The following is a 111,232-nucleotide window of genomic DNA, read 5'->3' on the forward strand; positions in this document are numbered from 1 at the left end:
GCCGTGGCCGGCCACGGCGGCGCCGCCAAGGCGCAGGTGCAGGAGATGGTGCGGCGGCTGCTCGACCTGCCCGGCGTGCCCGGCGCCGACGCCGCGGACGCGCTGGGCATTGCGATCACGCATGCGCAGGTGGGGCGTTCGATGGCGCGGCTCGCGCAGGCGGCCGAGTTGTCGAAGACGCATGCCGGCACCTACCGGCAAGGACGTTCGCGCTGAGCGGTCGCAGTCGCAATCGCGTGAGGCCTGACAACCTTCAGGCCACGCGTTCGGCGATCAGCACCGCGAAGAAGCCGAACGCGGCCAGCAGCGTCCACTTGAGCACGGTCCAGCCGAAGCGCCGGTACTTGTGCTGCCCCGTGCCCGCATAGAACGCGAACGACACGCCCGCCACCAGCAGAAGCAGCAGGATGGCCCAGCGAAAAAGAAGCATGGAGAAAAACGCGCCCTACCAGGCGCGAGCGACTTCGCTGAAGCCGCGCGGTGCGCGCTTCTCGTCGTCGAAGGTCACGACTTCGTAGGCGTCGCTGTGCGAGAGCAGTTCGCGCAGCAGCTTGTTGTTCAGCGCATGGCCCGAGCGGAACGCGGTGTAGGCCGCAAGCAGCGGCTTGCCGACCACGTACAGGTCGCCCATGGCGTCGAGGATCTTGTGCTTCACGAACTCGTCGTCGTAGCGCAGGCCGCCGGCATTGAGGACCTTGGTGTCATCCATCACGATGGCGTTGTCCAGCCCGCCGCCGAGCGCGAGACCCTTGCTGCGCATGTACTCGACTTCCTTGGTGAAGCCGAAGGTGCGCGCGCGCGCGATGTCGCGGCTGTACGAATCGGTGCCCAGGTCGAACTCCACGCGCTGGCCGGTGGAGTTCACCACGCGGTGGTCGAAGTCGATCTCGAAGGCCAGCTTGAAGCCGTGGTACGGCTCCAGGCTCGCCCACTTCTCGTTGGCGCCCTCGCCTTCGCGCACCTCGACCTTGCGGGTCACGCGGATGAAGCGGCGCGGCGCCTTCTGCAGCGCGATGCCCGCGCTTTGCAGCAGGAACACGAAAGACGAGGCCGACCCGTCGAGGATCGGCACTTCGTCGGCCGTGATGTCGATGTAGAGGTTGTCGATGCCCAGGCCCGCGCAGGCGGACATGAGGTGTTCGACCGTTTGCACCTTGGCGCCGCCCTCGGACACGGTGGACGCCAGGCGCGTGTCGGTGACCGCCTCGGCGGTCATGCGGATCTCGACCGGCTCGGGCAGGTCGACGCGGCGGAACACGATGCCCGTGTCGGCCGGGGCCGGTCGCAGGGTCAGTTCCACGCGTTGACCGCTGTGAAGCCCCACGCCCACGGCGCGGCTGATCGACTTGAGGGTTCGTTGTTGCAGCACGCCGGGGATTTTAGGCGCGCCATGCGTGTGGCGCCCTATGCCCCTGGCTATGGCACCGATAGACATGGGTTCTATGCAATCCAGGCAAGTGGACGCAAAGGGCACGAGACGGAACGCAGCGCCTAGAGCCGCCGAAAGTCCCTTTCAGGTCTTCCTGTGCCCCTTGCGTTTCCCTCGTGCCCTCTGCGTCAGGTAGGCCGCTTCGCGCAACCCCCGCAGAGGGCAGCGAAGCGGCACGAAGTGCGCGCAGCCTGGGGCGAGCCGGGCTCAGTCGGCCTGGCGGCGCAGGAAGGCCGGAATCTCGAAGTCGTCCATGCCGCCCGAAGACAGCGCGTCGACCTTGGCAGCCGCCATCGTGCGGTTGGTGCGCCACACGCTGGGAACGGCCATGCCGTCGTAGTTCGGCTGGTGGCCGTTGCCGCCGCTGCTGGCGTGGCCCATGCCACCGAGCGTGGGCACGGTGAAGGGGATGTTGTCGGTGCCGGTGCGAATCACTTCCAGCGTCGGGGCCTGGCGGCGGGCTTCCGTGCGCGAGAGACCCGTGGCCACCACGGTCACGCGCATTTCGTCGCCCAGGCTCTCGTCGTAGGCCGCGCCGTAGATCACGTGCGCGTCGGGCGACGCGTAGGCGCGGATGGTGTTCATCGCCAGCTTCGACTCGTTCAGCTTCAGCGAGCCCTTCGATGCCGTCACCAGCACCAGCACGCCCTTGGCGCCCGACAGGTCGATGCCTTCCAGCAGCGGGCAGGCCACGGCCTGTTCGGCGGCGATGCGCGCGCGGTCCGGGCCGGCTGCGGCGGCCGTGCCCATCATGGCCTTGCCGGGTTCGCCCATCACGGTGCGCACGTCTTCGAAGTCGACGTTCACGCCGCCGTACTCGTTGATGATTTCCGAGATGCCGCCCACGGCGTTCTTCAGCACGTCGTTGGCGTGCGCAAAGGCTTCGTCCTGCGTGATGTCTTCACCCAGCACGTCGAGCAGCTTCTCGTTGAGCACCACGATCAGCGAGTCGACATTGGCTTCGAGCTCGGTCAGGCCGGCATCGGCGTTAGTCATGCGGCGACCGCCTTCCCAGTCGAAGGGCTTGGTCACCACGCCCACGGTGAGGATGCCCATTTCCTTGGCGATGCGTGCAATCACGGGTGCCGCGCCGGTGCCGGTGCCTCCGCCCATGCCGGCGGTGATGAACAGCATGTGGGCGCCGTCGATGGCCGCGCGAATGTCGTCCACCGCGAGCTCGGCCGCTTCACGGCCCTTGTCGGGCTTGCTGCCGGCGCCCAGGCCGCTGGTGCCGAGCTGGATGATCTTGTGCGCGTTGCTGCGTTGCAGTGCCTGTGCGTCGGTGTTCGCGCAGACGAACTGAACGCCCTGCACGCCGCGCTCCATCATGTGGGCGACCGCATTGCCGCCGCCACCGCCCACACCGATCACCTTGATCTGCGTGCCCTGATTGAACTCTTCGACTTCGATCATTTCGATGGTCATTTTTAACTCCTTGAATCTTGCAGTTGCCGTTATGTATCTGTGAATATTCTTCTGCCGTGACGAGATCAACGTGCGCGCGTCACGATGGTGGACCTGTGCGTCGCCATCGCTCGTTGAAATGCAAAGGGGGGCTGCCGCGTGCGAGCCAGAGTGGAGACTTGATCATGGCTAGAAATTCCCCACGATGAAGTCCTTGAAACGTCCGAATGCAGTCTTTACCGACCCATTCTTCTGCGCGACCTTGAAGCCGCGCATGCGTGCAAAACGTGCCTCTTCCAGAAGGCCCATGACTGTAGCGGCGCGAGGCTGCGCGACCATGTCGGACAAGGCGCTGGAATACTTCGGGATGCCCCTTCGCACGGGCTTCAAGAAGATGTCTTCGCCGAGCTCGACCATGCCCGGCATCACCGCGCTGCCGCCCGTGAGCACCACGCCCGAGGACAGCACTTCCTCGTAGCCCGACTCGCGCACCACCTGCTGCACGAGCGAAAAAATCTCTTCGATGCGCGGCTCGATCACACCGGCCAGCGCCTGCTTGCTCAGCATGCGCGGACCGCGGTCGCCCAGGCCCGGCACTTCGACCTGCTGGTCGGGGTCGGCCAGCAGTTGCTTGGCGTAGCCGCTCTCGACCTTGATGTCTTCCGCGTCCTTGGTCGGCGTGCGCAGCGCCATCGCGATGTCGCTCGTGATCAGGTCGCCCGCGATCGGAATCACGGCCGTGTGGCGGATCGCGCCGTTGGTGAAGATCGCCACGTCGGTGGTGCCCGCGCCGATGTCCACCAGCACCACGCCCAGCTCGCGTTCGTCTTCCGTCAGCACCGCCAGGCTCGAAGCCAGCGGGTTCAGCATCAGCTGGTCGACTTCGAGCCCGCAGCGGCGCACGCACTTGATGATGTTCTCGGCCGCGCTCTGCGCACCGGTCACGATGTGCACCTTGGCCTCCAGGCGCATGCCGCTCATGCCGATCGGCTCCTTCACGTCCTGCCCGTCGATCACGAACTCCTGCGGCTCCACCAGCAGCAGGCGCTGGTCGCTCGAGATGTTGATGGCGCGCGCCGTCTCCACCACGCGGGCCACGTCGGCGGGCGTCACTTCCTTGTCCTTCACCGCCACCATGCCGCTGGAGTTGATGCCGCGGATGTGGCTGCCGGTGATGCCCGTGTAGACGCGGCTGATCTTGCAGTCGGCCATCAGCTCGGCCTCCTTCAAGGCCTGCTGGATGCTCTGCACCGTGGCGTCGATGTTCACCACCACGCCCCGCTTCAGGCCGTTGCTGGGCGCAATGCCCAGGCCGGCCAGCTTGAGCTCGCCGCCGGGCAGCACCTCGGCCACCACCACCATGACCTTGGCGGTGCCGATGTCCAGTCCTACGACCAGGTCTTTGTATTCTTTGGGCATTGATATGTCCTCGATTTCTCGGTGTTCGCTACTTGATTTTTCTTGGGGCCTCTGGCGAGACCGTGGTGACGCCGCGCAGCCGCAATGCATACGCGTCGTTGTGGCGCAGATCGGCGCCTTCGACATCGACCATCGTGCGGCGGTACTGCGCCGCGACCTGGGTCACGGTCTTCAAAAACCGCTGCAGCCTGGCCGTCACCTCCTCGCTCTGGCCCCGGCCGAGCTCGAGCTCGGCACCGCTGTCCAGCACCACCTTCCAGCTGCCCCGGCTCGACAGCGTCAGCTCGTCGATGGTGAGGTCGTAGGGCTGGAACTGAGGCTGCAGCACGCGGTACATGCCCAGCACCTGCCCGGCCTGTTCGACAGGCCCGTCCAGGCGCGGCAGGTTGTCGTCCACCTCGGCCACGTTGGCTTCGAACACGTCGCCGAACCCGTTGATGAGCCTGGAGCCCGCGTCGTCGCCCCACGTGGCCACCGGCACCTGCTCGGTGAGCGTCACGTGCAGCTTGTTCGGGAACTCGCGGCGCACCACCGCGCTGCGCACCCACGGCACCGACTCGAAGGCACTGCGCGCACGCGCCAGGTCGATGGTGAAGAAGTTGCCGTTCAGCTGCGGCGCCACGTTGGCGCGCAGGGTCACCGCGTTGTTGTGCGTGACCTCGCCGTCCACCTTGATGCCGGCCAGCGGAAAGAACGGTTGGCGCAGCACCCACCAGGCGCCCGCCGCCAGCAGCATGAGCGTCACCATCACGAACGCAATGTTCGCGACGATGTTCATGAGCTTGACGTCGAAGGGCGCGGGAATGCTGTCGGCCATGGCTATTGCGAGCCTCCCGTTGCGTCGAGCGCGGCCGATGCCAGCACGCGCAGGCACAGGTCTTCGTAGGCGATGCCCGCGGCGCGCGCGGACATCGGCACCAGCGAGTGGCTGGTCATGCCGGGGGAGGTGTTCATCTCCAGCAGGAACGGCTTGCGGTCGCTGGCGCGGATCATCACGTCGGCGCGGCCCCAGCCTCGGCAGCCCAGCGTGCGGTACGCGGCCAGCGTGATGCGCTGGATCTCGTGTTCTTCGGCATCGGACAGGCCGCTCGGGCACTGGTACTGCACGACGTCGGTGAAGTACTTGTTCTGGTAGTCGTAGGCACCTTCGGGCGCGGCGATGCGCACCACGGGCAGCGCGCGTGCATCGAGCCCGTGGCCGAGCACGGCGCAGGTCACTTCCTCGCCGTCGATGAACTCCTCGCACAGCACGTCGGCGTCGTACTTCGCAGACAGCGTGACCGCGTCCTGCATCTGCGAGTACCCCTCGACCTTGGTCACGCCGATGGACGAGCCCTCGCGCGGCGGCTTCACGATCAGCGGCAGGCCCAGCACGTCGGGCACGGCCATGACCTGCTCGCGGCTTTGCTGGTCGAAGGCCAGGCGCACGTACTTGGGCGTCGGCAGGCCGTCGGCCTGCCAGATGCGCTTGGTCATGACCTTGTCCATCGCCACGCTGGAGGCCATCACGCCCGAGCCGGTGTAGGGAATGCCGAGCAGCTCCAGCGCGCCCTGCACGGTGCCGTCTTCCCCGTGGCGGCCGTGCAGCGCGACGAAGCAGCGCGCGAAGCCCTCGCGCTTGAGCTCGGTCAGCTCGCGCTGCGAAGGGTCGAAGGCGTGCGCGTCGACGCCGCGCGAACGCAGGGCTTCGAGCACGCCGGTGCCCGACATCAATGAAACTTCGCGTTCGGCGGAACTGCCGCCGAACAGCACGGCAACCTTGCCGAAGCGTGTGGGATCCTGAAGGCTCATGCGCCCCCCTCTTTGCGCGTGTCGCGCTGCAATGTGGAAGCCGTGGCGGACAGCGCGGCAGCGAGTTCGACGACCTTGCCCGGCACCGCGCCGATGGAGCCGGCCCCCATCGAGAGCACCACGTCGCCCGGGCGGGCGTTGTCCAGAATGGCCTGCGGCATGGCGGCGATGTCGTCGACGAACACCGGTTCGACCTTGCCGGCCACGCGCAGGGCGCGCGCCAGCGTGCGGCCGTCGGCCGCCACGATGGGCGCCTCGCCGGCGGCATAGACCTCGCCGAGCAGCACCGAGTCGGCCGTGCCGATGACCTTCACGAAGTCTTCGAAGCAGTCGCGCGTGCGGGTGTAGCGGTGCGGCTGGAACGCCAGCACCAGCCGGCGGCCCGGGAACGCGCCGCGCGCAGCGGCAATGGTGGCGGCCATCTCGACCGGGTGATGACCGTAGTCGTCGATCACGGTGAAGGTGCCCGCGGCACCGTCTTCATGGCCCTGCACCGCCATGTCGCCGTAGCTCTGGAAGCGCCGGCCCACGCCCTTGAAGCCGGCCAGCCCGCGCTGCACCGCCTCGTCGGCAATGCCGAGCTCGACCGCCACGGCGATCACCGACAGCGCGTTGCGCACGTTGTGCTCGCCCGGCAGGTTCAGCACGATGGGCAGGTCGGGCAGCGTCACGCCGTTGCGGCGCTGCGCGGTGAAGTGCATCTGGGCGCCGACGGCGCGCACGTCGATGGCGCGCACCTGCGCGTCCTCGCCGAAGCCGTAGCTGGTCACGGGGCAGGTCACTTCGGCCACGATGTCGCGCACCGCCGCATCGTCGGTGCACAGAATGGCCACGCCGTAGAACGGCATGCGGTGCAGGAAGTCGACAAAGGCCTTCTTCAGCTTCGCGAAGTCGTGCCCGTAGGTCTCCATGTGGTCGGCGTCAATGTTCGTGACCACCGCCATCACGGGCAGCAGGTTCAAAAACGACGCGTCCGACTCGTCGGCCTCGACCACGATGTAGTCGCCGCTGCCGAGCTGCGCGTTGGCGCCGGCGCTGTTCAGGCGCCCGCCGATCACGAAGGTCGGGTCCAGGCCGGCGGCGTCGAGCACGCTCGCCACCAGGCTGGTGGTGGTGGTCTTGCCGTGCGTGCCGGCAATGGCGATGCCCTGCTTCAGGCGCATCAGCTCGGCCAGCATCAATGCGCGCGGCACGACCGGAATGCGCTTCTCGCGCGCGGCCAGCACCTCGGGGTTGTCCGACTGCACGGCGGTGGAGGTGACGACCGCGTCGGCACCGTCGATGTGCGCGGCCGCGTGGCCCACGAAGGTGCCGATGCCCAGGCCCGCGAGCCGGCGCAGCGTGACGCTGTCGGACAGGTCGGAGCCGGTGATCCTGTAGCCCAGGTTCAGCAGCACTTCGGCAATGCCGCTCATGCCCGAGCCGCCGACGCCGACGAAATGGATGTGACGGATCGCGTGCTTCATTTGGCAAGCTCCTCGCAGGCGCGAACGACGGCGTCCACGGCTTCGGTCTTCTGCATGGTCTTGGCCTTGGCGGCCTTGTCGATCAGCGCGGTGCGCTCGGTTGTCTGTAGCAAATCAGCCAGCAATTCAGGAGTGAGGTCGGCCTGCTGCACGAGCCACCCGCCGCCCGCGTCCACGAGGAAGCGCGCGTTGGTGGTCTGGTGGTCGTCGACCGCCGAGGGGAAAGGCACGAACAGCGCTGCTGCGCCGACGGCCGCGATTTCTGTGACGGTGCTGGCGCCGGCCCGCGCGACGATGATGTCGGCGTCCGCATAGGCCTGCGCGGTGTCTTCGATGAAGGGCGTGAGTTCGCCCTCCACGCCGGCCGCCGCGTAGTTGGCACGCAGCTCGTCGATCTGCCTGGCGCCGCTCTGGTGCAGCACCTGCGGGCGCGTTTCGGGCGCGATGCGGGCCAGCGCCTGTGGCACCACGGTGTTGAGGCCGCGCGCACCCAGGCTGCCGCCGACCACCAGCAATTTCAGCGGACCGGTGCGGCCCGCGAAGCGCGTGGCGGGATCGGGTTGCGAGGTGAACGCCGCGCGCAACGGGTTGCCCACCCACTGCGCCTTCTTCAGCACATTCGGGAAGGCCGTGAACACACGGTCGGCCACGCCCGCCAGTACCTTGTTGGCGAGGCCGGCGACCGAGTTCTGTTCGTGCAGCACCAGCGGCTTGCCGAGCAGCACGCCCATCATGGCGCCGGGGAAGGTGATGTAGCCGCCCAGGCCCACCAGCACATCGGGCTTCACGCGGCGCACCACGCCCAGGCTCTGCCAGAAGGCGCGCAGCAGGCGCAGCGGCAGCAGGACCAGCGTGAGCGGGCCCTTGCCGCGCACGCCGCCGAACTGCACCGGCTCGAAGGCGAAGCCGCGTGGCGGCACCAGTTTTTCTTCCATGCTGCCGGGGGCGCCCAGCCAGTGCACGCGCCAGCCGCGCTCGCGCAGGGCCTCGGCCACGGCCAGGCCCGGGAAGATGTGGCCGCCCGTGCCGCCCGCCATGACGAGTGCGGTACGGCCGGTCATACGCGCCCCCCGCGCATGAGCACTCGATTCTCGTAGTCGATGCGCAACACGATCGCCAGCGCCACCAGGTTCATCAGGATGGCCGAGCCGCCGAAGCTCATCAGCGGCAGCGTCAGGCCCTTGGTCGGCAGCGCGCCCAGGTTCACACCCATGTTGATGAAGGTCTGGAAGCCGATCCACACCCCCACGCCCTGGGCCACGAGGCCCGAGAACACGCGGTCGAGCGCGATGGCCTGGCGGCCGATGTGCATGATGCGGCGCGTGAGCCAGAGGAACAGGCCGATGATCAGCAGCACGCCGACCAGGCCGAACTCCTCGCCGATCACGGCGAGCAGGAAGTCGGTGTGCGCCTCGGGCAGCCAGTGCAGCTTCTCGACGCTGCCGCCCAGGCCCACGCCGAAGACCTCGCCGCGCCCGATGGCGATCAGCGAGTGCGACAGCTGGTAGCCCTTGCCCAGCGCATGCTCTTCGCTCCACGGATCGAGGTAGGCAAAGATGCGCTCCCGGCGCCACGGGCTGCTAGCGACGATGCTGCCGAAGGCCACCACCACCAGCGCGGCAATCACGAAGAACATGCGCGCGTTCACGCCGCCCAGGAACAGGATGCCCATGGCGATCACGGCGATCACCATGAACGCGCCCATGTCGGGCTCGGCCATCACCAGCATGCCCACCACCACCACCGCGATGCCCATCGGCAGCACGGCACGGAAGAAGCGCTCCTTGATCTCCATCTTGCGCACCATGTAGCTGGCGGCGTAGAGCACCATCGCCAGCTTGGCGAGCTCCGACGGCTGGAAGCGCATGAAGCCCATCGGCAACCAGCGGCGCGCGCCGTTCACGTTGATGCCGATGTGCGGAATGAGCACAGCCACCAGCAGCAGCAGCGACGCCACGAAGAGCCAGGGCGCGACGCGCTCCCAGGTCTTCATCGGGATCTGGAAGGCCAGCAGCGCGGCGACGAGCGCAATGGCCACCGACGCGGCATGCCGCGTAAGGAAGAACGAGGCGCTGTAGCCGGCACGCGCGAAACGCGGGTTGTCGGGCAGCGCGATGGAGGCCGAATACACCATGATCAGGCCCCAGGTCAGCAGCGCGACCGTGACCCAGACCAGCGCCTGGTCGAAGCCGAGCACGCGCATCGGCGTGGCCTTGGTCTGCGCGATGCCGGCACCGCCGAGCCGCACGGGCAGGTGCACGGGCAGCGCGTCGATGCCGCTGCGGGCGCGCGTGAACCAGCCGCTGAACCGGCCGGTGCGGGTGTTGGGCGTGGCGCCTGCGGCAGCGGGGTTCACAGCGGTTCCTCCGTCGAATCGGAAGCGGTGTCTTCCACCAGCCCGCGCGGGCTGTCCTCGTAGGCCTGCACGGCGTCGCGGAACACCTCGGCGCGGTGTGCGTAGTCCTTGAACATGTCGAAGCTCGCGCAGGCCGGCGACAGCAGCACGGCGTCGCCCGGGTTGGCGCGCGCGCCGGCGAGCATCACCGCGTCGTGCATCGAGGCGGCGTGTAGCAGCGAGACGCCGGTGGAGGCCAGCGCGGCCTCGATGAGCGGCGCGTCGCGCCCGATGAGCACCACGGCACGTGCGTACTGGCGCACGGGCTCGGCCAGCGGCTCGAAGTCCTGGCCCTTGCCCTCGCCGCCCAGGATCACGACCACGCGGCGCTCTTCGCCGAGGCCGACCAGTGCGGCGGCGGTGGCGCCCACGTTGGTGCCCTTGCTGTCGTCGAAGAACTCGACCTGGTCCACGATGGCGACGGACTCCACGCGGTGCGGCTCGCCGCGGTATTCGCGCAGGCCGTAGAGCATGGGGCCGAGCGCGCAACCGGCGGCACTCGCGAGCGCGAGCGCGGCCAGCGCGTTCATTGCGTTGTGGCGCCCGCGGATGCGCAGCGCGTCGGCGGGCATCAGGCGCTGCAGGAAGATTTCTTCTTCCACCACCGCGCCGCGCTTGCGCTTCTGCGTTTCGTCGGCTTCCAGCGCGCGCACCAGCCAGGTCATGCCGTTGACGCGCTCGATGCCGTAGTCGCCCGGGCGCAGCGGCATCGCTGCGCCGAAGGTGACGTGGGTGCGGATCTGCGGACGCTGCAGCTTGACCCGCAGGGGCGCGGGCAGCATGGCCATCACGCCGGCGTCGTCGCGGTTCAAAATCATGAGACCCCGCGCGCCGAAGATGCGCGCCTTGGCCGCGGCATACGACTTCATGTCGCCGTGCCAGTCGAGGTGGTCCTGCGTGAGGTTGAGCACGGTGGCGGCGGTGGGCTCGAAGCCCTGCACGCCGTCGAGCTGGAAGCTGGACAGTTCGAGCACCCACACATCGGGCAGCGTGCCGGCGTCTATGTGCGCGCTGAGCGTGTCCAGCAGCGTCGGGCCGATGTTGCCTGCCACGGCCACGGTCTTGCCGGCGCGTTCGACCAGTTGGCCGGTGAGCGAGGTGACGGTGGTCTTGCCGTTGGTGCCTGTGATGGCGAGCACGGCGGGCGTGTAGCCCTTGGGCGCTTCGGGCTCGACAGGGGGCGCCAGTTCGAGCTGGGTTGTTTCTTCTTCCGCGACGGCCGAGGCCGGGTTGGTGGCGGCGAGTTTTGCGATCTTGGCGACGAACTCCGCGGCTTCGCGGGCGGCCGTGGGGACGTAGGGCTTGCCGATGCTGGGCAGGCGGGAGACGGTGGCGGCTGCGGGCGAAGCAGCGGCAGCGTCGGGCGCTTCCGGGGCTTCCGATGCAGGGGCTTCTTCGGTGGCTGCATCTTGCACCGCGGCGTCAGGCTGAATGCCCTCAGGCACGGTCACGCTGATCGACGGATCGCGCGGCATGGCCTCGGCCATGGCGGACACGGTCGGCTCAGGCTGCGCTTCGGCGGGTTCACTCGATGCGGTCGCCGGTTCGGCTTTGGGCGTCGGTGCAGGTTCGACCGCTTCGACCGGCGCTGCGGTATCGAGCGGCAGTTCGGCCTGCGCTTCGGCTTGCTCAGGCTCGGCGACCGCGTCCGGCGCGGTTTCCGGCTCAGCGTCGGCTTCGGCTTCGACCACCGGCACTTCGACGGTCCGCAGGTCCAGCAGCGCGCGCGCGAACAGGTCCAGCTCGCCGCCGAGCGGCAGGCCCATGGCCCGCGCCGCATCGGCCACCGGCGCGATGACTTCGGGCAACAGGCCCGGCGAGCGGTACACCGCGCGAATCGGCGTGCCTTCGACCAGCGCGGCCGAGAACGGCCCGCCGACGAAGGTCACGTCGGGCAACTCCGCCGTGAGCGTCGCCAGGGAGGCCGGCGCCTCGCGCGTGTCGGCCACGGTCACGACCGCGCCGTGGCGCGCGCACCAGCGCGCCATCGCCAGCCCGGACGCGCCGAGGCCGAGGATGAGAACGGGGAGGTCTTTCAGGTGCCGCATGGTGTGTTCAGCGCAGCTTCAGCGTCGACAAGCCCACGAGGCACAGCAGCATCGTGATGATCCAGAAGCGCACCACGACCTGCGTCTCGCGCCAGCCGCTCTTCTCGAAGTGGTGGTGCAGCGGCGCCATCTTCAGCACGCGGCGGCCTTCGCCGTAGCGCTTCTTGGTGTACTTGAAGTACATCACCTGCGCCATCACCGAGACCGCCTCGACCACGAAGATGCCGCCCATGATGAAGAACACGATTTCCTGGCGCACGATCACCGCGATGGTACCCAGCGCGCCGCCCAGCGCCAGCGCGCCCACGTCGCCCATGAACACCTGCGCCGGGTGCGTGTTGAACCAAAGAAACGCCAGGCCTGCGCCGGCCATGGCCGAGCAGAACACCAGCAGCTCGCCCGAGCCCGGAATGTTGGGAAACAGCAGGTACTTGGAGTACACCGTGCTGCCCGTCACGTAGGCGAACACGCCCAGCGCCGAGCCCACCATCACCACCGGCATGATCGCCAGGCCGTCCAGCCCGTCGGTCAGGTTCACGGCATTGCTCGCGCCCACGATCACCAGGTAGGTAAGGATCACGAAGCCGATGCCGCCGAGCGGATAGCTCACTTCCTTGAAGAAGGGCACCAGCAGGTTGATCTTGGGCGGAAAGTCCAGGTCGAAGCCCGACTGCACCCAGGCGAAGAACAGCTGCAGCACGCGCCAGTTGGAGCTTTCCGAAATGCTGAACAGCAGGTAGAAGCCGGCCAGCAGGCCGACCACCGATTGCCAGAAGTACTTCTCGCGCGAGCGCATGCCTTCCGGGTCCTTGCTGACCACCTTGCGCCAGTCGTCGACCCAGCCGATGGCACCGAAGCCCATGGTGACCCACAGCACGATCCACACGAACCGGTTCGAAATATCGAACCACAGCAGCGTGGCGAAGGCGATGGCGAACAGCACCAGCACACCGCCCATGGTGGGCGTGCCGCTCTTGGTCAGGTGCGTTTCCATGCCGTAGCCGCGCACCGGCTGGCCGATCTTGAGCGCGGTGAGGCGGCGAATGACGAACGGGCCGGCCACCAGGCCGACCACGAGCGCGGTCACCGCGGCCATCAGCGCTCGGAAGGTGAGGTACTGGAAGACTCGCAAGAAGCCGAATTCGGGCGACAGCGTCTGCAGCCATTGGGCGAGGGTCAGCAGCATGTGTTTTCGCGCGGCTCATGCATCATGACCGGCCTCCTTTTTGTTGTTGTGGTTGTGCGTGCGCCTCGATGGCCTGCACCACGCGCTCCATCTTCATGAAGCGCGATCCCTTGACCAGCACGCTGCCGACCTGCGGCAGGCGCGCGAGCACGGCCGCGCCCAGCGCGTCGAACCCGTCGAAATGTTGTCCGTCGGCTCCGCCCTCGAAGGCGGTGGCGGCGTGCGCCGTGGCGGCGCCCAGCGTGTAGACCGACTCGATGCCGCGCTTGCGGGCCCAGGCGCCGACTTCGGCGTGGAACTCCGGCGAGCGGTCGCCCACCTCGCCCATTTCGCCGAGCACCAGCAGGCGCGGGCCCGGCAGGGCGGCGAGCACGTCGATGGCGGCGATCACCGAATCGGGGTTGGCGTTGTAGCTGTCGTCCACCAGCGTGAGCGCATGGCCGCCGTGCAACACGATTTCGCTGGCGCGCGAGCGGCCCTTGACCGGCTCGAAGGCGGCCAGGCCGGCGGCAATGGTCTCGAGCGACACGCCGGCCGCCAGCGCGCAGGCCGTGGCCGCCAACGCGTTCACGACGTTGTGGCGCCCGGCGATGTGCAGGCGTGTGTCGAAGGCGCCCAGCGGCGTGCGAATGCGCGCGGCCCAGGCGCCCTGCGCCCATTCGGCGCGCTCCAGCGAAATGTCGGCGTCTTCCGGCTCGCCGAAAGTCATGCAGCGGCGGGCACCGCCGGCGCGCGCCATGTCGGTCCACAGCGCGGTGAAGGTGTCGCCATAAGGGAACACCGCGGTGCCGTCGTCGGGCAGCACCGCGAACACGGCGGCGTTCTCGATGGCCACCGCTTCGACGCTGGCCATGAACTCCTGGTGCTCGCGCTGCGCGTTGTTGACCAGCGCGATGGTCGGGCGCGAGATGGCGGCCAGCCGCGCGATCTCGCCCGGATGGTTCATGCCCAGTTCGAGCACCGCCCGGCGGTGTTCCGCGCGCAGGCGCAGCAGCGTGAGCGGCACGCCGATCTCGTTGTTGAAGTTGCCGGCGGTGGCCAGGGCGCGTTCGGCGCGACCGGCGAACAGCACCGCCGCGATCATCTGCGTGACCGTGGTCTTGCCGTTGCTGCCGGTGACGGCAATGAGCGGCAATGCGAACTGCGCGCGCCAGCCGGCGCCGAGCGCACCGAGCGCGGCCAGCGAATCGGCCACTTCGAGCCCGGCCAGGCCGGCGGCTTCGAGGCCGTGGTGCGCAATGGCCGCCACGGCGCCTTGCGCCTTCGCCTCGGCGAGAAAGCCGTTGGCGTCGAAGCGCTCGCCCTTGAGCGCGACGAACAGGTCGCCGGGCCCGAGCGTGCGCGTGTCGGTGTGCACACGGGCGATGACGGTCGAGGCGTCGCCCACCAGGCGCGAACCCGGAATCCATTGCTGCACCTGGGCCAGCGTGATATCGAGCGATGTCGTGCCGGTCATGCCGCACCTCGCCGGGCCAGCGCTTGCAGCGCATGGGCCTTGTCTGAAAACGCGATGCGCTGGCCGGCAATTTCCTGCCACGCCTCGTGGCCCTTGCCGGCGATCAGCACCACGTCCTGCGGAGCCGCCTGCGCGAGCACGTCGGCAATGGCGGCCGCGCGGTCGGGCTGCACCTGCGCCGCCTCGGGGCGCGAGAAGCCGCGCAGCACCTGCGCAACGATCGCGTCGGGCTTTTCGCTGCGCGGGTTGTCGCTGGTGACGACCACGTGGTCGGCCTGGCGCTCGGCCACGGCGGCCATCATCGGGCGCTTGATCGGGTCGCGGTCGCCGCCGCAGCCGAACAGGCACCACAGCGCGCCGCCGCGCTGCTTCGCGAGCGGCCGCAGGCCGATCAGGGCCTTGTCGAGCGCGTCGGGCGTGTGGGCGTAGTCGACCACGGCCAGAGGCGCGCCGTCGCCGGTGCCTGCGCGGTCCATGCGGCCCGGCACGCTCGTCAGGCTGGCGCACGCCGCCACCGCCCGCGCCAGCGTCAGGCCCAGCGCGCGCAGCGTGCCCAGCACGCCCAGCAGGTTGGCCACGTTGTACTGGCCGATCAGGCCGGTCGACAGGCGCTGCACCTCGGTCGTGCCCTGCTCGGCCACCGAGAACTGCAGGCCCTGCGCGTCGTAGCCGATGTCGCGCGCCATGAGGCGGGCCGGCCTGCCGTCGGCCGACACGGTCCACACATCGAGCGCGCCGATGCCGGCGTCGATCAGGTTGGCGCACAGGCTGGCGCCGTGGGTGTCGTCGATGTTGATCACCGCGGCGCGCAGGCCGGGCCAGCGAAACAGCTCGGCCTTGGCCTGCCAGTAGGCGTCCATGCTGCCGTGGTAGTCGAGGTGGTCCTGCGTGAAGTTGGTGAACACGGCCACCGCGATCTGCGCGCCGTCGAGGCGGCGTTCGGCAATGCCGATGGACGAGGCCTCGATGGCGCAGGCGCCGAAGCCGCGCGACACCAGCGAACGCAGCTCGCGCTGCATCATGACGGGGTCGGGCGTGGTCAGGCCGGTGTAGGTGAGTTCGGGCGGCACGCCGATGCCCAGCGTGCCCATCACGGCACAGGGCGACGGCGCATCGCGCTGCAGGCTGCCGTCGGGGTTCATCGCGCGCACACCGCCGGCCGCGCGCAGCGTGGAGAGCGATTCGGCGAGCCACCAGGCGGTGGAGGTCTTGCCGTTGGTGCCGGTCACAGCCAGCACGTCGAGCAGGGCCGAGGGGTTGTCGTAGAAGGCCGAGGCGATCGGGCCGGTGGCGGCCTTCAGGCCGGGGTAGCTCACGATGCGTTCGTTGCCGTCGAAGCCGAAGGCCTCGACGCCTTCGTGCTCCACCAGGCACACCACCGCGCCCTGCGCCAGCGCGGCCGCCACGTGCTTGCGCCCGTCGGTGGCGGCGCCGGGCCAGGCGATGAAGACATCGCCCGCGCCCACGGCACGGCTGTCGGCGTGCAGCGCGGCCTGCGGCGCGCGCTCCTTGAGCCAGGCCGCGGCCAATGGGGGGGAAGTGAAGGTCAGCATGGTCAGAAGCTCTCGTCGACGCCCTGCGTCATCACCAGCGGTTTGACCGCCAGGTCGGGCGGTACGTTCATCATGCGCAGCGTCTGCTGCACGACTTCGCTGAACACGGGCGCCGCGGCCACGCCGCCAAAGTACTGGCCGTCGCTGGGCTCGTCGATCATCACGGCCACGATGATGCGCGGCTTCTCGATGGGTGCCATGCCGGTGAACCAGGCGCGGTATTTGTTGCTCGCGTAGCCCTTGCCGACCTGCTTGTGCGCCGTGCCCGACTTGCCGCCCACCGAATAGCCGATGGTCTGGGCGCGCGTGCCGGTGCCGCCCGGGCCGGCGGCCATCTGCAGCATCTTGCGCACGGCCAGCGCGTTGGAGGGCGAGAACACCCGCACGCCGACCGGCGGCTCGGAGTTCTTCAGGATGGTGACCGGAATGAGCGAGCCGTCGTGCGCGAACGAGGTGTACGAATGCGCCATCTGGAACAGCGAGGCCGACAGGCCGTAGCCGTAGGCCATGGTGGCCTGCTCGACCGGCTTCCAGGTCTTCCACGGGCGCAGCCGGCCGGTCACGGCGCCGGGAAACTGAATCTGCGGCTTCTGGCCGTAGCCCAGCGCGGTGTAGGTGTCCCACATCTCGTGCGGGGTCATCTTCTGGGCGATCTTCAGGGCACCGACGTTGCTCGACTTCTGGATCACGCCCTCGACCGTCAGCGTGCCGTAGTTGTGCGTGTCGCTGATGGTGAAGCCGCCGATCTGGAAGCGGCCGGGGCCGGTGTCGATCAGCGTCGAGGGCTTCACGCGCCCGGCTTCCAGCGCCATGGCCACGGTGATGGGCTTCATGGTCGAGCCGGGCTCGAAGGTGTCGGTGACCGCGCGGTTGCGCAACTGCTCGCCGGTGAGGTTCTGGCGCTTGTCGGGCACGTAGCTGGGGTAGTTGGCCAGCGCCAGCACCTCGCCGGTGGTGCTGTCGAGCACCACCACGCTGCCGGCCTTGGCGCGGCGCGCCGTGACGGCGTCGCGCAGCTTCTGGTAGGCGAAGAACTGCACCTTGCTGTCCACGCTCAGCTGGATGTCCTTGCCGTCGAGCGGCGGCACGGTGTCGCCCACGCCCTCGACCACGCGGCCCAGGCGGTCCTTGATGACGCGGCGCGAGCCGGCCTTGCCGGCCAGCTCCTTGTTGAACGCGAGCTCGATGCCTTCCTGGCCGCTGTCTTCCACGTTGGTGAAGCCCACCACGTGCGCGGCGGCTTCGCCTTCGGGGTACTGGCGCTTGTATTCGCGGCGCTGGTAGATGCCCTTGAGGCCCATCGCGGCGATCTGCTTGGCCACCGGCTCGTCGACCTGGCGCTTGATCCAGACGAAGGTCTTGTCCTCGTCTTCGAGCTTCTTGTCGAAGTCCTTCAGCGGCATCTCGAGCAGCTTGGCCACCTGCTTGAGCTTGGCGCGCACCTCGGGGTCGTCGCGCTCGATGTCTTCGGGAATCGCCCAGATGCTGGGCGCGACCACGCTGGACGCCAGGATGAGGCCGTTGCGGTCGAGGATGCGGCCCCGGTTGGCCGGCAGCTCCAGCGTGCGCGCGAAGCGCACTTCGCCCTGCCGCTGGAAGAAGCTGTTGTTGAACACCTGCACGTAGGCGGCGCGACCCGCCAGCATGACGAAGCCGAGCGCGATGCCCGCCACGATGAACTTGCTGCGCCACACCGGCGTCTTGCTCGCGAGCAAGGGGCTGGTGGTGTAGCGCACGCTGCGGCGGCTCATCGCGGAACCCTCGCTGCGGTGACCGGCTTGGCCGCGGGCTTCGCACCCGCGGTGGCGGGCACGGCCGGCGCCACCGGGGCCACGGCTGGAATCACCGAGCCGTCGGGCCGCACGTACTGCGTGATGGCCGGCGATGTGGTGCGCATCTGCAGCTGCTCCTTGGCGAGCTTTTCCACGCGCAGCGGCGTGGCCTGGGCGCGTTTTTCGACCTGCAGGCGGTCATGGTCCAGCTCCAGGCGGCGGGCCTCCTGCTGCACGCGGTCCAGCTCGGTGTAGAGCTGGCGCGACTGGTACTGCGTGTGCACGAGGTACAGCGCCGTCGCCACGACGGCCAGCAGCAGGAGCAGGTTGATGCGGGCCATGATCAGCCAGCCTCGGTGCGTTCGGCCACGCGAAGAATGGCGCTGCGCGAGCGCGGGTTGCCGCGCACTTCGTCGTCGGACGGCTTGATGCGCTCGAGCGCGTTGAGCTTCATCACCTTGGGGGCGGCAAAGGGCGCGCGGCGGTCGTAGACCTCCTTCGAGTGCTTCGCGATGAACTGCTTCACGATGCGGTCTTCCAGCGAGTGGAAGCTGATCACCGCGAGCCGCCCGCCGGGCTTCAGCACCGAGAGGCTGGCCTCTAGCGCCTGTTGCAGCTCTTCAAGCTCGGCGTTGATGAAAATCCGAAAAGCCTGAAATGTGCGCGTTGCAGGGTTCTGGCCCTGCTCGCGGGTTTTGACCGTGCCAGCCACGAGCTCGGCCAGTTCGGTGGTGGTTGAAATTGGGCCCCGTTCTTGTCGGCGAGCAACAATCGCCTTTGCAACCTGAACAGCAAACCGTTCTTCGCCATAGTCACGGATCACCTCTGCAATCTGCTGAAGTTCGGCTGTTGCCAGCCACTCGGCCACGCTCTCGCCGCGCGTGGTGTCCATGCGCATGTCGAGCGGGCCGTCGAAACGAAAACTGAAACCGCGCACCGGGTTGTCGATCTGCGGCGAACTCACGCCCAGGTCCATCAGCAAGCCGTCGACGCTGGCATCGGGCAGTTCACCCAGCGAACGGAATCCCTGGTGCCGGATGGAAAAACGCGCATCGGAGATGCGCGCTGCTTCGGCCACTGCTTCCGCATCCTTGTCGAATGCGATCAGCCTGCCTTCCGGCGCCAGCCTGGAGAGGATGGCGCGTGCGTGCCCTCCCCGACCGAAGGTGGCATCCACATAGGTGCCGGGGGCTGCCGTGCTGCCTGAAAGAAGGGCTTCCACCGCTTCGTTCAGCAAGACGGTCGTATGGGTCCATGGAGTGTTCACGTGAGTCCTCAGAACGCGAAGTCCTGAAACACATCCGGCATCTCGCCCTGGGTGGCCTCGGCCTCCTTGGCCTCGTACGTGGCCTTGTCCCAGAGCTCGAAGTGGTTGCCCATGCCCAACAGCAGCGTGTCGCGCGCGATGCCGGTGGCGGCGCGCAGTTCGGGCGAGACCAGGATGCGGCCGGTGCCGTCCATCTCGACGTCCATGGCGTTGCCCAGGAAGACGCGCTTCCACCACTGTGCCGACATCGGCAGCGCGGCGATGCGGTCGCGGAATTTTTCCCATTCGGGACGGGGGAACACCATCAGGCATCCGTGCGGATGCTTGGTGATCGTGAGCTGGCCGCCTGCCGTGGCGCTCAGGACGTCGCGATGCCGGGTCGGCACTGAGAGCCGCCCCTTGGCATCCAGACTGAGCGATGAAGCGCCTTGAAACACGACCACGAAACCCCTGTGTTGGGAGGTGCTGCAGCACCCGAAGGGGGCACTACCCGCACTTTTTCCCACTTAACTGCACTTTTTTGCACTGTAGCAGGAAACACTTGGGAAGCAACTGGCCGTTGGTGGTATTTTTTGTAATGGAATCAACAACTTAGCGCCGATTCCAAAAGTTTGGAATCGGCGAATTTCGTTGAGGATGAAGTACTTAGCTCACGCAGTGAAAGTGATGCGTGAAGCGCGGCCGCCGTTACAGGGGCCAAAGAAGCGGCTTCAGAGAATGAAGCGCGAAAGATCTTCGTCGTGACTTAGTGCCGCAAGGCGCAGGTCGACGTAGGCGGCATCGATGCGGATCGATTGGCCTTCGAGGCGGGTCGCGTCGAAGCTTACCTCATCGAGCAGGCGCTCCATGACGGTCGACAGGCGGCGCGCGCCGATGTTCTCCGTGCGCTCGTTCACCTCGTACGCAATGGTCGCCAGGCGGTTCACGCCCTCGGGCGTGAACTCGAGCGTGACGCCCTCGGTGGCCAGCAGCGCCTGGTACTGCTTCACGAGCGACGCGCGCGTTTGCGTGAGGATGCTCTCGAAGTCCGACACCGAGAGCGACTGCAGTTCCACCCGAATCGGCATGCGGCCCTGCAGCTCGGGAATCAGGTCGCTCGGCTTGCTCAGGTGGAACGCGCCGCTCGCGATGAACAGCATGTGGTCGGTGCGCACCACGCCGTACTTGGTGGTGACGGCGGTGCCCTCCACCAGCGGCAGCAGGTCGCGCTGCACGCCCTGGCGCGACACGTCGGAGCCCTGCGCGTCGCTGCGCGTGGCCACCTTGTCGATCTCGTCGATGAAGACGATGCCGTTCTGCTCGGCGTTGTGGATCGCCTGCGCGCGGATCTCGTCCTCGTTGATCAACTTGCCAGCTTCCTCGTCGATCAGCAGGCGCATGGCCTCGGCGATCTTGAGCTTGCGCGTCTTGCGCTTGCCCCCGCCCATCTGGCCGAACATGCCGCGCAGCTGCTCGGTCATCTCCTCCATGCCGGCCGGGCCCATGATTTCCAGCGGCGTGCGGGTCTCGGCCAGGTCGAGTTCGATTTCCTTGTCGTCGAGCTGGTGCTCGCGCAGCTTCTTGCGAAAGGCCTGGCGCGTGGGGTTGGGGCCGTCCAGCGCGGGCGTCGCGCCTTCGGCACCGCGCGCGGGGGGCAGCAGCACGTCGAGGATGCGCTCTTCCGCCGCGTCTTCGGCACGCGCGCGCACCTTGATGCTTTCCGATTCGCGCGTCTGCTTGACGGCAATTTCGGCCAGGTCGCGAATGATCGAATCGACGTCCTTGCCCACGTAGCCCACCTCGGTGAACTTGGTGGCCTCGACCTTGATGAAAGGCGCGTCCGCCAGGCGTGCCAGGCGTCGCGCAATTTCGGTCTTGCCCACGCCCGTCGGGCCGATCATGAGGATGTTCTTGGGCGTGATCTCGCTGCGCAGCTTTTCGTCGACCTGCTGGCGGCGCCAGCGGTTGCGCAGGGCAATGGCCACGGCGCGCTTGGCGGCCGGCTGCCCGACGATGTGGTTGTCGAGCTCGGAGACGATTTCCTGGGGAGTCATGGACATGGTCAGAGCGCTTCCACGGTGTGGTTCATGTTCGTGTAAATGCAGATTTCTCCGGCGATCGCCAGCGATTTGCGCACGATCTGCTCGGCAGAAAGGTCGGTGTTGTCCAGCAGCGCCTTGGCCGCCGACTGCGCATACGCGCCGCCCGAGCCGATGGCGATCACGCCGTCTTCGGGCTCCAGCACGTCGCCGTTGCCGGTGATGATGAGCGAGGTGGTGGCGTCGGCCACGGCCAGCATGGCCTCGAGCTTGCGCAGCACGCGGTCGGTGCGCCAGTCCTTGGTGAGCTCGACGGCCGCGCGGGTCAGGTGACCCTGGTGCTTTTCGAGCTTGGCCTCGAAGCGCTCGAAGAGCGTGAAGGCGTCGGCCGTGGCGCCGGCAAAGCCGGCGAGCACCTTGCCGTGATAGAGCCGCCGCACCTTGCGCGCCGTGCCCTTGATGATGATGGTGCCGAGAGTGACCTGCCCGTCCCCGCCAATGGCGACCTGATCGCCTTGGGGGGTCTTGCGGCGCACGCTCACGATGGTGGTGCCGTGAAACTGTTCCATCGCAGCCATCTGGGGATGTCCACCGGCAATGCAACCCGCGCCAGGGCGGGCCGGGGCCTTAGTTTTTTCTAACCGCCACCGTCGCGTGATCGGCAATGCCTACCAGGTTGAACAGCGCGGCAATCAGGCGGTGGGTGTCGACGAACTGCACCCGCTCGCCGTTGGCATCGCGCGCCCGCACCCAGCTCAGCAGCGTGCCCGCGGCCGCCAGGTCCATGCGCAGCAGCGCGGCACAGGAAATGACCGGCGCGGCGGTGTGCCGCAGGTCGTGGTCCAGCCGCTGCCAGTTCGACAGCGATGCGCCCCGCAAATCGCCCGCCAGCGCGGCAAAACCGGTGTCGGTGGACGGAAAGCTCTCGGAGTTCCCGCCGACCGACAGCAGCGACCACACCGAGCTGTGCCGGTTCGCCGGCGGCGCGGCCAGCGCGGTGCATTCGCCGCGCGGGTCCTGCCATGACGGCGGCGACACCTCGTAGGTGATGCAGTAGTTCAGCGCCACCAGCTCGAAGTCGTCGGGCAGGTGCATCAGGCGCAGCGCAGCCAGGCGCAGTTGCCACCACACGTCGTCGGTGCCGCGCTCGTTGTTGGGCGCTGCCTCGGACAGCACGGCCAGCAGCTGCGGCGACCCCATGAAGCGCAGTTGCACCGGCGAATCGGCCCAGTGATTGAATAGCACGCGCAGCGGCGCGGCCGCGTCGGCCTCGATGCCGCCCAGACTGCGCCAGTCGAGCGTCCAGACCGAGCCCGCCTTCGACAGGGCGCGCGTGAGTTCCACCAGGCCTTCGCGCGCCAGTCGCGCCGGGCTGGCCCAGTCGGCCTGCGCGCCACTCTCGGCGGAGGCCTCTGCCGCTTCTTCGCTGGCGGTCACCGCCTTGACGCTGCGGGCCAGGTCCTCGAGCGAGACCCAGTCGGGGCCCATGCGCCGCATGCGCTGGGCATAGCGCATGCGGGCGGCCGCGAACTTGGCGGCGTCTCCGGTCGCGCGGTAAAGATCGAACAGGGCGCGCCAGCGGTCGTCGTCGCGCTCGGCCGCGGGGCCGTGCTCGGCCTCGCCGGGCGGCGCGCTGTCGGAGGCCAGGGCCTGCAGCAGGATCGCTTCGGCACCCGTGTCGTCGCCGTGCGCGAAGCGGATCACCGCCTCTTCGAGCGCGCCGTCGTGCGAGAGATGCGACGAGGTCAGCGGCATGTCGGCAGGCACCGACACCTGCGCATCGACGTGGAGATGGGGCACGGGCGACTGGGCAGGGGACTGGGCGGCCGACTGCGCCATGGGCGCGGCGGCAACCGCCGGCCGCCGAAGCGCCTCTTCTGCAGGCTCGTCGTGCACGGGCGGCAGCGTCTCGGCGCCGGCGTCCGGCGGCGGGCTCGCCAGGGGTTCGCCGTTCGGTCCGCGCCCCTTCCACCACTGCTGCGACATCTGCTCTTCGATCTCGTCGATCTTCTTGAGCGTGAGCGCGCGGCCTTCGAGCTTCTCGGTGGAACTGTTGACGTTGAAAGAAGACGGCGTGACCGTCGCGTCGGAGGCGTGGGAGGCGGCCTCGCGCTGGCGCAGCTTGCGCAGCATGTCGAACTCGCGCCGGCGCACGAAGTCGTTGCGCTGGCGCCGCTCGATCATTTCCTTCAGCATCTCGCGGCTGTAGGTCTGGTCGGGCAGCGAGGAGTCGGCCGCGGCCGGCGCGTCGAGCTCCGACCAATCCTTCAGGGGATTGCGAACAAACTTGGCCACCTTGGAAAAAAGGCGGCCCGATTCTTCCTTGGCCATGCGATGAAGACTGTCGAGCGAAAAGTGTCCTGGGCTGGGTGCCTGATCAATCCCCGAACATCTTCTGCTTGAGCTCGCGGCGCTGTTGCGCTTCGAGCGACAGCGTGGCGGTCGGGCGTGCCAGCAGGCGGCCGACACCGATGGGCTCGCCGGTTTCGTCGCAGTAGCCGTAGTCGCCCGCGTCGATGCGCTGGATCGACTGCTCGATCTTCTTCAGCAGCTTGCGTTCGCGGTCGCGCGTGCGCAGCTCCAGGGCGTGCTCTTCCTCGATGGTGGCACGGTCGGCCGGGTCGGGCACGACCACCGTGTCTTCACGCAGGTGCTCGGTGGTCTCGCCGGCGTTCTCGAGGATGCCGCGCTTGAGTTCCACGAGCTTCAGGCGGAAGAACGCCATCTGCTTTTCGTTCATGTACTCGTCGTCGGGCATGGCGATGACTTCGGCATCGATCAGCTCGGCGGCGGTCTTGCCCTTCCAGTTGTTGGCCAGCTTCGGGTCTTTCTTCACAGCCAGGGGCGGCGGCGGCACCAGCGCGGTGGACGGTGCCTGCGAGAAGCTGGACTTGGCGGCGGTCGAGGCCACGGACTGCGGCATCGAGGGAACGGTCAGTTGCGACAGCCGGGACACGCGGCCACCACGCGCGGGAGCGGGCGTGGCGGTTTGAGCGGGAATCGAGGGTGTCGCCGGGGCGGAAGTGGAGGCGGCAGCCGTTTTTTTCATGGGACTCGAGGGGGCAGAAGGAACGGCAGCAGGGCGGCCGACAGGTTTGGATGACGATGGGCCCGCGCCTGCGGTCTTGGTTGCAGCAGTGGCAGGCTTGGCGGACTTCTTCGCAGCGGTCTCGGCCTTGGCCGGTGGTGCTGCGGGCTTTTTGGAGGCGCTTTTCTCCTTCGCGGCGGAGTCGAGTGCAGCAGCGGAAACCTTTTTTGCCGCAGGTACAGCCTGCTTCGCAGCCGGCGCCTTCTTGGTGGCGGGCTTGGTTGCTGGCGTGGCCTTGGCGGCGGGTTTCTTCACGGTGACTGGCTCCTTTGACGAACTGGAACGCGCTTTCACTGGGTGTCTCCTCCCATGGAGACCCTGCGGCTTTCAGGCCGCTCGGTGTCTCCGTTGTCGGGGTGCTCGCCAGTGACGAACCCCGGGGTTATACCCCCGAAAGCCCGCCACAAACGTGCGGCGCCCCGTGCCGGAAGTCACATCTTGTCCATGTGGACGAGAGTGGCTGGCGGAACAGGCGCGCGATTGTATAGAGAACTCGCCGACGCGCGCGATGTCCGTGCCAGCCGGTCGGCGCCGCCGGCAACTCCGTTAGCATCGCGCGGCGTTGTCGGGGGGACGACGCAGGCCCGCGCCCTGCCCTGGTTTGCCCATTCGGCAGCGGGGGCCTATCCCATCATTCGACATAAAAGAGAGAACAACCTTGAGCAAGAAAGCAGTTTTGGGCGTCCTGGCCGCGGCCATCGCGGTGGCCTACGGCGGCAGCACCTGGTATGCCGGGTCGCAGGTCAAGTCGCGCTACGACAGCGCCTTCGAAGAGTTGCCCAAGCAGACCGCGCTGGTGCGCGTGGTCGAGCGCCAGTACGAGCGCGGCTTTCTAGGCGCCGTCAGCACCGTGACCCTGGAAATCGGGTGCGCGGCCGATGCCACGGCGGCCCCCGCCACCCCGGCCAAGCCCGCCGAAGGCGAGCAAGCCGACGCCGACGACGAAGAAGCCGACGCCAAGCCGCCCAAGCCGCTGCGCATCACCATCCGCGACACCATCCACCACGGCCCGATTGCCGGCGGCTCGCTCGCGGCTGCCACCATCGACAGCGAACTGGTGCTCGACGCCAAGACCCAGGCCGACCTGAAGAAGCTGTTCGGCGAGGCCAAGCCCTTCACGGCGCACACCAAGGTCGGCTTCGGCGGCGCCTTCACCACCGACCTGGTCGTCGCCCCTGCCAAGCTGACCGAAGAGGGCAAGGGCCAGTTCGCCTGGCAAGGTGCGCAGGCCCGCATGGAAGTGAACGCCGCGCGCACCCAGGTGCGCTACGACATGACCATGCCCGGCCTGGACTTCAACGACGCGCGCACCGGCACCACCCTGAAGATGGGCAAGCTCACCGCCAAGGCCGACATGGACAGCAGCGCCGGCTGGTTCCTGTCCACCGGCAAGACCGAGGGCAAGCTCGACACGCTGGAGCTCGTCGTCAAGAAAGCCGGCGGCGTGCCGGGCGCCTCGGCCGTGCCGGCCGACACACCGCCCAAGATCGTGACCACCGTGCTGCTGCAGGGCCTCGACCTGCTCGGCGAAGCCGGCATCAAGGATGGCCTCTATGCGTCCAGCGGCACCGTCAAGGGCACCGGCAAGATCGGCGAGACCAAGATCGACAAGTTCGAGCTGACCAGCAGCGCGCGCCGCATCCATGCCGCCGGCTACAAGAAGCTGGCCGACGCCTGGATGCAGTCCAGCGCCGTCAACGGCTGCGGCAAGGGTGGCGGCAAGGCCGCACAGGCCGCGATGCAGGCCCTGGCCGACCAGCTGGCGCCCGACCTCAAGGCCATGGCCAAGTACAGCCCCGAAGCCGGCATCGACAAGATGGTGGTCGAGATCGACGGCAAGCGCGGCGAAATCAGCTACATGGCCGGCATGGCCGGCGTGACCGACGAAGACCTGCAACTGCCCGGCACCGCCCTGCTGATGAAGCGCGGCGCGCTCAAGGCCAACGCACGGCTGCCGATGAAGTGGCTCGAAAAGCTGGCCGAAACCGGCGCCGAGAGCGGCCAGACGCCTCCGCCCGAAATGGTGGCGGGCCTGGTCGAGCAAGGCGAGGAAAAGGGCTTCGTGAAGCGCGACGGCGACGACGTGACCGGGCAGATCGAGTTCACCGAAGGCAGCCTGAAGATCAACGGCAAGCCGCTGGCCGCGCTCGGCAAGTAGTCCGGTGTGTTTCTCCCTCCCCCGCTGGGGGAGGGCCGGGGTGGGGGCACGACGGCTTCCCCAAAAAACGCAGCGCCTTGTCGACGGCCTGCCCCCATCCCCACCTTCCCCCAGCGGGGGAAGGAGCAATTCAGGAACTCAGACCAGGCACTGCTCCAGGCCTTGTTCCAGAATTTCGCGCGGCAGCTCGATGCCGATGAACACCATGCGGCTCTGGCGCACTTCGTCCTTGCCCCACTCCGGGCCCAGGTCGCTGCCCATCAGCTGGTGCACGCCCTGGAAGATCACCTTGCGCTCGGTGCCCTTCATGCTCAGCACGCCCTTGTAGCGCAGCATGCGCGGGCCGTAGATGTTGACGATGGCGCCCAGAAAGTCTTCCAGCTTGGCCGGGTCGAAGGGGCGGTCGGCCTTGTAGACGAAGCTCTTCACGTCGTCGTCGGTGTGGTGGTGGTGGCCGTGGCCTTCGTGCTTGTGCGAGGGGTGGTCGCAGGCCTCGCCATGCGCGTGGTCATGGCCTGCGTGGTCGTGCGCGTCTTCTTCTTTCAGGAAGTCGGGGTCGATGTCCAGCTTGGCGTTCAGGTTGAAGCCGCGCAGGTCGAAGATGTCTTTCAGCGGCACGTCGCCGAAGTGCGCCTTCTGCTGCGGCGCGCGCGGGTTCATGTGCTTCAGGCGGTGAATCAGCGCCTCGGTTTCCTCGGCCGACACCAGCTCGCTCTTGCTGATGAAGATCTGGTCGGCAAAGCCCACCTGGCGGCGCGCTTCCTGGCGGTCGTTGAGCTGCTGCGGCGCGTGCTTGGCGTCCACCAACGTCAGGATCGAGTCGAGCAGGTAGCTCTCGGCAATTTCGTCGTCCATGAAGAAGGTCTGCGCCACCGGGCCGGGGTCGGCCAGGCCGGTGGTTTCGATGACCACGCGGTCGAAGTCCAGCAGGCCCTGGCGCTTCTTGGCGGCCAGCATCTGCAGGGCTTCGCGCAGGTCTTCGCGGATGGTGCAGCACACGCAGCCGTTGCTCATCTGCACGATCTGCTCTTTCGACTCCGTGACGAGGATGTCGCTGTCGATGTTCTCTTCGCCGAACTCGTTCTCGATGACCGCGATCTTCTGGCCGTGGGCTTCGGTCAGGATGCGTTTGAGCAGGGTGGTCTTGCCCGAGCCGAGAAAGCCGGTGAGGATGGTCGCGGGAATGAGGGCCATAGGGGGAGTGCTCCGGAAGCGGAAAACAGGAAAAGAGCCGAAAAAGGCGTGGCGGGAAGTTTAGCCAATGCCACTGAGTTGCGTTGGCGAAGGGGTCAAGGAAGTGTCAGGCCCTGTGTCAGAGCGGCTTCCTGACCACCACCAGCCCCTTCAGGTACTCGCCCTCGGGGAATTCGATCGTCATCGGATGGTCGGGCGCCGCGCCCAGGCGTTCGCTGATGTAGCCGTCCACGTTCGCGTCCAGCCCCGCCGAGGCCACGATCTTGTGGAACAGGTCGGCACCGATGCCGCCCGAGCACGAGAAGGTCAGCAGCACGCCGCCCGGCTCCAATATCTTCAGCGCCAGGCGGTTGATGTCCTTGTAGGCCCGCGCCGCGCGCTCGGCGTGCGCCACCGTGGGCGCGAACTTGGGCGGGTCGAGCACGATGGCGTCGAAGGTGCGGCCCTGGTCGACGAACTCGCGCAGCAGGGTGTTGACGTTGGCGTCCAGAAACTCCGTCTTCACGCCCGAACCTTCGCCGCCGAAGCCGTTGAGCGCGACGTTGGCGCGCGCCAGGTTCAGGGCAGGCAGCGACGAGTCGACCGACACCAGCTCGGCCCCGTCGAGCGCGCCCGCGGCCTTGAGCCCGGCCAGCGCCGCCACGGTGAAGCCGCCCGTGTAGCAAAAGCAGTTCAGCACGCGCTTGAAGCGCCGGTGCTTCGCCAGTTCGGCAAAGCGCTGGCGGCTGTCGCGCTGGTCGAGGTAGAAGCCGGTCTTGTGGCCGGTCGCGATGTTCAGCCCGAGCTGCCAGTCGTGCTCGCGAATGGTGATGTCGGTGGCGCCCTCCCCGCGCAGCCAGCCCGTGACGGGCTTGAGCCCTTCGCGCTCGCGCCCGCTGGCGTCGGAGCGCTCATAAAGCTTGGTCAGGCCCGTGGCTTCGAGCAACGCATCGGCCAGCACGCTCTTCCAGCGCTCCACGCCGGCCGACAGAAACTGGGCCACCAGCGTGTCGCCGTAGCGGTCGACGATCAGCCCCGGCAGGCCGTCGGCCTCGCCGTGGACGATGCGCACGCCGTCGCTCTGCAGGTCGAACAGGCCCCGGGCCTTCACCGCGCGAGCACACACCGACGCCAGAAACGCCGCGTCGATGCGCTGCGTTTCGACAAAGCTCCACGCCCGCGCGCGGATCTTCGATTCGGCGCTGAACGCGGCCCAGGCCAGGAACGCGCCGTCGTGCGATTCCACCCGCACCGTTTCGCCGGAGTCGGCGCCGCCGCGCGCAATGGCCGATTCGAAGACCCAGGGGTGTCGACGCAGGAGCGAGCGCTCCTTGCCGGGTTTGAGGCGCAGGATTTTCATGTGTTCTTACTTGTCTTTGTCTTCGCGCGATTTCGCGCGCGGATGGGCCTGGTCATAGACCTTGGCCAGATGCTGGAAGTCCAGCCGTGTGTAGATCTGCGTGGTGGCGATGCTCGCGTGCCCCAGCAGCTCCTGCACCGCGCGCAGGTCGCTGCTCGACTGCAGCACGTGGCTGGCGAACGAATGGCGCAGCATGTGCGGGTGCACCGGCGCGGCCAGGCCGGCTTTCAGGCTGCGCTCGCGCAGCAGCTTCCACACCGCCTGCGACGACATGCGCACGCCCTTGGCGCTGATGAACAGGGCCGCAGCCGCCTGCGCATCGCGCACCTGCGCCACGGTGATGGCCGCGCAGTCGCCGCGCACCGCGAGCCAGTCGCGCAGCGCCTCGGCCGCCTTGCTGCCCAACGGCACGATGCGCCGCTTGCTGCCCTTGCCCAGCACGTTGGCTTCGCCCGCGTCCAGGTCGATCCAGCCGCGCGCCGTGTGGCTGGGCTGCGCGTCGAGCCCCGTGAGCTCGCTCACGCGCAGCCCGCAGCCGTACAGCACCTCGACGATGGCGCCGTCGCGCGACTCGGTCCAGGGGTCGGCCTCGGCGTCGTACAGTTCGGCCAGGCGCACCGCGTCGTCCACGCCCAGCGCCTTGGGCAGCGGCCGGCCCGCCTTGGGGGCATGCACGTCCTGCACCGGGTTGAAGCCGATCAGGCCCTCATGGCCCAGCCAGCGGTAAAAGCTGCGCCAGCACGACAGCACCAGCGCAATGCCGCGCGGCTCGCGCCCGGCGCTGTGCAACCGGGTCATCCAGCGGCGGATGTGGGCCGTCTGCACGCGGTCCAGCGGCAGCCCGGCCTCGGCCGCGTTGTCGGTCAGCGCCTTCAGGTGAAAGGCATAAAGCTCGACCGTGCGCGCCGCAAGCCGGCGCTCCACGCGCACATGCGCGAGGTACTTGTCGATCCAGCCCGCATCGGCCGGAAGCGCGGGCTCAGAAGAGGAAGCCACGGAAGGCATTGTTCACGATGGCCGCCGTCTCGCGCAATGCGCCCTTCGACAGCGGCCCCAGCGCGTTCCAGCACGAAGTGGGCGCCGCCGCGTACTGCACGTCGAAGCTGCGGTCGAAGCCGCTCATCTTCACCAGCCGCTGCACGCGCCACAGGTGGAACGGCTCCGACACGATCACCACGCTGCGCACCCCCGCCACCTGCAGCAGCGGCAGCGACAGCGACAGGTTCAGCCGCGTCGAGGTCGAGGCGGACTCCAGCAGCATCGGCCCGGCAAAGCCCTGCGCCACGGCGCGCTCCTGCATCGCCAGGGCCTCGGTGCGGCCGTCTTCGGAATCCACCCCGCCCGTGAAGGCGAGCTGCTTGACCAGGCCGGTCTTGGCCAGCGCCAACGCCGTGTCGACCCGGCCCGCCAGGCAGGGGTGCGGCTTGCCGTTCAGGTAGGCGCGGCTGCCCAGCACCAGCGCCGCGTCGGCCGGGCGCTGCGGCGGGTTGGCCAACAGCGTTTCGGCCTGCCACCAGATGAAGGCGCCGATGGCCGCATAGGCCAGCACTCCGGCGAGCAGACCGCCGGCAAGCAGCACCTGCCAGGGCCGGCGCAACCCGCGTGCGCGGCTCAAGGACGCAGCCGCGACAGCCCGCCCGAGGCCAGCTCGGCGATGCGCTCGAGAAAGTCGGTGCCCATCTCGGCGTTGAAGCGCTGCGCGTCGGGCGACGCCAGCACCAGCATGCCGAAGGCCGGCGACTCGGGGTCGGCGCGCAGCGGAATCAGCGCGATCGACAGGGCCGACTTCGGCTCCGGCAGCCAGTCGGCGGCCTCGAAACCCGCGTTGAGCCCGCAGTACGGCGAGGTCAGCGAAGTGGCCAGCGCCTTCACGTCGTCGCTCACCCACTGGGCATAGGCTTCGTTGAGATATTCGCTGCTGCAGTCCCACACCTTGATGGCCGTTTGAGGCACCAAAAACAGCGACTGCAGGTCGACCGCAATGCGGTACGGCAGGCTGCGCGGGTCGCGCGTGGTCAGCAGGCCCTTGGTCCAGCGCTGCAGGCGGTCGGCAATGACCACGTTCTCGGTGCCGTGGCGCACCATGTCCATCAGGCGGTGCTCCAGCGCCTTGATCTTCTCGCGCAGCATCTCGGCCTGGCGCTCCTGCAGGCTCACGGCGCGGTTGCCGTGCGGGCTGGTGAGCTGCACCTGCGCCAGCAGCTGGGCATGGCGCTCGAAGAAGTCGGGCGTGTTCGCCAGGTAGTTGGCGATGTCGTCCTCGGTGATCGGGTTCATGGCGTTGGCGTCGTTGTTGTTGTGGGAGGAAGTCATGTCAAGTCGGGAACCTCGATGTCGCCTTCGAAAACCGTGGTGGCCGGGCCGGTCATCAGCACCGGCTGACCCTCGCCCTGCCACTCGATCGTGAGAATGCCGCCGTGCGTCTGCACGTCGACCGTGCGGTCCAGCAGGCCGAGCCTGATGCCCGCCACCACCGCCGCGCACGCGCCCGTGCCGCAGGCCAGCGTTTCGCCGGCGCCGCGCTCGAACACCCGAAGCCGGATGTGCGTGCGGTCCACCACCTGCATGAAGCCCGCGTTCACCCGCTGCGCAAAGCGCGGGTGGTGCTCGATCTGCGGGCCCTGCTCGGCCACCGGGGCGGTGTCAACGTTGTCGACCACCTGCACCGCGTGCGGGTTGCCCATCGACAGCACCGCTACCGAAACGATAGCGGTACCCGCACGTGTGCCAAGGGCAAGGTGCCACTTTTCCCATGAACCGTCGGGCTGCGCGTCGAGCCCGGCCGCATCGAAGGGCACGCGTGCCAGCTCGAACACCGGGGCGCCCATGTCGACCGTCACGCGGCCGTCGTCGCCCATGCGCGGGGCGATGACGCCGGCCAGCGTCTGCACGCGCACTTCGCGCTTGTCGGTGAGCTTGTGTTCACTGACGAAGCGCATGAAGCAGCGCGCGCCGTTGCCGCATTGCTCCACCTCGCCGCCGTCGGCGTTGTGAATGACGTATTGAAAGTCGATGCCTGCCGACGGCGATGGCCGCACCGTGAGGATCTGGTCGGCGCCGACGCCGAAATGGCGGTCGGCCAGAAAACGGTATTGCGCGGCGCTGAGGCCCAGCGTGCCGCGTGTTTCGTCCAGCACGACGAAATCGTTGCCGGCGCCCTGCATCTTGGTAAAGCGGATTCGCATCCCGGGATTATCGCCACCGGCCCCGCCCTTTACGACCGCGGGCCCAAACGAAAGCCCGAGGGAGAAGCCTGCATGAACCACTGAAAAGACGGACCCCAGGGTTTTTCTCCCTCCCCTCCGGGGGAGGGCTGGGGTGGGGGCCAGCGGCGTACCTGTTGGGCGCCCTGCCTGCCCCCATCCCAGCCTTCCCCCGGAAGGGGAAGGAGCAAGGCAAAGACAAACTCGTCGCTGCTACAGCACCTTCACCGCACGCCCGATGAACTGGATCGGCCCGGTCGGCCGGTCGGTCGGCGAGCCGTTCTCGGGCTCCAGCGTCAACTCGAACAGCTGGTTGGGTTCCAGCGGCGGCAGCTTGTCGATGGGAATGCGCAGCGTCTGGCCCTGCTGCTTCACCAGGCCCAGCGACACCGGGCCGCGCCACTCGGCGCCCTTGGTCCAGAACTGCAGCGTCTTTTGCGGCGGCACCTCGAAGGTGCCCAGCGGCACCAGGCTCAGCTGGCGCGACGAACTGGTCTGTATCACCCAGCCGGGCGCCTTGTCCTGCGGGGCGACCAGCACCACCATGTACTGCGGCGAAGGCAGCGGGCGCGTGACCATCACGGCCACCATCAGCGCGGCGGCGGCGAACCCGCCAGCGGCCAGGCCGCGCCACAGGTTCAGGTTGTTCCACCAGTTGGCGAGGGCCGACGGGCGTGCCGGCGCGGCCTTGGGCGTTGTTGCACTGAATACGGGCCCAAGGCTCTGCTCGATGCGCGACCACAGCGCGGGCGACGGCTCGGCCGGCGGCGCCAGCGCGGTCAGCGGCAGCAGGCGCGCTTCCCAGGCCTGCACGGCGTCGCGCAGCACGGGCTCGGTGCGCATGCGTGCATCGACCGTCGCACGGGCACTGGCCGACAGCGTGCCCAGCACGTACTCGCCCGCCAGCGCGTCGATGTCTTCGAAATCGTTGTCGATGTTGTTGCCTGGGGTCGTGCTCATGCCATGCACTCCCGCAGCGTGCGCATGCCGCGCTGGATCCAGGACTTGACCGTGCCCAGCGGCGTCTGCAGCCGCTCGGCGATTTCGCCGTGCGAGCAGCCTTCCACATACGCATACAGGATGCAATCGCGCCGCGCCGGCTCCAGCCCGCCAAGGCAGCCTTCGAGCTTGCCCAGGTCGGCGCGCAGCTCGAACGGGTCGGCCGACGAGGCGTAGGCCGCGAGCGCGGCCTGGTCGTCGATGGCCTCGGCCGCCTCGTCGCTCACATGCACCTGGCGCGCGCCGCTGCGCACCATGTTCAGCGCGGCGTTGCGCACCACGCTGTAGATCCAGCCGCGACCTTCGCCGCGCGCGGGGTTGAAGCTTTCCGCGCGCTGCCAGATGCTGATGAAGGCGTCGTGCAGCACGTCTTCGGCCTGCTGGCGCTGGCGCACGATGCGCAGGGCCACGCCCATCAGGTAGCGGCTCTCGCGCTGGTACAGCTGCTGAAGGGCCTGGCGGTCGCCGCGGGCGCAGGCCATGAGAGCGGCGTCGTAGTCGAAGGGTTCTGCAGCGGGCAAGGTCGGCGGCGGGGGGTTGGGCAAGGTCCCGATGGTAGTCGGACCCGGCGCCCCCGCCGCACATTCACCCCCGGATCAGGACGCCTTCCAGAAGATGTAGTCGGCCTGGTACTGCACCACTTGCTTCTGGCCCTTGGTGGCCGGCGTGCAGGGCATGGCAGCAGGAGCCACGCCGCCTTGCAGGGCCACGCGCTGGATGTAGGTCACGCCGGTCATCGCGCCCGAGCCGGTGGCGGGGTTGGCCTTGACGAGCTGGAACGGCAGGCTGGTGGGGCCCGACGGTGCAACGGCCAGTTGCGTGGCGGTCAGCTTGGAGCCGTCCATCGATTCCCAGGTGGCGGGCGGGCCGTAGTACTTGCCGACCTGCTTGCCGCTGCGGTCGAGCAGCTTGGCGTCGGGGCCGACGAACACCCATTCGGTCTGGCCGGGGGCGTTGGCCTTGTCGCGGCATTCGTAGGTGATGTCGCCCTTGCCCACGGTTTCCATGGCGACCTTGTTGCCGGTGGGCACCTGGATGGTGGCGGGCAGGCTGGACTGGTTGAACGTGGGGGCCATCGACATCGAGCCGCAGGCCGTCAGGAAAGCTGCGGCGGAAACGGCGCCGAGCACGGCGATCGAACGGGTGGTGTGCATGGAAGTACTCCTGGGGTTGTAGAGGGTAAGCAGCTCCTCGCTGCTGTAGGGTCTACACGCCAGATGCGGGTTTGGATGCAGCCTGGTTGAAAGATTTCTGTCGGGGGGTGTTGCGGGCGCTTCGGGGCGGGCGCTTCAGGGCGGGTGCACAGGACGCCGGGTACTCCCCTCCGCGAATGTCCCCCGCTTCGCTCCTCCTCTATTTCGCTGCGGGGAGCACCCGACGCCCTGTTCACTGGGGCACGCGGCTGGAGTACGGACGGTGCGGGGCGCGGGGCCAGAATTCGGGGCTGCGCGCTGCAACCACACCCCCACGAAAGCTCCCGCCCATGACGCCACGGTACGGCTCGATGTTCATCGCGCTCTGCGCAATTCTTCTTCTGGCTGCGGCGCCGGCCTGGGCCGATGGCACCGTGAGCTTCGAATCGGACATTCGGCCGCTGCTCAAGGCCAAGCCGGCGTTCGAGAAGTTCGTGCTCGGCACACTGAAGATAGACGATGCCGGCTCGGGCATGCGCATCTCCGACCAGACGATGCCGCACCTGGGCGGCGCCCGCATGGGGCCCTACGAGTTCAGGGCGGTGTGGCCCAGCGCCGACGGCGATGTGCCGGTGACGCTCATCGTCGACACGGACATCAAGTTTCTGGACAAGGCGGGGCGGGAGATCACCAAGGGCTCGCTGAAGCAGGCGGTCAAGTTGACGGAGACGTTCAGCGCGATCGGGATTGCGCCTGCGCGCTGAGCGCCAGCGACCCATCGACAACCGACCCGCATGAAACTGCCCTCAGCGTGAGAAATTCCTGACCGGTTGACACTGGGCCACAGTGTCATCGGCCACATCCTTCTAGAACCCCCAGACCACAACTGGGAGGTTCCAAGATGATGCGAAAAATTGTCGTGGTCGGCGATCCGCCGGCACCTGGCGGCCGCGTGCTGCCCTACGGCGGTCCGATGTTCGACCTGTACGGCCACCGGGTCGCGTTGATCGGCGGCAGGGCTTATTGCGAGGGGTGCAACAGCGTCGGCATCATCGCCAAGGCGGGTGGGCCGCGGCGGGCGCTATTCATATCGGAGGTAGCGCTGGAGGGCGACGTCGTCGTTTGCCATTGCCCGGTGCCGCAGCCGCTGGTTTCTGTGCTGCAGCAGACAGCGACATATGACGATGACGATGAGAACGCGCTTGGAGCGACGGCCACAGCAGCAGCACTTGCCACGAATGCGGCGCCGATTTCGGGTCTGGAGATAGCCGCGTTCAAGAAGACGGTGGACGCCGGCGTCACACATCCACCGGAGGCGGAGCAGACCGAGAACATCTGCCCGAACATGACCAACAAGGAGTTCGCCACATTGGCACTGAAACTGAGGGACATGGCAGTCGACTACATCACCAAGAAACGACTTCCCGAACTGGAGCGTTGGGACAAGGAGGCTCAAGCCCGGGTCAAGACCTGGTTCGGCATTGCCGATCAGGGCATGCGTGAGTACCTGCAGAAAGGCTTGACTGCGTGCGCGCGGGTACTTAATGGCTTGGAAGCCAAGAACTTTGTCCGTTACATCGAAGGAGGGAAGCTGGCAACGTGTGTGATGGGCAGCGCTGTCGGGACTGTCGCGGCGGTTTGCAAACCAGACGCCACCACCCACACCATTGCGATTGCACTTACCTTTTGCACATTCAAGTGGGACAACAAGACCCACTTTGAAACACGTGAAGTTCTGGACGGGGACTCTCAGCTGCTGACGTTGATTCATGAAGTCACGCACTTCGAAGACACCTTCAATTCCAACGACGAATGGTATGGAACAACGATTTCGAGGTTGCACGCAGAAGACCCCAAGAATCGAGCGAAGGCGAAAGCAAACGCGGACAGCATCGCCGCTTACATCCTGGGCGTTAACAACAAGGCGGCCGCATGAGATATCTCAGTCCAACGATTTCCCTCGCCTTCGTCTTCGCCCCTGCATGGGCCGCCGCATGCTCGTTTGCCGGGCTCTCGCACGACGTGCAGTTTGCTCCTGCAAGCACACGCCTCGAATCGCGGGAACTCATCTTGCTGGCGGAGTGGTTTGCTGTGCAGCGAGATCCCAACCGGGCGACCGGTGGCGTCTACCGCGCCGACGTCTTTGCCCGCGCCATCAAGGGCGATGCCGCTTCGTCGAAGCAGGCGCGTCGCCGGCTCGACGACATCGCCGGTCTTCTGACAACGCTGGGCACTGCGACTTCCGTCGAGGTGCACGCCCATATCGACGAAGTCGAGCGCCCGTCGATCAGAAACCTTGCAAGCCTGGACGCTGTGCACGCCTCTGTTCAACCCGCCTGCGCAAAAACGCGCTCGTGCTGCAAATGGTCCGAGGGACCGCCGAAGCAACCGAGCGAGCAATGAGAAGTTGAGGGGGTGAAACGCCCCCTTCACCCCCCCCTCCCCCGAATCGAATGCGCCAACAACGTCAATACAGCAAACCCCAGCATCACTCCCACTTCAGGGAATGGATGCCGAGGGCGGTGGGCGCGGGCGCGGCGGGTGGCGCGGGCGATGCCGGAGGCATCGGAGGCGGGGGCGGCAAGGCCTGAGGTGAGGCAGCCGGGCGGGCCGGCTGCCTGAATGCTGGCGCTGCCGCTGCGTCAGCGCGCGTGGAGCGCAACGCCTCGCAGGGCGGCTTGCACGGCGCCGGTCGTGGCGTTGATGGCTTCGATGCGGGCCATCAGCTTTTCGTTGAGCAAGCCGAGCAAGGCGCGCAGTTCGGGGCCGCTCGGCTCCTCGCTGTCGGCAGAGGCGCCGGTGTCTACGAGTTTTTCCAGCGCTGTGTAGGCGTGCATGACGCCGTAGAGGCTGTCGGCGTCGTCGCAGGCTTGGATGACGAGGTCGTTCAGCTCGGTTGCAGGGGACATGGGACGGGCGCTGGGTTGCACGGGGGTGGATGCAGATTCAGCCATGAGAGGCCTTTCAGAACTTCGGTTTTGCAACAACCGCCGCACCCGCTTCCAAACGGTGGCGGCAGCTCGAACGGGTTGGAAGACCGGGAAGCTCTGACGAGAACCGGCAAGGCTTGCGCCTTCCCGTTCGAGCCGCCAAAACTGGAGGCACAAACAGAAAAGCCGCAGACCATGTTGCGGTGACTGCGGCTTTCGTCGCAGAACTTCGACGGGCTTCCAAACCCGGCCATTTTTTGTGGCAGCGGAGTATACCTCTGAGGCAGCGCAGTCCAACGCGCTCGGCAACTTCCAGAATCCCAATCGGAATAGCAATCAAAGTTTTTCTAATTTTCCGGGGAAATTAAACCTGCACTCTCGATTTACCAAACGGGAAATATAGTCCGAAATAATTTCCACCCTAATCAATCCGCTTTCAACTTCATTTCCAGAATTTGAATTAAAAACAGCCTCTTCGTTTAAAAAACCACCTTGTAGCGAAAAATTTTCTACGTCTATCCGCCTTGGATCCAGATGAATCTTCATTAGTTGACCGAAATTTAGCCCGGCAATTTCCGTCCCTTTGTAAAAATCAAAGAAATCAGACCGACTTTTGCGGGAAGGCAAATTAACCTCAAGATCTTCATCCATTTCTTCGAGACTAAAATCTCGGAGAGCACGCCTTAAGAGCAAACAAAAAGTCGTGCTAGACGAAGTGCGCAAATTAAATTCATCAAACAAAAGTGCAGAAATATCCAGCACCAGAATTAATGGCGAAATGCTTTCAACTTCACCCTTTGCGAGAGATCCAATTTCAAGCAAATCACGAGAATTTTGACCAGTGCTTGCTCCGCTGAAATATTTGCTAATCGAAGTCACCCAAAACCACTCTTTCAGTATTTCAACCTGCCGATCTGTGGGATTGGGCGCAAGCCTAAAGAACTCTGAAATATGGGTTAGTTGAATTCCGTACGGCAGAAGTGAAAAGTCATTGATCGTCATTTCTTCTCGAAGAAATCCCAATGCCTTAACCGTTGCCTCTCGAGAAGAATTAAAAGCCTGCCGAAGCTCATTTCCATTCAGATCCCGAAGCTTATCGATGTCTCCTTTGTTCAACCCTAACCCTGCAGCAACAGCGATTCCGCGCAACACACTTCCCTCTGGAATTTCAAAAAGCTCCTTATAGATTAAGAAATCAGAAAAATCAGAAATTGCTTGCGTGAGATCAAACCCCTCTTTCCAAGTTGCAGCCCTCATCAAATCAACCATTGTCAATTTGCGCCCAGTACTGTTAATCCGCTCAAAAATAGGCGCAACTTCATTCAGTGAAACTTCTCCGATTTTCACGACCGCAATTTTGTAATCCTTTACCGATCTCAGCAATCTCTCGGCCGCTTCGTAGTATTTTTTTCCATTCTCCAATGATTCAAACTTCATACATTGCCGAATAAAATCGCTCGTATTGAGCAGCTTATTCAATGGAAACATATTTATTTGATTACCAGTTTTCGGATAAGTGAATTTTTCTTCATCTAGATTGAAATGAATCGCCCAAGGGCTAGTTATATCCAACCCGTCCCAATACAAAGCACCGCACACAGTAGTCAAGCGTTGCTGTCCGTCTAATAGGTAATCGGTTGGATAACTCTCAGCGCTCGACTCACGAACAGAGAATCCATAAATTTCTCGCTCGCTTTTCAGACGTTCAGAGCTATGCCACAACAGCACGCTCCCGATTGGATAGCCATTGTAAACACTGTCCCACAAATCGAGCATATCGTCTTTATCCCAAACAAAAGGACGTTGGAACTTTGGCAGCCTAATTTCCCCACGCCGAATGCTCGCGACTAGTTGCTCTAGCCGTTGAATATCGGGAATTGGATCTTTTTTAAACATTTCCCTCTCCACCAGTTAGCCCATCAAATACGCGCTTATGAATTGGGTGGAACAAAATATTTTCATTAAGATGCTTCATTAAGTCATATTTCTTCAGGAGCTTAAACATATCAGGAAAACCAAACCCAAATTGGTTTCCGCCAAATTTTGTCGGGCGCATTAAAGAATTGTAGAAAATTACAACCAACTCAAGGCCGGAAAGCTGTGCTCCGATTAGCTTCGCATAGCGCTCCTTCTCTTTTGAAGAAATTAGCGCCGAATCATCAACATACCGCAAAACATGAAAAAGTGTCCTGAAGTAATGCGACAAAGCATCTTTTGTGTCAATGTGCGCCAGCTTATACGCTCGCTCGATAATTTCTCGATGCTCAGTCAAATTTTCATCCATATACTGAGACATATAACTGCGCCCTTGCGGCTCTTTTAGCTTCTCTTCTAATGCCACAATTGCGCTGGCATCCAGCTTCAACTTGACACCTTCAGTTAACACTCCAGAAGCGGCGAGCCCACCAATATCAGCTCGATCCAATGGCTTGACCAATTCAAAAACATCCATTTGAGTAGACTTTATTTGCATGGTTCTCAAGAATCTTTCAAAAGCCAGTCGCCCTTTACTGCCCCCGATATCTAGTTGATCGACAAGAGCGGAATGCATTGACATTAGCTGAAAAAAGCCAACCTCGAATTGCTGGCGTTGCAAAGATGCGGATTGTCGTTTTATTTCATTCCTTTGCAACAACAATGTGATGATCACACCAGTAAATGCCAACCCTGAAAATAACGCATTTACTGCACCAAACTGATCTCCAAAAACTCCACGAGCCCCTTCGTCAGTAAGCAATTTTGTATCCGAGCTTTTAACGTAATGCTCGGCATAGAACCAAGACGCGCCCCAGATAAGCACTACGCAAATAATTAATGTACAAACCAAAACGGGGAACCAAGGAAAATCCTTCCCTAAGGATTCCTTAACTTTCAAATTTCTCATTTTGCCCTTCTCTTTTGACAAAATTAAATTAATTAAGCATGTAGTTTATCTTTGTTTTTATTAATTGCAAATATGCAATGGGCACAGTTTAGTAATAGCAAACCCTTAACACGCGTCAAACCTTTACGAATCGCTGCTACTCGTGAATCTCCTGCGCAGGATGAATTCTTGATTTTCGATCAAGTGTTTTGTGCAGCAGATAGGGTTTATTTGCAAAGATAAGGCCGCGACACTCCTCCCATCCCAAGAAGGAGTGCCCATGCCAATCGCCCTACTCGCGCTAACCCTCAGCGCCTTCGCCATCGGAACGACCGAGTTCGTCATCGTCGGCCTCATCCCCACGGTCGCCGCTGACCTCAACATCGGCCTTCCCTCCGCCGGCCTGCTCGTCAGCCTCTACGCCCTGGGCGTCGCCATCGGCGCGCCGGTGCTCACCGCCCTCACCGGCAAGCTCCCGCGCAAGCAGTTGCTGCTCGGGCTGATGGCGCTGTTCACGGTCGGCAACCTGCTGGCGTGGAAGGCGCCCAGCTATGAATCGCTGGTGGCCGCCCGCGTGCTCACGGGCCTGGCGCACGGCGTGTTCTTCTCCATCGGCTCGACCATCGCCACCGGCCTCGTGCCCAAGGAAAAGGCCGCGAGCGCCATCGCGGTGATGTTCACCGGCCTCACGGTGGCGCTGGTCACGGGGGTGCCGCTGGGCACGTTCATCGGGCAGCACTTCGGCTGGCGCGAGACCTTCCTGGCCGTGTCGGCGCTGGGCGTGGTGGCGTTCATCGGCAGCTGGGTGTTCGTTCCCTCCAACATCGCCCACACGCCGCCGGCCTCGCTGGCGCAACAGGCCAAAGTGCTGGCCGAGCCGCGCCTGCTGCTGGTGTATGCCAAGACGGCCATCGGCTACGGCGGCACGTTCATTCCGTTCACGTTCCTGGCGCCCATCCTCACGGACGTGTCGGGCTTCAGCGCGGGCGCCGTGGGCTGGGTGATGCTGGTGTACGGCGTGTCGGTGGCGGTGGGCAACATCTGGGGCGGCAAGCTGGCCGACCGGCTGGGCCCCGTTCCGGCGCTGAAGATCATCTTCGCGCTGCTGGCCGCGGTGCTGCTGGTCTTCAACTTCGCGGCGCCGCACAAGTGGCTGGCGCTGGTCGCGGTGCTGATGTGGGGCGCGGTGGCCTTCGGCAACGTGCCGGGCCTGCAGGTGTACGTGGTGAAGCAGGCCGAGCGCTTCACGCCGCAGGCGGTGGACGTGGCCTCGGGCCTGAACATCGCGGCCTTCAACCTGGGCATTGCCCTCGCAGCCTGGGCCGGCGGCCTGATCGTGACGCACCTGGGCCTGATGCACACACCCTGGATCGGCGCGCTGGTGGTGCTGGTGTCGCTGGGCCTCACCTACTGGAGCGGCGCGCTCGACCGCCGGGCCGGCATTCCGGTGCGGGCCTCGGGGCCGATGCCGGTCGGGCACTGAACCGCTTCTGCTTTCCCTCTTCTTTTTTCTCAACGCACAAGGACAACACATGAACACGAACAACAACCCCATTCCCGCCTTCGGCCTCGGCACCTTCCGCCTGAAGGGCCAGGTGGTCATCGACTCGGTGAAGAACGGCCTAGCCATGGGCTACCGCGTGATCGACACGGCGCAGATCTACGGCAACGAAGCCGAGGTCGGCCAGGCCATCGCCGAAAGCGGCGTGGCCCGCAACGACCTGTTCATCACCACCAAGATCTGGACCGACTACTACGCCGCCGCCAAACTGGTGCCCAGCCTGAAAGACAGCTTGTCCAAGCTGCGCACGGACCACGTCGACCTGACGCTGATCCACTGGCCCTCGCCCGGCAACGCGGTGCCGGTGGCCGAATTCATGGGCGCGCTGGCCGAGGCCAAGGCGCAGGGGCTCACGAAGCACATCGGCGTGTCGAACTTCAACATCGCGCTGATGAAGGAAGCCATTGCCGCCGTGGGTGCAGAGAACATCGCGACCAACCAGATCGAGCTGCACCCCTACCTGCAGAACCGCAAGGTGGCGGCCTTCGCAGCGAGCCAGGACATCCGCATCACCTCGTACATGACGCTGGCTTACGGCAAGGTGCTGAACGACCCGGTGGTCGAGGCCGTTGCAAAGGCGCACGGCGCCACCGCGGCGCAGGTGGTGCTGGCGTGGGCGATGCAGCTGGGCTACGCGGTAATTCCGTCGTCCACCCAGCGCGCGAACCTCGAAGGCAACCTGAAGGCGCAGCAGCTGAAGCTGACGGACGCAGACATGGCGCAGATCGCCGCGCTCGACCGCAACGAGCGCCTGACCGACCCTGCCGGCCTGTCGCCGGCCTGGGACTGAGCGCGAACAGCACGCTTGCGTACCTGATGGCGTCGCACGGCAGCGGCCCGAGCATCGGGCTCGCACTGCGGCTGAACACCGTGTTCCGCGCTGACGAGGCGCTGTCGGCCTGAGCAGAAGGTCGAAGATCGCCGCCACGTCGGCTCCAAGCCGCCGTCACGCCACGAGGCTGTGCGACCATCGCCGGCCACCCTCCTGCGGAACACCTCGATGGACATCAAGTTTTGCGGCAACGGCGCCGACGCCAACCCCTCGCAAGGCCTGTGCGACGAGTACCGGTTGAGCGCCATCGCCAGCCTTGAAGATCTGGCCGAGGCCCGCCGGCAGATCGCCGCCGACCACCCCGGCTGCACGCCGCTCTTCTCGCTCGACGACGTCGGCCAGGCGCGCTACACATCCGGGCATGCGCGCATGAACATGGCGCTGGACGACGCAACCGGCCTCGACGTTTCGGGCCTGCCCGCGGAATGCTTCGAAGACGGCCAGTACCTGGGCTACCTGAGCACCAAGGCGGAGTTCTTCATCTGCCTGCACAACTTTCGCAAACAGACGGCCGCCGTGTCGTTCGACGACGCCTGCGCGCACGGGCTCACGCTGGACGACGAAGGGCTGCAGGAGTGGATCGGCCACCAGAACGACCCGCTGTCGCTGCTCGACCAACCCCTGTCGGCGCTGGTGGTGCCGGTCGAGCAAGCGCACGAAGCGCTCGCGGCCTTTCCCAACGGCTACTTCACGTGCGACCTGAGCCCGGCGCTGAACTTCGCGGTGGCGCGGCACCTGCACAGCGCGCATGGCTACGAACTGATCGGCGTGGGTGCGTCGTACCTGGGCTACCTGCGTGCGGCCCCGCCAGACGCGGCGGCGGCCAAGGCCATTGCGGCCGACCTGTGCGCGCTCTACAACGCGGACGACGAAAACCGACAGGCATTGGCCGATGCCTTCACCCAGGCCATCGAAGGCCGAACGCACCTTTGGTTGCGTTACGTGGAGTGACGATCGCCCAGAGGCCTCACCCCGCGGCGATCTGGCTTTCCATGTCGCGGGAATTGGCTTCTGCAGCGGGTTGCGGGGACACGTTCGGCGAATCGCATGCGGCGGTCAGCGCGGCGGCGACCAGTTCCGGCGACTGGCGCAGCTCGGCAATGTCGCGCTCGCCGACGCAGTGGCCGTCCAGGCGCACGTAGATGCGTTTGAAGTCGCCGCCGAGGGCTTTCGCTACATCGCTCAGGCAATCGGCGAGGGTGGCAAAGCCGCAGTCCTGGTACGAGCTGGGCGGTATCACGCCCTTGGAGCGGGGCGCGCGCACGGAGTAGGCGTAAGACGTCCCCTCTTCCCGAAGCTCCACCACGGGCTGCAGGCGGCGTTGTACTTCCCCTGTGCTTTCCATCGCCGCAGTTTAAGTGCGGCTCGCCGATTCACCGCATGCGGTGCAGCCTGCCGGCAACAAGGTCTGTAACCAGTGCCAACAAGGGTGCGCCTCAGCGTCGACGTGCGCATCACGCGCGACGGCGTCACGCGCAAGCAGGGCGCGAACCGCAACGCCGACCGCAAGCAGCCCCGCTCAGCGCAGGTCGAACAGCGCAGCCGCGTTGCCCCAGGCAATGCGCTGCGCCACGTCGGGCGGCAGGTCGCCCAGCCACACGCGGTAGCCGCGCATGATCTCGTCGTAGGCGCTCCAGCGCTGGTTGACCCAGGTGTCGGAACCGACCAGAAAGCGCCCGGGGTACTTGAGGATGAGCGCGCGCCACGCGGGGCACAGCGTGCCGCCGTCGCAGGTGAGCCCGGGGCGGTAAGACAGCTCGCCCATCAGCAGCGGGTAGCGCTCCAGCAGCGCCTGCACGCGCTCGATGGGCGCCCCGCCGATGCCGGTGTGGGCCCAGATGAGGCGCAGGTCGCGGCCCTTCGACGGCGCGTTGGCCATCAGCAGGTCGATGGCCTCATCGTCGACATGCGCCAGCACCGCGAGCTTCTGGCGCTCGGCCAGCGCGATGAGTTTTTTCGCGACCGGGCCGTTGGCATTGGCGCTGTCGTACAGATGGAATTCGCCCAGGCCGCGGTACGGGCCGCTCGGGGTGCCGCGTGCGAGTTCGGCCTGCACCATGTCGTAGATGGTGTCGTCGCGGAACCAGTTGCCGTAGTCGTCGCGGTTGCGGTACAGGCGCACGAAGGGCACCACGGCCACGCCGGCGGCGCGTGTCTCCTTGGCCGCGGCCAGGGTCTGCGTGCCGGCATTGGGGCGAGAGTTGGCGACGATGGCCTTCACGCCGTTGCGCTGCATGCGCGACAGGGCCTCGGCGGGCGGGTAAGGGCCGGTGTTGCCGTCCCAGGCTTCCTGGTTGTAGTGCAGGTGGGTGTCGAACAGCGGGCCGGCGTAGCTGGCACTGGCGGGAGGCGTCTGCGCGAAGGCCTGCGACACCATGATCGAGGAGGCGGCCAGCAGCAAGGTGGCGAGGGTCGCAGGGGCGCGCATGGAGTCCTCTCGGGGGCGGCGGATGGTAGAACCTGAATTATTCGAGACTCTTCATGCACCCATGAGCAATACCCCGACAACCCAGACGCGCATTGCGGCCAGCTTCGACTCGCAAGGCCTCATGAAGACCCTGGGCGCCCGCCTTGCGTTCGTGGGCGAAGGCGAGGTTCACATCGAGATGCCGTTTTCTCTCGCGCTCTCGCAGCAGCAGGGGTTCGTGCACGCCGGTGCTGTCACCAGCATCGTCGACAGCGCGTGCGGCTATGCCGCGTTGACGACGGCACCGGCGGAGTTCGACGTGGTCACCGCGGAATTCAAGATCAACTTCATGCGCCCTGCCCTGGGCACCCGCTTTCTGGCCGTGGGCAAGGTGCAGAGCGCGGGCAAGCTGCTGTCGGTGTGCACGGGCGAAGTGCGTGCGTTCACCGACAGCGCAGAAAACGGCACCGCCTACAAGGTGGTCGCGATGATGCAGGCGACGGTGGTCAACGTTCGCCGCGCGGGCTGACCGCCGCGCACCAAACACAAAGGGCATGCCGCGCGATGCGGCATGCCCTTCGGTTCAGGTCGAGCGCCCGGCTCAGCCCGCGTTCTTCAGCGACTGCTTGGCCTTGTCGGCCGACGCCTTCGAGCGGTTCTTGTGATAGCCCGACTTGACGTTGTTCACGGCCTTGCCGACGGGGCCGCTCTTCTTGGCCTTGCTGTCGGCCTGCTTCTCGTCGATCTTGTGCTGGGCGGCGTCGGTCGCTTCGGAGGCGGCCTTGCCGATCTGTGCGCTGGCGGTGCCGGCTGCCAGCAGGGTGAGCGACGTGGCGATGGCGATCAGGGCTTTGTTCATTGAGCGGGTCCTCCGGTTGTTGAAATGAGGCTTGATGATTGCATCGACTTCAATGCCGCCGTGTCAGCCGTGGCCGCACGTGGCGTGGCGGACAAGCCCGACAAAAACAACAAACGGCTCAAGCCACCCGGCGCGTGGCCGCCCAGTCAGAAAGAAATGGCGGGTGGCACATGAAGGTCAGGCCTTTCCTGCGCTGTCGAGCGCGTTGATCGGTTGCAACGCAGGAGGCGCCTGCGGTGCGAAGAGCCCGGCCACCGCCGCGGCATAGCGGCGCGGGTCGAAGCACAGCATCAGCGGCAGCAGCACCACGACCACCACGGCCAGGTACGCCCATGCCAATGTGAAGCCGCCCGTGTGCTCGCGCACCCAGCCGGTGACGAAGGGCGCGAGCGCCGCGATCATGAAGCCCACGCCCTGCATGAAGCCCGCGAGCGCGCCGGCCTGCGCGGGGTCGCCCAGGTGGTCGAGCGCCAGCACCATGCACAGCGCAAAGGCGCCGCCCAGGCCGAAGCCCAGCACGATGGCGATGGCCGGCGCAGGCACGGGCGCCTCGAAGGTGAGCGCGGCAAAACCCGCGAGCTGCGCGAGCAGCGTGAGCACCAGCCACGGCCGCATGTCGCGCCCCCGGCTGCGCGCGATGGCTGGCATGGCCAGCGCGGCCACCACCTGCGCGAGCGTCATCAGCGCGAGCACCGAGCCGCCCTGCTGCGCGCTCCAGCCCTGCTGGGCATAGAAGTGCGGCAGCCATGCGACCAGGCTGGTGTAGCCGCCGTTGATGAGGCCGAAGCACACGGCCAGCAGCCACGCGCGGCGGTTGCCGAAGCAGCGCAGCCACGAGAGGTTCTGTCGCGGTGCGTCGGCGGTGAACTGCATGCGCCGCATGTTCAGCCAGTACAGCAGCGCGAAGGCTGCCAGCAGGGCCCAGATGGCCAGGCCCGCATGCCAGTCGGGCTGCGCGCCGCCGAACGCGTGCGCCACCCACGGGCTGGCCATGGCGCCGAGCCCGCCGCCGCCCATGATGGCGGCGGCGTACAGGCCCGTCATCACGCCGATGCGCGTCGGGTACGCCTGCTTGACCACGCCAGGCATCAGCGACTGCACCAGCCCGACGCCCGCGCCCGCGAGCGCCGCGCTCCACAGCAAGGCCGCCGCGCCGCCCGCCACATAACGGCTCGCGCAGGCAACGGCGATGGCGGCCAGGCCGCACGCAATGCCGGCACGCGCGCCGATGCGTTGCCCCACCGCCGCACCGACGAGCGACATGGCGCCCATCGCAAACATCGGCAGCACCGTGAGCAAGGCCACCGCATGAAAGCCGATGCCCGTCGCCTGCCGGATGGCCGCCAGCAGCGGGCTGCTCGACGTGAGAAAGGCGCGCAGGTTCAGCGCCACCAGCACGATGACGACGGCGAAGGCCATGCCGCCGTCACGGCTGCCTTTGGAGCTCACAAGGCGGCCACGTCCGCCTGCAGCACACCGTTGCGCGCCACGATGCGCCCGCCAGCCACCACCAGCCGGCGCACGGGGCGCGACACCACGGCGTGCGCGACGGTCTGCGCGTCGAGCAGCACCAGGTCGGCGCGGTTGCCGGGCACGAGCCCGTAGGCTTCGAAGCCGCAGCCGCGCGCACCGGAATGCGTGACGGTGTCCAGCGCCACGTCGATCTCGTCGTCGCGGCGCAGGTTGTAGCGCAGGCCGATGATCATGGCGCGCTCGAGCATGTCGGGGTTGCCGTACGGCGACCAGGTGTCGCGGATGCCGTCGTTGCCGCCGAGCACGGTCACGCCGGCCTGCCGGCAGGCCATGAGCGGCGGCACGCTGCGCGAAGGCGGCGCGCTGGTAACGAGCACCACGCCCAGCTTCGCCATGCGCGCGAGCAGCCCTTCGCGCTCGCGTTCGCTCACGTCGCCCAGGCAGAAGCCGTGGCTGATCGCCACCCGGCCCTGCATGCCCAGCGCCTCGGTGCGCTGCAGGATCAGGTCCAGCGAAAACGCGCCCATGGCGCCGGGCTCGTGCAGGTGAATGTCCAGCGGACGCTGGTGCTTGTGGGCAATGCCGAACAGCACGTCGAGCGACTTCACCGGGTCGCCGTCGATGGCGCAGGGGTCGAGCCCGCCGAGCACGTCGGCGCCCATGGCCAGCGATGCATCGAGCAGCTCGGCCGTGCCGGGCCGGCCCAGCAGGCCCGACTGCGGGAACGCGACGACCTGGATCTGCTGCACCTCGCGCAGCGCCTCGCGCGTGCGCAGCGTGCCTTCGAGGTGGCGCAGGCCGGCCTGCGTGTCGACATCGACGTGCGTGCGCAGCCGCGTGGTGCCCAGCGCGAGAAAGGCCTTGGCCAGCACCAGCGACTGCGCGGCGGCGTCGTGCCCGCTGGCGTGGCGGAAGGCGCGCTCGTTGTCGATCTTGTCGGTGAGGTGGGTGCCGACCTCGTTGCGGTACCAGTCCATGCCCCACAGGGTCTTGTCGAGGTGGGTGTGGCCTTCGACCAGGCCGGGCAGCAGCAAGGCGCCCTGCCCGTCTTCGACGGTGGCGCCGGCGGGCGCGGCCAGCCTCGCGCCCAGTTCGGCGATGCGGCCGTCGTGCACGCGCACGTCGGTGGCGCCACCGCCCATGGGGCGCACGTTGCGGATCAGGAGCGAGGACATGGGTCGGGTTCTTTCAAGTGCATGAGGCGGCGGATCAGCCCGGTGAATCAGGCCGGTTGGGCGGACACGGTCCGCGGCACGCTGCGCGCCGTGAACAGCGCGACGATCGCGAACACCAGCGCATTCGTCGCCAGCGCCACCAGCCCGGTGTTGAGCGACTTGAAGACCACCGGCGCGGCAGGAAACAGCGTACCCAGGTTCGAGCCCGTCGTCATCATGAAGCCCAGCACCGCACCGCCCGTCAGAATGCCCGCGAAGGCCGCGTGCTTGTTGCCGAAGGGCTTCTTCATGAGGCTGAACAGCAGCGAAGGCAGCAGCTGCGTGAGCAGGCTGGACGCGAAGATGGCCACGGCCACGATGGTGGTGCCACCGCGCAGCACGAAGTACACCGCCACCAGCGCGAACACCGGCAGCACGCCGCGTGCCACGCGCGACACCTGCTTGTCGGTGGCGTGGTGGGCGAAGCCTTCCTTGTAGACGTTCTTGCCGATCACGGTCGATGCGGTCAGCAAGATCATCGAGCCCGGCACCAGCGCCGTGAGCACGCCCGTGCCGCCGATGACGCCGACGAACCACGGGTCGAAGGTGTGCTTCACCAGGCCGAACAGGGCCAGGTCGACCTCGGAGCCCTTCAGGCCCGGCACCTGCAGGATGGCCGCGAAGCCCACCAGGAACAGGAAGGCGATGACCACCTGGTACAGCGGCATCAGGATCGTGTTGCGGCGCACCGCGCTCGCGCTCTTGGCCGCGTACACCGACGTGAGGTTGAACGGGTACAGGTAGTAGCCCAGCGCCGTGAGCAGCACGGTCGAGTTGTACCAGGTGAGGTTCAGGCCCTCCTTGGGGAACTCGAAGAAGCTCGGGTTGGCGGCATGGATGGCCGTGAACATGGGCGTGACGCCGCCGTAGTAGTGCCACGGCAGGTAGATGCCAAGGAACACCGCGAGCGCGAGGATGAGCACGTCTTTCACGATGGCGATGCTGGCCGAGCCGTGGATGCCCGAGAACAGGATGTAGCTCACCATGACCACGGTGCCGATCCAGATGGCCACCTGCGGCGCGATGGTGCCGTACGACGCCTCCGACACGATGATGCCCAGGCCGCGCAGCTGGATGGTCAGCAGCGCCACCATGCCCATGAGCGCCACGACCGACACCAGCACGCCGAGCGGGCGGCTGTCGTACTTGTGCGCGAAGAAGTCCGAGAACGACACCAGCTTGTGCGTGGTGGCGTAGCGCCACACGGCCGGCAGCATCCAGAAGGCCATGAGGTAGGCCAGACCGCCGTAGGCCAGGATGTAGAAGGCCGGCGTGCCCTTGCTGTAAGACCAGCCGCTGGCGCCCAGGAAGGTGAAGGTGGAGAACGACTCGCCCGCCATCAACAGGAACACCATGATGGTGCCCAGCCCGCGCCCGCCGAGCGCCCACTGCTCCAGGCTCATGGTGCGGCCGCGCCGCGCGAGCACCGCGAGGCCCAGCGCGCCGATGACGAACAGCGTTATCACGCCGAGTGCGGCGTTCATCGGGCGTCTCCTGCAGCGTGCACGGCTGCGTCTCGTGCTGCGGCTTCCGGCGCATCGATGTCACCCTCGGCGCGGTCGATGACCACCATGATCAACGAGGTCAGCACCAGCCAGCACACGTTCCACACCATCAGGAAGGGCATGCCCAGCACGAAGGTGGGCGCGACGGACGAGAGCCACCCGCCGCTGAAAAAGGCGACGACGGGCAGCGCGGCCAGCCATTTGACGGATTTCATCGGGGAGCCTCGATTCCAGGTTTGGTTGAGAGTTGAATTCATTTTTGGTTGACCATATATATTTATTTTGGTTAACCAAACGGAGCGAATGGTACGGAGCGGGGCGGCCCGAGTCAATCCGGGGGATTTCCCGGAGGCAGCGGTGTGCAACGGGGCGCGGGCAATAATCGCCACGCCCATGCCTTCCACCGCACGCAAATCACCCGCCCCCACCGAACCGCCGCAGCCGTCGGACACCGACGACGCGAACGTGGACGAGCGCGTCTACGCCGCCGTCTCCAAGGCCCTGCTGAGCGGCAAACTGCGCCCCGGCACGCCGCTGCGCGAGCGCGCGCTGGCCGAGGCGCTGGGCTGCACGCGCGGCGCGGTGCGCAAGGCGCTGGCGCGGCTGGGGTCCGAAAAGCGGCTGGTGCTGGAGCACAACCGCGGCGCCTTCGTGCCCAACCCGTCGATCGCCGACATGCGCGGCATCTACCGCGCGCGGCGCATCGTGGAGGCCGGGCTCGTCACCACGCTGTTCGGGCAGCTCGCGCGCGAGCAGGTGGCCGCGCTGCGCAAGCACGTGCAGGCGGAGCAGAAGGCGTTCAAGGAAGGGCGGCGCGAAGACGCCATTCGCCTGGCGGGCGACTTCCACCTGCTGCTGGCGCAGATGGCGGGCAGCGACGAGCTGCTGTCTTACATCCGGCGGCTGATTTCGAACACCGAGCTGTACAAGGCGCTGTACGACTCGGCCGAGGCCGCGAGCTGCGCGCCGCGCGAGCATGAACAGATCATCGAGGCGCTCACCGGCAAGTCGCTGGACAAGGCCCTTGCGATGGCGCTGGAGCACCTCGACGAACTGGAGCAGCGCGTGATCGCCGGCGCGGCGGCCGAGCAGGAGGTGGACCTGGCCGCGCTGCTGAACGGCAGTGCGCCCGCACGCAGCCACGGGCACGAGCACAGCCACTGAGGCGTTCACGTTTCGCTCTGCGGCGAAGTGTCGGTGGGCCGGTCTCGCGAAGATCGGCGCACCATGCACACCACCCCTCTCGCCGCCTCAGGCAAATCCCACGCCCCCGCCTTCGAATGGGCGCTGCTCGCGGTGCTCGCGACCTGCTGGGGCGCTTCGTACACCTTCATCAAGATCGGCGTGGCGACGATTCCGCCGGTCACGCTGATCGCGGCACGCACCCTGGTCGCCGGCCTGCTGCTGCTCGCCGTGCTGCGCATGCGCGGCGTGGCGCTGCCGACCGACGCCGCGACGCGGCGGCGCTTCGTGCTGCAGGCCTGCCTGAACAGCGTGCTGCCGTTCACGCTCATTGCGTGGGCCGAACGCAGCGTGGACGCAGGGCTGGCGACCGTCCTCAACTCGACCTCGCCGATCTTCATCTTCCTGCTGGGGCTGGGCGTCGGCGGTGCCGAGAAGCCCACCCTGCGCCGGCTGTTCGGCGTGGGCGCGGGGCTGGCGGGCATCTGCCTGATCGTGGGCTTCCAGGCGTTGCACGGCCTCAAGCATTCGCTGCTCGCGCAACTCGCGCTGGTGGCGGCCGCCGTCTGCTACGGCTGCGCCGCGATGTTCGGCCGCGTGTTCAAGGGGCAGGACCCGATGGTGCCGGCGGCCGGCTCGCTGCTGAGCGGGGCGGCGATGCTGTTGCCCGCGAGCCTGGTGATCGACAGGCCCTGGACGCTGTCTCCATCGGCCGCTTCGACGATGGCGGTGCTGGCGCTGGCGGTGCTGTCGACGGCGCTGGCCTTCACGATCTATTTCCGGCTCATCAAGACGCTGGGGCCGATGTCCACCGCTGCGCAAGCCTACTTGCGCGTGCCCATCGGCGTGACGATCGGCGTGGTGTTTCTCGGCGAGACGCTGGCGGCCACGGCGTGGGTCGGGCTGGCGTGCGTGGTGGCGGGCGTCGTCGCCATGACGATGCCCGAGGCGAAACTTTTGCGCCGAAGCCTTCAATTTTTACGCGGCTTTTAGACGCTCGCTCCTACGCTGCCGGCTTCTCCATCCGTAAGCGAATTCTTTCGATGAAACACCTCCTTCGCATCGCCCTGCCGGTGCTCGTTCTCCCCACCCTCGCCGCCCTGCCGATGCTTGCGAGCGCGCAGCTCGTCGGCAACGTGGCGCTCACCACCAACTACAAGTTCCGTGGCCAGGACCAGGACATGCTGGGCAAGAACGACTACGCGAAGACAAGCGGCTTCAAGCCCGCCATCCAGGGCGGGTTCGACTACGCCTTCGGTGACAGCGGCTTCTACGTGGGCAACTGGAACTCGAGCGTCAACTGGCTCAAGGGCAACAGCCTGGAGAGCGACATCTACGGCGGCTACAAGTTCAAGGCAGGCCCGTTCGACATGGACGTGGGCGCGCTCTCATACATCTACCCTGGCAACTCGTCGGGCAACACGACGGAGCTGTACGGCAGCGCGGGCTACACCGACGAGGCCATCGGTTCGTTCACGCTGAAGTACTCGCATACGGTGTCGAAGGACTACTTCGGCTACGCGGGCAACAAGGCCGGCTCGGGCCTGAAGGGCACCAACACCGGCTACCTGAACCTGGCCTACAGCAAGGAAATCGTGCCCAAGGTCACGCTGAAGGCAGCGGTCGGCTACACCAACATGTCCAGCGACATCCGCAGCCTGGGCTACAAGAGCTATGTCGACTACAACGTGGGCGCGTCGTACGACTTCGGCAACGGCCTGTCGTTGGCCGGGTCGGTGCAGGGCGCGAACGAGCAGAACGCTTACCTTGCAGTGAGCAACCCCGGTGTGGACCTGGGGTTCGGCGCTTTCGGGCGGCAGACCTACTCGCCCAACAAGGCGCGATTCATCCTTACGTTGACGAAGACGCTGTAGCTCTTTGCTCAGAGCCGTTGTTGATCAGGGCGCACCAGCAGCGTGCCCGAGTGAACAGGGCGTCGGGTGCTCCCCGCAGCGAAATAAAGGAGGAGCGAAGCGGGGGACATTCGCGGAGGGGAGCACCCGGCGGCCTGTGCACCCGCCCTGAATGCACCCGCCCCGAATCCACCCGGCACGGCGAATCGATCGACGCCGATAATCGCCCCATGGTCCGCCCCACCCAACAACTCCACCCCTATCGCGAGCCCGCGACGGTGCGCGCAGCCGCCACCGTGCTGCTGCTGCGCGACACCGACGCCGGCTTCGAAGTGCTCATGACGCGACGCTCGGCCACCGCCAGCTTCGCACCGGGCGCCTATGTATTTCCAGGTGGCCACATCGACGCGGCCGACGAAGCCGCCAAGCGCATCGCCACCCGCCGCCCCACGCAAAGCCGCGTGCAGCGCACGCAGGCCATCGCGGCCATTCGCGAGGCCTTCGAAGAGCTGGGCGTGCTGCTCGCGCACCATGCCGACGGCCGCCCCGTGAGCGCCGACGACATCGCCGCGATGGACCGCAACGACACCGCAGGCACCGCCTTCGCCGACCAGTGCGCCGCACGCGGCCTGGTACTCGATTCGGACCGGGTGTTCACCTTCGCGCACTGGATCACCGACCGCGACCTGCCCCGGCGCTTCGACGTGCCCTTCCTGGTCGCGCGCATGCCCGAAGGCCAGGTGCCCGTCGCCGACGAGAGCGAACAGTTCGAGCCCTGCTGGGTGCGCCCGGCCGACGCGCTCGCGCGCCATGCGGCAGGCACCTTCTTCATGATCTTCCCCACCGTGCGCACGCTGCAGCGCATGGCCGCGTACACCACGGTCGACTCGGTGCTCGCGGCCTGCGCGCCCGGCGGCGCCGGCGAGGCGCCGCTGTGGACCAGCTGCCCGCGCGGCGGCTTGCTGAAAGGCGAGGACGTGCGCTACATGGAGCACGAGCAGCCCTTCGGCGAGCTCGCGCTGGTGTGCCCCGACGGCCAGATGCTGCACACGCTCGACTGGCAGAGCGAGCAGCCGGTGCCGCTGCTGAAGAACGTGATGCGCCTCACCGCGCCCAACCCGAGCGCCATGACAGGCCCGGGCACCAACACCTACATCGTGGGCGATGCGGCCACCGGCTACATCGTGATCGACCCGGGCCCGAACGACTTCGACCACATCGGCCGGCTGTGGCGCGCCACGCACGGCGACGTGCGCATGATCGTGTGCACGCACTCGCATGCCGACCACTCGCCGGGCGCGGCGCCGCTGCAGGCACTGTGCAAGGACACGAAGCCGCCTGTGCTGGGCCTGTCGTCCGCGCCGACCGCGCGCTCGTCCGCGCGCTTCGTCGCCGAGCGCGAGCTGCAGGACGGCGAGCGGCTGGTGCTCTCCGGCGCCACGCCCGGGGGCGACGCCCTCACGCACACCCTGCGCGTGATCCACACGCCCGGCCATGCGGCCAACCACCTGTGCCTGGTGCTCGAGGAAGACGGCCTGCTGTTCTCCGGCGACCACATCCTGAACGGCAGCACCACGGTGGTCGACCCGCCCGACGGCGACATGACGGCCTACCTCGATTCGCTGGACACGCTCGACGCGGCCTGCGAGGCGGGGCAGCTCGAATTCATCCTGCCCGCGCACGGCTACGTGATCGGCTTTGCGCGCACCGCCATCGGCATGCTGAAGGCGCACCGCCTGAAGCGCGAGGCCAAGGTTGCCGCGGCCATGCGCAAGCTGCCCGACGGCACGCCCGAACAATGGCTGCCCATCGCCTACGACGATGTGCCCGAGCGCATGTGGCCGGTGGCCGCCCGCTCGCTGGCTGCGCATGTGGCGCGCATCCGGCAACTGACTGCAATGTGATGAACAAGAACGACAACAAGCACTCCCCCCGCAACGACGGCGCCGACGAAGGCATTCGCCTGGCCAAGCGCGTGGCCGCGCTGGCCGGCGTGTCGCGCCGCGAAGCCGAACTGCTGATCGAGAATGGCGCGGTGCGCGTGGACGGCGTGCAGCAGATGCTGCCGCAGTCGCGCGTGCTGACGCACCAGCAGGTCGAGATTGCCGCCGGTGCCAGGCCCGAGCCCATCGTGCCCGTCACGTTGCTGCTGCACAAGCCCGCGGGCATGCCGACCGACAACGCACACCGCCTGCTGGTGGCCGCGAACCACCACGAGCCCGAACGCGCCGGCCAGCGATTTCTGGCGGTGCACACCAAGGGGCAGCGCTGCATGACGCCGCTGGAGACCGGCGCCAGCGGCCTGGTCGCGTACACGCAGGAGTTCCGCATCGAACGCAAGCTGCAGGAGGACGCAGGCGTGCTCGAACACGAGGTGATGGTGGACGTGGCCGGCCAGGTGAGCCCCGAGACACTGGCGCGGCTGGAGCGCTCACCCGCCCGCGTGAGCATCGGCCGCCAGAGCGACGAACAGACCGGCCTGCGCTTTGCGCTGAAAGGCGCGCAGCCGGGGCAGATTGCGCACATCTGCGACAACGTGGAGCTGCGCATTCTGGCGATGCGGCGCATCCGCATCGGCCGCGTGCCGCTGGCGGGCCTGCAGCCCGGCCAGTGGCGCTACCTGGCACCCGACGAACGCTTCTGAAGACGCCGGGGCACCCCGTCAGGTGCCGACCGCGCCCGCACGCCGCTGCGCCCGCAGCGCCACCGCGAACGACAGCTGCGCCACGATGCCCGCCCCCGCCAGCACGATGGCCGAGGCCAGCGCGGGGTTGCGGTGCCCCATGCCGGCCAGCGCGGTGCACAGCGCGCCCACGGCCATCTGCGTGAAGCCGTACAGCCCCGAGGCCGAACCGATGACCTGCGGGTTCACGCTGATCGCCTGCGTGAGCGCCGCCGGCGAGGCCATGCCGCAGCCGACCGTGAACAGGAACATGGTGGCCACGATGAGCGGCACCGACAGGTGGTCGGTGAGCGCCGCGCCGAGCAGCACGAAGGCCGCGGCCACGCTCAATGCGTTCGAACGGACCATGAGCCGGTCGACGCGCACGCGCGAGATCAGGTGGCTGGTGAGGAAGCTGCCCAGCCACACACCCGACACCAGAATCGCCAGGTACACGCCCGCCTCGTGCGCCGGCCGGTGCAACTGGTCCACGAAGATGAAGGGCGCCGACGCGATGAAGGCGTACATCGACGTGGTGGCGCAGCCGCCGCCGATGGAAAAACCGAGGAAGGCCCGCGAGCCCAGCAGCTTCGCGTAGTTGCGCCCGAGGTCCCGCGCGTTGACGGCCGCGCCGGGCGCGCCGGTCTCAGGCATCAGGCGCCAGGTGAACAGGAAGCCGACCACGCCCAGGCCGAACAGCGCATAGAAGATCGAGCGCCAGCCCAGCGTGGTGGCCAGCGCGCCGCCGATGAGCGGCGCGAGGCTGGGGCCGACGGTGACCATCAGGTTCATCAGCGCAAGGCGGCGCGTGGCCTCCTGCGGCCCGGCGGTGTCGCGCACGATGCTGCGGCCCAGCACCAGCCCCGCGCAGCCGCCGATGGCCTGGAACAGCCGCGCGGCAATCAGCGAATGCACCTCGGGCGCCATGGCGGCGGCAAGCCCCGACACGCAGTACAGCCCCAGCCCGAACAGCAGCACCGGCCGACGGCCATAGCGGTCGGCCAGCGGGCCGTACACCAGCTGCCCCACCGCGAGGCCGAAGATGTAGAGGCTCACCGTCATCTGCATGGCGCCCATGCCGGCGCCCAGGTTCTTCGCGGCGATGGGCAGCGCCGGCACGAAGATGTGCATGGCCAGCGTGCCGCTGAAGGTGACCAGCGCCAGCAACCACAGCGGCGCATGCGGGCGGCGCTGCGGCGCGGAAGTGACGGCGGCGGTCATTGCTGGGCGTGCTTGGTGGGGGTCATTGCTTGGTGGCGGTTGCGCGGGCGGGCGTGTTGCCGGGCAGGTCGGCCTGGGCGAGGTTCGTATCGTCGGGCTCCCAGCCGCCGCCCAGTGCCATGAAAAGCGTCACCTGGTCGTCGGACAGCTGCGCCTGGCTGGCGGCCAGCGCCGATTCGCTCGCGGCCAGCGCGCGCTCGGCGTCGAGCGAGTCGAGGTAGCCGGTGCGGCCGTTCTGGTAGAGCTGGCGCGCCTGCTGCGCCACGATGGCGCTCTGGTCGCGCGAGGCTTCCAGCGCGGCGCGGCGGTCGAGCTCGCGGGCGTAGTTGCCCAGCGCGGTCTCGGTCTCGCGCAGCGCGGTGAGCACGGTGCCGTCGAACCGGGCGAGCGCGCCGCGGGTGCCGGCCTCGGCCTGCGCGATGCGCGACTGGACCACGCCGGTGTTCGGAATCGTCCACGAGATCAGCGGGCCGAGGCTGTAGCTCATGCTGTCCTTGCGGCCGAAATCGGCGGCGGTGCTGGCCGACATCGCCGACAGGCCGATCGACACGTGCGGGTACAGGTCGGCCGTTGCCACGCCGATGCGCGCGGTGGACGCGGCCAGCGTGCGCTCGGCCTGGCGGATGTCGGGCCGGCGGCGCAGCAGCGCGGCGCCGTCGCCCACGGGCAGCACGCCGGCCACGCGCGGCGGCGTGGTGCAGGCGGCCACTTCGCGCGGAAAGTCTTGCGGCAGCGCACCGGTGAGCGTGGCCAGGCGGTACAGCGCGGCCTGGCGGCCGGCCTGCAGCGGCGGCAGCGCGGCGTTGAGCGACTGCAGCTGCGCGCGGGCGCGGCCCGCGTCGATGGCGCCCGCGCGCCCGGCGCTCTGCAGGCGCTCGGTGACGTTCACCGCGTCTTTCTGCAGGCTGACGGACTTCTGCGCGATCTGAAGGCGCAGGCCGGTGGAGCAGGCTTCGGCGTAGGCACGCGCGGTGCCTGCGGCGACGTTCACGCGCACCAGGTCGAGCGCGGCTTCGGCGGCTTCGGTGTTGGCGGCGGAGGCCTCGATGGCGCGGCGCAGCTGGCCGAACAGGTCGACCTGGTACGACAACGAGGCGCCCAGGCTGTAGTTGAAGGTGGTCGGCGGCTCGTAGCCGCGCTGCAGCAGCTGGATGCCCGACTGGTGGCCGACCGACGGGCCGCCGCTCACGCCGAGGGTGGGGTACTTGCCGCCGGCCACTTCCTCGTCGATGGCGCGCTCGCGCTCGAGGTTGGCCACGGCCTGGCGCAGGTCGGTGTTGTGGGCCAGCGCCTGCTCGACGAGGCGGTCGAGCAGCGGGTCGTGGTACAGGCGCCACCAGTGGGCGGGCAGCGGCGCGGCGCTGGCGGGCGAGCCTGCGGCGGCGCCCGCGAAAGGCTTGCCGGCGGCGCCCTGGCTGGCCACGGCTTCGGGCGGCTGCCTGTAGTCGGGGCCGACCGCCGCGCAGGCCGCGAGCGCGGCCGCGGCGGCCAGCGTCGCGATGCGAAAGACGAAGCGGGTCGTCATGGTGTTCATCCCTTCTGCGGTGCCACCGCGGCGGGTGCGGCGGGTGTGGCGGATGTGGCGCCGGCTTCGGTGGCCGTCGCGTTGCGCGCCGTCTTGTTGTCCAGCACCTGCACCGTGACCGTCTGGCCCGACACGAGGCGCGCGCCTTGCGGCAGCGGGTCGAGCTTGATGCGCACCGGAATGCGCTGCGCCAGGCGCACCCAGTTGAAGGTGGGGTTCACGCTGGGCAGCAGGTTGGCGCTGGTGGAGCGGTCATGGTCGGCAATGCCGGCGGCCACGCTGTCGACCGCGCCTTCGAGCACCGCGCCGCCGCCCATCGGCGTCACGCGCACGCGGTCGCCCAGGTGGATGCGGGGCAGCTTGGTTTCCTCGAAATAGCCTTCGACGTAGAACGACTGCGCATCGACCAGAGCGAGCACGGGGCGGCCCGCCGCGGCGTAGCTGCCCTGGCGCAGGTCGAGGTTGGTGACCAGGCCGGCGGTGGGCGCGCGCACTTCGGCGCGTTGCAGGTTGAGGCGGGCAGCGTCCAGCGCGACCTCGGCCTGCGCGACGGCGGCCTGCATCTGCTCGACGCGCGAACGGGTCTGTTCGCGCGACTCCTTCGAGATGAGGTCGCTCAGCCCCACGTTGCGCTGGTTTTCGCGCTGCACCTGGGCGCTCATGGCGCGCTGCGCGGCGAGCGCGGCCTGCGCCTGGCGCACGGCCAGGTCGTAGCGCGCGCGGTCCACCTCGAACAGCAGCGTGCCGGCGGCCACCGACTGGTTGTCGCGAATGGGCACGGCGGTGACCAGGCCCGACACGTCGGGCGCGATCTGGACCACGTTGGCGCGCACGCGGCCGTCGCGCGTCCACGGCGCGAGTTCGTAGTGGTCCCACAGGCGAAAGCCCGCCCACACGGCGGCGGCCACCACGGCCACGGTCAGCAGCACGCGGCCCGCGCGGGGTGCCCAGGGGTTGTCGGAGAGGAAACTGGCTTTCATGGGAATCTCGTCATTCATTGAAGGTAGGAGGTGGCGCGGCTCAGCGCGTAGAGCAGCAGCAGGTAGAGCGCCATGTCGAACAGCGCGGGGTGCCACACCCAGCGGTACACGCCGGTGGCCGCGAGCAGGCGGCGTACGGCCCACAGGGCCACGAACGCGCCGAGGGCCAGCACCATGATCCAGGGCAGGTACAGGCCGTAGAAACTGGCTTCGCCGATCATGCGCAAGCTCCTTGAACGGGTGCGCTCGCCCGCAGGGGCGGCGCGTCGGGGAAGAGGTTGCGGCGCAGGCCGACCAGGGCGGTGACGGCGGCGCGCGATGCGGCAGAAGCGGACGAAGCGGCAGCGTTGCGCGCTTCGAGCACCGCATTCAGGGCTTCGTCGATCTGCGGCAGCAGGCTCGCCGGGCGCGGGTTCATGCCGCCTTCGGCGCGCTGGCGGAAGAAGCGCGAGATGTTGCCCAGCAGCGCAGCGGCAGTGGCCATCGGCAACTGCGCGCGCACGCGCTGCAGCACGGCGATGTCGGCGCCCATGCGCAGGTCGCGCAGCGCGTCGTTGGCGGCCACGCCTTCGACCGTGCCGCCCGCCTGCGCGATGCGCGGCGCGAGCAGGCCGATGCGGTCGAGCATGCGCACGGCGTACGCATCGCTCTGCGCGTACTGCGGCTGAGAAGAGGCGGCCATGTCGCCCAGCTCGCGCCAGGTGGCGCGCTGGATGCGGCGCGCGCTCCAGTCGGCACCCACCGAACGCACCAGCCGGGTGACGCGCGCGGCGACCACCACGCCGACGATCTGGCCGATCATGCTGTTGATGAAGCTCACCAGGTCGGAGCTGGCGGTGTCGTGCAGCGCGAGCGTGCCGGCCACGCCGAAGATCAATGCCATCGCGGGCATGAAATGCGTGGGGCGGGGCAGGTACAGGCCCAGCAGCAGAAAGAGCGGCGCGCAGATCACCACCAGCATGCCGAAGTCCTGCACCGTGGGCATCAGCACCAGCACGTAGAGCGCGGAAATGGGCACCGACCACAGCGTCCACTTCAGGAAGCCGTGGATGGCCGGCACCGGGTCGTCCATGGTGGCGAAGAAGCAGCAGAACACGGCGGCCATCATGGTGGCGGCCGAGCCCATGGGCCAGCCGGTAAGGATCCAGAACGCGCCGCACAGGCAAATGGCGATGACGGCGGCCAGCGCCGACAGCAGCGCCATGCCGTAGTCGCGGTGCAGCACGCGGGCGCCGAGCGCGGCGGTGCGGCGCAGCGGCGCGGCGCCCTTCAGGCCTTCGTCGATGTCGATGCGCAACTGGGCGCAGGCGGTCCAGCCGTCGACCAGTTCTTCGAGGCGGCCGGCCAGGCCGATGCGCAGGGCGCGGCCCCAGGGGGTCGGCTGTGTCGGTGCGCCGGCAGGGTTGGCGCTCAGCGCGTCGATGGCACGGCGCAGGGCTTGCAGGCGTTCGGCGCGGGTCGCTCGGGCCGCAGCGTCGGCAGCAGGCTCGGCTTCTTCGCGCAGCCATTGCGAGGCCTGCGCGAGCACGGCCGTCACGTCGCTCGCCAGTGCGCCTTCGGCCTGTGCCAGCGCCTGCAGCCGGTCTTCGACGGCGGAGAGCGCGGGCGTGAGCGCGGCCACGCGGTCCTGCATGGCGCGGATGGCGCCGGCGGTCCAGCGCAGGTGCGTGGTGTCGAAGGGCACGTGGGTGGAAAGCAGTCGCAGCTGCGTGATGTCGCCGGCCAGGCGGCGGCGGTCGTCGTCCAGGCGCCTGGGGTCGGCATTGGCACGGGCGCCGCCCTGTACAGCGGGCTGCAGCAGGTCGCCGAGCCACTTGCGCGCGTCCACCAGCGTGCGGTCGAGCAGGCCGAGCACGGTCGGCGCGAGCCCCGCGGGAAACACCAGGCTGTGAACCAGCGTGGCGCAGAAGATGCCCAGGCCGATTTCTTCCACCCGCGCCACGGCGGTGTCGAACAGGGCGAGCGGCGTCTGCACCGACGGAAAGCCGATCAGCGCAGCGGTGTAGCCCGCGAGCATGAACACGTACGAGCGCGGCGTGCGGTCGAACAGCGAGATGCACAGGCACAGCCCGACCCACAGCGCGAGCACCAGCGTCAGCAGCTCGGGCGCGTTGGACAGCGCGGGCACCAGCAGCACGGTCGCGGTGCTGCCGATGAGCGTGCCGCAGAAGCGGTACAGCGCCTTGGAGCGCACCGCGCCGGCCAGCGGATGGGCCACGACATAGGTGGTCATGAGCGCCCAGAACGGGCGCGGCAGGCCGGCGCGGCTGGCGAGGTACATCGCCAGCATGGCGGCGGCGAAGCTCTTGCCGGAAAAGAGAAGCTCCGCGCGGGTGAAGCGCGGCAGGCTGAGCGCGGTCATCTACTTGCGCCCTTCCTGCGCAAGCGCAGGCTGCGCGGGCGGGTTCTGCACGGCGCGAACGCCCATGCGCTCTTCGAGCACACCGAACACGCGCAGGCAGGCGGCAATGTCGGCGTCGGGCAGGCCGTCGAACAGCGACGCGCGCATCAGCGTCAAGGCGGCCTCGATGGGCTCGCAGGTGGCCCTGCCGGCCTCGGTGAGGTGCAGGGTCTTGGCGCGGCGGTCGGCCGGGTCTTCGCGGCGCTCGACCAGGCCCGCCTCGACCAGCTGGTCGACCGAGCGCACCAGCGACGGGCCTTCGATGCCCAGCGCCTCGGCCAGCACGCCCTGGCGCACTTCGCCGTTCATGCGCCCGAGCATCACGATGGGGTAGGCCAGCGTCTGCGACACGCCGACGTGCGCCACCGCCTTGTCGGCCGCCGCGCGGTAGCCGCGCTGCAGCACCGCGAGCGACGTGCCGAGCCGCATCAGCGCCTGTTCGCGCGGCTGTGGGAGGGTATCGGAGTCGATCACGGTAGCTGCCTAATAGTTAGTCTGCTACCGATCATACGGGTTACTACTGATTCGTGCAGGCGGCAACGCTGCCGCGCGCCTTCAGGGCGAAGGCGCGCGAAACGAAAAGGGGAAAGAAAAGTGTGAAGCCCGCCGATAAGCCGGATTCTGTGCATCGAAGGCCTCTTGCGAAACCCTCGACGTGACCGCCATTACTCTGGGCCGTTTGTCGCCAAACGGCTCGATGCCACCTACCCGCCAGCTCAGCGGAACCACCTCGATACTGGCCTACTTGGTGTTGCTGCGCGCAGAGATTGCCCGTTTCACCCGAACTGAATCGGCTCGTCTCTGTTGCTCTGATCCTCACCTCACGGTGGAGAGTCGTTAACTCCTGCGCTGTCCTGTGCAGTCCGGACGTTCCTCCAGTGCGGTCTTTCGACACGGCGCCTTGCGGCGTCGCCCCTTGCGGGCTTGCACCAGCGGCGGTCTGGCGTGCTTCACGGGGCAGATTATCGCCTCATGCCGAAAGCGCCCCTTCAGGCCATGCCGCAGAACTCGCGCCGGTATTGCTCGGGCGTGGTGCCGGCCTCGCGCTGGAACATCGCGATGAAGGCCGAGGCGGTGCTGTAGCCCAGGTCGAACGCGATCTCCTGCACCGTGCGGCCGGCCTCCAGCGCGTCGATGGCGCGCAGGAAGCGCAGCCGCTGGCGCCAGTCGCCGAACGACATGCCCAGCTCGCGCTGGCACTGGCGCGCCAGGGTGCGCTCGGTCATGTGCACGCTCGCAGCCCAGTCGGCCAGCGGGCGGTGGTCGCCGGGCTCGGCCTGAAGCGCCTCGAGCACGGAAACGAGCGCGGGCGACGCCGCCGCCGGCAGGTAGCTGCGCTGCACCTCGGCCACGGCAAGCTGGTCGACCACCACGTGGGCCAGGCGCAGGTCGGCGGGCGTGGCCGGCACGTGCAGGTCGCGCGCCGCGAAGTCGGCCAGCACGCTGCGAATGATCGGGCTGATGCGCACCGTGCAGGCCTCTGCGGGCAGTGGCCCGCACAGGCCGGGCGCGATGTAGATCGAGCGGTAGACGATGGCGTGGCGCAAGGTGCAGCCGTGCACCACGTGGGGCGGAATCCACACCGCGTACTGCGGCGGCGACAGGAAGCGCAGGCCCTCGGTCTCCATCTGCATCGTGCCGTGGGCTGCGTAGTTCAGGTGGCCCCAGGTGTGGCTGTGCGGCGCGGCAAGCGTGTCGGCGCCGAACTCGTCATAGCGGAAATAGAACGGGCCGGGCATGCCCTCGACGTCCTGGATCGGCAGGTAGCGCGATGCGGTGGCCATGGCGGGGGTCCTCGGCGGGGGTTCTCGGGGGCAAGGAGTCCGTAACGCCGGACGATATGTCCTGATCGAGCTATATGCCGCAGGACGGACGCGTCGATGATAGCCCTGCACTCCGAAGAAAGCTCCCTGTCATGTGGCCCTGCGCCTTTCCCCTGCTCGCCGTCGTCATCTGGTCGGGCAACACCGTCGTCAGCAAGATGGCCGCCGGCACCATTGCGCCGGCCGAGATCAGCTTCTACCGCTGGCTGCTGGCCGCCCTGCTCTTCACGCCGCTGGCGCTGCGCCCGGTGCTGCGCAACTGGGGCGCGATTCGCCCGCAGCTGGGCCGCATCGCGGTGCTCGGGCTGCTGGGCATGGTGGTCTACCAGAGCCTGGCCTACTACGCGGCCTACCTGACCACGGCCACGCACATGGGGATCATCGGCTCGCTCACGCCGATGATGGTGCTGGCGCTGTCGATCCTGCTGCTGGGCCAGCGGCTCACGGCCGGCGCGGTGGCGGGCTCGGCGCTGTCGATCGCGGGGGTGCTGGTGGTGGTGTCGTCGGGCCACCTGGGCACGCTGATGAAAAGCGGCGCGAACCTGGGCGACGGCCTGATGCTGCTGGCCATGCTGGCCTACGCCGTCTACGTGATCCTGCTCAAGCGCTGGGGCATGAAGAACGTGCCCGCGCTGCAGATGCTGTACCTGCAGATCGTGGTGGCCGTCGTCGCGCTGCTGCCGCTGTACCTGCTCACGCCGAAGATGGGCCTGTCGGCCGCCAACCTGCCGCTGGTCGGTTTTGCAGGCCTGGGCGCTTCGATGATCGCGCCGCTGCTGTGGATGCACACCGTGGCCCGCATCGGCCCGAGCCGCGCAAGCATGTTCTTCAACCTGATTCCGCTGTTCACCGCGCTCATCGCCGCGGCGGTCATCGGCGAGTCGCTGGCGGCGTACCACGCGGTCGGCGGCGTGCTGACGGTGGCGGGCGTGCTGCTGGCGGAGCTGTGGAAGGCGCCGCTGCGGCGCAGCCGGGCGGTGGTGGGGTGAGCGGCGAAAGCGCCGGGCTGCTGTAACCCCGCGCCCCGTCGGCGCGAACTAGGAGTTGCATTCGAAAAAACCCTGCCACCACCGACTGAAGGCCTGTCATGACGCAAAAAACTGGACGCCGCTTCGCCCTTGCCGCAGGCGCCTCGACCCTGGGGCTGGCCGTGGCCCAATCCCTCGGCCTGTTCGGCGCGGGCACCCGCCCGGCGCAGGCCGCGGAGAACGAGAAATTCGCGGTCACCCGCACCGAGGCCGAATGGCGCAAGCTGCTCGACGCCAACCAGTTCGCGGTGCTGCGCCAGGAAGGCACCGAGCGCCCCTACACGAGCCCGCTGAACGACGAGCACCGGGCCGGGCGCTTTGCCTGCGCGGGCTGCGCGCTCGACCTGTTCTCCTCCAAAACCAAGTTCGACAGCAAGACCGGCTGGCCCAGCTTCTGGCAGCCACTGGACAAGGCCGTGGGCGAGCACACCGACCGCAGCTTCGGCATGGCCCGCACGGAGGTGCACTGCAGCCGCTGCGGCGGCCACCTGGGCCATGTGTTCGACGACGGGCCCAAGCCCACCGGGCTGCGCTACTGCATGAACGGCGTGGCGATGAAGTTCTCACCCGGAACGGCATGAGGGTCTTGGGCTGGTCTCACAATGCGCGCTGTCCGTCCGACCCACGCATTGCATTCCAGGAGACACGACCCATGAAGGCCCAGAACATCCTCCAGACCATCGGCAACACGCCGCACATCCGCATCAACCGCCTGTTCGGCAACGCGAAGCAGCAGGTGTGGATCAAGTCCGAGCGCGCCAACCCCGGCGGCTCGATCAAGGACCGCATCGCGCTGGCGATGATCGAAGACGCCGAGCAAAGCGGCGCGCTCAAGCCCGGCGGCACCATCGTGGAGCCCACCTCGGGCAACACCGGCATCGGCCTGGCGATGGTGGCGGCCGTCAAGGGCTACAAGCTCATTCTGGTAATGCCCGACAGCATGTCCGTCGAGCGCCGCCGCCTGATGCTGGCCTACGGCGCCACCTTCGACCTGACGCCACGCGCCGGCGGCATGAAGGCCTCCATTGCCCGCGCCGAGGAAATCGTGGCCGGCACGCCCGGCGCGTGGATGCCGCAGCAGTTCAACAACCCGGCCAACGTGGAGGTGCACGTGCGCACCACGGCCGAGGAAATCGCGGCCGACTTTCCCGACGGCATCGACGTGCTCATCACCGGGGTGGGAACGGGCGGCCACATCACCGGCGTGGCGCGGGTGCTGAAGAAGAAGTGGCCCCGGCTGCAGGTGTTCGCGGTGGAGCCGGTGGCCTCGCCCGTGATCTCCGGCGGCGCGCCGGCGCCGCACCCGATCCAGGGCATCGGCGCGGGCTTCATTCCGAAGAACCTGGACACCTCGCTGCTCGACGGCGTGCTGCAGGTCGACGCCGAACCGGCGCGCGAAATGGCGCGCCGCTGCGCGCAGGAAGAAGGCATGCTGGTCGGCATTTCGTCGGGCGCGACGCTCGCGGCCATCGCGCAGAAGCTGCCTTCGCTGGCACCCGACGCGGTGGTGCTGGGCTTCAACTACGACACCGGCGAGCGGTATCTGTCGGTCGAAGGCTTCCTGCCGGCCTGACAGGCGGTAACAGCGCCATCCGTCAGCTATCCCTTTCATAGCGCGTGGGGCGCTTAAAATGCGCAGCCTGCTTGATAACCACAAGCCCTACGCCGTCCCCATGCTGAGAATCTCCGAACTCAAACTCCCCCTCGACCACGCGCCCGACGCGCTGGTCACCCTGATCGCAAGAACGCTGGCCGTTGCGCCCGACGCGATCGCCTCGCACACCGTCTACAAGCGCAGCTTCGACGCGCGCAAGGTCGAGCTGCTCACGGTCTACATCTGCGACGTGCAGCTGACCGACGCGACGCTCGAGGCCAGCCTGCTCGCGCAGCACGCGGGCCACCCGCACATCCAGGCCGCGCCCGACATGCGCTACACGCCGCCGGCCGATGCACCCGAAGGCACCGCGCGCCCGGTGGTGATCGGCTTCGGCCCCTGCGGCATCTTCGCGGCGCTGATGCTCGCGAAGATGGGCTTCAGGCCCATCGTGCTCGAACGCGGCAAGACCGTGCGCCAGCGCACCCGCGACACCTGGGGCCTGTGGCGCAAGAGCACGCTCGACCCGGAGTCGAACGTGCAGTTCGGCGAAGGCGGCGCCGGCACTTTTTCCGACGGCAAGCTGTACAGCCAGATCAAGGACCCGCGCTTCCTCGGCCGCAAGGTGATGGAAGAGTTCGTGAAGGCCGGCGCGCCCCCCGAAATCCTTTACGTCGCGCATCCGCACATCGGCACCTTCAAGCTGGTGAAGGTGGTGGAGAACATCCGCGAGCAGATCGTGGCGCTGGGCGGCGAGATCCGCTTCGAGCAGCGCGTGACCGACGTGCACATCGAGAACGGCCACCTGCGTGGCCTGACGGTGCTCGACCAGGCGACTGGCACCAGCAGCGACCTGCGCGCCGACCACGTCGTGATGGCGCTGGGCCACAGCTCGCGCGACACCTTCGAGATGCTGCATGCGCGCGGCGTGCACATCGAGGCCAAGCCCTTCTCCATCGGCTTTCGCGTGGAGCACCCGCAAGGCCTGATCGACCGCGCGCGCTGGGGCCGCCATGCGGGCCACCCGCTGCTGGGCGCGGCCGACTACAAGCTGGTGCACCACGCCAGCAACGGCCGCTCGGTGTACAGCTTCTGCATGTGCCCCGGCGGCACCGTGGTCGCGGCCACCAGCGAGCCGGGCCGCGTGGTCACCAACGGCATGAGCCAGTACTCGCGCAACGAGCGCAACGCCAACGCGGGCATCGTGGTGGGCATCGACCCGAAGGACTTTCCGGGGTGGGAGGCGAATGCCCCCGGCGATGCGCTCGCGGGCATCGCCCTTCAGCGCGAACTCGAATCGAACGCCTACGTGCTCGGCGGCAGCAACTACCACGCGCCCGGCCAGCTGGTGGGCGACTTCGTGGCCGGCAAGCCGTCCACCGCACTCGGCAGCATCACCCCGTCGTACAAGCCCGGCGTGACGCCCACCGACCTGCACCAGGCTTTGCCCGCCTACGCCATCGAGGCCATGCGCGAGGCCTTCCCCGCCTTCGGCCGCAAGATCAAGGGCTTCGACACCCACGACGCGGTGCTCACGGGTGTGGAAACGCGCACCTCGTCGCCCATCCGCATCACGCGCGGCGACGACTTCCAGAGCCTCAACGTGCGCGGCCTGTACCCCGCCGGCGAAGGCGCGAGCTACGCGGGCGGCATCCTGTCGGCCGGCGTGGACGGCATCAAGGTGGCCGAGGCCGTGGCGCACGCCGTGCGGGCCGCGTCCGAGCGCGAACGCACCGCGAGCGTCTGATGCACGCCATGCACTTCGCGCGCCCCACCTTCGGCCAACTGACCGCGGCCACGCTGGCCATGGCCGCCGTGGTGCTCGCGTCCAACATCCTGGTGCAGTTCGCCCTCAACGACTGGCTGACCTGGGGCGCCTTCACCTACCCGGTGGCCTACCTCGTGAGCGATCTGGTCAACCGGCGCTTCGGTCCCGGCATGGCGCGGCGCGTGGCGTGGGTCGGCTTCGCGGTGGCCGTGGGGGTGTCGCTGCTGCTCGCGCCCGCGCGCATCGCGGCGGCCTCGGGGCTGGCCTTCATCGCCTCGCAGCTGCTCGACATCGGCGTGTTCGACCGCCTGCGCCGCGGCCTCTGGTGGCGCGCGCCGCTGGTGGCCACGGTGATTGCCGCGGTGCTCGACAGCATCGTGTTCTGGGGCATCGCCTTCGCGGGCACCGACGGGCCCTGGCTCACCTGGGCGCTGGGCGACCTCGGGGTGAAGCTGGGCGTGGGCGTGCTCATGCTGCTGCCGTTCCGGCTGCTGATCGGCCGGCAGGCCGCCCGGGCTTCGGCCCTGAGCCATTGAGCCATTGAGGTCCACCATGTCGAACGACGACTTTTCCGACTTTCACTTCTACGAACCCGCCAAGGGCCACGGCCTGCCGCACGACCCGTTCAACGCGATGGTCGGCCCGCGCCCCATCGGCTGGATCTCGTCGCAGGACGCGCACGGCGTGCTCAACCTCGCGCCCTACAGCTTCTTCAACGCCTTCAACTACACGCCGCCCATCGTGGGCTTCGCGAGCATCGGCGCCAAGGACAGCCTGCACAACATTCGCCAGACGCGCGAGTTCGGCTGGAACCTGGCCACGCGCCCGCTGGCCGAGCAGATGAACCAGTCGTGCGCCGCCGTGCCGCCCGAGGTGAACGAGTTCGAGCTCGCCGGGCTCGCCACGGCCGCTTCGACAATCATCACGGTGCCGCGCGTGGCCCAAAGCCCGGTGTCCTTCGAGTGCAGGCTCACGCAGATCCTGCAGCTCGAAGGCGTGGACGGCACGCCGGTGCCAACCTGGCTGGTGCTGGGCGAAGTGGTGGGCGTGCACATTGCCCGCCACCTGCTGAAAAACGGCATCTACGACACCGCAGCGGCGCAGCCGATCTTGCGCGGCGGCGGCCCTGCAGACTATTTCGAAGTCAGCCCCGACAATCTCTTCAAGATGTTCCGGCCGCGCTGAACGCGCACCGGACTTCATTTCTTTCCTCTTTCATTCCACCGCGCCCCTCGCCGCGCCCCCCGCATGACCGACGCTTCCACCGCCACCCCCAAGACGAACGCGCGCCCGCCCCGGCGCCAGCAACTGGACATGGCCGATCAGCTGAAGCAGCTGCAGGCCGGTCCCGATGCGGACACGGGCGCCGCCGCAGACGCCGGCGCCAGCGCGGAATCGCCCGCGCAGCCACAGCCGCCGCGCGAACCCCGTGGACCTCGCGAGCCACGTGAACCTCGCGAGCCCCGTGAAGGCCGTCAGTCCCGCCCGCCCCGGCAGAACAACCAGGGCGGCGGCGGCCAGCGCCCGCCACGCCAGCAGCAACCCCGCAACCAGGCAGCGCAAGGCCAGGGCCAGGCCCAACCCTCGCGCACGCCGCGCAAGGTCAGCCCGGCACTCGAACGGTTGTTCGAGCTGTACCCGCAGCTCTTCGGCGCGCGCTTCCTGCCGCTCAAGCTCGGTGTGTACGAAGAGCTGCTTGCGCGCCACCCCGAAGACTTCAAGGCCGAAGACCTGAAGATCGCCATGGGCCAGCACGCGCGCTCCACGCGCTACCTCGAGAGCGTGGCCGCCGGCCTGGCGCGCCACGACCTGGACGGCAACGCGCTCGACCCGGTCGCGCCCGAGCATGTGCACCACGCCATCCTCGAACTCCACCGCCGCCGCTCGCAGCGCAACAACGGCGAAGACCTGCGCCCGCAGCTGGTCGCGCGCATCGCCAAGGCCGTCGAGGCCTCGGGCCTGGACCGCGAGGCCTATGCAGTGCTGGTGCGCTCGCGCGACGAGAACAACAACGCCGTGGTCGACGAAGCCCTGGCCGAACTCGCCCAGCAGGCCGCCAAGCGCGAAGCGCTGCTGCGCGCCTTCGAGGCCAGCGGCCGCAGCGAGCAGGAATTTGCCGACATGTACGGCATGAAGCACGGCGACGTGACACGCACGCTGCAGCGCGCACGCACCGACCGCGAAGCGCCTGTGGCAGCCAAGGCACCGGAAGCAGCGCCTGTGGCGCCAGCGCCAACGCAGGCACCTGCCGCGCAAGCAGCGCCTGAAGCGCAAGCCGCAGCCGAGGCGCCCGCCGCCTCCGAAGCGCATGCGACCGCCCAGGAACCCGCCGCGCCCGAAGTGCCCGTGGTTCCTGTAGTGCCCGCCGCAGACTGAGCGCGCCGCGCACGAAAAAAAACCGCCACAGCGATGTGGCGGTTTTTTTTCATGGTGCTGCAGTCTTGCCGCAGCCCGGTCTTTCAGCGCACGTTCTGCAGCGCCGCAATGCGCTCTTCGATCGGCGGGTGCGTCGCGAACAGCTTGCCCATGCCGCCGGTGATGCCCATGGCCTCCACCGCCTTCGGCAGTTCGCCGGCAGGCAGGCCGCCCAGGCGCGCGAGCGCGTTGATCATGGGTTGCTTCTGGCCCATGAGCGCGGCGGCGCCGGCGTCGGCGCGAAATTCGCGGTGGCGCGAGAACCAGGCCACCACCATCGCGGCGGCGAAGCCGAGCACGATGTCCAGCACGATGGTGCTCACGTAGTAGCCGATGCCGGGGCCCGACGAGCGGTCGTCGCCGCGGCGCAGGAAGCTGTCGACCGCATAGCCGATCACGCGCGACAGGAACACCACGAAGGTGTTCATCACGCCCTGGATCAGCGCCATGGTCACCATGTCGCCGTTGGCGATGTGGGCCACCTCGTGGCCGATGACGGCCTCGACCTCCTCGCGCGTCATGCCCTGCAGCAGGCCGGTGGACACCGCCACCAGCGACGAGTTCTTGAATGCGCCGGTCGCGAAGGCGTTGGGCTCGCCTTCGAAGATCGCGACCTCCGGCATGCCGATGCCGGCCTTGTCGGCGAACTTGCGCACGGTGCCGACGATCCAGGCCTCGTCGGGCGTCTGGGGGTTGTCGATCATGCGCAGGCCGGCGGTCCACTTGGCCATGGGCTTGCTGATGAGCAGCGAGATGATCGCGCCGCCGAAACCCATCACCAGCGCAAAGCCGAGCAGCGCGCCCAGGTTGAGCCCGTTGGCCGTCAGGAAGCGGTTCACGCCGAGCAGGCTGGCAACCACGCCCAGTACGGCGACGACCATCACATTGGTCAGGACGAACAGCAGGATACGTTTCAAGTTGAATTCTCCGTGGGGAAACTTGCCACCCAGATGAGGGCCCCGGGGCCCTCTTCAAGCCGTGCGCGGCATGGAGGCCCCGGGTGTTGTCGTGCGTTGCAGGTCGCTCCGCGTGGTGGCAGCCGGGGAACCATGATAGGAGCAAAAGTTGCGGCGCCCCGGTATTCCCCGACGTCGCAAAGGCCTGTAGCCGCCTTCAGAAAAGGCCTGTCGCACCCGGCGCCGGGCGGGTGGCGACGTCGGCGTGCAGCCGGCTGCGGCGGCGCATGTCCTGCGCGAAGCGCAACGCGAACAACACGCCGTTGACCAGCACCAGCGCCAGCCCGAACGCCCACCACAGCGTGTGCGCGCCGGCCGCGGCGAGTTGCGTGGCGTCGCGGTGCGGGTCGATGTGCAGGCGCACCGCGCCCGAGCCGTCGGTGTCGCTGGCCGTCACAAGGCCCGCAAGAACGAAGGGCTTCACGCCTTCGGGCGCGGCATTGCGCTGCAGGCGCGCCCAGCGGCCGAGCAGCGATTTGTCGCCGGTGTCGTCGCCGTCGACAGCCACGTCGGCTTCGGCTTCGGCTGCAGCTGCGGCTTCGGCGTCGACGGCCGCCGCATCGGCGTCGGTGGCCACGGTGGTGTCTTGTTCGTTCGCCTGGCGCTGCACCGCGCCGATCGGCGACGTGGACACCAGCACCACGCCGCCGCGGGCCGGCACGATGGCGGGACGCGCCGCCTCGATCTTCGCTGCCACCAAAGCGTCGACCGACTGCCGCACGGCGCGCTGCAGGGTGGCCAGCTGGCTGCGCGTCAGCACGAGGTCGGCGTTTTCCTTGTCCGGCGCCGCGCTCGCGGCCAGCACCGCCCAGCTGCGGATCGGGGTGTCGGTGCCGTCCTTCTCGAGCGTGGCTTCCACCGCGTTCACGATGGCCTGCTGCAGGTTGCGGCAGCCGCCCGGCGACAGGCCTTCGCTGTCCTTGCACGCCGCGTCCACCGTGGCCACGGTGCGGTCGAAATGGCGCACGACCATCGGCACGCTCTCGCGCGCTCGGTAGGCCGCCAGCGGGTCGGCCCCCTGGCCCAGCTGCATGCGCAGCATCGCCATGAGGCTGGCGGCAATGCCGTTTTCCGACGCGCGAATGAAGTCGGGGCTGCCGAGCGCCACGATGCTCTCGGGGATCTTCAGGTCGGGCACCACGGGCGCCTGGCCGTTCCAGCGCACCTGGCTGCAGTCGACCGCAGGTGCCGTGTGGTTGCCGTTGCCCTGGCCGCCCATGTCGATCTCGCAGCGGCCTTCGCCCTTCAGGCTCACCCGGCTGCTCCACCTGGGCGGCTGGTCGGCCAGTTGCGCGGCGTCGGTGTACGCCGGGGCTTCTTCATGGAAGACCGATTGCGCGACCAGCGCCAGGTCGCCGGGCAGGTCGGCGCGCGGATCGGGCAGCGACAGCGCCAACGCCCCCAGCGCGAGCAGCCCGATCAGCAGGTGCAGCAGATGGCGCCCCCAGTACACGGGGCGAAAGCGCCGCCATTCGTCGGCCACCGACCACTTGTCGCCGAAGCTCACCGCGCTGCAGTCGCTGGCGCGCAGTTCGGCCTCGATCACCTCGCCGTACCGCGCGCAAGACGCATGCGCCCAGTGCGAAGGCAGTGCGACGCTGAGCTTGTCGCCCAGAAAAAGGCCGACCCGCTTGATCGCCACGTTGCCCGCGTTGACCAAGGCAATCTCGTTGAGCATGCCGCGCACGCGGTTGACCTGTTGCGGATGGCGCTCGGCCGACGTGCCGGAAGGCCGGCGCACGAAGAGCCACGCGGCGCACAGGCCCGCGAGCAGCCCCGCGCCCAGCAGGTACGCCTGCGCAGCGCGCATGGCGTCCCAGGTGGCGAGCCAGAGCAGCGCGAACGCCAGCAGCCACACCAGCGCCGAGCCCCAACCGATGCCACGGCCCACGCGGCTCGCTGCTTCTTCGGGCGTCTCGGCACGCTGGTTCAGGATGACGACCTCGCCACGCCTGTAGCGCGCGTCCGGGTCGCTGGCCACCGCGGCGGCGGCCTCGGGCGCAAGCAGGCCGGCGCCGGGTTCCACTTCGTCGAGGCTGGGCAGCGCGCCGGGCTCGCCGCGCTTCCACTGCGCGTCTTGTGCCTGCTGGCGCTGCGCGCGCTGGCGGCCTTCGAGCAGGTCGAAGCCGTTCACGCGGATCACCACCGCGCACTTCTTGCTCAGCACCACCAGCGCCTGGTTGCAGGCCTCGACGTACTCGATGGCGTCGTAGGGCAGCAGCACGTCGACGTCGCCGATGGTGTCGTGCTCGGTGGACGAGCCCTGCGACTGCAGGCCGTGGCGCACGAAGGCGCCGCCGAGTTCGCGCACGTCGTCTTCGACGGTGAGGCCCTGCCCCATCAGGAACGGCTGCAGCGCGGATTTTTCTTCGTCGGTGATGCGGCGCAGCACCGGCGTGTCGCGAAATCCCTTCAGCGCACTCTTGTTGCCGGAGCGGCGCGAGGCGTAGACGATGAGGCTGTAGATCGCGTAGACGATCAGCCCGACCTTGAGAACGATGATGACGGTGTCCATGTTTTTATTGACTCTCCTCTGATTGAAATGCTGTGCGACACCCCGCGACGCGGCGCGCAACGGAACTGCGGGGCCACGGGCCCGCATGCACGAAGCGCTGCGAAAGCTAGGAGGTCGGGGTCTTCGGCAACGGCCGGAAGACCTGCGCGTCGGCGTAGAAGGACGCGGCCACATTGTCCGCGCACCAGCCCGGGACGCCGAGCACCGGCAGCGGAACGAAAGGCTTCGTTTCCAGCCGCCTGGCATCGAAATTTCGCGCGATCAACGCATCGGCTGCGTCGGCTGCGTCGGCCGCACCGTCGGTCGACAAGAACCCGCGCAGGTCTTGCGCAAGCAGCACGTGCGCGGTGATGGGCTTGCGCGGCGTCACGAGTTTCTCGAGCAGCGCGTGGCCGAACAGCAGCAGCCGTGCTTCGTTCCACAGGCCGCGCCGTGCGACGAACAGCGTGTGCCAGTCGCGCGCGACAAGGGCTTGCCACAGCGCGGGCGGCGCATCGAGCAGCGCACCGTTCTCGTCGAACAGCGTGAGCGCGTCGCGCAGCGGCCCGCGCACGTCGCCGACGCCCGCACGCGCGATCTCGCCCGCCTGCAGCTCGTTGAGGCGGCGCTTGGCCTGCGGAAACGCGAGCCACACGAGGCCGTTGAACAGGTCGTGCAGGTTGTCGCGGGTGGGAACGGTGCGGGTCTGGAAGATGTGCGCTTCGTAGGCACGGCCCGCGGGCAACGCATGCTGTGCCACGAAGCCGGGCGCCGAAGCCGGCCTGGCGCCTTGCAGCGCGGCGGCCACCGAGGTGTGCCGCGCGGTCTGCGCCACCGCTTCGCCGTGGGCGCGATAGGGCGCCAGCCAGGGCTGCGCCCAGTCGACGGCCGGCAGGCTCAAGACGCGGAGGCGCCCGTCCAGCGGATGCGGTCGGGGTGCTGCATCACCACGAACTCCGCCGTGAGCTTGTCGAACAGCTTGAGCGAGCTGCCGTGCTTGCCGAGCAGGCCGGCCGCGCGCAGGGCCTGGGCCACGTCGTTGAGCTGCACGTCCTTGCCGTTGCGCAGGGCGGGCACGGCCTGCAGGATGAACTCGGCCGCTTCGGAGGTGGGCGGCTTCTGCGGTTTTTGCGGCACTTGCGGCTTGGCCGCCTTCGCCGTCTTGCGGGCTGGCGTCTTGGCCGCGGCCTTGCGGGCAACCGGTGCCGGCGCGGACGCGGGGGCCGCCGGTGCAGCGACCGCGCTCTTCGCGCGCGTCGTTCGTGTCTTCTTCGCGGGCGCCGACTTGGCCGCCACCTTCTTCGCGGCCGCCGTGCGCACCGCGGGCTTCACGCCGTGGTGTTCGAGGTCGATGAACGCGTCGTAGATGCCGACCGTTTCTTCGCCCGTCTTGCCCTGCTGGCCGATGCCGCACACGCGGCAGCCCTTTTCGCGCAGCCGGATCACCAGCGGTGCGAAGTCGGAGTCGGAAGACACCAGCACCACCACGTCGGGCCGCTCGTCGATCACGAGGTCGATGGCGTCGACCGCGAGCGCGATGTCGGTGCTGTTCTTGCCGGTCGACAGGTTCACCATCGGGCGCACCTGCAGCCGCTTGAACATCGCCTGCCGGTTCACCGCCATCTCGGCGTTGCAGTAGGCGCGGCGCACATGGATGGCGCCGTAGTCGTCCATGGTGCGCTGCACGGCCTGTTCGATCACGTCGGCCGAGACGTTGTCGGCGTCGATCAGCAGCATCACGCGCGGTGTCGGGTTCATGCGAGCTTCCAGTTGATCGTTTCGCCGCCGCGCAAGGGCTTGAGCGTGGCTTCGCCGTAGGGCACGGTCTCGGGCACGGTCCAGCTTTCGCGCTGGAGCGTGATGGTGTCGGTGTGGCGCGGCAGCGCGTAGAAGTCGGGGCCGTGGAAGCTCGCGAAGCCTTCGAGCTTGTCGAGCGCGTTCACGCTGTCGAAGGCTTCGGCATAGAGCTCGATGGCGGTCAGCGCGGTGTAGCAGCCCGCGCAGCCGAGCGCGTGTTCCTTCAGGTGCGCCGGGTGCGGCGCGCTGTCGGTGCCCAGGAAGAAGCGGTCGCTGCCGCTGGTGGCCGCCTCGACCAGCGCCACGCGGTGCGTCTCGCGCTTGAGCACGGGCAGGCAGTAGTAGTGCGGACGGATGCCGCCGGTGAAGATGGCGTTGCGGTTGTACAGCAGGTGGTGCGCGGTGATGGTGGCGGCCGTGAAGCGGCCGGCGTCGCGCACGTAATGCGCACCCTCCCTGGTGGTCAGGTGCTCGAACACCACCTTGAGCTCGGGGAAGTCGCGGCGCAGCGGAATCATCACACGGTCGACGAACACGGCTTCGCGGTCGAACAGGTCGATGGCCGGGTCGGTCACCTCGCCGTGCACCAGCAGCAAGAGGCCGTGCTTCTGCATGGCTTCCAGCGTCTTGTAGGTGTGGCGGATGTCGGTCACGCCGGCATCGCTGTTGGTGGTGGCGCCGGCCGGGTAGAGCTTGAGCGCGCGCACGCCGGCCTCGGCCGCAAGTGCGATTTCTTCGGGCGGCAGCTTGTCGGTGAGGTAGAGCGACATCACGGGCTCGAAGGCCACGCCTTCGGGCACGGCGGCGCGGATGCGGTCGCGGTAGGCCAGCGCCTGGGCGGCGGTGGTCACAGGCGGACGCAGGTTGGGCATGATCAGCGCGCGGCCGAACTGGCGCGCGCTGTGGGGAACGACGGCTTCGAGGGCGGCGCCATCGCGCACGTGCAGGTGCCAGTCGTCGGGGCGGGTGATCGTGAGGGTGTCTGTCATGGCGGGGGCGATTGTCGCATCGGCCCCGCGGCGCGCGGGGCGTTGCAGCCGGCGTTGCACCCAGCGTTCGGCAGTGGCCGCTACCGCTGGAACACCCGGCAGGTGCGCGCCCCCGCGGCCTGCACCCACTTGTAGAAATTGACCGAGCTGCGGGCGCCCTTCTTCGGCGGCCAGGGGTCGAACACGCGCAGCGTGGTGCCGCGCCCGCTCGGGTCGCAGTCGCCGCGAATGCCCGCAACCACCACCGTGTGGCCGGGCCGGCCCACGCCCTGCGCATAGCCCTTGGGGCCCCACAGCATGTCGAGCATGACCGGCCCCTCCTGCAGCGCGGCGCGCAGCGACCGGAGCGACCAGGGCGACGGCGCGCGCACCGTGAGGCCGTGCGCCTGCGCAAAGCGCCGGTCGCCTTCCGTCCCGCCTTCGGCTCCCTCTTGGCGGCCATCGGGAAAGGGCTGCAACGCGCCGTCGGTGGCCATCAGGTCGCCGGGCGTGCGCGCCAGCACCGCCGACACGGTGGAGCGGGTCATCATCGCGATGCCGGCGGCCCAGCACAGCGCGGGCTCCGGCGGCGGAATCAGCGCCACCGGATGCAGGATGGGCGCCTCGCGCTCGCCGTCGAAGGCCACGTTCTGCGTGCAGGGGCCGGCCTCGCCGTCTTCCACCAGCCAGTGCGCGGCCTGCAGGCGCAGCACAGCGGCGCGGGTGCGCGGGCCGTAGTCGCCGTCGATGGCCAGCGCGGGGCTGGGCGACAGCTTGCGGTTCAGCGCTTCCTGCAAGCGGCGGACGTCGGCACCGCGCCAACCCTGTTTCAGCATGATCATCGACTTGCTTTCTCCTGGCGGGGGCATCGCGGACTCTGGAATGCGAACGTTTGCATTGTCGAAACGCAGCCGTGGCGCGTCCATTCGCCGGATGGCGTAGCCGGCAAGGACATGTACGCATGCGAACGGCCAACGGTTTCAACGGCTGGCACATGTCGTGCTTGAGAGCTTCTCTTGAACCTTTCAGCCACCCCTCCACCGGAGTTCCATGTGAAGCGTGCCGCCCCTGCCTTGTTTTTTCTGAACCCCCTGGCCGCCTGCGCGGCACTCGCCGCCCTGATGCTGGCCGCGCCCGGCGCCATGGCGCAGGAGAAAACGCTGCGCATCGCCATGACGGCCGCCGACATTCCGCGCACGCTGGGCCAGCCCGACCAGGGTTTCGAGGGCAACCGCTTCACCGGCATCCCCATCTACGACTCGCTCACGCAGTGGGACCTTTCCAAGGCCGACGCGCCCAGCGTGCTGATTCCGGGGCTTTCCACCTCGTGGGCGGTCGACGCCAAGGACAAGACCAGGTGGGTCTTCAAGCTGCGCCCGGGCGTCAAGTTCCACGACGGCTCGGCCTTCACCGCCGACGCCGTGGTGTGGAACGTGCAGAAGGTGCTCGACAAGGACGCCCCGCAGTTCGACCCCAGCCAGGTCGGCGTGACGGCTTCGCGCATGCCCACGCTCAGGTCGGCCCGCAAGATCGACGACCTGACGGTGGAGCTCGTCACCAGCGAGCCCGACGCCTTCCTGCCGATCAACCTGTCGAACCTGTTCATGGCCTCGCCCGCGCACTGGCAGAAGAAGTTCGACGCCGCCGCCGGGGCCACGCCTGCCGACAAGTCCAAGGCCGCCTGGACCGCCTTCGCCGCCGACCCGTCGGGCTCGGGCCCGTTCAAGGTCACGCGCTTCGTGGCGCGCGAGCGGCTGGAGCTCGCCGCCAACAAGACCTACTGGGACGCCAGGCGCGTGCCCAAGATCGACAAGGTCGTGATGATCCCCATGCCCGAGGCCAACGCGCGCACCGCCGCGCTGCTGGGGGGCCAGGTCGACTGGATCGAGGCGCCCTCGCCCGACGCCATGGCGCAGATCACGCAGCGCGGCTTCAAGGTGTATTCGAACGCGCAGCCGCATGTATGGCCCTGGCAGCTGTCGTTCGCCGAGGGCTCGCCCTGGCTGGACAAGCGCGTGCGCCAGGCCGCCAACCTGTGCATCGACCGTGGCGGCATGAAGCAGCTGCTGGGCGGCATGATGGCCGAGCCCAAGGGCACCGTGCCGCCGGGCCACCCGTGGTTCGGCAAGCCGACCTTCGACATCCGCTACGACGTGAAGGCCGCGCAGGCCCTCATGACGCAGGCCGGCTACTCGGCGGCCAAGCCGATCAAGGTGAAGGTGCAGATCTCGGCCTCGGGCTCGGGCCAGATGCAGCCGCTGCCCATGAACGAGTTTGCGCAGCAGTCGCTCAAGCAGTGCTTCTTCGACGTGCAGTTCGACGTCATCGAATGGAACACGCTGTTCACCAACTGGCGCAAGGGCGCGAAGGACCCGTCGGCCAACGGCGCCAATGCGGTCAACATCAGCTTCGCGGCGATGGACCCATTCTTCGCGATGGTGCGCTTCGTGAGCACCAAGGCCTTTCCGCCGGTGTCGAACAACTGGGGCTACTACGGCAACCCCGAGGTCGACAAGCTGGTGGCCGATGCGCGCACCAGCTTCGACGACAAGGCGCGCGACGCCGCGCTCGCCAAGCTGCACACGCACATCGTGGACGACGCGCCCTTCGTGTGGATCGCGCACGACGTGGGTCCGCGCGCCATGTCGGCCAAGGTGAAGAACGTGGTGCAGCCCAAGAGCTGGTTCATCGACATCGCGACGATGACGATGGACTGAGCATTTCCTTCAGCCAGCCACGAGCCAGCCACTGCCCATGTTCGCCTACCTCCTGCGCCGCGTGATCTACGCCGTGCCGATCATGATCGGCGTGGCCCTCGTGTGCTTCCTGCTCGTGCACATCGCGCCGGGAGACCCGCTGGTGTCGATCCTGCCGCCCGACGCCTCGGTGGAGCTGCAGGCGCAGCTGCGCGAGCTGTACGGCTTCAACCGCTCGCTGCCCGAGCAGTTCGCCCTGTGGCTCTGGCGTGCGCTGCACGGCGACCTGGGCACCTCCATCGCCAGCAACCGCGCGGTGGCCGGCGAGGTGTTCACCGCCGTGGGCAACACGCTGCGGCTGGCGGTGGTGGCCACCTTCATCGGCTTCGTGCTGGGCTGCCTGTTCGGCTTCGTGGCGGGGTACTTCCGCGGCTCGTGGGTCGACCGCTTCGCCTCGATGTTCTCGGTGCTGGGCGTGAGCGTGCCGCACTACTGGCTGGGCATGGTGATGGTCATCGTGTTCTCGTCGCAGCTGATGTGGCTGCCGGCCACCGGCGCAGGGCCCGGCGGCTCGGGCGACTGGGCCTGGAACTGGGAGCACCTGCAGTTCCTGGTGCTGCCGGCGCTCACCATGTCGGTGATTCCGATGGGCATCATCGCGCGCACGGTGCGTGCGCTGGTGGCCGACATCCTCGACCAGGAGTTCATCGTCGGGCTGCGCGCCAAGGGGCTCACGCACGTCGGCGTGTTCCGCCACATGGTGAAGAACGCGGCGCCCACGGCGCTGGCGGTGATGGGCCTTCAGCTGGGCTACCTGCTCGGCGGCTCCATCCTCATCGAGACCGTGTTCTCGTGGCCGGGCACCGGCTTTTTGCTGAACTCGGCCATCTTCCAGCGCGACCTGCCGCTGCTGCAGGGAACGATCCTGGTGCTGGCGCTGTTCTTCGTGCTGCTCAACCTGCTGGTCGACGTGCTGCAGACCTTGCTCGACCCGCGCATCGCGCGGGCCTGAAGAAGACAAAGACACACCCCCATGTCCACCGTGCTCGCTTCTTCTCCTTCCTCCCCTTCCGCTCTCGAACCACTGACGATGCAGCGCTCGCGCGGCTACTGGGCCTCGGTGTGGCTGCGCCTGCGGCGCGACCCGGTGGCCGTGGGCGCGGCCGTGGTGGTGCTGCTGCTGATTGCGCTGGCGCTGTTCGGCCCGTGGATCGCGCCGTCCGACCCCTACCAGGCGTCGATGCTCAAGCGCCTGAAGCCCATCGGCACCGAGGGCCTGCCGCTGGGCAGCGACGAACTGGGCCGCGACATGCTCTCGCGGTTGATCGTGGGTGCGCGGCTGTCGCTGTTCATCGGCATCACGCCGGTGCTGTGCGCGTTCGTGCTGGGCACGGTGATCGGCATTGTCGCGGGCTATGCGGGCGGCATCGTCAACACGCTCATCATGCGCACCATCGACGTGTTCTACGCCTTCCCGTCGGTGTTGCTGGCCATTGCGCTGTCGGGCACGCTGGGCGCGGGCGTGGTCAATTCGCTGATCTCGCTGACCATCGTGTTCATTCCGCAGATCGCGCGCGTGGCCGAGAGCGTGACCACGCAGGTGCGCACGCGCGACTACGTGGAGGCGGCGCGCGCCTCGGGCGCCAGCCCCTTCACCATCGTGCGGGTGCATGTGCTGGGCAATGTGCTGGGCCCCATCTTCGTGTACGCCACCAGCCTGATCGCGGTGTCGATGATCCTGGCCTCGGGCCTGTCGTTCCTGGGCCTGGGCGTGAAGCCGCCCGAGCCCGAATGGGGCCTGATGCTCAACACGCTGCGCACCGCGATCTACGTGCAGCCCTGGGTGGCGGCGCTGCCGGGGGCGATGATCTTCATCACCTCGATTTCCTTCAACATCCTGTCGGATGGGTTGCGCTCGGCGATGGACAACAAGGGCTGACGCCATGGACGCACTGAAAGACATAGGCGGCCCGGCCCAGCCGCTGCTCACCGTCACAGGCCTGGTCAAGCACTTCCCGCTGAAGAAAGATCCGCTGGGTCGGGGCGGCGGCGTGGTGCGCGCCGTGGACGGCGTGGACTTCGAAGTGCTCAAGGGCGAAACGCTCGGCGTGGTCGGCGAGTCGGGCTGCGGCAAGTCGACCACCGCGCGCCTGTTGATGCAGCTCATCGAGCCGACACGCGGCGACGTCGTGTTCGACGGGCGCGAGGTCGGCAGCCGCGACCTGCCGCTCAAGGAGTTTCGCCGCCAGGTGCAGATGGTGTTCCAGGACAGCTACGCCTCGCTCAACCCGCGCCTCACCATCGAAGACTCCATCGCCTTCGGCCCCCAGGTGCACGGCGTGTCGCGGCGCGAATCGGTGGCGCGGGCGCGCGACCTGCTGGCGCGCGTGGGCCTCGCGCCCCAGCGCTTTGCCGAACGCTATCCGCACGAACTGTCGGGCGGGCAGCGACAGCGCGTCAACATCGCGCGGGCGCTGGCGCTGCAGCCGCGCATGGTCATCCTCGACGAAGCCGTGTCCGCGCTCGACAAGTCCGTGGAGGCCCAGGTCATCAACCTGCTGCTCGACCTGAAGGCCGAGTTCGGCCTGACCTACGTGTTCATCAGCCACGACCTGAACGTGGTGCGCTACGTGAGCGACCGCGTCATGGTCATGTACCTGGGCCAGGTGGCAGAAATCGGGCCGTCCGACGCGCTGTACGAAGCGCCCGCGCACCCCTACACGCGCGCGCTGCTGTCCTCCATGCCGTCGATGGACCCCGACCACCGCACCGAAGAAGCCGCGCTCGCGGGCGATCCGCCGAACCCCATCGACCCGCCCTCGGGCTGCCGCTTTCATCCGCGCTGCGCACTCGCCGCGCCGGTGTGCAGCCGCGTGGTGCCCGAGCGCATCGCCACCGGCGCGCAGCATGCGGTCAGCTGCCTGATCCACGAGGCGGGCAGCGGCCACCCGATGGCGCCCACGTTCCAGAGGAAGGCCGCATGAGCGCCGCAACGACAACAGCAGCAACAACGGCAACGAAAGACGCCGGCACCGGGCCGATGGTCCGCCTGCGCGACCTCAGCGTTACTTTCAGCGGCGCACGCAAGCCCGTGCAGGCCGTCAGCGGCGTGAGCCTGGAGGTGCAGCGCGGCGAGGTCGTCGCGCTGATCGGCGAATCGGGCTCGGGCAAGAGCGTGACCCTGCGCACCCTGCTGCGCCTGCACCCCGAGCGCCGCACGCGCATGGGCGGCACGGTGCAGGTGGCCGGGCGCGACGTGCTGGCGATGTCGCAGCGCGCGCTGGCCGACTTTCGCGGCAAGGTCGCGTCGATGATCTTCCAGGAGCCCCTGCTGGCGCTCGACCCGGTGTATTCGGTGGGCGCGCAGATCGTCGAGTCGATCCGCCGCCATGAATCCGTGAGCCAGGCCGAGGCGCAGCAACGCGCGCTGGCCCTGTTCGAGCGCGTGCGCATTCCCAGCCCCGAGCGGCGGCTGCAGGCCTATCCGCACGAGATGTCGGGCGGCATGCGCCAGCGCGCCATGATCGCGCTCGCGCTGGCCTGCAAGCCCCAGCTGCTGCTGGCCGACGAGCCCACCACCGCGCTCGATGCCACCGTGCAGATCCAGATCCTGCTGCTGTTGCGCGAGCTGCAGCGCGACCTGGGGCTGTCGGTGATCTTCGTCACGCACGACATCGGCGCCGCCGTCGAGGTGGCCGACCGCATCGCCGTGATGTATGCGGGGCGCATCGTGGAGGAAGGCACGGCGCGCGAGCTGATTCGCTCGCCGCGCCATCCGTACACCATTGCGCTGCTCAAGAGCCGCGCGCACGGCGCACTGGCGCGCGGCACGCGGCTGGAAACCATCGGCGGCGCGCCGCCCGACCTGTCCGCGCTGCCGCCGGGCTGCGCCTTCGCCGAGCGCTGCACGCTCGCCAGCGACGCCTGCCGCGCCGCGCAACCGCCGGTGGTGGAGCTCGCGCAGAATCACCGCGCACGCTGCATCCACACCGATGCGGCGGCGGCCATGGCGCCGGTGCTTGTCGCCTGACCTTTCATCGTCACAGTTTCACTGCGCTCCGTGCGCCCACGCCATGCCTTTGCACGACCCCGCCCACGCATTCGTTCCCTACCCCGACGCGCCGGTGCCGCGCGCCACCACCGGCCCGCTGGCCGACCTGAGCTTTGCCGCGAAAGACCTGTTCGACGTGGCCGGCTACCCCACGGGCGGCGGCAACCCCATCGTGCTGGCGATGTCGGGCATCAAGACGCGGACCGCGCCGACCGTGCAGAAGCTGCTCGACGCCGGCGCGCGCTTCGCGGGCAAGACCGTGACCGACGAGCTCGCGTTCTCGATGAACGGCAACAACGCGCACTTCGGCGCGCCCGTCAACGGTGCCGCCAGGGACCGCATCACCGGCGGCAGCTCGTCGGGCTCGGCCTCTGCCGTGTCGTCGGGCCTGTGCGACTTCGCGCTGGGCACCGACACCGGCGGCTCGGTGCGCGCGCCGGCCAACCACTGCGGCCTGTACGGCCTGCGCCCCACGCACGGCCGCGTGAGCCTGGAGGGCGCGCTCGACCTGGCGCCCAGCTTCGACACCTGCGGCTGGTTCGCGCGCGACGTCGGCACCTTCGCCCGCGTGGCCGACGTGCTGCTGGGTGCCGACACGGCGCCGCTGCCCGCGCGCGTTCGCCTGCTGCGCCCCGACGACGTGTGGGCGCTGGCCGTGCCCGCGGCCGCCGACGCGCTGCAGGGCGCGGCCGACCGCGCGCAGGCGCTGTTCGGCCCGGCGCAAGGCACCGCCGTGGCGCTCGACTCGTTCGACACGATGTTCTGGAACTTTCGCTACCTGCAGTCGCGCGAGGCCTGGCTGACCGACGGCCCGCTGATCGAGCGCTACGCGCCGCCGCTGGGCCCGGGCGTGGCCGAGCGCTTCGCGTGGTCGCGCGAGGTGACCGACGCGCAGGTGGCCACGGCCCGCACCTTCCGCGCCGCGTTTCGCGACCACCTGGCCGCGCTGCTGGGCGACGACGGCGTGCTGCTGATGCCGACCATGCCCGACATCGCGCCGCTGCGCAGCGACAGCGAGGCCTCGCTGGAGGACTATCGCAACCGCGCGATCCGGATGCTGTGCATCGCGGGGCTGGCCGGTTTTGCGCAGCTGTCGATGCCGCTGGCGACGCGCAACGGCGCACCGCTGGGCCTCTCGATGCTGGGGCCGGCGGGGTCGGACCGCTCGCTGGTCGCGCTGGCCGAGCGCCTGGCGGCCTGAGCCTGAGCGGAACCGGGGCCCCTCGGTCCGCCCCGAACTCTCATTGGCGCCAGCGTCATCCCTCGATGACAGCCGGCACTGCAAGGTGGCAGATGTCGCAGTCGACCTCGCCGCCCGCGCGCTCCACCACCACGAAGTCGCCCGCATCGACCGCCAGCAGCGCGTGATGCCAGGTGCCGGGCGCGAGTACCACGCCCTGGCGCCCGTCGGTGACGAAAGCCGCAAGTTCGCCCGCCGACACGGGCGCATCGCCGGCACGCGCCACCACGATGACGAAGCGGCGCTCGCCCAGCGGCACGAAGGTCTGGCTGCCGAGGGCGTGGCGCTCCATTTCCGTGACGGCATGCGGAAAGCGCCGGGCCTGCGCGCGGAACAGCGCGAGCATCGGGCGCCCGCCGTCTGCGCCCAGCTGCAGGTCGTCGAGCAGGTCGAAGCGCGTGGCATTGCCGCCGTTGATCGGCCGGCCCGGGTCCGTGGCGGGCACTGCGATGACGGTGCCGTACGGCGCGAAGGCTTGTGAAGTCAGCGGCTGCGCGGCGAGCGGCGCGGCGCCGATGGGAAGGACATCGTTCATGCCGAGACTGCAGCAGAAAGCGTGCCGCGCGCCGACGCCAGGTCGGCCAGCCAGCGCTCGAACGCTTCGCCGCGCTCGCCGTCGGGCAGCCGCAGCAGCGCCGAGGGATGCAGCGTGACGAACACGGGCCGCCCGTCCGCGCGTTCATGCAGCCACGCACCGCGCTCGGCCTGCACCGCCACCGGCCGGCCCAGCAAGGCGCGCGCGGCCGTCGCGCCGAGCGCCACCAATGCGCGCGGACGCACGAGCGAGATTTCGCTGTCGAGCCAGCGCACGCAGGCCTCGGCCTCGCGCTGCGCGGCGGTCTTGTGGATGCGGCGCTTGCCGCGCAGCTCGTACTTGAAATGCTTCACCGCATTGGCCAGGTACACGCTGTCGCGCGCCCAGCCCAACTGGGCCATGGCGCGGTCGAGCAACTGGCCGGCCGGGCCGACGAAGGGGCGGCCCACCAGGTCTTCCTGGTCGCCGGGCTGCTCGCCGACAAGCATGTGCTGCGCGCCGAGCGGGCCTTCGCCGCACACGGCCTGCGTGGCGAACGCGCCGATGGGGCAGTCGCGGCACGCATGCGTTGCAGCGCGCAGCTCGTCGAGGCTGGCCGGCGCCACGCCGTCGGCCGGGCGCAGGTGCAACGGCACGGGCGCGCGGATGCGCCGGGCCACCGTGGGCGGCGCATCGATCATCGACTGGCTGCGCGCCTCGGCCGCGTCCGTGAGCGGCTGGATCAGCGCGGCCTCGGGCAGGTTGTGCCAGTAGCGGCGCGGCATTTCGCGCCGCATCATGGCGACCTTCAGGCGCGCGGGGTTGAAGATGTGTGCGTAGTAGGTCAGCCAGAGCTGCTCGCCGGCATCGGGCGGCGGCTTTTCGCGGCGGTCGGCGCCCTCGCGAAAAGACAGGGCCTGGCCGTTCCACTCCACGCAGCGGTCGGGCGTGAGGATGGCCCAGCGCATCTGCGCGAAGCGGCGCGCGAAGAACGGCGCGTTGGCCGCCACGATGCGGTGGTCGGGCTCGAACCACGCGACGTGGCGCTCCCCCACGTCGGCGTCCGCCACGCGGGTGAAGCGCACGAAGGCGCGCATCTTGTGGATGTCGCGGCGCACGGCCTTGGCCATCTGCTGCGCCTGCATCATGTCGGCGTCCAGCGGGTCGTGCCGCAGGGCCGGCTCGCGGGTCAGGCGCCAGAGCAGCCGGTACAGCAGCGCCAGTCGTTGCGGGTCGCGGTGCAGGATCACGTCGGCGCACAGCGCGACGAACGAGGCGGGCACCGGGTGCCGCGCGGCGTCTGCGGCCCGTGGCGACGGTGCCAGGTCGAACATTTCGACCTCGTCGCGTGCCTCGCCGAACAGATCGTCGACCGCGCCTTCGCTCACCGCACCGTCGCTCCACGCGACCTGGTCGGGCGGCACGCCGCCGGCCAGCAGCTGCCGCGCATGGCGGCGGAAGGCGTCGAGATCGACCGGGTCTTCGAGCCGTATGCGCATGGACTGTGTCCTCGGCCTTTCCTCAGACCTGGCTCAGAACAGCGAGGCCTGCGCGTGCACCGGCTGGGCCGCGGGCGCGGCCAGGGCCATGGCGCCCGCCGCCGGGCGGTGCCCGTCGGCCACCACGAACGGCAGCACCTTGCGCGCCGGCACGTGCAGGCGGCGCAGGTCGTCGGCACGCACCCGGCGCACGCGCCGTGCCTGCAGCAGCCGCTCCACAGCCTTCACGCCCAGCCCGGGCACGCGCAGCAGCATCTCGCGCGGCGCATGGTTCAGGTCGACCGGAAAGCGCTCGGCATGCGCCAGCGCCCAGGCCAGCTTGGGGTCCACATCGAGCCGCAGCAGGCCGTCGGGCGCGGCCACGATCTCCTGGTGCTCGAAGCCGTAGAAGCGCATGAGCCAGTCGGCCTGGTAGAGCCGGTGCTCGCGCATCAGCGGGGGCGCTACCAGCGGCAGCGCGCGGGCCGCGTCGGGAATGGGGCTGAAGGCCGAGTAGTACACGCGCTTCAACTTGTACGCGCCGTACAGCGTGGCGCTGGACGCGAGGATGAGCCGGTCGTCGCTGGCGTCGGCGCCCACGATCATCTGCGTGCTCTGGCCCGCGGGCGCGAAGGGCGGCGGCTTGGCGGCGGTGGGCGCGGCGCCCGGCAACGCGCGAATGGGCACCACGCGGCGCGCCTCCTCGCGCGTGTCGTCGATGCGCAGGCGCAGCCGCGCCATGGAGCGGCGGATGGCGCTTTCGTTCTTCTCGGGCGCCAGGGCCTGCAGCCCTTCGGCGGTGGGCATCTCGACGTTGATGCTGAGCCGGTCGGCATAGCGGCCGGCGCGCGCCAGCAGTTCGTCGCTGGCGTCGGGAATGGTCTTCAGGTGGATGTAGCCGCGAAAATCGTGCTCCTCGCGCAGCACGCGCGCCACCTCGACCACCTGCTCCATGGTGTGGTCGGGCGACTTGATGATGCCGCTGGACAGGAACAGGCCCTCGATGCAGTTGCGGCGGTAGAAGTCGAGCGTGAGCTGCACCACCTCGTCCACACCAAAGCGCGCCCGCGGCACGTTGCTCGACGCGCGGTTCACGCAATAGAGGCAGTCGTACTGGCAGTGGTTGGTCAGCAGCACCTTCAGCAGCGAGATGCAGCGCCCGTCGGGCGCGTAGCTGTGGCAGATGCCCGCGCCTTCGGTGGAGCCGATGCCGCGCCCGCCGAGCGAATCGCGCTTTTGCGAGCCGCTGGACGCGCACGAGGCGTCGTACTTGGCGGCGTCGGCCAGGATGGCGAGTTTGCGCTGGATGTCCACGGGGGCCTTGATGGATTGCTGGAGAAAGTACTGGATGAATATACAGTCTTAAACCAATGTTGCCATGAAACGCAACCGGCAATTGGCTGCGATTTGTAAGCTCGATGTCGCGCGTTGCGCCGTCCCGGAACCTTGGCTACCCTCACCGGCAGATGACCGACGACCCCACAGCGCCCGCCCCTACGCCCGATGACGGCGCCACGGCACCCGCCCCCGGCGCGATTTGCGCCAACCTTCCTGACGATGGCCTCGCAAGCAAGTTCACTGCCCCTGACGGCGCTCCCGCCTTCGCGGTGCGCTGGCACGGCGGGGTGTATGCGTACCTCAACCAGTGCCCGCACGCGGGCGGCCCGCTCGACTTCGAAGGCCAGGTGCTCGAAAGCTCGGGGCGCTACCTGATGTGCGCGCGGCACGGCGCCATCTTCGAGCCCGACACCGGCAAATGCGTGGGCGGCCCCTGCCGCGGCGCGCGGCTCACGCCGCTGGCGGTGCACGTCAAGGCGGACGGCAGCGTGTGGCTGGGCCACGCCGGATGAAGACAACCTTTCCAGGAGATTCCATGCGCAACAAGCTTCACTCCCTCGCTTTGCCGGTGGCGGCCCTCGCCCTCGCGGGCCTCATGGCCGGCTGCACCGGCATGTCGGGCGGCACCGGTGCCGGCGGCAAGGCCTTCACGGGCATGCGCGTCAGCTCCAGCGCCTTCGCCGACAACGGCGTGATCCCCGCCGAACATGCCGGGGCCGGCGAATGCGGCGGCAAGAACGTCTCGCCGCCCGTGGCATGGAGCGACCTGCCGGCCAAGACCAGGTCGGTTGCCGTGATGATCTTCGACCCCGACGGCGGGGCCGGCCTGGGCGTGTCGCACTGGGTGGCCTACAACATCGCGGCCGAGCGCGGCGAACTCAAGACCGGCGAAGGCCAGGCGGGCGCGAACCTGAACTTCACCATGGGCCCGAACGTGGCCGGCGCGCCCGCGTACCGAGGCATGTGCCCGCCGGTGGGCGACCGGCCGCACCACTACGTGATGACCGTGATCGCCTCCGACCTCGCACCGGGCGCGCTGCCGGCGGGCCTGGCGCGCGACGCGCTGGTGGCCGCGCTCAAGGGCCATGCGCTGGGCGGACAGAGCGTGGTGGGGCTGTACAGCCGCTGATGCCGCGGGTGCCGCCGGTGCGCGGCACCCGCTCGGGGTGCGGAAACATGGCGCCGCGTGTCAAGGACATAGGTATGCACGCGGGTAATAATTGAGGCTTCCGTTCGCCGGCGCCGGTCAGCCATGGCTTCAGCCGCTTTTCCGAAAGCTCCATCGATGGTCATGCCCGCAGCTGCGCCCGCCTCTTCTCCAGCTTCCACGGTTTCAACGGTTTCCACGGCGCCGCCCTCCACCGGCGACCTCGACGCCATGTTCGACCTGGCGCCCGTCTCGCTCTGGGTCGAGGACTACAGCGACCTCAAGCGCAAGCTCGACGGCTGGCGCGCCCAAGGCGTGACCGACCTGGTCGCCTACCTGGCCGAAGACCCCCAGCGCGTGAGCGACTGCATGGCGATGCTGAAAGTGCTGCGCGTCAACCAGCACACCTTGCGGCTCTTTGCCGCCGACAGCCAGGAGACCCTGCTCGGCGCGCTCGACCGCGTGTTCCGCGGCGACATGTCCGCCACCGTGGTGCACGAGCTCGACCGGCTGTGGCGCGGCGAGCTCACCTTCGAGAGCGAAACCGTCAACTACGCCCTGGACGGCCGCCGGCTCGACGTGCGCGTGCGCGCCCGAGTGCTGCCCGGCCATGAAGACAGCTGGGACCGCGTGCTGGTCTCGCTCGACGACATCACCGAGCGCGTGGCCGCGCAGCACCTGCGCGACGAAAGCGCCCGGTACGCGCGCAGCCTGTTCGACCGCTCGCCGGTGTCGCTGTGGGTGGAAGACTTCAGCGCGGTGCGCACGCTGATGCAGAGCATCCGCGCGCGCGGCATCACCGACTTCGCCACCTTCATCAAGGTGCACCCCGAGTTCGTCACGCGCTGCATGCAGGAGATCCGCGTCATCGACGTGAACCAGGAAACCCTGCGCATGTTCGGCGCGCCCGACCTGACCACGTTGCTGGGCAGCCTGTCGCGCGTGTTCCGCGACGAGATGCGCGAGTCCTTCGCGGAGCAGCTGCACGACCTGTGGAACGGCAAGACGGTGCAGCACCGCGAGGTGCTCAACTACTCGCTGTCGGGCGAGGCGCTCAACATCCACATGCAGTTCGCGGTGCAGGACGACCGGCTGGACACCTGGGACCTGGTGCTGGTGTCGCTGGTGGACATCACCGCGCGCAAGAAGGCCGAGGCCTATCTCGAGTACCTCGGCAAGCACGACGTGCTCACGCAGCTGTGCAACCGCACCTACTACACCGAAGAGCTCAACCGGCTGTCGCGCAAGGGGCCGTGGCCGGTGTCGATCGTGGTCATCGACCTCAACGGCCTGAAGCAGCTCAACGACCTGGAAGGCCATGCCGCCGGCGACTCGATGCTGCGCCGCATGGGCGAGGTGCTCGACAAGGCCGTGGCGCCGCCGGCCTGGCCCGCGCGCGTCGGCGGCGACGAGTTCGCCGTGCTGCTGCCGATGACCGACGAGCGCGGCGCCGAGGCGATGCGCGAGCGCATCCTCATGCTGCTGGAGCTGAACAACCAGTTCCACGCGGGCCAGAGCGGCCATGCTTTGAGCCTGGCCATCGGGCTGGCGACCTGCAACGCAGGCGAGTCGCTGGAAGCCGCGCTGCAGCGCGCGGACCGGGCGATGTACGTGGACAAGGCCCGCTACTACGAGAGCACGGGCATCGACCGGCGCACGTAGGCGAAGGGCTACGGCACCTTGCCCGGCCCATCAACAAGCCCATCACCCGGCCCCCGCCCCCGCCCCCGCACTCGCTCCAGCACGAAGTCGATGAAGGTCCGGATGGCCCGCGTGTGCTGCCGGTTCGGCATGTAGAGCATGAACATCTGCGTGCCGAAGATGCTCAGGCGCCAGTCGTCCAGCGTGGTCACCACGTCGCCCTTGCGCACGTCTTCCTGCACCACGTAGTCGGGCACCAGGCCGATGCCCAGGCCCGCGAGCACCGCCTGGCGCAGGAACAGGAAATTCTCTGAAATGAGCGTCGGCTCCAGGATCACCTCGCGCCGCGTCTCCCCTTGATACGCCGACACGCGCAGTTGCCGGCCGATGACGGCGGCCGTGACCACCGGCGCGCCCTGCAGTTCGTCGAGCTGCACCGGCAGCGGATGCCGCTCGGCATAGTCGCGCGAGGCGCAGGCGACGTAGCGCACCGGCCCCAGGTCGCGCGCCACCAGGTTCTGCGGCGGTTCGGGAATCACCCGCACCGCGATGTCGACCTCGTCGCGCAGCAGGTCCTCGATGCGGTTCTCGAACACCACGTCGAGCACGATGCCGGGGTACTGCCGCTTGAAGTCGATCAGCCAGTCGGCCATCACCAGTTGCCCGTAGCCGCTGGGCACGCTCAGCCGCACGCGGCCCTGCAGGCCCTCGCCCAGCGTGGTGACCGATTCGCGCGCGGCCAGCAGTTCGGTCTGGATGGCCACGCCGTGCTGGTACAGCCGCAGGCCGATCTCGGTGGGCTCGGCGCGGCGGGTGGTGCGCCGCACCAGCTGCGCGCCCACCGAGCGCTCCAGCTGGTTCAGGTGGTAGCTGACGTTGGCGCGGCTCATCTTGAGCCGGCGGGCGGCGGCGCTCAGGTTGCCGGCGTCAAGGATTTCCACCAGCAGGGTGAGCGATTGGAGGTCCATGCACCGATTGTGTCAAAAATTCTTTGACAGTCTGTCAACCGTCTATGCAATTGTCAAAGCTGCGGTGCGGGCCAAGAATGCGGGGTTCACCCCAGAGCCTCGGGCCCCTCGGCTTGCATCCGCACGCGCAGGGCTCGCCAACGCAAGAGACACGCACATGGCCACCACACCCTCCAGCCCCTCCACGTCTTCCGGTCCCGTCACCTTCGAGCGTCATGGCGACGTGTTCGTGGTGACCATCGACAACCCGCCCGTCAACGCCCTGGGCGTGGAGGTGCGCCGCGGCCTCGTGGCCGCCATCGACGCGGCCGAGGCCGACAGTGCGGCCAAGGCGGTGCTGATCGTCGGCGCCGGCCGCAACTTCATTGCCGGCGCGGACATCCGCGAGTTCGGCAAGACGCCGCAGCCGCCGTCGCTGCCAGAGGCGTGCCTGAAGATCGAGAACTGCACCAAGCCGGTGGTCGCCGCCGTTCACGGCGCGGCGCTGGGCGGCGGGCTCGAAGTGGCGCTGTCGGCGCACTACCGCCTGGCCTCGCCCACCGCCAAGCTGGGCCTGCCCGAAGTGGCGCTGGGCCTGCTGCCCGGCTCGGGCGGCACGCAGCGCGCACCGCGCCTGATCGGCGTGAAACCCGCGCTCGAACTGATGCTCAGCGGCCGCCATGCGGGCGCGAAGGAAGCGCTGTCGCTCGGCCTCGTCGACCGTCTGGCCACCGACGCCGACGCGCGCGCCGAAGGCCTGGCCTACGCGCAGGAGCTGGTGGCGGCCAATGCGCCCGTGCGCCGCACCCGCGAGGCCACCGGCCTGGCCGACGCCGACGCCAGCCGTGCCGCCCTCGAAGCCGCGCGCACCGACACCGCCAGGAAGAGCCGCGGCCTGTTCTCGCCGATGAAGATCATCGAAGCCGTGGAAGGCGCGCTCACGCTTCCCTTCGACGAAGGCATGGCGCTGGAACGCAAGCTGTTCCTGCAGTGCATCGACAGCCCGCAGCGCGCCGGCCTGATCCACGCCTTCTTCGCCGAACGCGAAGTGCTGAAGGCGCCCGAGACCCGGTCGGCCAAGCCGCGCGCGCTGGCATCCGCCGGCATCGTGGGCGGCGGCACCATGGGCGCGGGCATCGCCGTGGCCATGCTGGACGCGGGCATGCCCGTGACCATGATCGAGCGCGACGACACCCAGCTCGCGCGCGGCCGCGCCAACGTCGAGAAGGTGTACGACGGCCTCGTCAAGAAGGAGCGCATGACGCCCGAGGCCAAGGCCGCGGTGATGGCGCGCTTCAACGGTTCCACCCGCTACGACGCCCTGGCCGACGCCGACATCGTGGTCGAGGCGGTGTTCGAGGACATGGCCGTGAAGAAGGCCGTGTTCGCCGAACTCGACCGCGTGTGCAAGCCCGGCGCCGTGCTGGCCACCAACACGTCCTACCTGGACATCGACGAAATTGCGGCCAGCGTCTCGCGCCCGCAGGACGTGGTGGGCCTGCACTTCTTCTCGCCGGCCAACATCATGAAGCTGCTGGAGATCGTGGTGCCCGCCAAGGTGAGCGCCGACGTGGTCGCCACCGGCTTCGAGCTCGCGAAAAAGCTCAAGAAGGTGCCGGTGCGCGCCGGCGTGTGCGACGGCTTCATCGGCAACCGCATCCTGGCCGTGTACCGCCAGGCGGCCGACCACATGATGGAAGACGGCGCCTCGCCGTACGACATCGACGCGGCGGTGCGCAACTTCGGCTACCCGATGGGCCCGTTCCAGGTGTCGGACCTGGCCGGCGGCGACATCGGCTGGGCCACGCGCAAGCGCAAGGCCGCCACGCGCGACCCCGAGGCGCGCTACGTGCAGATTGCCGACCGCATCTGCGAGCGCGGCTGGTTCGGCCAGAAAACGCAGCGCGGCTACTACCTGTACCCCGAAGGCGCGCGCACCGGTGTGCCCGACCCCGAGGTGCTGGCCATCATCGACGCCGAACGCACGCGCGCGGGCATCACGCCGCGCCGGTTCACCGAAGAAGAAATCATGCGCCGCTACATGGCCGCCATGGTCAACGAAGGCGCCAACGTGGTGCTTCAGCGCATTGCGCTGCGCCCGCTCGACGTGGACGTGACCTTTCTCTACGGCTACGGCTTCCCGCGCCACCGCGGCGGCCCGATGAAGTACGCAGACACCGTCGGTCTCGCCACGGTTCTCGCAGACATCCGCGAGTTCGCGAAGGCAGACCCGATCTTCTGGAAGCCGTCGCCGCTGCTGGTGCAGCTGGTCGAGCGCGGTGCCGATTTCGCCAGCCTCAATCAGTCCGAGTAATTCCAGCGTCCATCAAGGAGTCATCCCATGCGTGAAGCCGTCATCGTTTCCACCGCCCGCACCCCGCTCACCAAAGCGCACCGCGGCGAATTCAACATCACCCCCGGCGCCACGCTGGCGTCCTTCGCCGTGAAGGCCGCCGTGGAGCGCTCGGGCCTGGACCCGGCACTGATCGAGGACGCCATCCTCGGCTGCGGCTACCCCGAAGGCACCACGGGCCGCAACATCGCGCGCCAGGCCATCATCCGTTCGGGCCTGCCCATCAGCATCGCCGGCACCACGGTGAACCGCTTCTGCGCCTCGGGCCTGCAGGCGATTGCCATGGCCGCGGGCCGCATCGTGGTGGACGGCGCGCCGGCCATGATCGCGGGCGGCGTCGAAAGCATCTCGCAGATCCGTGGCCGCAGCCCCGGTGACGGCGGCGACCTCAGCCTGGACCCGTGGATCGTCGAGCACAAGCCCGCGCTGTACATGGCGATGATCGACACCGCCGACATCGTCGCCAAGCGCTACGGCATCAGCCGCGAGGCGCAGGACCGCTTCTCCGCCGAAAGCCAGCGCAAGACCGAAGAGGCCCAACTGGCCGGCCGCTACAAGGACGAGATCGTCGCCTGCACCACCACCATGGCCGTGACCGACAAGGAGACCAAGGAAGTCACCCACCGCGAAGTCACCGCCACCGAAGACAACTGCAACCGCCGCGGCACCACCTACGAAGCGTTGGCCAAGCTGAAGCCGGTGATGGGCGAGGACAAGTTCGTGACCGCCGGCAACGCCTCGCAACTCTCGGACGGTGCATCGGCCTGCGTGCTGATGGAAGCCAGGGACGCAGAGCGCGCCAACATCAAACCGCTGGGCGCCTTTCGCGGCCTGGCGCTGGCCGGCTGCGAACCCGACGAAATGGGCATCGGCCCCGTGTTCGCCGTGCCCAAGCTGCTCGCGCGTCACGGCCTGAAGGTGCAGGACATCGACCTGTGGGAGCTGAATGAAGCCTTCGCCTCGCAGTCGATCTACTGCCAGGACAAGCTGGGCATTCCGTCGGAGCGCCTGAACGTGAACGGCGGCGCCATCTCCATCGGCCACCCCTTCGGCATGACCGGCGCACGCCTCACGGGCCACGTGCTCATCGAAGGCAAGCGCCGCGGCGCCAAGTACGCCGTGGTGACCATGTGCATCGCCGGCGGCATGGGCGCGGCGGGCCTGTTCGAAATTTTCTGAGGAGCGCGCGATGGACCTGAACTTCACCCCCGAAGAAGAAGCCTTCCGCAGCGAAGTGCGCGCCTTCCTGGCCGACAAGCTGCCGGTGCGCCTGTCCGAGAAAGTGCGCGGCGGCAGGATCCTGGAAAAGGCCGACATGCAGGAGTGGCACGCCACCCTGAACGCGCGCGGCTGGCTTGCCAACCACTGGCCCGAACAGTACGGCGGCCCGGGCTGGACGGCGGTGGAGAAGTTCATCTTCGAACACGAATGCGCGCTGGCCTTTGCGCCGCGCATCGTGCCCTTCGGCGTGAACATGCTCGGCCCGGTGCTCATCAAGTACGGCAACGAGGCGCAGAAGCAGCACTGGCTGCCGCGCATCCTGGACGGCGCCGACTGGTGGTGCCAGGGTTACTCGGAACCGGGCGCGGGCTCCGACCTGGCCGCGGTGAAAACGTCTGCCGTGCGCGGCATCGACGCGCAGGGCGACCACTACATCGTGAACGGCCAGAAGACCTGGACCACGCTGGGCCAGCACGCCAACATGATCTTCTGCCTGGTGCGCACCAACCGCGAGGCGAAGAAGCAGGAAGGCATCAGCTTCCTGCTGATCGACATGACCTCGCCCGGCGTGGACGTGCGCCCGATCATCACGCTCGACGGCGAGCACGAGGTGAACGAGGTGTTCTTCTCCGACGTGCGCGTGCCGGCCGAGAACCTGGTGGGCGAAGAGAACAAGGGCTGGACCTGCGCCAAGTTCCTGCTGACCTACGAGCGCACCAACATCGCGGGCGTGGGCTTCTCGGTGGCCGCGCTCGAACAGCTCAAGGGCATTGCCGCGTCGCAGACGAAGAACGGCAAGCCGCTGGCGGACGACCCGGCCTTCGCGGCGCGCCTGGCGCGTGTGGAGATCGACCTGGAGAACATGAAGACCACCAACCTGCGCGTGATCGCGGCGGTGGCCGGCGGCGGCGTGCCGGGTGCGGAAAGCTCGATGCTGAAGATCCGCGGCACCGAGATCCGCCAGGAAATCTCGTCGCTCGCGCGCCGTGCAATGGGCGTGTACGGCCGCCCCTTCGTCGAGGAAGCGCTGCACGACGGTTTCGAAGGCGAAACCTTCGGCCCCGCCTACGCATCGGCCGCCGCCTCGCGCTACTTCAACAACCGCAAGCTGTCGATCTTCGGCGGCTCCAATGAAATCCAGAAGAACATCATCAGCAAGATGATCCTGGGCCTGTGAGGAGACATGCAGTGAACTTCGAACACACCGAAGACCGGCGCATGCTCGCCGACAGCCTGAACCGCTTCATCGCCGAGCAGTACGCGTTCGACGCGCGCGACCGCATCGCGAAGTCGGCGCACGGGTTCAGCAAGGAAACGTTTCAGCAGTTCGCCGAACTGGGCGTGATCGGCGCGCTGTTCAGCGAGGCCGACGGCGGCTTCGGCGGCGGCGGCTTCGACATTGCGGTGGTCTTCGAGGCCCTGGGCCGCGGCCTCGTGGTCGAGCCGCTGCTGGGCGCGGTGATGGTCGGCGAGGCGCTCAGCGCTGCCGGCACCGAGGCGCAGAAAGCCAAGCTCGGCGACATCATCAACGGCGTGAGCGTGGCGGCCTTCGCGCACGACGAAGCCGACACGCACTACGAGCGCACGCGGGTGCAGACCAAGGCCGAGCGCAAAGGCGACGGCTGGGTGCTGCACGGTGCCAAGGCCGTGGTGCCGCAAGGCGAGCAGGCCGACCTGTTCCTGGTCTCCGCGCGCACCTCGGGCAACGTCGATGACGAAGCCGGCATCTCGCTGTTCCTCGTGCCCGCAAAAGCCGCCGGCCTCACGGTGCGCGGCTGCCCCGCCATCGACGGTGGCCGTGTCGCCGAACTCGCGTTCGACGGCGTGACGCTGGGCGCCGACGCGCTGCTGGGCGCCGAAGGCCAGGGCCACGCCACGCTGGAACGCGCCATCGGCCGCGGCGTGCTGGCGCTGTGCGCCGAAGCGCTGGGCGCGATGGAAGCCGCCAAGACCGCCACGCTGGAGTACCTGCGCACGCGCAAGCAGTTCGGCACGCTCATCGGCAGTTTCCAGGCGCTGCAGCACCGCATGGCCGACCTGCTGCTGGAGATCGAACAGGCACGCTCGGCCGTCATCAACGCCGCGGCTGCCATCGACACGGGCGACCGCGTGACGCGCGAGCGCGCGCTGTCGGCCGCCAAGTTCAGCATCGGGCGCATCGGCGCGCTGGTGGCCGAAGAAAGCATCCAGATGCACGGCGGCATCGGCATGACGTGGGAGCTGCCGCTGCCGCACTACGCCAAGCGCCTGGTCATGATCGACCACCAGCTGGGCGACGAAGACCATCACCTGCAGCGCTACATCCAGCTCGGCAAGGAGATTGCGGCATGACGGGCATGACGGACACGACGAACAAGACCGTGCTGATCTCGCAGGAAGGCGCCGTGCGCATCCTGACCAACAGCAACCCCGGCGCGCGCAACGCGATCACGCCGACGCTGTATGCCGAACTCTCGGCCGCGCTCGCCGACGCCGAGCAAGACCCCGAGGTCGGCGCCATCGTCTTCACCGGCGCGGGCGACTTCTTCTGCTCCGGCGGCGACCTGAACCTGCTGGCCAAGCGCCGCGAGCTGCCCATGGCAGAGCGCCGCCAGATCCTGGAAGGCCTGAACAACCTGATTCGCGCGCTGCGCGATTGCGCCAAGCCCGTGATCGCGGCGGTCGAAGGCGGCGCGGCCGGCGCGGGCCTGTCGATGGCGCTGGCCTGCGACATGCTGGTGTCGGCGCGCGACGCGTTCTATACGGTGGCCTACGTCAAGGTCGGTCTCACGCCCGACGGCGGCGCCACCGCCTTCCTGGCCGAGTTCGTCTCGCGCCAGGTGCTCACCGAGCTGTGCCTCACCGGCGACCGCATGACGGCCGAGCGCCTGAACCAGCTAGGCGCGGTCAACCGCCTGACCGACAAGGGTGCGGCACTGGCCGAAGCCGTGGCGCTCGCGGCCAAGGTGGCTGTCGGCCCGCAGCGCGCCATCACGCGCATCAAGACGCTGTGCCGCCAGGCGCACCACGCCACGCTGGAAGCGCAACTCGACGCCGAGGCCGTGTTCATGGTCGAGTCGCAAGGCGATGCCGAAGCGGCCGAAGGCATCGGCGCGTTTCTCGGCAAGCGCAAGGCCGACTTCGTTGCCCTGCGCCACAAGGCAAAGGGCGCGCCCTGACCCGGCCCCTGCTGCTTTCACTTCATGCCTCGCACGCTGTGCGGGGCTTTCCCGTTTTTCGGAAGTTCCCGTCATGCCTCTACTGAATTCATCGCTGCCGCTCGCCGGCGTGCGCGTTCTCGACCTGTCCCGCATCCTGGCGGGCCCCTGGTGCGGCATGGTGCTGGCCGACATGGGCGCCGAGGTGATCAAGGTCGAGCACCCGGGCCGCGGCGACGACACGCGCGACTGGGGCCTGCGCGTGGGCAACACCGAAACCGCCTACTTCAACAGCGTGAACCGCAACAAGCGCTCGGTCACGCTCGACCTGCAGACGCCCGAAGGCCAGCAGATCGCGCGCGACCTGGCAAAGCAGTGCGACGTGGTGATCCAGAACTTCAAGTTCGGCGGCATCGACAAGCTGGGCCTGGGCTACGAGCAACTCAGCAAGGAGCAGCCGGGCCTCATCTACTGCTCGATTTCGGGCTACGACCGCACCGGCGCCGAGGCCGCTCGCCCGGGCTACGACCTCGTGGTGCAGGGCGAGGCAGGCCTGATGGCGCTCAACGGCGAAGCGAACCAGCCGCCGCTGAAATTCGGCGTGGCGGTGGTCGACCTGTTCACCGGCATGTACTCGGCGCAGGCCATCCTCGCCGCGCTGTACCAGCGCGAAAAAACCGGCAAGGGCCGGCACGTGGAGATGGCCCTGTTCGACTGCGGCCTGATGATCACCGCCTACTACGGCCTCGAAGCGCTGCTGATGGGCGAAGACCCGCCGCGCTACGGCAACTCGCACCCGTCGATCGTGCCGTACGGCGTGTTCGATGCGGCCGACGGCCCGCTGGTGATCACCGTGGGCAACAACGCGCAGTTCGCGCGCTTCTGCACCGAGGTGATCGAACGGCCCGACCTGGCGGCTGACGAGCGCTTCAAGACCAACATCTTGCGTTCGGCCAACCGCGCGGTGCTGCTGCCCGAACTGCACGCCGAACTGGCCAGGCGCCAGCGCGCCGACCTGCTCGAAAAGCTCACCGCCTCGGGCATTCCGTGCGGCGAGGTGCTGGGCCTGCTGGAGGCGCTGCAATCCAAACGCGCGGCCGACGCCGGCCTGGTCACCACGCAGCCGCACCCGGTGGCCGGCACGGTGAACGTGCTGGCGCCGCCCTACCGTTTCGACGGCGAGCGCCTGCCGGTGCGCAGCGCGCCGCCCACCCTGGGCGAAGGCACGCACGACGTGCTGCAGTCCCTGCTCGGCCTGTCGGATGAAAAGCTGGCCGCGCTGAAATCGAGTGGCGTGGTCTGAGCAAGACGCGCCGTTTTCCCTTGTTCCCCTGTGCATTCCTGAAGTAAGAAGTCCATGGCCTCCCCCGCTTTCCGTTCCCTCCGCAATCCCGTTCGCCGCGCACTCCTTGCCCTGGCTCTTCCCCTCACCCTTTCACTCGTGGGCGGCAGCGCCTTCGCGCAGGCCTGGCCCAGCAAGCCGATCACGCTGATCGTGCCCTTCCCGCCCGGCGGCCCGACCGACGTGGCCTCGCGCATCGTGGCGCAGAAGATGTCGGTTGCGCTCAAGCAGAACATCGTGATCGACAACCGCAGCGGCGCCTCGGGCACCGTGGGCGCCGCCACGGCCGCGCGCGCGCCGGCCGACGGCTACACCTTCGTGATGCTGGCCACGCCCACGTTGCTGGCCTCGCACCTGTACGGCGCCACCGGCGGCTACGACATCTTCAAGAGCTTCACGCCCGTGGGCTCGGTGTACGACCTGCCGATCGTGCTGGTGGTCAACCCCAAGTCGCTGCCCGACGTGAACAGCCTGCAGGACCTGATCGCCAAGGCCAAGGCCGAAGGCGGCAAGCTCAACTACACGACGGCAGGCGCCGGCAGCTTCGGCCACCTGACGACCGAGCAGCTGAAGAACATCGGCAAGTTCGACATGCAGCACGTGCCCTACCGCGGCAGCGCGCCGGCCGTGACCGACCTGATCGGCGGCCAGGTGCCCGCGATGTTCTCCGACCTGGTGGCCGTCATTCCGCACATCCGCGCGGGCAAGGTGCGCGCCATCGCGGTGGGCTCGGGCAAGCGCGTGAGCCTGCTGCCCGACGTGAAAACGGTGGCCGAGCAGGGCTTCCCCGGTTTCGACGCCACCTCGTGGGGCGGCATGCTGGCCCCGGCCGGCACGCCCAAGGACGTGGTCGAGCGCATGAGCGCCGAGCTGAAGAAGGCGCTGGCCGACAAGGAAGTGCAGGACAAGCTGGAAAGCGTGGGCTCCTTCGCGGCCTACCGCACGCCCGAGCAGACCGGCGTGCGCATGAAGCAGGACTTCGAGCGCTGGGGCAAGGTCATTCGCGACAACCACATCACGAACCAGTAGAACAAGCCAAGCCCGGCCGCCGGGGCGACAAAACCAAGGAGACAGACATGACAGACAAGCACGCCAACAACTACAAAACCCCGGTCGGCACGCCCTTCCGCCCCGCGTTCCCGGTGCGCAGCCTGGCGGACATCCACCGGCTCGAAGCCACGCCGCTGGACCAGGCGCTCACGGTGCGCAGCACCTACGAGATCTTTCGCAACGCGGGCCATGCCTTCGGCGACAAGACGGCGCTGACCTTCCTGCGCACGGGCAACCCGGCCGACGAACCCATCCGCTGGTCTTATGCCGAGCTGCTCGCGCGCCTGCACCAGACCGCCAACCTGCTGCACACGCTGGGCGTGGGGCCCGGCGACGCGGTGGCGGTGCTGCTGCCCGGTTGCCTGGAGTACCACCTGGCGCTGTGGGGCGGCGAAGCGGCCGGCATCGTGCAGCCGCTGAACCCGCTGCTCACCGACGAGAAGCTGGTCGCGCTGATGACGGCGGCACGCGCCAAGGTGCTGATCGCCTACGGCTCGGACAGCGAGTCGGGCATGTGGTCGAAGGCGATGCGCCTGCGCGGCCAGGTGCCCACGCTGACCACCGTGCTGCGCGTGGCGCCGCACGATGAAGCGCCCGGTGCGGCCGGCACGCTGCCAGAAACAGGCCAAGGCGGCGCGGACGCGCTCCCGGGTGTCGCCGAATTCGATGTGCTCCGTGCGGCGCAACCGTCTGATCGCCTCGTGAGCGGGCGCGACATCGTGCCCACCGACATTGCCGCCTACTTCCACACGGGCGGCACCACGGGCGCACCCAAGCTCGCGCGCCACAGCCACGGCGCGCAGGTGTTCACCGCCTGGGCCAGCGTGCAGGTCGCGGGCATGAACGAGAACGGCATCTCCATCAACGGCTACCCGCTGTTCCATGTGGCGGGCGTGCTGCCCGCGTCGCTGTCGGCGCTGTCGGCGGGCGTGGAGGTGATCATTCCCACGCCCTCGCTGCTGCGCAACAAGGAGGTGCTGGCCAACTACTGGAAGCTGGTGGCGAAGTACCGGCCGACCTCGCTGTCGGCCGTGCCCACCGTGCTCGCGGCACTGGCCAACGTGCCGCTGGACGGCGCGGACATCTCGTCGATCACCTACTGCCGCACCGGCGCCGCCGTGCTCGCGCCCGAACTGGCCGCGCGCTTCGAGCGCCTGTTCGGCCTGCATGTGCACGAGAGCCTGGGCATGACGGAGATGGCCGGCATCTCGACCATCACGCCGCCGGGCGTGAGCGGGCCCGCGGGCTGCGTGGGCTTTCGCCTGCCGTACATGCAGATGCGCGTGGTGGCGCTGGACGAGAACGGCAACGCGAGCGAGCGCGAGGTGGCCCCCGGCGAACAGGGCATGGTGCTGTTCAAGTCGCCCAACCTGTTCTCGGGCTTCGTGGACCCGGCCGACAACGCCAAGGCTTTCACGGCCGACGGCTGGCTGGCCACCGGCGACCTCGGCTGGATCGACAGCGAGGAGCGGCTCAACCTCACGGGCCGTTCGAAGGACCTGATCATTCGCAGCGGCCACAACATCGACCCCAAGACCATCGAGGACGCGCTGGGCGCGCACCCCGCCGTGCAGCTGTGCGCCGCCGTGGGCGCACCCGATGCCTATGCGGGCGAGCTGCCGGTGATCTTCGCGACGCTGGTGCCCGGCGCCTCGGCCACCGAAGAAGAGCTGCTGGCCTTCACCGCCGCACGCGTGGACGAGGCGCCCGCCCGACCCAAGTGGGTGTCGGTGATCGAGGCCATGCCGATGACCAACGTCGGCAAGATCTACAAGCCCGAGCTGCGCGCCATGGCCGCGCGGCAGGTGGTGGCCGCCACGGTCGGCGAAGTCTGTTCGGCGCTGGGCGTCGGCGATGCGGCACGGCCGGTGGTGACCACGCAGGGCGAAAGCCTCGTGCAGGTGCAGATCGACGCCACGGCGGCGGGTGCGCTCGCCGAAGCGCTGCAAGCGCAACTGCACAAGGCGCTGGCGCCGCTGCCCTTCAAGACGCGCATTGCGCTGAAGTGACCTTTTTACAAACAGAGACTGGAGACAAACCATGACCGCATACCAAACTGACCGCAGAACCTGGCTGTGCGCCGCCGCATCGGCCGCCGCGCTCTTCGCGCTGGCGCCCGCCCACGCGCAGGCGCCCTATCCGAACAAGCCGATCCGCCTGGTCGTTCCCTACCAGGCGGGCGGCGCGACCGACGTGCTGGCGCGCGTGCTGGGCCAGAAGATGTCGGCCGGCCTCGGCCAGCCCGTTGTCATCGACAACAAGCCGGGTGCGGGCGGCATCATCGGCACCGACGCGGTCGCCAAGTCGGCACCCGACGGCTACACCGTCGTGTTCTCGCTGAGCAACTCGCTGCTGACCAACGAGTTTCTCTACGACAAGCTGCCCTACGACACGCAGCGCGACCTCACGCTGGTCTACCAGGTCGCCATGGGACCGCTGGTGCTGGTGGTGCATCCGAGCGTGCCGGTGAAGACCGCGCCCGAACTGTTGAAGTACGTGGCCGCGAACAAGGGCAAGGTGGCCTACGGCTCGTACGGCGTGGGCGCCTACCCGCACCTGGCCGGCGCGCACATGAGCCTCACGCAGCAGGCCGACATGAACCACGTCGCCTACAAGGGCGAGGCGCCGATGATGCAGGACCTGATCGGCGGCCAGATCCAGATGGCCTATGCGAGCGCGCTGGTGGCCAAGCCGCACATCGACGCGGGCAAGGTCAGGGCCCTGGGCGTGAGCGGCGAGCGCCGCATGGCCGCGCTGCCCGACGTGCCCACGCTGGCCGAGCAGGGCCTGAAAGACGAGGCCTACCGCGTGACCGGCTGGCTCGCTTTCGCGGTGCCCGCCAAGACACCCAAGCCCATCGTGGACCGCATCGCCGACGAAGTGCGCAAGGCCACGCAGCAGCCCGATGTGCGCGAGCGCGTCGCGGCCATGGGTTTCGAAATGAAGGACAGCTCGCCCGAACTCTTTGCCGCCGCGTGGAAGCAGGAGCGCCCGGTGTGGGAGCGCCTGATCAAGCAATCGGGCGCGAAGCTCGAGTGAACCTCATCTGATTTTTGAAGGAACAACCATGAAGATTCTTGTGCCCGTGAAGCGGGTCGTCGACTACAACGTCAAAGTGCGCGTGAAGAGCGACGGCACCGGGGTGGACATTGCCAACGTGAAGATGAGCATGAACCCGTTCGACGAGATCGCTGTCGAAGAGGCGGTGCGCCTCAAGGAGAAGGGCATCGTGACCGAAGTCATCGCCGTCTCTTGCGGTGACGCGAAATGCCAGGAAACACTGCGCACCGCGATGGCCATCGGTGCTGACCGCGGCATCCTGGTCGAGACCACCGAAGAGCTGCAACCGCTGGCCGTGGCCAAGCTGCTCAAGGCGCTGGTCGACAAGGAACAGCCCGCTCTGATCATTTTGGGCAAGCAGGCCATCGACGACGATGCCAACCAAACGGGCCAGATGCTCGCTGCGCTGGCCGACCTGCCGCAAGCCACCTTCGCCTCGAAGGTCGAACTGGCGGCCGACAAGGTCACGGTGTCGCGCGAAGTGGACGGCGGCATGGAAACGCTGACCCTCACGCTGCCCGCAGTCATCACGACCGACCTGCGCCTGAACGAGCCGCGCTACGTGACGTTGCCCAACATCATGAAGGCCAAGAAGAAGACGCTGGACATCTTCAAGCCCGAAGACCTGGGTGTGGATGTGAAGCCCCGCCTGAAGACGCTGAAGGTCAGCGAACCGCCCAAGCGCGGCGCAGGCATCAAGGTGGCCGACGTGGCTGCGCTGGTGGACAAACTGAAGAACGAAGCGAAGGTGATCTGACATGACCGCACTAGTTATTGCCGAACATGACCACGCCAGCATCAAGCCGGCGACTCTCAACACCGTGACTGCCGCGCTGGCTTGCGGCGGTGAAGTGCACGTTCTCGTCGCTGGCGCGAACGCAGCAGAAGCGGCCAAGGCAGCCGCCCAGATCGTTGGCGTGACCAAGGTCATCGCTGCCGACAGCCCGAGCCTCGCCGAGAACCTGGCCGAGAACGTCGCAGCCCAGGTGCTGGCGATTGCGGGCAACTACAGCCACATCCTGTTCCCCTCGACCGCGAACGGCAAGAACGTGGCGCCTCGCGTGGCCGCCAAGCTGGACGTGGCGCAGATCAGCGACATCACGAAGGTGGACAGCCCCGACACCTTCGAGCGCCCGATCTACGCCGGCAACGCCATCGCGACGGTTCAGAGCAGCGATGCCACCAAGGTGATCACTGTTCGCACGACCGGCTTCGATGCCGCAGCAGCCACGGGTGGCACCGCAACCGTCGAAACCGCAGAAGGCGTCGCAGACAGCGGCAAATCGAGCTTCGTCGGCCGCGAAGTCACCAAGAGCGAACGCCCTGAGCTGACCGCAGCCAAGATCATCGTTTCCGGTGGCCGTGCCTTGGGCAGCGCAGAGAAGTTCCAGGAAGTCATGGCCCCGCTGGCCGACAAGCTCAACGCAGGCCTGGGCGCCAGCCGCGCAGCCGTCGACGCGGGCTACGCCCCGAACGACTGGCAAGTGGGCCAGACCGGCAAGATCGTCGCGCCGCAGCTGTACATCGCAGCGGGCATCTCCGGCGCCATCCAGCACTTGGCGGGCATGAAGGACTCGAAGGTCATCGTCGCGATCAACAAGGACGAAGAAGCACCGATCTTCAGCGTGGCCGACTACGGCCTCGTCGCCGACCTGTTCGTGGCCGTGCCCGAGCTGGTCAAGGCGCTGTAAGAGGCGGCGCCCATGAAGACCCGCATCACCGAGCTGCTCGGCATTCGCTACCCGATCATCCAGGGCGGCATGCAATGGGTGGGCCACGCCGAGCTGGCCTCGGCCGTGTCGAACGCCGGAGGCCTCGGCATTCTCACGGCGCTGACGCAGCCCACGCCCGACGACCTGCGCCACGAGATTGCGCGCATGCGCACGATGACCGACAAGCCCTTCGGCGTGAACCTCACCATCCTGCCGTCGGTGAAGCCGCCGCCGTACGCCGAGTACGTGCAGGCCATCATCGACAGCGGCGTGAAGATCGTGGAGACCGCGGGCAACAGCCCCAAGGACTTCATCGACGCACTGAAACGCCACGACGTGAAGATCGTGCACAAGTGCACCTCGGTGCGCCATGCGCTGTCTGCGGAACGCAATGGCGTCGATGCCGTGTCGGTCGACGGCTTCGAGTGCGCGGGCCACCCGGGCGAAGACGACGTGCCCGGCCTGGTGCTGCTGCCCATCGCGGCACGCAAGCTGCGCATTCCCATCGTGGCGTCGGGCGGCATCGCCGACGGACGCGGCATGGCCGCCGCGCTGGCGCTGGGCGCCGAAGGCATCAACATGGGCACGCGCTTCTGCGTGACCAAGGAAGCGCCCATTCACCCCAACATCAAGCAGGCGCTGGTCGACGCGACCGAGCGCGACACGAAGCTGATGTTCCGCACCATGCGCAACACCGCGCGCGTGTTCCGCAACGCCATCTCCGAAGAGGTGGTGGCGATGGAGAACCGCACGGGCGGCTGCGAGTTCGAGGAGGTGCGCCCGCTGGTGGCCGGTGCGCGCGGCAAGGCGGCGCTGGCGTCGGGCGAGGTGCAGGACGGCGTGGTGTCGGCGGGCCAATGCATCGGGCTGATCGACGACATTCCGACTTGCGCGGAGTTGCTCGAACGCATGGTGCGCGAGTGCCGCGAGCATCTGGACCGGGCGCGGGGCTGGATGAACTGAGTCTTTCTGCTCGCGTCCGGGGGGACGCGTGCAGCGCATTGCGGAAGCTGCATTTGTTGGCGATTGCCGAGACTTCGTGCGGCATGGAACGGCCACTGCGCCGGGCTCTTCTCTAAAGTGAATGCCCCTGTCACTCGATATCCCACCAAGGGAAGAAGAAAGGCGCAACACACCCACCCACCGAAATGTATGAAGGCTGCTTGCCTCGCGGCAGGTTGTCGGTGCGAAAGCAGCGATGCAAATGCGAGGTATCAAAAGGCGACGGCCAGGGTGTTACGAGCACCCCGACCGTCTAACCAAGTTCGTGCACAAACCTCTAAAGGACCGCACAAAAATGGCTACCAAGACTATAGCCCGGCCTCGCACGCCGGTAGCTTCCGAAGACAACGCCCAAGACCCGGCGGATCGTCTCGAAAACACCCTCTCGCAACTCGAAGCTCTCCTGTGGGTCTGCCACGGGGAAGACATCGACTGGTGCAGCGGGGATGGGCCTCGGCAATTGGACAACCTGTTCTGGCTTGCGGCTGAGCTTGCTCGCAAGGCTGGAGAACTGTTTCAGATGAGCGAGAAGGCGCGGCGTGGGGCGCTTGAGACTGGCGGGTAGCGGCTGGTCTGCGGGCTGCGGGGTTCGCGGCCCGCCTTAGGGAACGAGGGCCTTGGTGTACGACAGCTGAAGCCCTCGTGATAGAAGGAATTCGATTCGGTTGAAGTTTGTGGGTAAGCCTCCGTGGCAGCTATGTGTTCCAGGCTGATCGCCGACAGACAATGCGAGCATCCGCTTTGCAGCAGGTGCTGTCTTTGAAATCGCCATGCTGAACAAGCCACAGTTCAGCCAAAAGCTGTCGTCGGCATCGACGCAGGCGTTGCGTAGGCGTCCGACAAGTCAACTTGATCCTGAGGTGACTGCGACGATCGCCTAATTCCTTGGGCGCTTATGACAAAAGAGCGGTTGCTGCAAGACCCGCTAGTGCCTTGAGCGTGTCGAACGCAATCCCCACACCACGCTCCTTGCTAATTTCCTTGATCTTGTCCCACGTCTTCTTCTCGCGAATCGTGTCGAGCAGGTCTGCTCCTGGCATCGTCAGCTCTGGACTCTTCAAGTAGCGGCCCTCGCTGAGCGTCTGGTACTTGACGCCTTTCAGGTAGCCCATTTCCTCCAGCATCAATGCATGGCGAGCGCGATCCGCTTCCGGGTCTTCTCTGTTGTACGGCTGAAAAAAAACGAACTCGTCGGTCTGCTTCACGTTGAGCGCTTCTACTTCGAGAAGCACTGACCGCATGATGTCCCAATCTCTTTTCATTCGAACCGTCCTTTAAGGTGCTTGCCTTCGCCGCCCTTCAGCTCACTTCTGTCGATGAGCTTGCCTTGGAACCGGAAATCACGATCGATGCGAACGATGAGCAACTGTTCAAAGTTTCCTTGGCTCTTGACGAACACATGGTCGTTAGTTTTCTCAGGCGAGACGGTCTTCACCTCGACAAGCTTTCCGGCAATCGTGCCGTCAGACCCGGGTGAGTGGGTCGCATGGCGGCGAAGCCCGAACTTGATCTCTGCGTAGATTTCGCCAAGCTCACCCCATACCTGTAGGTATCGGCCTGTGTTCTTAAAGTGGCGCGCAGCGCAGTCAACCAAATCTTGGAAGATCTTTGTTTGCTCAAGCACGCTGAATGGGAAGCCCGCTCTGCTCTGGAAAGGCTCAACGGAATGGGCGTCGTCCTCTGGTTCATCTTCGAGCTGATCGTTGATCCACTCTTTGTCGATGTACTTCCACTCCCAAGGCGCCACGCCACAGGCAGCCGCGTCGGCTATGTCTTCCGCGCTGTAGCCGCGCTCGTTCATCTCGTATAGAAATTCCCAGTCACTCATGTGTCGTCCATCCTCGATTGCTAGACGAGCCGAGCAAGCGCCATTTGCTCTGCGTACTCTGCGCGCATGCTGACAATGGCTGCACGCGCCCGTTCGGACATCTCGTGACTCTGCTTCTCCAAGCGCGATACATCGCCGTCAAGCTGAACGTCGCCTCGGGCTAGTGCCATGACCTTGTTAACTTGGATCATCAGCTTGTCCTGAGCTGCGATCAGAAACTCTTGGTATGCCTCGCGACGCTCAGCGATTCGCATAGAGACCTTGAGCAGCAGGTCACTTGCGGAGCCTCTGTTCGCTTCATGCGCTTTGTAGTCCCGCTGCAAAAGTTCGTTCAGCTGAATCCAAACCTCTTCTTTGTGCAAGTACTCAGCCATCGCCTCATGCTCGCGAATTTCCTGCACGACCTTGTCACGCTCGCGGGTCGACTCAGCGACCTGATTATTCAAGTGGTTGTACTGACGCTTTAGCGTTCGGATTGCTTCGGCCTTGCCACGAGCTAGCCATGCCATTTCGTTGACCTGAGAGAAGAACTCTCGAACCTGATATGCCGACTCCGTTTCGCCCCAGACCCACAGCTTGTTCACGATGGCACTCATCACCGCTATTTCAGTGAAAGTGATTTCCTTGTCGAGGTCGCCTTCGGGCAAGGTAGCGATCAAGCCTTGCACCTTTTGGTAGTCCGCAAGCATGACGCTATAAATCTCTTGCCGAGCCTTCGTGACGCGATCAAGTCTCGCGCGCTCGTGTTCCGCTTTGATCTCTCGTTCCTGCCGCGCCCTGTCATCCGCAAGTTGCCTGTCTTGCGATTCCCTGCTGAACTTCAACTGCTTGTTGGTATTCCAGATGGTTACCAGCACCGCGATCGCTGGAACAACTGCTGCCCAAAATGTCGGATCGACATACCAGTCTTTGTCCTTCTTTCCATCCTGCAACTGAATGGTGATCGCGTTGTATGCCGGGGTCACAGGCACCGTCGCGGCCTGCGGCGTAGCTGGCCCGGACACAGGTGCCGATGCCGTCTGCGCGGGAGCAGGGGCGGCGGGTAAGGGTTGGGCAACGGCAGTGGCGATCATGATCGCGCCATTGTGCCTACGGCGTTCTTGAAAGGGTCATGGAGAGATCGACCTACCAACTAGATAGTTGACCTACGGCAAGCTTCACGAGCAGCACACCGCCTCGACCAGTTGCGCTGGAACGAACGCCTGCGCCGCGCCGGTGCCTTCCAGCGTGCCCACAACCTGCGGGCCCATTTGAGTCCCTCACACCTGGCGATTGAACGTCAGCAATCAGCCTGAGACGATATTCAAACCCAATTGGATCGAAGACTGCAGCCAGTCTGAAGCAAATATTGAGCGCCGTCATACCAAAGTCGACCGCGGCCGACACCGGCCCTTCGGACTTCTGCATAGCCAGCGCCCGTCTCTCACAAAAGCTCAGCAGGACGCCCCCGTACGTCCATCCGCAATCCCCCGCAACGCTCGAACCGCCAACCCCACAGCCGCACTCATCGTGCGCAGGGCGTCGGGTGCTCCCCTCCGCGAAATAAAGGAGGAGCCCGAAGGGCGGGGGACATTCGCGGAGGGGAGTACCCGGCGGCCTGCGCACACGCCCTGAAAGCCGTTCAAACAGGCCCAACAGCTAAGGAAACCCCCGATGCACCCGCAGTCATCGACCCCCTAGCATCGACAACTGTTTCCCTGTCGAGGTGTACGGCACGCGTCCGGCGTCCGCCCGGTGACATGGCGTTCTTGCCTCACTGACCTTCTGCGATGACCACACCTCCCGAGTCCGGCCCCACGCTGGACGCCGCCAGCCCCCTCCCCCCCGACATCGAAGCCGCCGACGAACCCACCAAGGTTCCCCTTGCTATCGAAGACTGGCTTACGGTTCTCATCATGGGCGCGCTGGCGCTCATCACCTTTGCCAACGTGCTGGTGCGCTACTTCACCGACTCTTCCTTCGCGTGGACCGAAGAGTTCTCGGTGTTCCTCATGATCATGCTGGCGCTGGTGGCCGGCTCGGCGGCAGTGGCGCGCGACCGGCACATTCGCATCGAGTATTTCTCTGAGAGCGGCTCCATGGTGCGGCGCAAGCGGCTGGCGCAGTTCGGCGCGCTGATGATCGCCATTCTGTTCACGCTCATCGGCACGCTCAGCATCCGCATGGTGTGGGACGACTACCGCTTCGAGGAAACCACGCCGGGCATCGGGCTGCCAGCCTGGTGGTACTCCGTGTGGCTGCCGATCGTGTCGTACGCCATCGCGGGGCGCGCGGTGGGCCTCATGGTGCGCCGCGGCCGCAAGACAAACTACGCCTTCGACCGCAAGGGCGACGCCAAGTGATCGCCACGCTGCTCTTCGTCGCCTTCGTCGCGATGATGCTGGTGGGCGTGCCCATCGGCGCCGCGCTGGGCCTGGCAGGCGCCGCCTGCATCGCGCTGGCCAACGGCGACGCACAGTGGTTCGGCCTGCTGGCCGTGCCGCAGAACTTCTACGCGGGCCTGGGCAAGTACCCGCTGCTGGCGATTCCGATGTTCGTGCTGGTCGGCTCCATCTTCGACCGCTCGGGCGTGGCGCTGCGGCTGGTCAACTTCGCGATTGCCATCGTGGGCCGCGGCCCCGGCATGCTGCCGCTGGTGGCGATTGCGGTGGCGATGTTCCTGGGCGGCATCTCGGGCTCGGGCCCGGCCAATGCCGCGGCCGTGGGCGCGGTGATGATCGCAGCTATGTCGCGGGCGGGTTACCCGCCGGCCTTCTCGGCCAGCGTGGTGGGCGCCGCGGCGGCCACCGACATCCTGATTCCGCCGTCGGTCGCCTTCATCGTGTACTCGGTGCTGGTGCCGGGCG

At 67.7% G+C, this 111,232-nt stretch carries 105 protein-coding genes and 1 other RNA gene (2 of these 106 only partly in view); 45 read left to right on the forward strand and 61 right to left on the reverse strand.

Features of this window, described 5'->3' with window-relative positions:
* Positions 1-216, forward strand: the 3' portion of a protein-coding gene (ruvC, locus tag ACSFA5_RS16420) for a crossover junction endodeoxyribonuclease RuvC (RefSeq protein ID WP_435445100.1). Its footprint begins 333 nt before the window's first position; the window shows 216 of its 549 coding nt (coding positions 334-549); its start codon lies off the left edge, out of view; its stop codon occupies positions 214-216.
* Between the two features lie 37 nt (positions 217-253).
* On the opposite strand, the gene ACSFA5_RS16425 is transcribed toward ruvC, so the two are convergent.
* From ACSFA5_RS16425 to dksA, 21 genes are all read right to left on the reverse strand, one after another.
* Positions 254-430, reverse strand: a complete 177-nt coding sequence (locus ACSFA5_RS16425) for a hypothetical protein (RefSeq protein ID WP_435445101.1) — start codon at positions 428-430, stop codon at positions 254-256.
* A gap of 15 nt (positions 431-445) precedes the next feature.
* The gene (gene lpxC / locus ACSFA5_RS16430; protein ID WP_435445102.1) at positions 446-1,369 is read right to left on the reverse strand and encodes a UDP-3-O-acyl-N-acetylglucosamine deacetylase; all 924 of its coding nucleotides are present in this window, start codon (positions 1,367-1,369) and stop codon (positions 446-448) included.
* 267 nt (positions 1,370-1,636) lie between these two features.
* Positions 1,637-2,854, reverse strand: a complete 1,218-nt coding sequence (ftsZ, locus tag ACSFA5_RS16435; protein ID WP_435445103.1) for a cell division protein FtsZ — start codon at positions 2,852-2,854, stop codon at positions 1,637-1,639.
* Positions 2,855-3,022: 168 nt separating this feature from the next.
* Positions 3,023-4,252, reverse strand: coding sequence for a cell division protein FtsA (gene ftsA / locus ACSFA5_RS16440; RefSeq protein ID WP_435445104.1), 1,230 nt, complete (start codon positions 4,250-4,252; stop codon positions 3,023-3,025).
* A gap of 28 nt (positions 4,253-4,280) precedes the next feature.
* Complete coding sequence (locus tag ACSFA5_RS16445) at positions 4,281-5,069, reverse strand: cell division protein FtsQ/DivIB (RefSeq protein ID WP_435445105.1); 789 nt, start codon at positions 5,067-5,069, stop codon at positions 4,281-4,283.
* Between the two features lie 2 nt (positions 5,070-5,071).
* Positions 5,072-6,043: a D-alanine--D-alanine ligase gene (locus tag ACSFA5_RS16450; RefSeq protein WP_435445106.1), complete on the reverse strand. Its 972-nt coding sequence runs from the start codon at positions 6,041-6,043 to the stop codon at positions 5,072-5,074.
* Complete coding sequence (gene murC, locus ACSFA5_RS16455) at positions 6,040-7,509, reverse strand: UDP-N-acetylmuramate--L-alanine ligase (protein ID WP_435445107.1); 1,470 nt, start codon at positions 7,507-7,509, stop codon at positions 6,040-6,042. The genes ACSFA5_RS16450 and murC overlap by 4 nt, the downstream gene beginning before the upstream one ends.
* Positions 7,506-8,570 carry an undecaprenyldiphospho-muramoylpentapeptide beta-N-acetylglucosaminyltransferase gene (gene murG / locus ACSFA5_RS16460; RefSeq protein ID WP_435445108.1) on the reverse strand — a complete coding sequence of 355 codons (1,065 nt, stop codon included), beginning with the start codon at positions 8,568-8,570 and terminating at the stop codon, positions 7,506-7,508. The genes murC and murG overlap by 4 nt, the downstream gene beginning before the upstream one ends.
* Entirely contained in the window at positions 8,567-9,865 is a 1,299-nt protein-coding gene (ftsW, locus tag ACSFA5_RS16465; RefSeq protein ID WP_435445109.1) for a putative lipid II flippase FtsW, read from the reverse strand. Before ftsW ends, murG begins: the two co-directional genes overlap by 4 nt.
* A complete protein-coding gene (murD, locus tag ACSFA5_RS16470; RefSeq protein WP_435445110.1) occupies positions 9,862-11,952 on the reverse strand; it encodes a UDP-N-acetylmuramoyl-L-alanine--D-glutamate ligase in 2,091 nt (696 codons plus the stop codon). Before murD ends, ftsW begins: the two co-directional genes overlap by 4 nt.
* Before the next feature lie 7 nt (positions 11,953-11,959).
* Positions 11,960-13,138: a phospho-N-acetylmuramoyl-pentapeptide-transferase gene (gene mraY, locus ACSFA5_RS16475; protein WP_435445111.1), complete on the reverse strand. Its 1,179-nt coding sequence runs from the start codon at positions 13,136-13,138 to the stop codon at positions 11,960-11,962.
* Positions 13,139-13,160: 22 nt separating this feature from the next.
* Positions 13,161-14,594 carry a UDP-N-acetylmuramoyl-tripeptide--D-alanyl-D-alanine ligase gene (locus tag ACSFA5_RS16480; RefSeq protein ID WP_435445112.1) on the reverse strand — a complete coding sequence of 478 codons (1,434 nt, stop codon included), beginning with the start codon at positions 14,592-14,594 and terminating at the stop codon, positions 13,161-13,163.
* Entirely contained in the window at positions 14,591-16,147 is a 1,557-nt protein-coding gene (locus ACSFA5_RS16485; protein WP_435445113.1) for a Mur ligase family protein, read from the reverse strand. The genes ACSFA5_RS16480 and ACSFA5_RS16485 overlap by 4 nt, the downstream gene beginning before the upstream one ends.
* 2 nt (positions 16,148-16,149) lie before the next feature.
* Positions 16,150-17,898: a peptidoglycan D,D-transpeptidase FtsI family protein gene (locus tag ACSFA5_RS16490; RefSeq protein ID WP_435445114.1), complete on the reverse strand. Its 1,749-nt coding sequence runs from the start codon at positions 17,896-17,898 to the stop codon at positions 16,150-16,152.
* Positions 17,895-18,260 carry a cell division protein FtsL gene (ftsL, locus tag ACSFA5_RS16495; protein ID WP_435445115.1) on the reverse strand — a complete coding sequence of 122 codons (366 nt, stop codon included), beginning with the start codon at positions 18,258-18,260 and terminating at the stop codon, positions 17,895-17,897. The genes ACSFA5_RS16490 and ftsL overlap by 4 nt, the downstream gene beginning before the upstream one ends.
* A gap of 2 nt (positions 18,261-18,262) precedes the next feature.
* Entirely contained in the window at positions 18,263-19,186 is a 924-nt protein-coding gene (gene rsmH, locus ACSFA5_RS16500; RefSeq protein ID WP_435445116.1) for a 16S rRNA (cytosine(1402)-N(4))-methyltransferase RsmH, read from the reverse strand.
* A gap of 8 nt (positions 19,187-19,194) precedes the next feature.
* Entirely contained in the window at positions 19,195-19,623 is a 429-nt protein-coding gene (gene mraZ, locus ACSFA5_RS16505) for a division/cell wall cluster transcriptional repressor MraZ (protein ID WP_093442007.1), read from the reverse strand.
* A 273-nt stretch (positions 19,624-19,896) separates the two neighbouring features.
* Positions 19,897-21,225, reverse strand: coding sequence for an ATP-dependent protease ATPase subunit HslU (gene hslU / locus ACSFA5_RS16510; RefSeq protein ID WP_435445117.1), 1,329 nt, complete (start codon positions 21,223-21,225; stop codon positions 19,897-19,899).
* Positions 21,226-21,227: 2 nt separating this feature from the next.
* A complete protein-coding gene (hslV, locus tag ACSFA5_RS16515; RefSeq protein ID WP_435445118.1) occupies positions 21,228-21,773 on the reverse strand; it encodes an ATP-dependent protease subunit HslV in 546 nt (181 codons plus the stop codon).
* 58 nt (positions 21,774-21,831) lie between these two features.
* Positions 21,832-23,535 carry an STAS domain-containing protein gene (locus tag ACSFA5_RS16520; protein ID WP_435445119.1) on the reverse strand — a complete coding sequence of 568 codons (1,704 nt, stop codon included), beginning with the start codon at positions 23,533-23,535 and terminating at the stop codon, positions 21,832-21,834.
* A 46-nt stretch (positions 23,536-23,581) separates the two neighbouring features.
* Complete coding sequence (dksA, locus tag ACSFA5_RS16525) at positions 23,582-24,547, reverse strand: RNA polymerase-binding protein DksA (RefSeq protein WP_435445120.1); 966 nt, start codon at positions 24,545-24,547, stop codon at positions 23,582-23,584.
* A 403-nt stretch (positions 24,548-24,950) separates the two neighbouring features.
* Here dksA and ACSFA5_RS16530 point away from each other — a divergent pair, with 403 nt between their 5' ends.
* Positions 24,951-26,450, forward strand: a complete 1,500-nt coding sequence (locus ACSFA5_RS16530) for a YdgA family protein (RefSeq protein ID WP_435445121.1) — start codon at positions 24,951-24,953, stop codon at positions 26,448-26,450.
* Between the two features lie 138 nt (positions 26,451-26,588).
* On the opposite strand, the gene ACSFA5_RS16535 is transcribed toward ACSFA5_RS16530, so the two are convergent.
* From ACSFA5_RS16535 to ACSFA5_RS16575, 9 genes are all read right to left on the reverse strand, one after another.
* Positions 26,589-27,644 (reverse strand): CobW family GTP-binding protein, encoded by a 1,056-nt coding sequence (locus tag ACSFA5_RS16535; protein WP_435445122.1) that lies wholly within the window; start codon positions 27,642-27,644, stop codon positions 26,589-26,591.
* Between the two features lie 118 nt (positions 27,645-27,762).
* On the reverse strand, positions 27,763-28,983 hold the full coding sequence (locus tag ACSFA5_RS16540; RefSeq protein WP_435445123.1) for a class I SAM-dependent rRNA methyltransferase: 1,221 nt from the start codon (positions 28,981-28,983) through the stop codon (positions 27,763-27,765).
* A 6-nt stretch (positions 28,984-28,989) separates the two neighbouring features.
* On the reverse strand, positions 28,990-29,988 hold the full coding sequence (locus ACSFA5_RS16545; RefSeq protein ID WP_435445124.1) for a tyrosine recombinase XerC: 999 nt from the start codon (positions 29,986-29,988) through the stop codon (positions 28,990-28,992).
* Positions 29,963-30,598 carry a YdcF family protein gene (locus ACSFA5_RS16550; RefSeq protein WP_435445125.1) on the reverse strand — a complete coding sequence of 212 codons (636 nt, stop codon included), beginning with the start codon at positions 30,596-30,598 and terminating at the stop codon, positions 29,963-29,965. Before ACSFA5_RS16550 ends, ACSFA5_RS16545 begins: the two co-directional genes overlap by 26 nt.
* Positions 30,595-31,296, reverse strand: a complete 702-nt coding sequence (locus tag ACSFA5_RS16555) for a DUF484 family protein (protein ID WP_435445126.1) — start codon at positions 31,294-31,296, stop codon at positions 30,595-30,597. Before ACSFA5_RS16555 ends, ACSFA5_RS16550 begins: the two co-directional genes overlap by 4 nt.
* Entirely contained in the window at positions 31,293-32,168 is an 876-nt protein-coding gene (gene dapF, locus ACSFA5_RS16560; protein ID WP_435445127.1) for a diaminopimelate epimerase, read from the reverse strand. The genes ACSFA5_RS16555 and dapF overlap by 4 nt, the downstream gene beginning before the upstream one ends.
* A 231-nt stretch (positions 32,169-32,399) precedes the next feature.
* Complete coding sequence (locus ACSFA5_RS16565) at positions 32,400-33,146, reverse strand: anti-sigma factor (RefSeq protein WP_435445128.1); 747 nt, start codon at positions 33,144-33,146, stop codon at positions 32,400-32,402.
* Positions 33,143-33,730 (reverse strand): sigma-70 family RNA polymerase sigma factor, encoded by a 588-nt coding sequence (locus tag ACSFA5_RS16570; protein WP_435445129.1) that lies wholly within the window; start codon positions 33,728-33,730, stop codon positions 33,143-33,145. Before ACSFA5_RS16570 ends, ACSFA5_RS16565 begins: the two co-directional genes overlap by 4 nt.
* A gap of 51 nt (positions 33,731-33,781) precedes the next feature.
* Complete coding sequence (locus ACSFA5_RS16575) at positions 33,782-34,339, reverse strand: DUF3455 domain-containing protein (RefSeq protein WP_435445130.1); 558 nt, start codon at positions 34,337-34,339, stop codon at positions 33,782-33,784.
* Positions 34,340-34,668: 329 nt separating this feature from the next.
* Between ACSFA5_RS16575 and ACSFA5_RS16580 the strand changes: the two genes are divergently transcribed.
* The 3 genes from ACSFA5_RS16580 (at position 34,669) to ACSFA5_RS16590 (ending at position 36,721) form a co-directional block, all read left to right on the forward strand.
* Complete coding sequence (locus tag ACSFA5_RS16580) at positions 34,669-35,082, forward strand: hypothetical protein (protein ID WP_435445131.1); 414 nt, start codon at positions 34,669-34,671, stop codon at positions 35,080-35,082.
* Positions 35,083-35,219: 137 nt separating this feature from the next.
* Positions 35,220-36,254, forward strand: a complete 1,035-nt coding sequence (locus ACSFA5_RS16585; RefSeq protein WP_435445132.1) for a M35 family metalloendopeptidase — start codon at positions 35,220-35,222, stop codon at positions 36,252-36,254.
* Entirely contained in the window at positions 36,251-36,721 is a 471-nt protein-coding gene (locus tag ACSFA5_RS16590; RefSeq protein ID WP_435445133.1) for a hypothetical protein, read from the forward strand. The genes ACSFA5_RS16585 and ACSFA5_RS16590 overlap by 4 nt, the downstream gene beginning before the upstream one ends.
* A gap of 239 nt (positions 36,722-36,960) precedes the next feature.
* Here ACSFA5_RS16590 and ACSFA5_RS16595 read toward each other — a convergent pair whose 3' ends face one another.
* The 3 genes from ACSFA5_RS16595 to ACSFA5_RS16605 form a co-directional block, all read right to left on the reverse strand.
* Complete coding sequence (locus ACSFA5_RS16595) at positions 36,961-37,227, reverse strand: hypothetical protein (protein WP_435445134.1); 267 nt, start codon at positions 37,225-37,227, stop codon at positions 36,961-36,963.
* 357 nt (positions 37,228-37,584) lie between these two features.
* The gene (locus ACSFA5_RS16600) at positions 37,585-39,144 is read right to left on the reverse strand and encodes a DUF262 domain-containing protein (protein ID WP_435445135.1); all 1,560 of its coding nucleotides are present in this window, start codon (positions 39,142-39,144) and stop codon (positions 37,585-37,587) included.
* On the reverse strand, positions 39,137-40,132 hold the full coding sequence (locus ACSFA5_RS16605) for a putative phage abortive infection protein (RefSeq protein WP_435445136.1): 996 nt from the start codon (positions 40,130-40,132) through the stop codon (positions 39,137-39,139). The genes ACSFA5_RS16600 and ACSFA5_RS16605 overlap by 8 nt, the downstream gene beginning before the upstream one ends.
* A 259-nt stretch (positions 40,133-40,391) precedes the next feature.
* On the opposite strand from ACSFA5_RS16605, the gene ACSFA5_RS16610 reads away from it, so the two are divergent.
* From ACSFA5_RS16610 to ACSFA5_RS16620, 3 genes are all read left to right on the forward strand, one after another.
* The gene (locus ACSFA5_RS16610; RefSeq protein WP_435445138.1) at positions 40,392-41,594 is read left to right on the forward strand and encodes an MFS transporter; all 1,203 of its coding nucleotides are present in this window, start codon (positions 40,392-40,394) and stop codon (positions 41,592-41,594) included.
* A gap of 49 nt (positions 41,595-41,643) precedes the next feature.
* Positions 41,644-42,462 (forward strand): 2,5-didehydrogluconate reductase DkgB, encoded by an 819-nt coding sequence (dkgB, locus tag ACSFA5_RS16615; RefSeq protein WP_435445139.1) that lies wholly within the window; start codon positions 41,644-41,646, stop codon positions 42,460-42,462.
* Positions 42,463-42,672: 210 nt separating this feature from the next.
* Positions 42,673-43,455 (forward strand): hypothetical protein, encoded by a 783-nt coding sequence (locus ACSFA5_RS16620; RefSeq protein WP_435445140.1) that lies wholly within the window; start codon positions 42,673-42,675, stop codon positions 43,453-43,455.
* 16 nt (positions 43,456-43,471) lie between these two features.
* Here ACSFA5_RS16620 and ACSFA5_RS16625 read toward each other — a convergent pair whose 3' ends face one another.
* Positions 43,472-43,849, reverse strand: coding sequence for a hypothetical protein (locus ACSFA5_RS16625; protein ID WP_435445141.1), 378 nt, complete (start codon positions 43,847-43,849; stop codon positions 43,472-43,474).
* Positions 43,850-44,023: 174 nt separating this feature from the next.
* Positions 44,024-44,881 carry an amidohydrolase family protein gene (locus ACSFA5_RS16630; RefSeq protein ID WP_435445359.1) on the reverse strand — a complete coding sequence of 286 codons (858 nt, stop codon included), beginning with the start codon at positions 44,879-44,881 and terminating at the stop codon, positions 44,024-44,026.
* A 112-nt stretch (positions 44,882-44,993) separates the two neighbouring features.
* Here ACSFA5_RS16630 and ACSFA5_RS16635 point away from each other — a divergent pair, with 112 nt between their 5' ends.
* Positions 44,994-45,440: a PaaI family thioesterase gene (locus ACSFA5_RS16635; RefSeq protein WP_435445142.1), complete on the forward strand. Its 447-nt coding sequence runs from the start codon at positions 44,994-44,996 to the stop codon at positions 45,438-45,440.
* Between the two features lie 72 nt (positions 45,441-45,512).
* On the opposite strand, the gene ACSFA5_RS16640 is transcribed toward ACSFA5_RS16635, so the two are convergent.
* From ACSFA5_RS16640 to ACSFA5_RS16660, 5 genes are all read right to left on the reverse strand, one after another.
* Entirely contained in the window at positions 45,513-45,770 is a 258-nt protein-coding gene (locus ACSFA5_RS16640; protein WP_116910600.1) for a hypothetical protein, read from the reverse strand.
* A 177-nt stretch (positions 45,771-45,947) separates the two neighbouring features.
* Complete coding sequence (locus ACSFA5_RS16645; RefSeq protein WP_435445143.1) at positions 45,948-47,219, reverse strand: cyanate transporter; 1,272 nt, start codon at positions 47,217-47,219, stop codon at positions 45,948-45,950.
* Positions 47,216-48,418: an amidohydrolase family protein gene (locus ACSFA5_RS16650; protein WP_435445144.1), complete on the reverse strand. Its 1,203-nt coding sequence runs from the start codon at positions 48,416-48,418 to the stop codon at positions 47,216-47,218. The genes ACSFA5_RS16645 and ACSFA5_RS16650 overlap by 4 nt, the downstream gene beginning before the upstream one ends.
* Before the next feature lie 47 nt (positions 48,419-48,465).
* Complete coding sequence (locus tag ACSFA5_RS16655) at positions 48,466-49,941, reverse strand: sodium:solute symporter family protein (protein ID WP_435445145.1); 1,476 nt, start codon at positions 49,939-49,941, stop codon at positions 48,466-48,468.
* Complete coding sequence (locus ACSFA5_RS16660) at positions 49,938-50,177, reverse strand: DUF3311 domain-containing protein (RefSeq protein WP_435445146.1); 240 nt, start codon at positions 50,175-50,177, stop codon at positions 49,938-49,940. Before ACSFA5_RS16660 ends, ACSFA5_RS16655 begins: the two co-directional genes overlap by 4 nt.
* A 178-nt stretch (positions 50,178-50,355) precedes the next feature.
* Here ACSFA5_RS16660 and ACSFA5_RS16665 point away from each other — a divergent pair, with 178 nt between their 5' ends.
* The 5 genes from ACSFA5_RS16665 to ACSFA5_RS16685 all read left to right on the forward strand — a co-directional run bounded on the left by ACSFA5_RS16665 (position 50,356) and on the right by ACSFA5_RS16685 (position 55,641).
* Positions 50,356-51,126: a GntR family transcriptional regulator gene (locus tag ACSFA5_RS16665; protein WP_435445147.1), complete on the forward strand. Its 771-nt coding sequence runs from the start codon at positions 50,356-50,358 to the stop codon at positions 51,124-51,126.
* Positions 51,127-51,189: 63 nt separating this feature from the next.
* Positions 51,190-52,137: a DMT family transporter gene (locus tag ACSFA5_RS16670; RefSeq protein ID WP_435445148.1), complete on the forward strand. Its 948-nt coding sequence runs from the start codon at positions 51,190-51,192 to the stop codon at positions 52,135-52,137.
* 50 nt (positions 52,138-52,187) lie between these two features.
* On the forward strand, positions 52,188-53,018 hold the full coding sequence (locus ACSFA5_RS16675) for a TorF family putative porin (protein WP_435445149.1): 831 nt from the start codon (positions 52,188-52,190) through the stop codon (positions 53,016-53,018).
* 209 nt (positions 53,019-53,227) lie between these two features.
* Positions 53,228-54,901, forward strand: a complete 1,674-nt coding sequence (locus ACSFA5_RS16680; protein ID WP_435445150.1) for an MBL fold metallo-hydrolase — start codon at positions 53,228-53,230, stop codon at positions 54,899-54,901.
* Entirely contained in the window at positions 54,901-55,641 is a 741-nt protein-coding gene (locus ACSFA5_RS16685; protein ID WP_435445151.1) for an RNA pseudouridine synthase, read from the forward strand. The genes ACSFA5_RS16680 and ACSFA5_RS16685 overlap by 1 nt, the downstream gene beginning before the upstream one ends.
* Positions 55,642-55,659: 18 nt before the next feature.
* On the opposite strand, the gene ACSFA5_RS16690 is transcribed toward ACSFA5_RS16685, so the two are convergent.
* From ACSFA5_RS16690 to ACSFA5_RS16725, 8 genes are all read right to left on the reverse strand, one after another.
* Entirely contained in the window at positions 55,660-56,880 is a 1,221-nt protein-coding gene (locus ACSFA5_RS16690; protein WP_435445152.1) for a multidrug effflux MFS transporter, read from the reverse strand.
* Positions 56,881-56,902: 22 nt separating this feature from the next.
* The gene (locus ACSFA5_RS16695; protein ID WP_435445153.1) at positions 56,903-58,414 is read right to left on the reverse strand and encodes an efflux transporter outer membrane subunit; all 1,512 of its coding nucleotides are present in this window, start codon (positions 58,412-58,414) and stop codon (positions 56,903-56,905) included.
* The gene (locus tag ACSFA5_RS16700; protein WP_435445154.1) at positions 58,411-59,385 is read right to left on the reverse strand and encodes an efflux RND transporter periplasmic adaptor subunit; all 975 of its coding nucleotides are present in this window, start codon (positions 59,383-59,385) and stop codon (positions 58,411-58,413) included. Before ACSFA5_RS16700 ends, ACSFA5_RS16695 begins: the two co-directional genes overlap by 4 nt.
* A 14-nt stretch (positions 59,386-59,399) precedes the next feature.
* Entirely contained in the window at positions 59,400-59,606 is a 207-nt protein-coding gene (locus ACSFA5_RS16705) for a DUF1656 domain-containing protein (protein ID WP_435445155.1), read from the reverse strand.
* The gene (locus ACSFA5_RS16710; protein WP_435445157.1) at positions 59,603-61,747 is read right to left on the reverse strand and encodes an FUSC family protein; all 2,145 of its coding nucleotides are present in this window, start codon (positions 61,745-61,747) and stop codon (positions 59,603-59,605) included. Before ACSFA5_RS16710 ends, ACSFA5_RS16705 begins: the two co-directional genes overlap by 4 nt.
* Positions 61,748-62,215, reverse strand: coding sequence for a MarR family winged helix-turn-helix transcriptional regulator (locus ACSFA5_RS16715; protein WP_435445360.1), 468 nt, complete (start codon positions 62,213-62,215; stop codon positions 61,748-61,750).
* A gap of 165 nt (positions 62,216-62,380) precedes the next feature.
* Positions 62,381-62,738: RNase P RNA component class A (gene rnpB / locus ACSFA5_RS16720), an RNA gene on the reverse strand.
* Positions 62,739-62,775: 37 nt separating this feature from the next.
* Positions 62,776-63,570 (reverse strand): AraC family transcriptional regulator, encoded by a 795-nt coding sequence (locus ACSFA5_RS16725; RefSeq protein ID WP_435445158.1) that lies wholly within the window; start codon positions 63,568-63,570, stop codon positions 62,776-62,778.
* A gap of 131 nt (positions 63,571-63,701) precedes the next feature.
* Between ACSFA5_RS16725 and ACSFA5_RS16730 the strand changes: the two genes are divergently transcribed.
* The 7 genes from ACSFA5_RS16730 (at position 63,702) to ACSFA5_RS16760 (ending at position 70,375) form a co-directional block, all read left to right on the forward strand.
* A complete protein-coding gene (locus ACSFA5_RS16730; protein ID WP_435445159.1) occupies positions 63,702-64,598 on the forward strand; it encodes a DMT family transporter in 897 nt (298 codons plus the stop codon).
* 98 nt (positions 64,599-64,696) lie between these two features.
* A complete protein-coding gene (gene msrB / locus ACSFA5_RS16735) occupies positions 64,697-65,218 on the forward strand; it encodes a peptide-methionine (R)-S-oxide reductase MsrB (protein ID WP_435445160.1) in 522 nt (173 codons plus the stop codon).
* Positions 65,219-65,289: 71 nt separating this feature from the next.
* Entirely contained in the window at positions 65,290-66,210 is a 921-nt protein-coding gene (cysK, locus tag ACSFA5_RS16740) for a cysteine synthase A (RefSeq protein WP_435445161.1), read from the forward strand.
* 100 nt (positions 66,211-66,310) lie between these two features.
* On the forward strand, positions 66,311-67,978 hold the full coding sequence (locus tag ACSFA5_RS16745) for an NAD(P)/FAD-dependent oxidoreductase (RefSeq protein WP_435445162.1): 1,668 nt from the start codon (positions 66,311-66,313) through the stop codon (positions 67,976-67,978).
* Positions 67,978-68,535: a VUT family protein gene (locus ACSFA5_RS16750; RefSeq protein ID WP_435445163.1), complete on the forward strand. Its 558-nt coding sequence runs from the start codon at positions 67,978-67,980 to the stop codon at positions 68,533-68,535. Before ACSFA5_RS16745 ends, ACSFA5_RS16750 begins: the two co-directional genes overlap by 1 nt.
* Positions 68,536-68,551: 16 nt before the next feature.
* The gene (locus tag ACSFA5_RS16755) at positions 68,552-69,184 is read left to right on the forward strand and encodes a flavin reductase family protein (RefSeq protein WP_435445164.1); all 633 of its coding nucleotides are present in this window, start codon (positions 68,552-68,554) and stop codon (positions 69,182-69,184) included.
* A gap of 63 nt (positions 69,185-69,247) precedes the next feature.
* Positions 69,248-70,375, forward strand: coding sequence for a ProQ/FinO family protein (locus ACSFA5_RS16760; RefSeq protein WP_435445165.1), 1,128 nt, complete (start codon positions 69,248-69,250; stop codon positions 70,373-70,375).
* Positions 70,376-70,458: 83 nt separating this feature from the next.
* Here the strand turns inward: ACSFA5_RS16760 and htpX are convergent, their stop codons facing one another.
* From htpX to ACSFA5_RS16790, 6 genes are all read right to left on the reverse strand, one after another.
* A complete protein-coding gene (gene htpX, locus ACSFA5_RS16765; RefSeq protein ID WP_435445166.1) occupies positions 70,459-71,331 on the reverse strand; it encodes a protease HtpX in 873 nt (290 codons plus the stop codon).
* Positions 71,332-71,527: 196 nt separating this feature from the next.
* Complete coding sequence (locus tag ACSFA5_RS16770) at positions 71,528-73,885, reverse strand: IgaA/UmoB family intracellular growth attenuator (protein WP_435445167.1); 2,358 nt, start codon at positions 73,883-73,885, stop codon at positions 71,528-71,530.
* A gap of 106 nt (positions 73,886-73,991) precedes the next feature.
* Complete coding sequence (locus ACSFA5_RS16775; protein ID WP_435445168.1) at positions 73,992-74,765, reverse strand: DUF3025 domain-containing protein; 774 nt, start codon at positions 74,763-74,765, stop codon at positions 73,992-73,994.
* Positions 74,762-75,622: an NYN domain-containing protein gene (locus tag ACSFA5_RS16780; RefSeq protein ID WP_435445169.1), complete on the reverse strand. Its 861-nt coding sequence runs from the start codon at positions 75,620-75,622 to the stop codon at positions 74,762-74,764. Before ACSFA5_RS16780 ends, ACSFA5_RS16775 begins: the two co-directional genes overlap by 4 nt.
* Complete coding sequence (gene pyrC, locus ACSFA5_RS16785; protein ID WP_435445170.1) at positions 75,619-76,650, reverse strand: dihydroorotase; 1,032 nt, start codon at positions 76,648-76,650, stop codon at positions 75,619-75,621. Before pyrC ends, ACSFA5_RS16780 begins: the two co-directional genes overlap by 4 nt.
* An 80-nt stretch (positions 76,651-76,730) precedes the next feature.
* Positions 76,731-77,471 (reverse strand): peptidoglycan-binding protein, encoded by a 741-nt coding sequence (locus ACSFA5_RS16790; RefSeq protein ID WP_435445171.1) that lies wholly within the window; start codon positions 77,469-77,471, stop codon positions 76,731-76,733.
* A gap of 210 nt (positions 77,472-77,681) precedes the next feature.
* Here ACSFA5_RS16790 and ACSFA5_RS16795 point away from each other — a divergent pair, with 210 nt between their 5' ends.
* Genes ACSFA5_RS16795 through ACSFA5_RS16820 form a run of 6 tightly spaced genes read left to right on the forward strand, consistent with a single transcriptional unit; the run spans position 77,682 to position 84,577 of the window.
* Positions 77,682-79,346 (forward strand): ABC transporter substrate-binding protein, encoded by a 1,665-nt coding sequence (locus ACSFA5_RS16795; RefSeq protein ID WP_435445172.1) that lies wholly within the window; start codon positions 77,682-77,684, stop codon positions 79,344-79,346.
* A 37-nt stretch (positions 79,347-79,383) separates the two neighbouring features.
* Positions 79,384-80,337: an ABC transporter permease gene (locus tag ACSFA5_RS16800; protein ID WP_435445173.1), complete on the forward strand. Its 954-nt coding sequence runs from the start codon at positions 79,384-79,386 to the stop codon at positions 80,335-80,337.
* A gap of 21 nt (positions 80,338-80,358) precedes the next feature.
* Positions 80,359-81,264 (forward strand): ABC transporter permease, encoded by a 906-nt coding sequence (locus ACSFA5_RS16805; RefSeq protein ID WP_435445174.1) that lies wholly within the window; start codon positions 80,359-80,361, stop codon positions 81,262-81,264.
* A 4-nt stretch (positions 81,265-81,268) separates the two neighbouring features.
* Entirely contained in the window at positions 81,269-82,309 is a 1,041-nt protein-coding gene (locus tag ACSFA5_RS16810) for an ABC transporter ATP-binding protein (protein WP_435445175.1), read from the forward strand.
* A gap of 56 nt (positions 82,310-82,365) precedes the next feature.
* On the forward strand, positions 82,366-83,355 hold the full coding sequence (locus ACSFA5_RS16815; protein ID WP_435445361.1) for an ABC transporter ATP-binding protein: 990 nt from the start codon (positions 82,366-82,368) through the stop codon (positions 83,353-83,355).
* A 43-nt stretch (positions 83,356-83,398) separates the two neighbouring features.
* Entirely contained in the window at positions 83,399-84,577 is a 1,179-nt protein-coding gene (locus ACSFA5_RS16820) for an amidase (RefSeq protein ID WP_435445176.1), read from the forward strand.
* A 55-nt stretch (positions 84,578-84,632) separates the two neighbouring features.
* On the opposite strand, the gene ACSFA5_RS16825 is transcribed toward ACSFA5_RS16820, so the two are convergent.
* Genes ACSFA5_RS16825 through ACSFA5_RS16835 form a run of 3 tightly spaced genes read right to left on the reverse strand, consistent with a single transcriptional unit; the run spans position 84,633 to position 87,922 of the window.
* Complete coding sequence (locus ACSFA5_RS16825) at positions 84,633-85,151, reverse strand: ureidoglycolate lyase (protein ID WP_435445177.1); 519 nt, start codon at positions 85,149-85,151, stop codon at positions 84,633-84,635.
* Positions 85,148-86,629 carry a UdgX family uracil-DNA binding protein gene (locus ACSFA5_RS16830; RefSeq protein ID WP_435445178.1) on the reverse strand — a complete coding sequence of 494 codons (1,482 nt, stop codon included), beginning with the start codon at positions 86,627-86,629 and terminating at the stop codon, positions 85,148-85,150. Before ACSFA5_RS16830 ends, ACSFA5_RS16825 begins: the two co-directional genes overlap by 4 nt.
* A 33-nt stretch (positions 86,630-86,662) precedes the next feature.
* On the reverse strand, positions 86,663-87,922 hold the full coding sequence (locus ACSFA5_RS16835) for a putative DNA modification/repair radical SAM protein (protein ID WP_435445179.1): 1,260 nt from the start codon (positions 87,920-87,922) through the stop codon (positions 86,663-86,665).
* 152 nt (positions 87,923-88,074) lie between these two features.
* On the opposite strand from ACSFA5_RS16835, the gene ACSFA5_RS16840 reads away from it, so the two are divergent.
* The 3 genes from ACSFA5_RS16840 (at position 88,075) to ACSFA5_RS16850 (ending at position 90,755) form a co-directional block, all read left to right on the forward strand.
* Positions 88,075-88,458, forward strand: coding sequence for a Rieske (2Fe-2S) protein (locus tag ACSFA5_RS16840; protein WP_435445180.1), 384 nt, complete (start codon positions 88,075-88,077; stop codon positions 88,456-88,458).
* A gap of 23 nt (positions 88,459-88,481) precedes the next feature.
* The gene (locus ACSFA5_RS16845; RefSeq protein WP_435445181.1) at positions 88,482-89,075 is read left to right on the forward strand and encodes a YbhB/YbcL family Raf kinase inhibitor-like protein; all 594 of its coding nucleotides are present in this window, start codon (positions 88,482-88,484) and stop codon (positions 89,073-89,075) included.
* Positions 89,076-89,231: 156 nt separating this feature from the next.
* On the forward strand, positions 89,232-90,755 hold the full coding sequence (locus tag ACSFA5_RS16850) for a sensor domain-containing diguanylate cyclase (RefSeq protein WP_435445182.1): 1,524 nt from the start codon (positions 89,232-89,234) through the stop codon (positions 90,753-90,755).
* An 8-nt stretch (positions 90,756-90,763) separates the two neighbouring features.
* On the opposite strand, the gene ACSFA5_RS16855 is transcribed toward ACSFA5_RS16850, so the two are convergent.
* The gene (locus ACSFA5_RS16855) at positions 90,764-91,702 is read right to left on the reverse strand and encodes a LysR family transcriptional regulator (RefSeq protein ID WP_435445183.1); all 939 of its coding nucleotides are present in this window, start codon (positions 91,700-91,702) and stop codon (positions 90,764-90,766) included.
* 157 nt (positions 91,703-91,859) lie between these two features.
* Between ACSFA5_RS16855 and ACSFA5_RS16860 the strand changes: the two genes are divergently transcribed.
* From ACSFA5_RS16860 to ACSFA5_RS16920, 13 genes are all read left to right on the forward strand, one after another.
* Positions 91,860-93,995 (forward strand): 3-hydroxyacyl-CoA dehydrogenase NAD-binding domain-containing protein, encoded by a 2,136-nt coding sequence (locus ACSFA5_RS16860; protein ID WP_435445184.1) that lies wholly within the window; start codon positions 91,860-91,862, stop codon positions 93,993-93,995.
* A gap of 27 nt (positions 93,996-94,022) precedes the next feature.
* On the forward strand, positions 94,023-95,213 hold the full coding sequence (locus tag ACSFA5_RS16865; protein WP_435445185.1) for an acetyl-CoA C-acyltransferase: 1,191 nt from the start codon (positions 94,023-94,025) through the stop codon (positions 95,211-95,213).
* A 10-nt stretch (positions 95,214-95,223) separates the two neighbouring features.
* Positions 95,224-96,432, forward strand: coding sequence for an acyl-CoA dehydrogenase family protein (locus tag ACSFA5_RS16870; RefSeq protein WP_435445186.1), 1,209 nt, complete (start codon positions 95,224-95,226; stop codon positions 96,430-96,432).
* An 11-nt stretch (positions 96,433-96,443) separates the two neighbouring features.
* A complete protein-coding gene (locus tag ACSFA5_RS16875; RefSeq protein ID WP_435445187.1) occupies positions 96,444-97,586 on the forward strand; it encodes an acyl-CoA dehydrogenase family protein in 1,143 nt (380 codons plus the stop codon).
* A 5-nt stretch (positions 97,587-97,591) separates the two neighbouring features.
* Positions 97,592-98,413: an oxepin-CoA hydrolase, alternative type gene (locus tag ACSFA5_RS16880; RefSeq protein WP_435445362.1), complete on the forward strand. Its 822-nt coding sequence runs from the start codon at positions 97,592-97,594 to the stop codon at positions 98,411-98,413.
* 73 nt (positions 98,414-98,486) lie between these two features.
* On the forward strand, positions 98,487-99,695 hold the full coding sequence (locus ACSFA5_RS16885; RefSeq protein ID WP_435445188.1) for a CaiB/BaiF CoA transferase family protein: 1,209 nt from the start codon (positions 98,487-98,489) through the stop codon (positions 99,693-99,695).
* Between the two features lie 54 nt (positions 99,696-99,749).
* The gene (locus ACSFA5_RS16890; protein WP_435445189.1) at positions 99,750-100,763 is read left to right on the forward strand and encodes a Bug family tripartite tricarboxylate transporter substrate binding protein; all 1,014 of its coding nucleotides are present in this window, start codon (positions 99,750-99,752) and stop codon (positions 100,761-100,763) included.
* 113 nt (positions 100,764-100,876) lie between these two features.
* A complete protein-coding gene (locus tag ACSFA5_RS16895; protein WP_435445190.1) occupies positions 100,877-102,793 on the forward strand; it encodes an acyl-CoA synthetase in 1,917 nt (638 codons plus the stop codon).
* Positions 102,794-102,824: 31 nt separating this feature from the next.
* Positions 102,825-103,823, forward strand: a complete 999-nt coding sequence (locus ACSFA5_RS16900; protein ID WP_435445191.1) for a Bug family tripartite tricarboxylate transporter substrate binding protein — start codon at positions 102,825-102,827, stop codon at positions 103,821-103,823.
* 28 nt (positions 103,824-103,851) lie between these two features.
* Positions 103,852-104,601: an electron transfer flavoprotein subunit beta/FixA family protein gene (locus ACSFA5_RS16905; protein WP_435445192.1), complete on the forward strand. Its 750-nt coding sequence runs from the start codon at positions 103,852-103,854 to the stop codon at positions 104,599-104,601.
* 1 nt (position 104,602) lies between these two features.
* Positions 104,603-105,535 carry an electron transfer flavoprotein subunit alpha/FixB family protein gene (locus tag ACSFA5_RS16910; RefSeq protein ID WP_435445193.1) on the forward strand — a complete coding sequence of 311 codons (933 nt, stop codon included), beginning with the start codon at positions 104,603-104,605 and terminating at the stop codon, positions 105,533-105,535.
* Between the two features lie 12 nt (positions 105,536-105,547).
* Entirely contained in the window at positions 105,548-106,519 is a 972-nt protein-coding gene (locus ACSFA5_RS16915; protein ID WP_435445194.1) for an NAD(P)H-dependent flavin oxidoreductase, read from the forward strand.
* A 334-nt stretch (positions 106,520-106,853) separates the two neighbouring features.
* Positions 106,854-107,123, forward strand: a complete 270-nt coding sequence (locus ACSFA5_RS16920) for a hypothetical protein (protein ID WP_435445195.1) — start codon at positions 106,854-106,856, stop codon at positions 107,121-107,123.
* A 328-nt stretch (positions 107,124-107,451) separates the two neighbouring features.
* Here the strand turns inward: ACSFA5_RS16920 and ACSFA5_RS16925 are convergent, their stop codons facing one another.
* Genes ACSFA5_RS16925 through ACSFA5_RS16935 form a run of 3 tightly spaced genes read right to left on the reverse strand, consistent with a single transcriptional unit; the run spans position 107,452 to position 109,459 of the window.
* Positions 107,452-107,820 carry a DUF2513 domain-containing protein gene (locus ACSFA5_RS16925; RefSeq protein ID WP_435445196.1) on the reverse strand — a complete coding sequence of 123 codons (369 nt, stop codon included), beginning with the start codon at positions 107,818-107,820 and terminating at the stop codon, positions 107,452-107,454.
* Positions 107,817-108,386, reverse strand: a complete 570-nt coding sequence (locus tag ACSFA5_RS16930; RefSeq protein WP_435445197.1) for a hypothetical protein — start codon at positions 108,384-108,386, stop codon at positions 107,817-107,819. Before ACSFA5_RS16930 ends, ACSFA5_RS16925 begins: the two co-directional genes overlap by 4 nt.
* Positions 108,387-108,406: 20 nt before the next feature.
* Positions 108,407-109,459: a hypothetical protein gene (locus ACSFA5_RS16935; protein ID WP_435445198.1), complete on the reverse strand. Its 1,053-nt coding sequence runs from the start codon at positions 109,457-109,459 to the stop codon at positions 108,407-108,409.
* Positions 109,460-110,155: 696 nt separating this feature from the next.
* Here ACSFA5_RS16935 and ACSFA5_RS16940 point away from each other — a divergent pair.
* A complete protein-coding gene (locus ACSFA5_RS16940) occupies positions 110,156-110,728 on the forward strand; it encodes a TRAP transporter small permease (RefSeq protein WP_435445199.1) in 573 nt (190 codons plus the stop codon).
* Positions 110,725-111,232: the beginning of a TRAP transporter large permease gene (locus ACSFA5_RS16945; RefSeq protein WP_435445200.1), read on the forward strand. Its footprint extends 791 nt past the window's final position; 508 of the gene's 1,299 nt are visible here — the first part of the coding sequence; its start codon is at positions 110,725-110,727; its stop codon lies off the right edge, out of view. The genes ACSFA5_RS16940 and ACSFA5_RS16945 overlap by 4 nt, the downstream gene beginning before the upstream one ends.

The sequence above is a fragment of the Variovorax monticola genome (genome assembly GCF_051216855.1).
GTDB lineage: Bacteria > Pseudomonadota > Gammaproteobacteria > Burkholderiales > Burkholderiaceae_C > Variovorax.

What these genes read in the sequence shown, in the direction of transcription:
- ACSFA5_RS16425 (WP_435445101.1), bottom strand. Translation starts at nt 430, where the DNA reads ATGCTTCTTTTTCGCTGGGCCATCCTGCTGCTTCTGCTGGTGGCGGGC.
- ftsZ (WP_435445103.1), bottom strand. Translation starts at nt 2,854, where the DNA reads ATGACCATCGAAATGATCGAAGTCGAAGAGTTCAATCAGGGCACGCAG.
- ftsA (WP_435445104.1), bottom strand. Translation starts at nt 4,252, where the DNA reads ATGCCCAAAGAATACAAAGACCTGGTCGTAGGACTGGACATCGGCACC.
- ACSFA5_RS16445 (WP_435445105.1), bottom strand. Translation starts at nt 5,069, where the DNA reads ATGGCCGACAGCATTCCCGCGCCCTTCGACGTCAAGCTCATGAACATC.
- ACSFA5_RS16450 (WP_435445106.1), bottom strand. Translation starts at nt 6,043, where the DNA reads ATGAGCCTTCAGGATCCCACACGCTTCGGCAAGGTTGCCGTGCTGTTC.
- murC (WP_435445107.1), bottom strand. Translation starts at nt 7,509, where the DNA reads ATGAAGCACGCGATCCGTCACATCCATTTCGTCGGCGTCGGCGGCTCG.
- murG (WP_435445108.1), bottom strand. Translation starts at nt 8,570, where the DNA reads ATGACCGGCCGTACCGCACTCGTCATGGCGGGCGGCACGGGCGGCCAC.
- murD (WP_435445110.1), bottom strand. Translation starts at nt 11,952, where the DNA reads ATGCGGCACCTGAAAGACCTCCCCGTTCTCATCCTCGGCCTCGGCGCG.
- mraY (WP_435445111.1), bottom strand. Translation starts at nt 13,138, where the DNA reads ATGCTGCTGACCCTCGCCCAATGGCTGCAGACGCTGTCGCCCGAATTC.
- ACSFA5_RS16480 (WP_435445112.1), bottom strand. Translation starts at nt 14,594, where the DNA reads ATGACCGGCACGACATCGCTCGATATCACGCTGGCCCAGGTGCAGCAA.
- ACSFA5_RS16485 (WP_435445113.1), bottom strand. Translation starts at nt 16,147, where the DNA reads ATGCTGACCTTCACTTCCCCCCCATTGGCCGCGGCCTGGCTCAAGGAG.
- ACSFA5_RS16490 (WP_435445114.1), bottom strand. Translation starts at nt 17,898, where the DNA reads ATGAGCCGCCGCAGCGTGCGCTACACCACCAGCCCCTTGCTCGCGAGC.
- ftsL (WP_435445115.1), bottom strand. Translation starts at nt 18,260, where the DNA reads ATGGCCCGCATCAACCTGCTCCTGCTGCTGGCCGTCGTGGCGACGGCG.
- hslU (WP_435445117.1), bottom strand. Translation starts at nt 21,225, where the DNA reads ATGTCCATGACTCCCCAGGAAATCGTCTCCGAGCTCGACAACCACATC.
- hslV (WP_435445118.1), bottom strand. Translation starts at nt 21,773, where the DNA reads ATGGAACAGTTTCACGGCACCACCATCGTGAGCGTGCGCCGCAAGACC.
- ACSFA5_RS16520 (WP_435445119.1), bottom strand. Translation starts at nt 23,535, where the DNA reads ATGGCCAAGGAAGAATCGGGCCGCCTTTTTTCCAAGGTGGCCAAGTTT.
- ACSFA5_RS16535 (WP_435445122.1), bottom strand. Translation starts at nt 27,644, where the DNA reads ATGGCCCTCATTCCCGCGACCATCCTCACCGGCTTTCTCGGCTCGGGC.
- ACSFA5_RS16540 (WP_435445123.1), bottom strand. Translation starts at nt 28,983, where the DNA reads ATGAAAATCCTGCGCCTCAAACCCGGCAAGGAGCGCTCGCTCCTGCGT.
- ACSFA5_RS16545 (WP_435445124.1), bottom strand. Translation starts at nt 29,988, where the DNA reads ATGCCTTCCGTGGCTTCCTCTTCTGAGCCCGCGCTTCCGGCCGATGCG.
- ACSFA5_RS16555 (WP_435445126.1), bottom strand. Translation starts at nt 31,296, where the DNA reads ATGACTTCCTCCCACAACAACAACGACGCCAACGCCATGAACCCGATC.
- dapF (WP_435445127.1), bottom strand. Translation starts at nt 32,168, where the DNA reads ATGCGAATCCGCTTTACCAAGATGCAGGGCGCCGGCAACGATTTCGTC.
- ACSFA5_RS16565 (WP_435445128.1), bottom strand. Translation starts at nt 33,146, where the DNA reads ATGAGCACGACCCCAGGCAACAACATCGACAACGATTTCGAAGACATC.
- ACSFA5_RS16575 (WP_435445130.1), bottom strand. Translation starts at nt 34,339, where the DNA reads ATGCACACCACCCGTTCGATCGCCGTGCTCGGCGCCGTTTCCGCCGCA.
- ACSFA5_RS16580 (WP_435445131.1), top strand. Translation starts at nt 34,669, where the DNA reads ATGACGCCACGGTACGGCTCGATGTTCATCGCGCTCTGCGCAATTCTT.
- ACSFA5_RS16585 (WP_435445132.1), top strand. Translation starts at nt 35,220, where the DNA reads ATGATGCGAAAAATTGTCGTGGTCGGCGATCCGCCGGCACCTGGCGGC.
- ACSFA5_RS16590 (WP_435445133.1), top strand. Translation starts at nt 36,251, where the DNA reads ATGAGATATCTCAGTCCAACGATTTCCCTCGCCTTCGTCTTCGCCCCT.
- ACSFA5_RS16595 (WP_435445134.1), bottom strand. Translation starts at nt 37,227, where the DNA reads ATGTCCCCTGCAACCGAGCTGAACGACCTCGTCATCCAAGCCTGCGAC.
- ACSFA5_RS16600 (WP_435445135.1), bottom strand. Translation starts at nt 39,144, where the DNA reads ATGTTTAAAAAAGATCCAATTCCCGATATTCAACGGCTAGAGCAACTA.
- ACSFA5_RS16605 (WP_435445136.1), bottom strand. Translation starts at nt 40,132, where the DNA reads ATGAGAAATTTGAAAGTTAAGGAATCCTTAGGGAAGGATTTTCCTTGG.
- ACSFA5_RS16610 (WP_435445138.1), top strand. Translation starts at nt 40,392, where the DNA reads ATGCCAATCGCCCTACTCGCGCTAACCCTCAGCGCCTTCGCCATCGGA.
- dkgB (WP_435445139.1), top strand. Translation starts at nt 41,644, where the DNA reads ATGAACACGAACAACAACCCCATTCCCGCCTTCGGCCTCGGCACCTTC.
- ACSFA5_RS16620 (WP_435445140.1), top strand. Translation starts at nt 42,673, where the DNA reads ATGGACATCAAGTTTTGCGGCAACGGCGCCGACGCCAACCCCTCGCAA.
- ACSFA5_RS16625 (WP_435445141.1), bottom strand. Translation starts at nt 43,849, where the DNA reads ATGGAAAGCACAGGGGAAGTACAACGCCGCCTGCAGCCCGTGGTGGAG.
- ACSFA5_RS16630 (WP_435445359.1), bottom strand. Translation starts at nt 44,881, where the DNA reads ATGGTGTCGCAGGCCTTCGCGCAGACGCCTCCCGCCAGTGCCAGCTAC.
- ACSFA5_RS16635 (WP_435445142.1), top strand. Translation starts at nt 44,994, where the DNA reads ATGAGCAATACCCCGACAACCCAGACGCGCATTGCGGCCAGCTTCGAC.
- ACSFA5_RS16640 (WP_116910600.1), bottom strand. Translation starts at nt 45,770, where the DNA reads ATGAACAAAGCCCTGATCGCCATCGCCACGTCGCTCACCCTGCTGGCA.
- ACSFA5_RS16650 (WP_435445144.1), bottom strand. Translation starts at nt 48,418, where the DNA reads ATGTCCTCGCTCCTGATCCGCAACGTGCGCCCCATGGGCGGTGGCGCC.
- ACSFA5_RS16655 (WP_435445145.1), bottom strand. Translation starts at nt 49,941, where the DNA reads ATGAACGCCGCACTCGGCGTGATAACGCTGTTCGTCATCGGCGCGCTG.
- ACSFA5_RS16660 (WP_435445146.1), bottom strand. Translation starts at nt 50,177, where the DNA reads ATGAAATCCGTCAAATGGCTGGCCGCGCTGCCCGTCGTCGCCTTTTTC.
- ACSFA5_RS16665 (WP_435445147.1), top strand. Translation starts at nt 50,356, where the DNA reads ATGCCTTCCACCGCACGCAAATCACCCGCCCCCACCGAACCGCCGCAG.
- ACSFA5_RS16670 (WP_435445148.1), top strand. Translation starts at nt 51,190, where the DNA reads ATGCACACCACCCCTCTCGCCGCCTCAGGCAAATCCCACGCCCCCGCC.
- ACSFA5_RS16675 (WP_435445149.1), top strand. Translation starts at nt 52,188, where the DNA reads ATGAAACACCTCCTTCGCATCGCCCTGCCGGTGCTCGTTCTCCCCACC.
- ACSFA5_RS16680 (WP_435445150.1), top strand. Translation starts at nt 53,228, where the DNA reads ATGGTCCGCCCCACCCAACAACTCCACCCCTATCGCGAGCCCGCGACG.
- ACSFA5_RS16685 (WP_435445151.1), top strand. Translation starts at nt 54,901, where the DNA reads ATGAACAAGAACGACAACAAGCACTCCCCCCGCAACGACGGCGCCGAC.
- ACSFA5_RS16690 (WP_435445152.1), bottom strand. Translation starts at nt 56,880, where the DNA reads ATGACCGCCGCCGTCACTTCCGCGCCGCAGCGCCGCCCGCATGCGCCG.
- ACSFA5_RS16695 (WP_435445153.1), bottom strand. Translation starts at nt 58,414, where the DNA reads ATGAACACCATGACGACCCGCTTCGTCTTTCGCATCGCGACGCTGGCC.
- ACSFA5_RS16700 (WP_435445154.1), bottom strand. Translation starts at nt 59,385, where the DNA reads ATGAAAGCCAGTTTCCTCTCCGACAACCCCTGGGCACCCCGCGCGGGC.
- ACSFA5_RS16705 (WP_435445155.1), bottom strand. Translation starts at nt 59,606, where the DNA reads ATGATCGGCGAAGCCAGTTTCTACGGCCTGTACCTGCCCTGGATCATG.
- ACSFA5_RS16710 (WP_435445157.1), bottom strand. Translation starts at nt 61,747, where the DNA reads ATGACCGCGCTCAGCCTGCCGCGCTTCACCCGCGCGGAGCTTCTCTTT.
- ACSFA5_RS16715 (WP_435445360.1), bottom strand. Translation starts at nt 62,215, where the DNA reads ATGCGGCTCGGCACGTCGCTCGCGGTGCTGCAGCGCGGCTACCGCGCG.
- ACSFA5_RS16725 (WP_435445158.1), bottom strand. Translation starts at nt 63,570, where the DNA reads ATGGCCACCGCATCGCGCTACCTGCCGATCCAGGACGTCGAGGGCATG.
- ACSFA5_RS16730 (WP_435445159.1), top strand. Translation starts at nt 63,702, where the DNA reads ATGTGGCCCTGCGCCTTTCCCCTGCTCGCCGTCGTCATCTGGTCGGGC.
- msrB (WP_435445160.1), top strand. Translation starts at nt 64,697, where the DNA reads ATGACGCAAAAAACTGGACGCCGCTTCGCCCTTGCCGCAGGCGCCTCG.
- cysK (WP_435445161.1), top strand. Translation starts at nt 65,290, where the DNA reads ATGAAGGCCCAGAACATCCTCCAGACCATCGGCAACACGCCGCACATC.
- ACSFA5_RS16745 (WP_435445162.1), top strand. Translation starts at nt 66,311, where the DNA reads ATGCTGAGAATCTCCGAACTCAAACTCCCCCTCGACCACGCGCCCGAC.
- ACSFA5_RS16750 (WP_435445163.1), top strand. Translation starts at nt 67,978, where the DNA reads ATGCACGCCATGCACTTCGCGCGCCCCACCTTCGGCCAACTGACCGCG.
- ACSFA5_RS16755 (WP_435445164.1), top strand. Translation starts at nt 68,552, where the DNA reads ATGTCGAACGACGACTTTTCCGACTTTCACTTCTACGAACCCGCCAAG.
- ACSFA5_RS16760 (WP_435445165.1), top strand. Translation starts at nt 69,248, where the DNA reads ATGACCGACGCTTCCACCGCCACCCCCAAGACGAACGCGCGCCCGCCC.
- ACSFA5_RS16770 (WP_435445167.1), bottom strand. Translation starts at nt 73,885, where the DNA reads ATGGACACCGTCATCATCGTTCTCAAGGTCGGGCTGATCGTCTACGCG.
- ACSFA5_RS16780 (WP_435445169.1), bottom strand. Translation starts at nt 75,622, where the DNA reads ATGAACCCGACACCGCGCGTGATGCTGCTGATCGACGCCGACAACGTC.
- pyrC (WP_435445170.1), bottom strand. Translation starts at nt 76,650, where the DNA reads ATGACAGACACCCTCACGATCACCCGCCCCGACGACTGGCACCTGCAC.
- ACSFA5_RS16790 (WP_435445171.1), bottom strand. Translation starts at nt 77,471, where the DNA reads ATGATCATGCTGAAACAGGGTTGGCGCGGTGCCGACGTCCGCCGCTTG.
- ACSFA5_RS16800 (WP_435445173.1), top strand. Translation starts at nt 79,384, where the DNA reads ATGTTCGCCTACCTCCTGCGCCGCGTGATCTACGCCGTGCCGATCATG.
- ACSFA5_RS16805 (WP_435445174.1), top strand. Translation starts at nt 80,359, where the DNA reads ATGTCCACCGTGCTCGCTTCTTCTCCTTCCTCCCCTTCCGCTCTCGAA.
- ACSFA5_RS16810 (WP_435445175.1), top strand. Translation starts at nt 81,269, where the DNA reads ATGGACGCACTGAAAGACATAGGCGGCCCGGCCCAGCCGCTGCTCACC.
- ACSFA5_RS16815 (WP_435445361.1), top strand. Translation starts at nt 82,366, where the DNA reads ATGGTCCGCCTGCGCGACCTCAGCGTTACTTTCAGCGGCGCACGCAAG.
- ACSFA5_RS16820 (WP_435445176.1), top strand. Translation starts at nt 83,399, where the DNA reads ATGCCTTTGCACGACCCCGCCCACGCATTCGTTCCCTACCCCGACGCG.
- ACSFA5_RS16825 (WP_435445177.1), bottom strand. Translation starts at nt 85,151, where the DNA reads ATGAACGATGTCCTTCCCATCGGCGCCGCGCCGCTCGCCGCGCAGCCG.
- ACSFA5_RS16830 (WP_435445178.1), bottom strand. Translation starts at nt 86,629, where the DNA reads ATGCGCATACGGCTCGAAGACCCGGTCGATCTCGACGCCTTCCGCCGC.
- ACSFA5_RS16840 (WP_435445180.1), top strand. Translation starts at nt 88,075, where the DNA reads ATGACCGACGACCCCACAGCGCCCGCCCCTACGCCCGATGACGGCGCC.
- ACSFA5_RS16845 (WP_435445181.1), top strand. Translation starts at nt 88,482, where the DNA reads ATGCGCAACAAGCTTCACTCCCTCGCTTTGCCGGTGGCGGCCCTCGCC.
- ACSFA5_RS16850 (WP_435445182.1), top strand. Translation starts at nt 89,232, where the DNA reads ATGGTCATGCCCGCAGCTGCGCCCGCCTCTTCTCCAGCTTCCACGGTT.
- ACSFA5_RS16855 (WP_435445183.1), bottom strand. Translation starts at nt 91,702, where the DNA reads ATGGACCTCCAATCGCTCACCCTGCTGGTGGAAATCCTTGACGCCGGC.
- ACSFA5_RS16860 (WP_435445184.1), top strand. Translation starts at nt 91,860, where the DNA reads ATGGCCACCACACCCTCCAGCCCCTCCACGTCTTCCGGTCCCGTCACC.
- ACSFA5_RS16865 (WP_435445185.1), top strand. Translation starts at nt 94,023, where the DNA reads ATGCGTGAAGCCGTCATCGTTTCCACCGCCCGCACCCCGCTCACCAAA.
- ACSFA5_RS16870 (WP_435445186.1), top strand. Translation starts at nt 95,224, where the DNA reads ATGGACCTGAACTTCACCCCCGAAGAAGAAGCCTTCCGCAGCGAAGTG.
- ACSFA5_RS16880 (WP_435445362.1), top strand. Translation starts at nt 97,592, where the DNA reads ATGACGGACACGACGAACAAGACCGTGCTGATCTCGCAGGAAGGCGCC.
- ACSFA5_RS16885 (WP_435445188.1), top strand. Translation starts at nt 98,487, where the DNA reads ATGCCTCTACTGAATTCATCGCTGCCGCTCGCCGGCGTGCGCGTTCTC.
- ACSFA5_RS16890 (WP_435445189.1), top strand. Translation starts at nt 99,750, where the DNA reads ATGGCCTCCCCCGCTTTCCGTTCCCTCCGCAATCCCGTTCGCCGCGCA.
- ACSFA5_RS16900 (WP_435445191.1), top strand. Translation starts at nt 102,825, where the DNA reads ATGACCGCATACCAAACTGACCGCAGAACCTGGCTGTGCGCCGCCGCA.
- ACSFA5_RS16905 (WP_435445192.1), top strand. Translation starts at nt 103,852, where the DNA reads ATGAAGATTCTTGTGCCCGTGAAGCGGGTCGTCGACTACAACGTCAAA.
- ACSFA5_RS16910 (WP_435445193.1), top strand. Translation starts at nt 104,603, where the DNA reads ATGACCGCACTAGTTATTGCCGAACATGACCACGCCAGCATCAAGCCG.
- ACSFA5_RS16915 (WP_435445194.1), top strand. Translation starts at nt 105,548, where the DNA reads ATGAAGACCCGCATCACCGAGCTGCTCGGCATTCGCTACCCGATCATC.
- ACSFA5_RS16920 (WP_435445195.1), top strand. Translation starts at nt 106,854, where the DNA reads ATGGCTACCAAGACTATAGCCCGGCCTCGCACGCCGGTAGCTTCCGAA.
- ACSFA5_RS16925 (WP_435445196.1), bottom strand. Translation starts at nt 107,820, where the DNA reads ATGAAAAGAGATTGGGACATCATGCGGTCAGTGCTTCTCGAAGTAGAA.
- ACSFA5_RS16930 (WP_435445197.1), bottom strand. Translation starts at nt 108,386, where the DNA reads ATGAGTGACTGGGAATTTCTATACGAGATGAACGAGCGCGGCTACAGC.
- ACSFA5_RS16935 (WP_435445198.1), bottom strand. Translation starts at nt 109,459, where the DNA reads ATGATCGCCACTGCCGTTGCCCAACCCTTACCCGCCGCCCCTGCTCCC.
- ACSFA5_RS16940 (WP_435445199.1), top strand. Translation starts at nt 110,156, where the DNA reads ATGACCACACCTCCCGAGTCCGGCCCCACGCTGGACGCCGCCAGCCCC.